The sequence below is a fragment of the Allobosea sp. UC22_33 genome (assembly GCF_042700715.1).
GTDB lineage: Bacteria > Pseudomonadota > Alphaproteobacteria > Rhizobiales > Beijerinckiaceae > Allobosea.
In genome coordinates this window covers 2,194,259-2,309,056 of record NZ_CP170556.1, presented here as the reverse complement: position 1 = coordinate 2,309,056, position 114,798 = coordinate 2,194,259, and the positions used below count along the sequence as shown (strand labels likewise).

Annotated in this window: 92 protein-coding genes, 1 tRNA gene and 1 pseudogene (2 of these 94 only partly in view); 37 read left to right on the top strand and 57 right to left on the bottom strand. The window is 65.8% G+C overall.

Annotated elements, in window-relative coordinates:
- From ACFJGT_RS10935 to ACFJGT_RS10915, 5 genes are all read right to left on the bottom strand, one after another.
- Nucleotides 1–1,275, bottom strand: partial view of an FAD-dependent oxidoreductase gene (locus ACFJGT_RS10935; RefSeq protein WP_377848540.1) — the 5' portion only. The gene continues 243 nt to the left of window position 1, outside the view; 1,275 of the gene's 1,518 nt are visible here — the first part of the coding sequence; it begins with the start codon at nt 1,273–1,275; its stop codon lies off the left edge, out of view.
- A gap of 435 nt (nt 1,276–1,710) precedes the next feature.
- A complete protein-coding gene (locus ACFJGT_RS10930; protein WP_377848539.1) occupies nt 1,711–2,847 on the bottom strand; it encodes a hypothetical protein in 1,137 nt (378 codons plus the stop codon).
- A 237-nt stretch (nt 2,848–3,084) separates the two neighbouring features.
- Nucleotides 3,085–3,249, bottom strand: coding sequence for a hypothetical protein (locus ACFJGT_RS10925; protein WP_377848538.1), 165 nt, complete (start codon nt 3,247–3,249; stop codon nt 3,085–3,087).
- A 97-nt stretch (nt 3,250–3,346) separates the two neighbouring features.
- Nucleotides 3,347–4,150: a DUF5677 domain-containing protein gene (locus ACFJGT_RS10920; RefSeq protein ID WP_377848537.1), complete on the bottom strand. Its 804-nt coding sequence runs from the start codon at nt 4,148–4,150 to the stop codon at nt 3,347–3,349.
- 3 nt (nt 4,151–4,153) lie between these two features.
- On the bottom strand, nt 4,154–4,900 hold the full coding sequence (locus tag ACFJGT_RS10915) for a hypothetical protein (RefSeq protein ID WP_377848536.1): 747 nt from the start codon (nt 4,898–4,900) through the stop codon (nt 4,154–4,156).
- Nucleotides 4,901–5,186: 286 nt separating this feature from the next.
- Between ACFJGT_RS10915 and ACFJGT_RS10910 the strand changes: the two genes are divergently transcribed.
- Nucleotides 5,187–5,411, top strand: coding sequence for a hypothetical protein (locus ACFJGT_RS10910; protein WP_377848535.1), 225 nt, complete (start codon nt 5,187–5,189; stop codon nt 5,409–5,411).
- A gap of 18 nt (nt 5,412–5,429) precedes the next feature.
- Here the strand turns inward: ACFJGT_RS10910 and ACFJGT_RS10905 are convergent, their stop codons facing one another.
- The 4 genes from ACFJGT_RS10905 to ACFJGT_RS10890 form a co-directional block, all read right to left on the bottom strand.
- Nucleotides 5,430–6,944 carry a DUF1998 domain-containing protein gene (locus ACFJGT_RS10905; protein WP_377848534.1) on the bottom strand — a complete coding sequence of 505 codons (1,515 nt, stop codon included), beginning with the start codon at nt 6,942–6,944 and terminating at the stop codon, nt 5,430–5,432.
- 5 nt (nt 6,945–6,949) lie between these two features.
- Nucleotides 6,950–11,488: a DEAD/DEAH box helicase gene (locus ACFJGT_RS10900; RefSeq protein WP_377848533.1), complete on the bottom strand. Its 4,539-nt coding sequence runs from the start codon at nt 11,486–11,488 to the stop codon at nt 6,950–6,952.
- Nucleotides 11,485–14,736, bottom strand: coding sequence for an STY4851/ECs_5259 family protein (locus ACFJGT_RS10895; RefSeq protein ID WP_377848532.1), 3,252 nt, complete (start codon nt 14,734–14,736; stop codon nt 11,485–11,487). Before ACFJGT_RS10895 ends, ACFJGT_RS10900 begins: the two co-directional genes overlap by 4 nt.
- Before the next feature lie 86 nt (nt 14,737–14,822).
- Nucleotides 14,823–15,848, bottom strand: coding sequence for a DUF3883 domain-containing protein (locus ACFJGT_RS10890; RefSeq protein ID WP_377848531.1), 1,026 nt, complete (start codon nt 15,846–15,848; stop codon nt 14,823–14,825).
- Here ACFJGT_RS10890 and ACFJGT_RS10885 point away from each other — a divergent pair.
- A complete protein-coding gene (locus tag ACFJGT_RS10885; RefSeq protein ID WP_377848530.1) occupies nt 15,841–16,992 on the top strand; it encodes a DNA cytosine methyltransferase in 1,152 nt (383 codons plus the stop codon). The two genes, ACFJGT_RS10890 and ACFJGT_RS10885, sit on opposite strands and share 8 nt — an antisense overlap.
- A 208-nt stretch (nt 16,993–17,200) precedes the next feature.
- On the top strand, nt 17,201–18,493 hold the full coding sequence (locus ACFJGT_RS10880) for a DNA cytosine methyltransferase (RefSeq protein WP_377848529.1): 1,293 nt from the start codon (nt 17,201–17,203) through the stop codon (nt 18,491–18,493).
- Here the strand turns inward: ACFJGT_RS10880 and ACFJGT_RS10875 are convergent.
- Complete coding sequence (locus ACFJGT_RS10875) at nt 18,459–19,604, bottom strand: hypothetical protein (protein ID WP_377848528.1); 1,146 nt, start codon at nt 19,602–19,604, stop codon at nt 18,459–18,461. The genes ACFJGT_RS10880 and ACFJGT_RS10875 overlap by 35 nt on opposite strands.
- Nucleotides 19,605–19,642: 38 nt before the next feature.
- On the opposite strand from ACFJGT_RS10875, the gene ACFJGT_RS10870 reads away from it, so the two are divergent.
- Nucleotides 19,643–20,065, top strand: coding sequence for a very short patch repair endonuclease (locus ACFJGT_RS10870; RefSeq protein ID WP_377848527.1), 423 nt, complete (start codon nt 19,643–19,645; stop codon nt 20,063–20,065).
- On the opposite strand, the gene ACFJGT_RS10865 is transcribed toward ACFJGT_RS10870, so the two are convergent.
- The 5 genes from ACFJGT_RS10865 to ACFJGT_RS10845 all read right to left on the bottom strand — a co-directional run bounded on the left by ACFJGT_RS10865 (nt 20,033) and on the right by ACFJGT_RS10845 (nt 30,008).
- Entirely contained in the window at nt 20,033–21,055 is a 1,023-nt protein-coding gene (locus ACFJGT_RS10865) for a DUF262 domain-containing protein (protein ID WP_377848526.1), read from the bottom strand. The two genes, ACFJGT_RS10870 and ACFJGT_RS10865, sit on opposite strands and share 33 nt — an antisense overlap.
- Nucleotides 21,052–21,612, bottom strand: coding sequence for a hypothetical protein (locus tag ACFJGT_RS10860; RefSeq protein WP_377848525.1), 561 nt, complete (start codon nt 21,610–21,612; stop codon nt 21,052–21,054). Before ACFJGT_RS10860 ends, ACFJGT_RS10865 begins: the two co-directional genes overlap by 4 nt.
- A gap of 64 nt (nt 21,613–21,676) precedes the next feature.
- Nucleotides 21,677–23,368, bottom strand: coding sequence for a DUF262 domain-containing protein (locus ACFJGT_RS10855; RefSeq protein WP_377848524.1), 1,692 nt, complete (start codon nt 23,366–23,368; stop codon nt 21,677–21,679).
- Nucleotides 23,369–23,484: 116 nt separating this feature from the next.
- Nucleotides 23,485–25,725 (bottom strand): hypothetical protein, encoded by a 2,241-nt coding sequence (locus ACFJGT_RS10850; protein ID WP_377848523.1) that lies wholly within the window; start codon nt 25,723–25,725, stop codon nt 23,485–23,487.
- Nucleotides 25,726–26,273: 548 nt separating this feature from the next.
- Nucleotides 26,274–30,008: a vitamin B12-dependent ribonucleotide reductase gene (locus ACFJGT_RS10845; protein ID WP_377848522.1), complete on the bottom strand. Its 3,735-nt coding sequence runs from the start codon at nt 30,006–30,008 to the stop codon at nt 26,274–26,276.
- A gap of 718 nt (nt 30,009–30,726) precedes the next feature.
- Between ACFJGT_RS10845 and ACFJGT_RS10840 the strand changes: the two genes are divergently transcribed.
- The 3 genes from ACFJGT_RS10840 to ACFJGT_RS10830 all read left to right on the top strand — a co-directional run bounded on the left by ACFJGT_RS10840 (nt 30,727) and on the right by ACFJGT_RS10830 (nt 32,526).
- Nucleotides 30,727–31,227 carry a hypothetical protein gene (locus ACFJGT_RS10840; protein WP_377848521.1) on the top strand — a complete coding sequence of 167 codons (501 nt, stop codon included), beginning with the start codon at nt 30,727–30,729 and terminating at the stop codon, nt 31,225–31,227.
- 62 nt (nt 31,228–31,289) lie between these two features.
- The gene (locus ACFJGT_RS10835) at nt 31,290–31,700 is read left to right on the top strand and encodes an NADH:ubiquinone oxidoreductase subunit NDUFA12 (RefSeq protein ID WP_377848520.1); all 411 of its coding nucleotides are present in this window, start codon (nt 31,290–31,292) and stop codon (nt 31,698–31,700) included.
- A 187-nt stretch (nt 31,701–31,887) separates the two neighbouring features.
- Nucleotides 31,888–32,526: a DUF2155 domain-containing protein gene (locus ACFJGT_RS10830; protein WP_377848519.1), complete on the top strand. Its 639-nt coding sequence runs from the start codon at nt 31,888–31,890 to the stop codon at nt 32,524–32,526.
- 27 nt (nt 32,527–32,553) lie between these two features.
- Here ACFJGT_RS10830 and aat read toward each other — a convergent pair whose 3' ends face one another.
- Entirely contained in the window at nt 32,554–33,174 is a 621-nt protein-coding gene (gene aat, locus ACFJGT_RS10825) for a leucyl/phenylalanyl-tRNA--protein transferase (RefSeq protein WP_377848964.1), read from the bottom strand.
- A 286-nt stretch (nt 33,175–33,460) separates the two neighbouring features.
- Nucleotides 33,461–36,186, bottom strand: a pseudogene (gene gyrA / locus ACFJGT_RS10820) (DNA gyrase subunit A).
- A gap of 292 nt (nt 36,187–36,478) precedes the next feature.
- Between gyrA and ACFJGT_RS10815 the strand changes: the two are divergent.
- Nucleotides 36,479–37,111 carry a MarC family protein gene (locus ACFJGT_RS10815; RefSeq protein WP_336813532.1) on the top strand — a complete coding sequence of 211 codons (633 nt, stop codon included), beginning with the start codon at nt 36,479–36,481 and terminating at the stop codon, nt 37,109–37,111.
- 26 nt (nt 37,112–37,137) lie between these two features.
- Here ACFJGT_RS10815 and ACFJGT_RS10810 read toward each other — a convergent pair whose 3' ends face one another.
- Nucleotides 37,138–37,686 carry a GNAT family N-acetyltransferase gene (locus ACFJGT_RS10810; RefSeq protein WP_377848518.1) on the bottom strand — a complete coding sequence of 183 codons (549 nt, stop codon included), beginning with the start codon at nt 37,684–37,686 and terminating at the stop codon, nt 37,138–37,140.
- Nucleotides 37,687–37,723: 37 nt separating this feature from the next.
- On the bottom strand, nt 37,724–38,053 hold the full coding sequence (locus ACFJGT_RS10805; RefSeq protein ID WP_377848517.1) for a hypothetical protein: 330 nt from the start codon (nt 38,051–38,053) through the stop codon (nt 37,724–37,726).
- A 285-nt stretch (nt 38,054–38,338) separates the two neighbouring features.
- Here ACFJGT_RS10805 and ACFJGT_RS10800 point away from each other — a divergent pair, with 285 nt between their 5' ends.
- Genes ACFJGT_RS10800 through ACFJGT_RS10790 form a run of 3 tightly spaced genes read left to right on the top strand, consistent with a single transcriptional unit; the run spans nt 38,339 to nt 39,670 of the window.
- Nucleotides 38,339–38,653, top strand: a complete 315-nt coding sequence (locus tag ACFJGT_RS10800; protein ID WP_377848516.1) for an ArsR/SmtB family transcription factor — start codon at nt 38,339–38,341, stop codon at nt 38,651–38,653.
- Nucleotides 38,650–39,009, top strand: a complete 360-nt coding sequence (locus tag ACFJGT_RS10795) for an SRPBCC domain-containing protein (RefSeq protein ID WP_377848515.1) — start codon at nt 38,650–38,652, stop codon at nt 39,007–39,009. The genes ACFJGT_RS10800 and ACFJGT_RS10795 overlap by 4 nt, the downstream gene beginning before the upstream one ends.
- 49 nt (nt 39,010–39,058) lie before the next feature.
- Entirely contained in the window at nt 39,059–39,670 is a 612-nt protein-coding gene (locus ACFJGT_RS10790) for an ATP-dependent Clp protease proteolytic subunit (protein ID WP_047582126.1), read from the top strand.
- 18 nt (nt 39,671–39,688) lie between these two features.
- Here ACFJGT_RS10790 and ACFJGT_RS10785 read toward each other — a convergent pair whose 3' ends face one another.
- From ACFJGT_RS10785 to ACFJGT_RS10750, 8 genes are all read right to left on the bottom strand, one after another.
- On the bottom strand, nt 39,689–40,867 hold the full coding sequence (locus ACFJGT_RS10785) for a homoserine O-acetyltransferase (RefSeq protein WP_377848513.1): 1,179 nt from the start codon (nt 40,865–40,867) through the stop codon (nt 39,689–39,691).
- Between the two features lie 83 nt (nt 40,868–40,950).
- Nucleotides 40,951–42,705, bottom strand: a complete 1,755-nt coding sequence (locus ACFJGT_RS10780; protein ID WP_377848511.1) for an AsmA family protein — start codon at nt 42,703–42,705, stop codon at nt 40,951–40,953.
- Nucleotides 42,706–42,801: 96 nt separating this feature from the next.
- Nucleotides 42,802–44,388 (bottom strand): ABC transporter permease, encoded by a 1,587-nt coding sequence (locus tag ACFJGT_RS10775; protein ID WP_377848510.1) that lies wholly within the window; start codon nt 44,386–44,388, stop codon nt 42,802–42,804.
- Between the two features lie 95 nt (nt 44,389–44,483).
- Nucleotides 44,484–45,494 (bottom strand): extracellular solute-binding protein, encoded by a 1,011-nt coding sequence (locus ACFJGT_RS10770; RefSeq protein WP_377848509.1) that lies wholly within the window; start codon nt 45,492–45,494, stop codon nt 44,484–44,486.
- 494 nt (nt 45,495–45,988) lie between these two features.
- Entirely contained in the window at nt 45,989–47,092 is a 1,104-nt protein-coding gene (locus ACFJGT_RS10765) for a DUF2865 domain-containing protein (RefSeq protein WP_377848508.1), read from the bottom strand.
- A gap of 142 nt (nt 47,093–47,234) precedes the next feature.
- Nucleotides 47,235–47,645 carry an MAPEG family protein gene (locus tag ACFJGT_RS10760; protein WP_377848507.1) on the bottom strand — a complete coding sequence of 137 codons (411 nt, stop codon included), beginning with the start codon at nt 47,643–47,645 and terminating at the stop codon, nt 47,235–47,237.
- A gap of 70 nt (nt 47,646–47,715) precedes the next feature.
- The gene (gene guaB, locus ACFJGT_RS10755; RefSeq protein WP_377848506.1) at nt 47,716–49,209 is read right to left on the bottom strand and encodes an IMP dehydrogenase; all 1,494 of its coding nucleotides are present in this window, start codon (nt 49,207–49,209) and stop codon (nt 47,716–47,718) included.
- 183 nt (nt 49,210–49,392) lie between these two features.
- Complete coding sequence (locus ACFJGT_RS10750; protein ID WP_377848505.1) at nt 49,393–49,701, bottom strand: hypothetical protein; 309 nt, start codon at nt 49,699–49,701, stop codon at nt 49,393–49,395.
- A gap of 301 nt (nt 49,702–50,002) precedes the next feature.
- On the opposite strand from ACFJGT_RS10750, the gene ACFJGT_RS10745 reads away from it, so the two are divergent.
- Both ACFJGT_RS10745 and ACFJGT_RS10740 read left to right on the top strand, forming a co-directional pair.
- Nucleotides 50,003–51,442 (top strand): DHA2 family efflux MFS transporter permease subunit, encoded by a 1,440-nt coding sequence (locus tag ACFJGT_RS10745; protein WP_377848503.1) that lies wholly within the window; start codon nt 50,003–50,005, stop codon nt 51,440–51,442.
- A gap of 37 nt (nt 51,443–51,479) precedes the next feature.
- Nucleotides 51,480–52,094: a hypothetical protein gene (locus ACFJGT_RS10740; RefSeq protein ID WP_377848502.1), complete on the top strand. Its 615-nt coding sequence runs from the start codon at nt 51,480–51,482 to the stop codon at nt 52,092–52,094.
- 52 nt (nt 52,095–52,146) lie between these two features.
- Here ACFJGT_RS10740 and ACFJGT_RS10735 read toward each other — a convergent pair whose 3' ends face one another.
- The 3 genes from ACFJGT_RS10735 to ACFJGT_RS10725 are packed head-to-tail and all read right to left on the bottom strand — an operon-like array spanning nt 52,147 to nt 54,248.
- Nucleotides 52,147–52,398, bottom strand: coding sequence for a hypothetical protein (locus tag ACFJGT_RS10735; RefSeq protein WP_377848501.1), 252 nt, complete (start codon nt 52,396–52,398; stop codon nt 52,147–52,149).
- Nucleotides 52,399–52,418: 20 nt separating this feature from the next.
- A complete protein-coding gene (locus ACFJGT_RS10730) occupies nt 52,419–53,156 on the bottom strand; it encodes an RlmE family RNA methyltransferase (protein WP_377848500.1) in 738 nt (245 codons plus the stop codon).
- Nucleotides 53,157–53,168: 12 nt separating this feature from the next.
- A complete protein-coding gene (locus tag ACFJGT_RS10725; RefSeq protein ID WP_377848499.1) occupies nt 53,169–54,248 on the bottom strand; it encodes a Ppx/GppA phosphatase family protein in 1,080 nt (359 codons plus the stop codon).
- Nucleotides 54,249–54,506: 258 nt separating this feature from the next.
- On the opposite strand from ACFJGT_RS10725, the gene glpK reads away from it, so the two are divergent.
- The gene (glpK, locus tag ACFJGT_RS10720) at nt 54,507–56,009 is read left to right on the top strand and encodes a glycerol kinase GlpK (RefSeq protein WP_377848497.1); all 1,503 of its coding nucleotides are present in this window, start codon (nt 54,507–54,509) and stop codon (nt 56,007–56,009) included.
- On the opposite strand, the gene ACFJGT_RS10715 is transcribed toward glpK, so the two are convergent.
- The 5 genes from ACFJGT_RS10715 to ACFJGT_RS10695 all read right to left on the bottom strand — a co-directional run bounded on the left by ACFJGT_RS10715 (nt 56,001) and on the right by ACFJGT_RS10695 (nt 61,650).
- Complete coding sequence (locus tag ACFJGT_RS10715) at nt 56,001–57,167, bottom strand: Gfo/Idh/MocA family protein (protein WP_377848495.1); 1,167 nt, start codon at nt 57,165–57,167, stop codon at nt 56,001–56,003. The genes glpK and ACFJGT_RS10715 overlap by 9 nt on opposite strands.
- Nucleotides 57,168–57,232: 65 nt before the next feature.
- A complete protein-coding gene (locus ACFJGT_RS10710) occupies nt 57,233–58,195 on the bottom strand; it encodes a substrate-binding domain-containing protein (protein ID WP_377848494.1) in 963 nt (320 codons plus the stop codon).
- Between the two features lie 26 nt (nt 58,196–58,221).
- On the bottom strand, nt 58,222–59,235 hold the full coding sequence (locus tag ACFJGT_RS10705) for an ABC transporter permease (RefSeq protein ID WP_377848493.1): 1,014 nt from the start codon (nt 59,233–59,235) through the stop codon (nt 58,222–58,224).
- A complete protein-coding gene (locus ACFJGT_RS10700) occupies nt 59,222–60,730 on the bottom strand; it encodes a sugar ABC transporter ATP-binding protein (RefSeq protein ID WP_377848492.1) in 1,509 nt (502 codons plus the stop codon). The genes ACFJGT_RS10705 and ACFJGT_RS10700 overlap by 14 nt, the downstream gene beginning before the upstream one ends.
- The gene (locus tag ACFJGT_RS10695) at nt 60,727–61,650 is read right to left on the bottom strand and encodes an ROK family protein (protein WP_377848491.1); all 924 of its coding nucleotides are present in this window, start codon (nt 61,648–61,650) and stop codon (nt 60,727–60,729) included. The genes ACFJGT_RS10700 and ACFJGT_RS10695 overlap by 4 nt, the downstream gene beginning before the upstream one ends.
- Between ACFJGT_RS10695 and ACFJGT_RS10690 the strand changes: the two genes are divergently transcribed.
- Both ACFJGT_RS10690 and ACFJGT_RS10685 read left to right on the top strand, forming a co-directional pair.
- Nucleotides 61,615–61,968 carry a hypothetical protein gene (locus ACFJGT_RS10690; protein ID WP_377848490.1) on the top strand — a complete coding sequence of 118 codons (354 nt, stop codon included), beginning with the start codon at nt 61,615–61,617 and terminating at the stop codon, nt 61,966–61,968. The genes ACFJGT_RS10695 and ACFJGT_RS10690 overlap by 36 nt on opposite strands.
- 165 nt (nt 61,969–62,133) lie before the next feature.
- Nucleotides 62,134–63,189, top strand: coding sequence for a sugar phosphate isomerase/epimerase family protein (locus tag ACFJGT_RS10685; RefSeq protein WP_377848963.1), 1,056 nt, complete (start codon nt 62,134–62,136; stop codon nt 63,187–63,189).
- Between the two features lie 162 nt (nt 63,190–63,351).
- On the opposite strand, the gene ACFJGT_RS10680 is transcribed toward ACFJGT_RS10685, so the two are convergent.
- Genes ACFJGT_RS10680 through ACFJGT_RS10665 form a run of 4 tightly spaced genes read right to left on the bottom strand, consistent with a single transcriptional unit; the run spans nt 63,352 to nt 68,343 of the window.
- Nucleotides 63,352–63,636 (bottom strand): hypothetical protein, encoded by a 285-nt coding sequence (locus tag ACFJGT_RS10680; protein ID WP_377848489.1) that lies wholly within the window; start codon nt 63,634–63,636, stop codon nt 63,352–63,354.
- A gap of 17 nt (nt 63,637–63,653) precedes the next feature.
- A complete protein-coding gene (locus ACFJGT_RS10675; RefSeq protein ID WP_377848488.1) occupies nt 63,654–63,920 on the bottom strand; it encodes a hypothetical protein in 267 nt (88 codons plus the stop codon).
- A gap of 60 nt (nt 63,921–63,980) precedes the next feature.
- Nucleotides 63,981–67,112, bottom strand: a complete 3,132-nt coding sequence (locus tag ACFJGT_RS10670) for an efflux RND transporter permease subunit (RefSeq protein ID WP_377848487.1) — start codon at nt 67,110–67,112, stop codon at nt 63,981–63,983.
- 4 nt (nt 67,113–67,116) lie between these two features.
- Nucleotides 67,117–68,343, bottom strand: coding sequence for an efflux RND transporter periplasmic adaptor subunit (locus tag ACFJGT_RS10665; protein ID WP_377848486.1), 1,227 nt, complete (start codon nt 68,341–68,343; stop codon nt 67,117–67,119).
- A 77-nt stretch (nt 68,344–68,420) separates the two neighbouring features.
- Here ACFJGT_RS10665 and ACFJGT_RS10660 point away from each other — a divergent pair, with 77 nt between their 5' ends.
- Nucleotides 68,421–69,095, top strand: coding sequence for a TetR/AcrR family transcriptional regulator (locus tag ACFJGT_RS10660; RefSeq protein WP_377848485.1), 675 nt, complete (start codon nt 68,421–68,423; stop codon nt 69,093–69,095).
- A 95-nt stretch (nt 69,096–69,190) separates the two neighbouring features.
- Here ACFJGT_RS10660 and ACFJGT_RS10655 read toward each other — a convergent pair.
- Nucleotides 69,191–69,264: transfer RNA gene (locus ACFJGT_RS10655), tRNA-Gln, on the bottom strand.
- Between the two features lie 373 nt (nt 69,265–69,637).
- Here ACFJGT_RS10655 and ACFJGT_RS10650 point away from each other — a divergent pair.
- Complete coding sequence (locus tag ACFJGT_RS10650) at nt 69,638–70,750, top strand: M20 family metallopeptidase (RefSeq protein WP_377848484.1); 1,113 nt, start codon at nt 69,638–69,640, stop codon at nt 70,748–70,750.
- Between the two features lie 84 nt (nt 70,751–70,834).
- On the opposite strand, the gene accC is transcribed toward ACFJGT_RS10650, so the two are convergent.
- The 4 genes from accC to ACFJGT_RS10630 all read right to left on the bottom strand — a co-directional run bounded on the left by accC (nt 70,835) and on the right by ACFJGT_RS10630 (nt 74,149).
- Nucleotides 70,835–72,196 carry an acetyl-CoA carboxylase biotin carboxylase subunit gene (accC, locus tag ACFJGT_RS10645; RefSeq protein ID WP_377848483.1) on the bottom strand — a complete coding sequence of 454 codons (1,362 nt, stop codon included), beginning with the start codon at nt 72,194–72,196 and terminating at the stop codon, nt 70,835–70,837.
- Nucleotides 72,197–72,237: 41 nt separating this feature from the next.
- Nucleotides 72,238–72,693 carry an acetyl-CoA carboxylase biotin carboxyl carrier protein gene (gene accB, locus ACFJGT_RS10640; protein ID WP_377848482.1) on the bottom strand — a complete coding sequence of 152 codons (456 nt, stop codon included), beginning with the start codon at nt 72,691–72,693 and terminating at the stop codon, nt 72,238–72,240.
- Between the two features lie 73 nt (nt 72,694–72,766).
- Complete coding sequence (gene aroQ, locus ACFJGT_RS10635) at nt 72,767–73,222, bottom strand: type II 3-dehydroquinate dehydratase (RefSeq protein WP_377848481.1); 456 nt, start codon at nt 73,220–73,222, stop codon at nt 72,767–72,769.
- 120 nt (nt 73,223–73,342) lie between these two features.
- Nucleotides 73,343–74,149 carry a DsbA family protein gene (locus ACFJGT_RS10630; RefSeq protein WP_377848480.1) on the bottom strand — a complete coding sequence of 269 codons (807 nt, stop codon included), beginning with the start codon at nt 74,147–74,149 and terminating at the stop codon, nt 73,343–73,345.
- A gap of 186 nt (nt 74,150–74,335) precedes the next feature.
- On the opposite strand from ACFJGT_RS10630, the gene ACFJGT_RS10625 reads away from it, so the two are divergent.
- Both ACFJGT_RS10625 and ACFJGT_RS10620 read left to right on the top strand, forming a co-directional pair.
- A complete protein-coding gene (locus ACFJGT_RS10625) occupies nt 74,336–75,526 on the top strand; it encodes a pyridoxal phosphate-dependent aminotransferase (protein WP_377848479.1) in 1,191 nt (396 codons plus the stop codon).
- A gap of 88 nt (nt 75,527–75,614) precedes the next feature.
- A complete protein-coding gene (locus ACFJGT_RS10620; protein WP_377848478.1) occupies nt 75,615–77,927 on the top strand; it encodes a mechanosensitive ion channel family protein in 2,313 nt (770 codons plus the stop codon).
- Nucleotides 77,928–78,169: 242 nt separating this feature from the next.
- Here the strand turns inward: ACFJGT_RS10620 and ACFJGT_RS10615 are convergent, their stop codons facing one another.
- Nucleotides 78,170–80,923 carry a ribonuclease E/G gene (locus ACFJGT_RS10615; RefSeq protein ID WP_377848477.1) on the bottom strand — a complete coding sequence of 918 codons (2,754 nt, stop codon included), beginning with the start codon at nt 80,921–80,923 and terminating at the stop codon, nt 78,170–78,172.
- 744 nt (nt 80,924–81,667) lie between these two features.
- Between ACFJGT_RS10615 and ACFJGT_RS10610 the strand changes: the two genes are divergently transcribed.
- The 3 genes from ACFJGT_RS10610 to prfB all read left to right on the top strand — a co-directional run bounded on the left by ACFJGT_RS10610 (nt 81,668) and on the right by prfB (nt 86,900).
- Complete coding sequence (locus ACFJGT_RS10610) at nt 81,668–82,855, top strand: N-acetylmuramoyl-L-alanine amidase (protein ID WP_377848476.1); 1,188 nt, start codon at nt 81,668–81,670, stop codon at nt 82,853–82,855.
- A gap of 287 nt (nt 82,856–83,142) precedes the next feature.
- Nucleotides 83,143–85,590 (top strand): penicillin-binding protein 1A, encoded by a 2,448-nt coding sequence (locus ACFJGT_RS10605; RefSeq protein ID WP_377848475.1) that lies wholly within the window; start codon nt 83,143–83,145, stop codon nt 85,588–85,590.
- Between the two features lie 181 nt (nt 85,591–85,771).
- A protein-coding gene (prfB, locus tag ACFJGT_RS10600; protein WP_377848474.1) for a peptide chain release factor 2 occupies nt 85,772–86,900 on the top strand; the annotation gives its coding sequence in 2 pieces (ribosomal slippage) (nt 85,772–85,840 and nt 85,842–86,900; 1,128 coding nt in all).
- A gap of 75 nt (nt 86,901–86,975) precedes the next feature.
- Here the strand turns inward: prfB and ACFJGT_RS10595 are convergent.
- Nucleotides 86,976–88,286, bottom strand: coding sequence for a M23 family metallopeptidase (locus ACFJGT_RS10595; RefSeq protein ID WP_377848473.1), 1,311 nt, complete (start codon nt 88,284–88,286; stop codon nt 86,976–86,978).
- Between the two features lie 104 nt (nt 88,287–88,390).
- Nucleotides 88,391–88,855, bottom strand: coding sequence for a peroxiredoxin (locus ACFJGT_RS10590; RefSeq protein ID WP_377848472.1), 465 nt, complete (start codon nt 88,853–88,855; stop codon nt 88,391–88,393).
- Between the two features lie 313 nt (nt 88,856–89,168).
- On the opposite strand from ACFJGT_RS10590, the gene ACFJGT_RS10585 reads away from it, so the two are divergent.
- Entirely contained in the window at nt 89,169–92,525 is a 3,357-nt protein-coding gene (locus ACFJGT_RS10585; protein ID WP_377848471.1) for a DUF3971 domain-containing protein, read from the top strand.
- A gap of 173 nt (nt 92,526–92,698) precedes the next feature.
- Here ACFJGT_RS10585 and tyrS read toward each other — a convergent pair whose 3' ends face one another.
- Complete coding sequence (gene tyrS / locus ACFJGT_RS10580) at nt 92,699–93,952, bottom strand: tyrosine--tRNA ligase (protein ID WP_377848470.1); 1,254 nt, start codon at nt 93,950–93,952, stop codon at nt 92,699–92,701.
- Between the two features lie 94 nt (nt 93,953–94,046).
- Entirely contained in the window at nt 94,047–94,274 is a 228-nt protein-coding gene (locus tag ACFJGT_RS10575) for a hypothetical protein (RefSeq protein WP_377848469.1), read from the bottom strand.
- Nucleotides 94,275–94,396: 122 nt separating this feature from the next.
- Between ACFJGT_RS10575 and gcvA the strand changes: the two genes are divergently transcribed.
- Nucleotides 94,397–95,347 (top strand): transcriptional regulator GcvA, encoded by a 951-nt coding sequence (gene gcvA / locus ACFJGT_RS10570; protein WP_377848468.1) that lies wholly within the window; start codon nt 94,397–94,399, stop codon nt 95,345–95,347.
- A gap of 10 nt (nt 95,348–95,357) precedes the next feature.
- On the opposite strand, the gene ACFJGT_RS10565 is transcribed toward gcvA, so the two are convergent.
- A complete protein-coding gene (locus ACFJGT_RS10565; protein ID WP_199090157.1) occupies nt 95,358–96,029 on the bottom strand; it encodes an alpha/beta hydrolase in 672 nt (223 codons plus the stop codon).
- Between the two features lie 290 nt (nt 96,030–96,319).
- Between ACFJGT_RS10565 and ACFJGT_RS10560 the strand changes: the two genes are divergently transcribed.
- The 8 genes from ACFJGT_RS10560 (at nt 96,320) to ACFJGT_RS10525 (ending at nt 104,153) form a co-directional block, all read left to right on the top strand.
- Complete coding sequence (locus ACFJGT_RS10560; RefSeq protein WP_377848962.1) at nt 96,320–97,525, top strand: cysteine desulfurase family protein; 1,206 nt, start codon at nt 96,320–96,322, stop codon at nt 97,523–97,525.
- Between the two features lie 61 nt (nt 97,526–97,586).
- On the top strand, nt 97,587–99,059 hold the full coding sequence (gene sufB, locus ACFJGT_RS10555; protein ID WP_377848467.1) for a Fe-S cluster assembly protein SufB: 1,473 nt from the start codon (nt 97,587–97,589) through the stop codon (nt 99,057–99,059).
- 148 nt (nt 99,060–99,207) lie between these two features.
- Nucleotides 99,208–99,960, top strand: coding sequence for a Fe-S cluster assembly ATPase SufC (gene sufC, locus ACFJGT_RS10550; protein ID WP_061967769.1), 753 nt, complete (start codon nt 99,208–99,210; stop codon nt 99,958–99,960).
- Nucleotides 99,960–101,309, top strand: coding sequence for a Fe-S cluster assembly protein SufD (gene sufD / locus ACFJGT_RS10545; protein WP_377848466.1), 1,350 nt, complete (start codon nt 99,960–99,962; stop codon nt 101,307–101,309). The genes sufC and sufD overlap by 1 nt, the downstream gene beginning before the upstream one ends.
- The gene (locus ACFJGT_RS10540) at nt 101,309–101,518 is read left to right on the top strand and encodes a 4-oxalocrotonate tautomerase family protein (RefSeq protein ID WP_336813458.1); all 210 of its coding nucleotides are present in this window, start codon (nt 101,309–101,311) and stop codon (nt 101,516–101,518) included. The genes sufD and ACFJGT_RS10540 overlap by 1 nt, the downstream gene beginning before the upstream one ends.
- Nucleotides 101,519–101,522: 4 nt before the next feature.
- Nucleotides 101,523–102,761 (top strand): cysteine desulfurase, encoded by a 1,239-nt coding sequence (locus ACFJGT_RS10535; protein WP_336813457.1) that lies wholly within the window; start codon nt 101,523–101,525, stop codon nt 102,759–102,761.
- A gap of 61 nt (nt 102,762–102,822) precedes the next feature.
- Complete coding sequence (locus tag ACFJGT_RS10530) at nt 102,823–103,161, top strand: SUF system Fe-S cluster assembly protein (protein ID WP_377848465.1); 339 nt, start codon at nt 102,823–102,825, stop codon at nt 103,159–103,161.
- Between the two features lie 101 nt (nt 103,162–103,262).
- Complete coding sequence (locus ACFJGT_RS10525) at nt 103,263–104,153, top strand: PhzF family phenazine biosynthesis protein (protein WP_377848464.1); 891 nt, start codon at nt 103,263–103,265, stop codon at nt 104,151–104,153.
- On the opposite strand, the gene ACFJGT_RS10520 is transcribed toward ACFJGT_RS10525, so the two are convergent.
- Both ACFJGT_RS10520 and ACFJGT_RS10515 read right to left on the bottom strand, forming a co-directional pair.
- Nucleotides 104,148–104,504 (bottom strand): MmcQ/YjbR family DNA-binding protein, encoded by a 357-nt coding sequence (locus tag ACFJGT_RS10520; RefSeq protein ID WP_377848463.1) that lies wholly within the window; start codon nt 104,502–104,504, stop codon nt 104,148–104,150. The genes ACFJGT_RS10525 and ACFJGT_RS10520 overlap by 6 nt on opposite strands.
- A gap of 4 nt (nt 104,505–104,508) precedes the next feature.
- Nucleotides 104,509–105,576: a malate/lactate/ureidoglycolate dehydrogenase gene (locus tag ACFJGT_RS10515; protein ID WP_377848462.1), complete on the bottom strand. Its 1,068-nt coding sequence runs from the start codon at nt 105,574–105,576 to the stop codon at nt 104,509–104,511.
- 232 nt (nt 105,577–105,808) lie between these two features.
- Between ACFJGT_RS10515 and ACFJGT_RS10510 the strand changes: the two genes are divergently transcribed.
- Complete coding sequence (locus ACFJGT_RS10510; protein WP_377848461.1) at nt 105,809–106,198, top strand: HesB/IscA family protein; 390 nt, start codon at nt 105,809–105,811, stop codon at nt 106,196–106,198.
- Nucleotides 106,199–106,357: 159 nt separating this feature from the next.
- On the opposite strand, the gene ACFJGT_RS10505 is transcribed toward ACFJGT_RS10510, so the two are convergent.
- Nucleotides 106,358–107,416: a GGDEF domain-containing protein gene (locus ACFJGT_RS10505; RefSeq protein ID WP_377848460.1), complete on the bottom strand. Its 1,059-nt coding sequence runs from the start codon at nt 107,414–107,416 to the stop codon at nt 106,358–106,360.
- Nucleotides 107,417–107,602: 186 nt separating this feature from the next.
- Nucleotides 107,603–109,096, bottom strand: coding sequence for a DEAD/DEAH box helicase (locus ACFJGT_RS10500; protein WP_377848459.1), 1,494 nt, complete (start codon nt 109,094–109,096; stop codon nt 107,603–107,605).
- Between the two features lie 162 nt (nt 109,097–109,258).
- Here ACFJGT_RS10500 and ACFJGT_RS10495 point away from each other — a divergent pair, with 162 nt between their 5' ends.
- Nucleotides 109,259–109,954: an alpha/beta fold hydrolase gene (locus ACFJGT_RS10495; protein ID WP_377848458.1), complete on the top strand. Its 696-nt coding sequence runs from the start codon at nt 109,259–109,261 to the stop codon at nt 109,952–109,954.
- Nucleotides 109,955–109,960: 6 nt separating this feature from the next.
- Here ACFJGT_RS10495 and ACFJGT_RS10490 read toward each other — a convergent pair whose 3' ends face one another.
- From ACFJGT_RS10490 to parE, 3 genes are all read right to left on the bottom strand, one after another.
- Complete coding sequence (locus ACFJGT_RS10490; RefSeq protein WP_377848457.1) at nt 109,961–110,221, bottom strand: hypothetical protein; 261 nt, start codon at nt 110,219–110,221, stop codon at nt 109,961–109,963.
- A 101-nt stretch (nt 110,222–110,322) separates the two neighbouring features.
- Nucleotides 110,323–111,264: a LysR family transcriptional regulator gene (locus ACFJGT_RS10485; protein WP_377848456.1), complete on the bottom strand. Its 942-nt coding sequence runs from the start codon at nt 111,262–111,264 to the stop codon at nt 110,323–110,325.
- A 156-nt stretch (nt 111,265–111,420) separates the two neighbouring features.
- Nucleotides 111,421–113,502: a DNA topoisomerase IV subunit B gene (parE, locus tag ACFJGT_RS10480; protein WP_377848455.1), complete on the bottom strand. Its 2,082-nt coding sequence runs from the start codon at nt 113,500–113,502 to the stop codon at nt 111,421–111,423.
- A gap of 279 nt (nt 113,503–113,781) precedes the next feature.
- On the opposite strand from parE, the gene ACFJGT_RS10475 reads away from it, so the two are divergent.
- Together ACFJGT_RS10475 and ACFJGT_RS10470 are read left to right on the top strand one after the other, a co-directional pair.
- The gene (locus tag ACFJGT_RS10475) at nt 113,782–113,979 is read left to right on the top strand and encodes a hypothetical protein (RefSeq protein WP_377848454.1); all 198 of its coding nucleotides are present in this window, start codon (nt 113,782–113,784) and stop codon (nt 113,977–113,979) included.
- Nucleotides 113,980–114,224: 245 nt separating this feature from the next.
- Nucleotides 114,225–114,798, top strand: the 5' portion of a protein-coding gene (locus ACFJGT_RS10470; protein ID WP_377848453.1) for a hypothetical protein. The gene runs 806 nt beyond the window's last position; only the first 574 of its 1,380 coding nucleotides appear in the window; it begins with the start codon at nt 114,225–114,227; the stop codon falls past the right edge of the window.

Here is a 114,798-nt window from a genome sequence, read left to right as displayed (position 1 = left end):
GCAGGGTCCCATGCCCGCACGGGTCAGCCGCTTGATCTGGTCCTGGTGAACGAGGCCGTCATTGGCGAGAGAGGCGAGGTCACGCGCCCGCATCGGTGCCTGATCTCGCGGGAGGTAACGCGGCGGTCGAACGCCGAGAAGATCGGGGATGCTGACCTCCTCGCACTGGCAGATGTGCGTCTCGTGATCGGCGACCGCCATCGCCGCCTGGATCCACGCCGTGCGGCTGGCTTCGACTTCCTCGGTTGCCGCGTCATCGGCGGGCAGGGCCTGCCAGGGAACGTGCGCGTCGCTCTCCAGATCCGCGCAGGCCGCAGCGGCTGCGCGACGACCTTCCTCCGCCGCGATCGCGGGGTCTGCCGTCTTGCCCCGGGTAATCCCGGCGCTGTCACCGGCTGCGAAAAGGCCGGGAATGGAGGTTCGGCCATCGGCGTCCGTCAGCGGCACGTGACCGCCCCGAGAGCCCACGAAAGCGATCTCGGCGCCGGCGACGTCGAACAACTCGATTACGGGCGCGATTCCAATGGCGAGCACCACCGTGTCGCAGGGAAGATGGCGAGCGTCCGCTCCACTCAGCTCCACGCCTTCGACGCCGTCCGCTCCACCGGTCGCGCGAGCGACCATCGCTCCCGTCAGGACCGCTACGCCCTGGGATGCGAGCTTCACGCAGCCTTCCGCGTCACGGGGAGCATCGGCGACCTCGACCATCGCGACGACGGTTCGCCCAGCCACAACGGCTGCCTGGGCAAAGCTCGTCGCCTCGGCGCCGGAGCCGAGGATGATGATCCGCTGGCTCTCCAGCGCGTCATAGCGTTGCAGCAACGTCTGTGCTGCGGTGACGCCCATGACGCCGGGCAATTCCCAACCCGGGAAAGCCAGCCCGATATCGCGACGCCCCGTGGCGAGGATCGCGGCATCGAAGGAAGCGTACCAACTGCTCTCGCCATCGCTGAGACCGACGATCGGCCGGGTCAGCCAACGGAGGCCGGGCTTGGGGGAGAACAGGCCCCAAGCGGAGACGCCAAGACGAACGTCAACTCCTGCTTCGAAGGCTTCCGCGATCCGGTCATCGGAAGCCGCGATCGCTTCCATCATGCGCGTCTTGTTGCGGGTCGCTCCGCTCATGCGTTGGCCGAAATGGAAAGGGACGTCGAGGCCCATCAGGGCGCTGTCGACGGGATGTTCATCGACCAAAACGACTTCAACGCCGCGCCGAGCAGCTTCAAGCGCCGCGGCCAGGCCAGCCGGACCCGCGCCGACGATGAGAAGGCGCAAATGTTCCCGTACAGGCAACGGCTTGCCAGCCGTCGACCGTTCATCTACCCGAGACATTGCAGAATTCCCCTCTGCAAATATTGTTATTCTTGGTTTTTATATTAGAGCAAAAGCGTTGCGTATTGAAAGTTGCCGTATTGGCGACTTTTAATACGTCATCAGACAGCAATTTTAATTCGCCAATTTTCTGGCTGGCGCTGCGCCCGGCGTTTTGAATTGGTCGACTAATATTGGATTGGTATCGGAGGCGCACTGTTCCAAATACGACAGAAATTATTCGAAAGATGACATTATGGCTTGAAGGATGCCGACACCGTCGCTGCCAGCCGCGGCGAGCCGAGCAGCCGAGCCCCTCACCTACGGCGAGCAGCAGTTGGCGAATTCGGAGAGGAAGCGTCGGCGCTCAATCGAGACAATCGCGCCGACGCAGAGGGGTCAGTCCACTTCGAGGGTGAGGTCGTCCACCTCGGGGAAATCGATGCTAGCGTAGTAGGCGTCGTCGGCGGGCCACTTGCAGTCGAAGTCTATCGACTTCGAGCCGTGGCGCACGACGAGGCCGTTAAAGCCGCCGCATACGGTGAGGAAGCAGTCGCATACCTCTTCCGGAAGTCCGTCACGATGCATGCCGAGTTTGAGCTCAACACTGTAGCAGGCGCAGGCCAGGGAATCGCACCAGATCGAAGCAACAGAGAGCCGAACCCAGTCCGGCATCGCATCGACCACGCGCTGCATCCTTTCGAACTCGTGAAGGACCGAGAAGCGGCTGCTGAGGAGAATTCCTCGATGGTCCAGATCGTCATATGGCGCCTTGGGTCCAGCCTCGGCACGGTCGATATCGTATTGGTGCTGCACGGCGGCCCAAAACTCGGGGTCCGCCTCGAAGTGGTTGAGCCTGGGCATCTTCTGGACATTCCAATCACGGGCCCGCTCCAATATCTCTGTACGTAGCGCGGGGTCCTCTGGAGCGAGTACTCTCGTGACGCCGTTCTCGACCTTCAGGATACCCGCATCGATCACTGCCATCAGGGCGGTATCGAAGCCGGGCTTGGAGGCGAGCTGCGGGAGGAGCTGCCGCGGTTCCCCGGGAGCGCACACGGTCAGGCTTTCGGGTTCCAGCCGTAAAGTGAAGTCGTCTCCTCCGCCCATGTTGAGAAGAATCCCCGACACGATGCCTTGCCGGAGCTTCTGTCCCTTACCGGTCCCCGGCTGCAACAGGGGCGAGCGGCTGCGGTGAATGACCTCTAGCCCGAAGCCGTAAGGCACCACGGCACGGATCCAATTCTCAGTGCCTGGTTCTTTGGGTTGCGAGATGGCCTCTCCATCGAGATGCCAAGCAACCGGAGCTCGACAGGGTTCCGGCAGAATTTCAAGCAAATCGCCCCAGTAGTCATAGGGGAGATGGGTGTCCGTTCGTGCAGAAACCCGCCCGGTCAGTTCATGCCAGTCCTTATAGCCACCCGCTTTGGCTACGGCCGCCTGGCATTTGGCGAGCGGAAAGTCCACTCCGGCCGCATCGAGAATATGGTGGAGTTGCTTGGCGCATTTCTTGGCGCCCGCGAGGCTCGAATACACGATCGCATCCTTTACCCCGGCCTACGAGACGCGCTGCTCGTCTCTGGCGGCCGGAAAAGGTTGCGGTCACGCTAGAGAGCTTGGTGTTCGTTGGATCAGCGATCCTTCGCCAAGGCAGCGGCCACGCCGACGATTCCGGCGTAGCCACAGATTAGCGGGAGATACTCGGTCGGCAACAGAAAATGCGCATCTGTCCACCAAGCTGACCTGGGGCCGTCCAAGGGGGGGGCCGGCGTATTACTCACCAGCCTTGGCCAGCTCGGCGTCGAGTTCCGGCAGGACAGCGAAGGGGGCACCGATGAGGCCGTAATCGGCGATCTGGAAGATCAGGGGGAAGCCTCTTACGTAGGGGAATTCCGAATGGAAGTCGGCAGCAAGGTGATCAATGACGCGGGCAACCACCCATGGGTGGCCTGGCCACCGCAGGGCCGCCAAGAGAATGACCGGAGTGATGACGCTCCACGCCCAACTGGATCGCGAGGGCGTCAGGTAATCGTTCCTAGCTGGAAGCCGTGCAGCTTTCGACGGAGGCATCACCTGACGCGGCCGACCTCGCCTCCACCTTCTGAAGTTCTCGGTAGCGCTCCAGCAGTGCCTGGAACTCGTCCCAAAGGCTCGTCTTGGTTTTCGCCTTCATCAGGATCAGCGTCGCAATCGTCATCGATATTCCAAGCTCGGCGAAGGTCATATGCAACTCGAAGCCTTCGAGCGGCGGATCGATGATCAAGATTGCCGAGTGGTCCTCCGGGTTCTCGACGTAGTGACGGTCCAACGAGGTGATACTGACATGCGCAGCGTCGCCGGAAATGTCCCGATAGGTGCGGTAGAGTCGTTCGAACTGGCTACCGTTCAGGAGTTTCGATGCCTGGATTGACTCGGCGCCTTGCAGCCCCTGCGCGTGGAAGTCCTTCAGCATCTGCCTGACTTCGGCCGACCCTTTGAGATCCTTCGCGTCGAGATGCAACTTCACGCGCTTTTGTCGGCTATGGTAGTCGTCGTCCTTCATCTTCGTGACGAAGGCAGCGTCGCGGTCGAGGGCAATAAGGTACATGACCGCCTCGATGACGCCCCGGGAGTGAACGCGGAAATCCAGTTGCCGATCGTTCTCAATGAGAAGCAGAGCTCCCTTGCAGAGCGTCAGCGCACGCGCGTAGAGCGCGGCCTTGATGGCGACCAGTTCCCTCTCTTCTTCGGATGCAACCTCGACAGGATCTTCCTGCGTAAAGCGAGTGGAGGCTGCTACATAGGCTCGCAGCCATTCGACCCAGAGATCTGAGCGTTCGGCTTCTTTATTCTCAGTCATCGTTCAAGAGCTTTCGGGGCGCGGAGCAGGGTAGAAGTTCGAGAGCCATTCTCGCTTGCATTGGGCAAACGCCAGGCGGCTTGGTAATGCGGGAGACCAGTCAATCGGGAAGAATGCATTGATCTGCTCTCCCGCTTGAACGGCAAGGCGCCCCATCTCGGAGATAATCGCTTCGAGAGCCGTCTCCTCCATGAATGGGCCAATGACGGCGTCGCTATCCTTTTGCGGCCGCATCATCCAGGCCGATTTCATGTTCGGATGGCCTGCGAGTTCGGAAAACAGCTCGTACATCTCGGCACGCCGCTTCGAGGTGAAGCCGTCGCGGGCGTCGAGCGCCTCGCGCACCCGGATCGGCGAGAACTGTTTCATGCGTGCCTTCTTATCCGCGAGGCGCCAGAGCGGGATGAGGGCGCGGTCCCCGCTAAAAAGGTCCAGAAGGAATACGGTTTCCAGCACGTCGCGAAGGATCAGGGCACTGTTTTGGTGGTAGCCGGAAAGGGCCAACTTCAGGCTCGCGCCGAACGCGTTGAAGGTTCGCATGCCGAGAACCTGCGCGACCTTCATGTCCTCATCGCAGGTGTCGAACTGCCGAAAGATGTCGCCGACGTCCATCGCGGCCTCAACGATCGCCAGGTGCAGTTGCAGTCGTTCGTCGCAGGCAATGATGCTCATTGCCTTCCCGCGGAGCTGCTCTTCGGCGTCATGAAGGCTCGCGAGATTCGACGGGATGACGTGGAAGTCCGTGGTCATTGTCGCAGCGGTCTCATTTGTGCGGAGCGCAGTACCTTGCTGGCCATAATCGGCGCCGCTTTTCCAGTGCCGTCGGGGAGCCACCCACAGAGTCACCGAGGTGGCCTGCCTCGTCCGGACCCTGAGTATCAAGCCAGGTCTTCGGCTACGACGAAGCCATTGCTTCCTGTTATCGGAGGCGACTACTGGCAGCCGGCGGCGAAGAAAACAGCTAGGGTCGCAGCATGAAGATCGCTTCCACCCAGATCGACCTGTTCGACGACGCGTCGGGTTAGGGATGGTGGTAATGGCGGGCGAGGACTGGAAGCGGGATGAAGTTGCTGCCGTCGTCGCGGATTACTTCGCGATGATGGCGGCCGATCTCGCCGGGCAGCGGGTCAACAAGGCCGAGCATAATCGCGTTCTGCAAGCTCGAACCGGTCGATCGAAAGGGTCGATCGAATTCAAGCACATGAATATCAGCGCGGTGCTGTTAAAGGCAGAATTCGCGGGGGTAGTCTCTGGCGCTTAATCCGGTTGGCTCCGAGTGCTAATCCAACTTCACTCCCAAGAAGGTACCGTGAGGCGCATTCTCGATCGTGAACGGCTGACCCAACTCCGCAACTTGATCCCGCACCGGAGCGTCGTGGTCGAACGACGACGAAGCAACTCGCCACGATCCAACACCTTGATCGAAGAACAAGGATCCTGCACCGGCCGTCGTGACGATCCGAAGTTCGCGCCGATGCTGGATCTTTTCCTCGTGACGCACACGGGCGAGGGGGGAGATGGTCGAGAGCAGGCTTTCGAGCACGAGATCGCGGATAGCGAAGTCCTTCCAATCGGCGGCGAGGCCTCCGCTGCGCCGGGACGGGTTCTGGCGCTGCGCGAGGGTCACGACCTCGACGCGGGTGGTCGCGTTAGCGAATGCCCGGACGACCTCCGTTACCAAGCGTACCGTCAGCGGACTTGAAACGTACTTGTCGGTGTACGCGAGCGAGACACACGCCGCGGACAGGACGCGATCGAGTTCCGGCGAGCCCGATTTCATCAGCGCCTTGAGGCGCTCGCCGAAGCCCTCCGCCTGTCCGTCGAGCTCGTCGGCCACGTCGAATATCATCTCGCGGGCGCCCTCCTGAAGGAGGGTCTCCGGCTGGATCGCGTCGTTGAAGTCGACAGAGGCGATCGTCCCTCTCACTACCGGCTGACCAGGCGCCGCGGCGAGCGCGTCGACCGCGCCACCTGGGTTCTGCGAGCTTCCACCGTACCAGGCAATCGCCTTGCCGTTTGCAAAGACCATCCCTGTCAGAGCCGCGCCGGCCGGTCTCGGAACCAGATCCGCGCCGACGCGCTGTGACCAGAACACGATGTTTCGTCGGGTCACCGGATCGGCTGCCCTCAAGGCCTGTTCGTCTACGACGAGGTGTACGGTGCGCCCGCGCCTGCTCCACCGTTCGAGGACGCGGCCGGCAGGCCATGTCGCGAAGTCCCAGTTGGTCGGATCCGCGTCCAGCCAGACCCAAAGTCGAGACCCAGGGTCGTTTTCCATCGCCTTCGAAAAGGCTTCCGTCAGCGGAGACGTCTCATAGACGGTAGTCGGGCCGAACACCGCATACCGCGCCGGTAAAGCCAGCCTTCGGACGACTTCGTCGAGCAGCTCGAACGCCGCCTTCCGGTCCGTGTCGTCCGCAGCATGCTGGCTGTCGGCCGCGAGTACGCATCGTGGGCATGCATGGACCGCGTCGGCATCTCCACACCGGCCTTCTGCTCGACAATCTAAGAGATCTCGGGCGGTTCTCAAAAGGCTGACGGGATCTCTTGCCAGCTCCGCCGAGAACCCCGCACCGCCGCTGGCTCGATCGAACACCACCGCACTCCAGTTCGGCGCGTCCGCGGGGTGCACGGCCTCTGGAGCCGCGAAGCCCATCTCGTCGGCATCGACACCAATTCGCCTTCCGATCGCCTCTCGCAGGGCGAGTGCGATGGTGAGCGCCGTAGCCTGGGTGGCGCACCCGAAAAGTTGCAGCTCGGCGACGTCGGTCCGGATTTCATGGCCGAGATCCATGCGCCTCACCGTCCCGAATGGATTGATCTCGGGCGCTCCGGTGCATGTGATGTCGTCGGCCGCACGCGGCCCGCCACGCAACGGCCGGTGCCGCAGAGTCCGGAGGTTCCGTCGCGGGACGTTTCTGGTTCGGACCTCCCGCAGTGCAGGCAAATCTCGAACCCCAGATGATTGGGGCCGGGATTGAACCAGAAGACCAATCCGTCGGGGCCGATGCGCAAGCGACCCACGTCCGGATCGGGAAGTGAGCGCCATTCGGTAGCTCTCGTGGACACCCAAGGGGCAATTGGAGGCGGAGCACCGACCTCGCTGGCGTCGTCATGCACCTCGTACTTGATGTCGACGGCGAATCCGGCCGGAGCCAGATAGCTTCGGACCTGGAATTCGGAGCCGCTACAGACCGGGCACGGGCCCTGCGTGGCCGCCTGGGGTGCAGACAGGAGCGCCCCGCAGGTCCTGCACGCTCGCGTGACCCTGAGGCTTTGGACCTCCCGGACGCCTGCCTGGTCGGCGGGTCGCTTCCAATTCAGTGTGACGCCGTCCGACCTGCGCACCACGCCGTCGATCACGATGCTGCGTCCGGGCGCATACTCGAAAATCGCGATGTCGCGTTGGCGGGATGGGAAGTTTCGCGACGTGAAGCGGTTGTCTTCCTCTGCCTCCCGACGCCGCTTCTCCTCGCCCGTTTCCGTAATGAACGCGACGACGTCGCTCGGAAAGCCGTGGGACGGCAGAAATCCCTTCCCGGAAAGCTCGCCCAACAGATAGGCGTCTCGGAGGCGCCGGCGCTGGAACTCTCGATTGCGCCCGGCCGCCACGTCGGTCGAGGCCTTATCGTCGCTGAGCGCATCCCACTCGGCCTCCAGCCCAAGCCGCACCCGCTCGATGGCGTCTCGCGCTCGCTCGAAGACCTCGACATCGACCTGAATCGGAGTTCCCTGGAGCAGATCCAGCAAGCGGTAGCGCAGGTCGGCATCGTCGGCTGCCTTGTCCAGCCACGTCAAGAAGCGTTGGTAGGGAGCTGGCCGGGCGGTCGGATCCGGATCGATGCCCAACGAGAAGAAGACGCCGTTGGTGAGCTTGTGGAGTTCGGAATTCTCGCCTTTGAGAAATGTCGAGAGGAGCAGGGCGTGGGCGTGACGCCTAGCGATCGTCGGGCTTTCCAAGCTAACCTTCGGGGCGGGAACCTCGCGCTTGAGGAAAGCATCGGGCGCGGCGAATGCCATACGATCCAACGGCCGGTCCTTGCAGAGGGTCAGACCCAGGGCGATGGGCTGACCGCCGCGGCCCGCTCGGCCGATGCGTTGGCGATAGTTCGCAATGGCAGGCGGGGCATTCGTATTGAGCACGGCTTCGATCGTGCCGATATCGACGCCCATCTCCATGGTCGTCGAGCATGCGAGCACGTTGATGCGGCCCTTCTTGAATTCGGTCTCGTATCCGCGCAGCACGAAGCTTGGTTGCTGGGCCGAGTGTTCGGCGGTTCTCAGCCACGGCGTGAAGCGTGCCGCGCGATCCTGTTGGTCGCCCCAGGCTCCGATGTCCCGAAGCCGCGAGACGCGTTCGTCTGACTTCAGCCATGCATCCACCGTCGCCTCGTCGACCCTGCGCCCCTCTGCATCGTGGCCGCGACGGAACGCCAAGACAGGGAGCTCGTAGGACGAGGTGCGCGGATGCGCTCCAAGCGGGGGATTGTAGGGGCTAAGTCCCCGGAAGGTCGTATCGACCAACCGTCGCGTGGTCGGGCAGAACCATGCCTTATCCACGGGGGCGAGCGCCAGCGAATCCAATTTCAGGCGATACCCGCCGTCAACCGCCCGCATGGAGGGAAACAGCACTCTCCAGACGTCCTCGCAAAGATCCGCAACCTCGCCTCGTGTCGTGGCGTCGTCGAGGTTCAACGACAGGGCTTGGGTCAGCATCCTGACGACGCGGCTGGGTCGCCTGGCATAGGGATTGGGCCAGACGCGAGTGCGGTCCGGCATGACGAGATTCGGTTCCCAGCGGACCGCCGCTATATGCGACTGGCGCCTGTCGATCCATCGGCGCCATTTGTAGAAATCGAAGTCCAGGATGACGTTGGTGCGCAGAAAGTGCGTCACGAACAATCGGACGAGGTCCTGCCAGTCCTCTACGGTAAGACCGAGCCTGACTGCCGACGCCGGAAGATGTGGCGTTTGTCCGTCGACGCCGGGCACGACCAATCGAGCCAAACCCAGCGTCTCGACGCTATTCGCGCGGACGGGGCGGCGCATGATCTCCCGGTAGAGCAGGAATTCCGAAAGTCGCTCCGGATCGTCGAACTCCGGGTCTCGGTCGCTCCAAAGCTGGCCTAGGAAGTCCTGCACGGTGGTCTCGGCGGCGAGAGTGCGAACGACCTCGCGCCATGGCTTTGCCGGTGCCGGGCCGGCGTCCTTTTCGCGGCGCTCGCGCATCATGGCCAAGACGTCGGCCATTTCCGGACCCATGCGCTCAAGTTTTGCGATCTGAGCGTCGGTCTTTTCCAACGCGGCGAAATCCGGGCTCGGGCGGTCCTGCAACAAGTGATAGAGGAAACTGCGGACGTACCCGCGCTCGGAAGCGACCTGAATGGTCGCTGCATGGCGTGCAGTGCCCTGGCGCGCATCCGTAAAGGTGATCAATTGTCGCCCCGAGAGCGGCAAGGGGACGGGGCCAGGTGGACTGGGCGTCATCCCGCCTACCAAGCCGGGGGTGATCTGAGACATAAGGTAGGGCGCGCCGGCCACGAGCGACCGGAGAGCCGGCCGGGTACCGGCGGACGGTGGCTGCACGACGCCGCAACATGGACACCCGTTCAGCCCGTTGCTGACCTCGAAGCGCAGACCCTCCGATCCGAGCCCGTCTTGGATGGCCCCCGTGCGCCGATCCAGGACCAGCACTCGGGAGGGACGGCCTCGCTCGGCGGCCAGATAGCGTCGCCGCAAATCAGGAGGGCTGACGGTCTCGGCAGGCTCGTCTTCGCTCTCTTCGCCGAACGTTTCGTCCCGATCGAGCGTCTGTTCGAACTCGTCGTTTCTGACTACGCCGGACCAGGGTCCAACGGCGCGACCATCCGGCGTCTCCTCGGCCTTGAGGGCGCCGTCCCCGCACTGGGGGCAATACGCCCACTCGAGCACCATGGCCGCGCAATGCGGGCAATGCTCCCGAGGATCGACAAAGACGGCGCCGAACCTCCAGTCGGCCGCGGCTCCTACGGCGGGCGGGCGTCCCGGGCATGTTGGGTCGATGCAAGCCCACATGCCGACGAGAGTTCGGTGGAAGAGGTGTATGCGGACGGGTAGGACCGAATTGGCATCCGCACGAACCGCGGCATCGTCTGCGTTGGGGTCGCGTGCGGTTGCGGCTTGGACCAGAACGTTGACGGGGTCTGCCTCCGGACCGGCTATGAGTTCCGCTTGCTCGCGCCAGCCGCGCCATGACAGGCTGTCGCCGCCCAACAGGCGCGTCCGCACGGCTCGCATCGGGGCAGACCGAGCAAAGCTCGCTCCAGCTTCGGAAGGCGCGGCCCCGACAAGGTAGCCCATGTCGACAGGGCGATGCGCGATATCAGACGGGGCAGGGGGGAGCGGCGCCCTCCGTCCACGCACGACATGCACGTTCTCTTCGGGGGCGCCAGACAGGTCGCGGAGAAACGTCTTGAGCTCGCTGACGTCGTCTCCGCCAATCGTCGCCGACGTAGCCACCCAGCGGACCTGATCGGGTCTGCGCCCGAAAGCCATCGCGACCCGACGGAGCAGAAGGGCGACCTCCGCGGCCTGCGCGCCGACGTAGCTATGGGCCTCGTCGAGGACAACGAAATCCAACGTGTCCTTAGATCGCGCGAGGATGGGAGCGTCCTGCTGACGGATCAGCATGTACTCCAGCATCGTCACGTTCGTGACGAGCACGGGCGGGGGCGAGGCGCGCAGCGTCGCCCTGTCGGCGACCTTCCAGGGCTCTGCCCGGCCGATCAAGCTTCGAGCGGAGGGCGGCGTATCGCCGTTGTAGAGGCAGTATCGAAACATGCCTCCGAACGGCTTGAACCACCTGGAGAGGCGTTCCTCCTGGCTGGAGATCAGCGCGTTCAATGGATAGAGCATCAGCGCCCGCACGCCTTCGAGACGTGTCGTGCCGCCGGAGGATGCCCTCACCAATCTGTCGAGGATGGGCGTCAGGAAGCATTCGGTTTTTCCGCTACCGGTGCCGCTCGTCACGATCACCGACCGAGGCTTCTCGTTGCAGAGCTCGCGCCAGGCATCGACCTGGTGGTCGTATGGGGCATAGGCGACCTGACGGAGTACTTCCGTGGTACGGTCGTGCAACAGGCCGTGAGGCAGGCCGGCCCATCCGCCATCCCTTTTGCACCACGGAAACGCCCCCTCCAGAAACGGCTCCGCCAGAACGGACCCTGGCTCGCCGGCCGCCCTTCCAAGCGTGGCCGTTAGCTGCGCCTTGAGGTCTACCGACTTGAGGCGCGCCATTCCGACGATCGCCTCCGCGGCATCGCGAGGGAGGATGCGCAGCAATCGCGCGAGTTCGATCATTTCACCCCCTCCAGGACAGGCGTCTGTGCCTCAACGAGCAGCGCCGCGCGAAACGCGTCCTCGAAATACTCCCGATCCCATGTCCAGGCCGCTCGGCAAGCGGCCGTGATCTTGAGATCGGGCACGAGGCGACCCGCGGCTGATCGTGCCGCGACGATGGGCGCGGCCAATACCTCCGCGAAGCGTTGGTCGTAACCGAACCTCCTACAGAGTCCGGCTTGAACGCCCGCAAGATCAGAAAGGCGGGGCAACGACACAATCTCGTCGTCCAGGCGACGCGTGACGAGGCTCTGCGCGATGGACGAGAGGTCGTCGCGTTGCGGGCGCCGGCTCAAGGAGTATGGGATGTCGGTGGTCGCCAAGTCGCGGAGCTCGTGCAGGCTCAGGCACGCATGGGTCGATAAAATGGGCAACGCGTCGACGATCTGACCAAGCCCGCGCGAGACGGCTGCCGCCGCGGTTCGCGAAGGATCATCGATCTCCGCGGCCGTGAACTGGTCGCGAAGAGCGGCATGGGCAGCGCCGAAGGCGGACTGCCACATCGATATTTCGGTCAGGCACCACATGAACGGCAGGCTGCCTTGAAGATCCAGGACGGCGTAGCGTTCCTCCGGTGTCCGGCAGATCGCCAACACTGCGGGGGCCAGGCGGAAGGATCTGGAAAGAATCCGCAGCGCATCGACGGCCACGTACGGCGACTCGATCGACTTCGCCGCCAAACAGAGGTCGATCAGCCAGCGCAGCTCCTCTCGATTTGCCGAGGCGGGCCCTGCGCTCAACTGCATGCCCCCCTGATCAACCGCCTTCGCTAGGGCGAGAACGGATGCGATTTGGTCGGACTGTACGGAAATGGTCGTGGAATCTGGCAAGACGGCAGGCCGCAGGATCGCTCCGTCCGGCGTAGTGCCCGTCAGCAGCCATGGTCCGGGCGCAAGATCGCGCCGAAGTGCGTCGGCGAGACTTCCAGGGTCGTTCTCGACCAGATTCGCGAGGCATCCTGCCGACGGTGCCTGAAGGCTCACCGCTCGACGACGCGGGGTATTCCTATTGGCCAGCACGGCGAAGACCGAATTTGGACGGGCAGCTTGGGGTGCTTGGCGCGTTTCCCATCTGCGCACTTCCGCGAACCAATCCCCGCGATTGGCCCAGGACAACCTTACGCTGGCATCGAGGCTGTCGAACGCGCCGAGGAGTTCCTCAAGAACCTGCTCGAAAGCGGCAAGCGGCATCGATCCGGACACTCTGCGAACGATCTGTATCGGCGTCGCGCTCGGAGCGCGCCCTTCGAACATGATTTCATTAGTTTCGTGCGACAACAGCCGGAAGCCTCTTAGGCGAGACAGCGTCAGGCAGGCGCGCGGCGGTGCTTCGGCGCCATCTTCCGCTAAGAGCATCGGCAGCGCTAAAGGGTCGTCCATCGACAGATCGAGCGATGCCTCCCATGTAAGCGTCATGCGCAACGGACGTCCGGGCGGAAGATGGTCCACCTGGACCGCGATGCCGCTCGCAGTGGCAATCGTGGCAAGAGGGGAGTGGTCCACAAACGCCTTGACGTTCGCGCCTGCCAATCCGTCGGCGTGAAATCGCCGCGCCGAGCGGTCGCGATGAAGGCGAAACTCGCCGGGCGCTACGGCTGCCCGGCTCATGACAGAAATCTTTCCTTCCTTCCTCACCGCCAGATAAACCGACCCGACGGGCGACCTGTGGGAGATGCTTTGCCAGGTGCCGCTGCCGACCGGCTTCCAGCACACGTCGGATGCGCGAACCGAGATCATTCTTCCGTCGCGGTCGATCCAGGCCGTAGGAGGGCCCCTGAAGATCGGCTCCTTGATGTTGGGGACCTGCGGGCCGATCAGCACCAAGCGATCCGCGCTTTCGACGCTGGCTTTCGTCCTCCAAACAAGCGCCACGCCATCGACCGACAGCCGCGCTACACCGCTGAACGCCATCAGGTGGCGTCCGTCTCGCGCCGGTTGGGCAAGATAGAAATGTTCACCTTCGACCGATACCTCGGCCGCTCCTCGATCACTCAATGCGAGGACCAGCCAGGGCCGCGTGGTCGAAACCGGGGACTCCCCCAGAACGTCCAAGCTCCTGGCTCGGAGAGGATCGTCCGTTTCCGCCAACATCAGCGAGATGACCGGGCCGACGAGCGGTTCGCCCCCTAGGGGCACGAACTCCGCTACCTGTCGAACGCCAGCCTCGACGGCCAGCCTGACTTCCTGGTGCAGATCCAATGGCGGCGCGTATCGGGCCACGAGCGGACGCAGGTGCCACCGCTCGCCACCGTTCTCGTCGGGCTCCCGCTCCAAGGCGGCGATAGGCGACGTCCATCGAGCCGCTTCTCCGCGAGGGTACACCCGCGCACGGGAATAATCCGCGAGCCCGGCCAGAAGGTGGGGCGGGGCTCGCGCTTCGTCAATTTCGCCGTCCAGGCGCAACTCGGCTCGACCGGTCCACACGTCGTCCGAAAGAACATATCCTCGGTGAACCCTCAGCGCTGTGTCCTGGCTCGGTCGCGCAACCACCAATTCCTCGACGAGGTGGCGGAAATGGTCGTCCCTTACGTCGAACGGCAGGGTGTCACGCCAAGACGGCTCATCGAGATCGAGAGCGGTAACCGCGTCGCCTGGAGTTCCCGAAACCTTTTTCCGAAGCCTTATGATGGCCTCGCAGAGCTTCACGACCGAGGGGAACAAGACCCGGGCGAGGGTTTCCGGCGCCCGCCAGGCTTCCGCGGACACCGCGTCATAGGTGTTCAGGCCGCGCTCTGCCGTGAGTATCGCCCGTCGGAGCCAGGTTCCCAGGCGTCCTTTGGCGACGTCCGCTGCCGGAAAGCCGCTTTCCTGGACAATGGTCGCGAGCAGAGAACGGCGAGGCGGGATCGGACGCCGCCACGAACGCAAGCCCGCCTCGACCCAGTCCCTGACCTCCGTATATCGCACGTCGGCCCAAGCTGCCGTGGGGTGATAGCTGACCCCTATCCTTCCAAGCGGCGTTACCCAGTCCCAGCCGCCGCCGTCCCGCTCGCGCCTAAACCACTCCGCCAAATACATTACCAGCAGCGCGCCGCCCGCTGGGTCGCGAAGCGCCTTCGCCCCGTGAGCACGAAGCAGCTCCCGCACTCCTTCGAATTCACTTGCTTCAAATCGATATGCGTATAGAGGCGAGCCGTCCGGCGTGGACATGTGCCGCGACAGCAATAGTGCCTGTCGTGCCCCATTTAGGGTCAATAGAGGCTGGATCATATGATTCCCCCTCCAAATTAAGGCACATGCGCGATCACATTGTGAAGGTCGAAACCTCGCATAGAGACCGCGCGTCTGGAGAGAGATCAGATAGATGCGAGCCAGGTCGTCGGCGTGAGGCGAACCTGCTGGTCGAGCGGAGGTACCACGGTGAAGATCTTGGGAGCGGGGCCGAACTCGAAGACGCGGTAGAGACGCCATGCGTCGCCGAGCTCACGCGACGTCGTCTCTTCGTTTCGCGTGACGTAGAAGGGGGTCCGTGCAGACCCACGCGTGGTCTTCACTTCGATCAGTCGCTCTCGGCCCGTTTCTAGATCGAACGAGCGAATGTCGAAGCCGGCACCGTCTCCGTCGTCGCGGGACACCCAGCGGACCTTTCGCATCAGATCCGGACGACCGCCCATCAAGAGCGCGCGTTCCTCAACCCCAACGACGAATTCCTCGCCGGCCTTCCCAAGTTCCCTGTTTCGCCGATCACGCTCCGCGGGGTCGAATTTTTGCACCAGCCTTCCGAGAGCCGGCTGCTCGAGTGCCGGCGATCGGGTTGGCGGCTCGACGAATATCCGTCGTTCGGCGTTCGACAGCACGGGGAGAGGCAGGGGAGCCTCGTCGAGCCAGTCAAGGCGTTTGATCTGTCGATCCGCTTCGGCGATCAAGGCGTCCTGAAAGTTGGAGCGCGGCTTGTAGCCCCGTAGCCATGGAAGGCCGAGTTCCGCGAGAACTGCGCTGATGTTCTGATGCTTGAATTCGATGGAGCCGGGCGATCGCCCCGTGATCGCTTGCAGGGCTCGATTGTGCTCGCGCTTGTTGTAGGCCGTCCCGGCAACTTCCTTCGCGAACATCGCGAGATAGTCGGAGACCACAGCCGATATTTCGGCGGTGGTCCACTCGGAGCCGGCAAGGGTAGGTGACATCGAGTCGGTCATCGCGGCGACTTTGAAGGGTGGAGCCTCGAAGCGCCAGCTCGATAACTTGGCGGAGCCGCCTCGCGGCGACACGGTCCGAGCAGCGTCGTCGAGACGGCGTCGGCTATTGCTCTGGAGTGCGTAGCGAAGAAAATGCGAATCTGGATTCGGTCGGGATTTGCAGATCGTTGGAGTATCGATGCGCACCGTCGGGTTGTTCGCAGGGATCGGGGGATTGGAGGCGGGGTTTGCTGCGGCCGGCCACGAGACCCAGCTCCTGTGCGAGATTTGGGAACCCGCCAGGGCCGTGCTCACGGATCGTTTTCCGGGGGTCGACGTATGGCGCGACGTCGTCGATCTCCCCGACCTTCCGAGCGGAACGGAGGCCCTCGTCGCCGGCTTCCCTTGTCAGGACCTCAGCCAGGCCGGACTGACGGCGGGCGTCGTCGGGCGGCGTTCGGGGTTGGTAGAGAACGTCTTCCGGCTCATCGATCGCAGCCGGACGCCTTGGGTCGTGCTCGAGAACGTGAGCTTCATGCTCCAACTCGACAAGGGAAGGGCGATGCGAACCCTCGTCGAGGCCTTCGAGGAACGCGGCTATCGCTGGGCTTATCGCATCGTGAACTCGCTCGCTTTCCTGCCGCAGCGCCGTGAGCGCGTCCTGATGGTTGCGACGCTGACCGACGTCGATCCAGCTTCCGTCCTTTGCGTAGACGACGTCGCCCAACCCGATGCGACGACCTCGCTGGAGACACATGCACACGGATTTTACTGGACCGAGGGCATCCGTGGGCTCGGATGGGCGAGGGATGCCGTGCCGACGCTGAAGAACGGATCGACTGTCGGCATCGCGTCGCCGCCGGCCATCATGCTGCCGGACGGCCGGGTCGTGACGCCGGACATCCGGGACGCGGAGAGACTCCAGGGGATGGAGGGCGATTGGACGAAGGCTGCGGAGCGCGTCGGGCGCGCCTCGGTCAGATGGGCGCTGGTCGGCAACGCCGTGACGCGACCCGTCGCTGCCTGGTTGGGCGAGCGCCTGGCCTCCGCCGGCTCCTACGACGCGACGAGGGATCGGCCATTCTCGAAGGATGGTCGGTGGCCGAAAGCCGCGCGTTTCGATGGTGAGCGACGGTCCAAGGTCGAGATCGGTCCCTTTCCGGTGTGGCGCGATCGCCCCCCTCTCGCGGAATTCCTTCATTACGAAGGCAAACCGCTCTCAGTACGCGCCACGAGCGGGTTCCTTTCCAGGACCGAGCGAGGGACGCTCAGATTCGTTCCCGGGTTCCGCGAGCGGCTTCGGGAACACCTAGCCAGAATGGAAAGGCCGTTCGCCATCGCGGCCGAATGAAGATCGAGAAGCCTTCCGATCCCCTACGCACCGAGTGGATACGGCGCGTTCGCCGAGTGCGGACGCCGCCGGAGGAGGCCGTGGCGGCACTGCGAAGTTTGGTCGGGTGATATTCTGAAATTCCCACTGCGCAGACGTCATCAATCAGACATAAGAGACGTTACGAGATCATATCCTGAACGTGAGTCGGAGCAGATTGGTTTGGGACATGGCTAAGCCCCTAACGTTTGTCGACCTATTTTCCGGCGCTGGCGGTATGTCGGTCGGGTTCGCTCGTCGTGAGGGCTTCCGCTTAGTTGGCGCCGTGGACATCGAACAAGGCAAGCCGTCGGGTGGGCCGGGCGTCACAGACTGCAATTCGACCTATACGGCCAACCTCGGCGTCGTCCCAGTGGCCGAGAATATGTTCGACCTGACGCCGGAGGCATTCCGCGCCGAAGTGAAGCGCAGATCGGGCGTCGACTTGAAGCCTGGTTCGCTCGGCGTCCTATCTGCGTGCCCTCCTTGCACGGACTTCTCCCGGGCGAAGCCGACGAACCACGTCATCGACGGCGACCGAAACGATCTGGCACGTCGGGTAGGGGACTTCGTCGAGTATTTCCGTCCACGCCATATCGTCATTGAGAACGCGCGCGAGTTCCTCCGTGGCCGATTCTCGCATCACGCGCTTGCGTTGGTCGAGCGGCTGAAGGCGGCCGAATATTCCGTGGCGACTGATATCCGTTACCTGTCGGACTTCGGCCTCCCGCAAGTTCGCGAGCGCGCCCTGATCACTGCGTCCAGGATTGGCGAGGCCCGAACGCTGGAGGAGCTGTGGGAGGGCTACCATGTCGAGGCTGGGATCATGACGGTTCGGACAGCGCTGTCGCGTCTCGCGGCGTGGAAAGTTCGGAATCCGATCTCCGACGCCGCGGACGTAGCCCCCGGCTTTCGCGATGACGTGCGGACCCGTCTCGAAGCGGTGCCGCGCGACGGTGGATCGTGGTTCGACCTTCCTCGTCAGAAAGGCGGGCTTGAGATGTTGACGCCTTCAATGCGCGTGCGGTGGGACACTAAGGACCTCGGCTCTCACCCCGATGTGTACGGTCGTATGTGGTGGGATCGTCCCGCTCCGACCGTGAAGCGCGAGTGCGCGCACGTCGGCAATGGCCGGTACACCCACCCCGAGGAAACGCGGCTGCTCACCGTTCGGGAGATGGCGTCCATTCAAGGCTTTCCCTTCGACTACAAATTCAAAGGCGCGCTAGCCTCTCGATACCGTCAAATTGGAGATGCCGTTCCGCCGGTGGTGAGCTACCAGGTATCGGCTTTGGTCCGCTGGATGGAGACGGGCGTTCGTCCAACGGTTGATGAGTTCGTGCTCCCAGAACTCGGTCCTGATGGTCACCGACGTTACGACTACGCCGGTTCGCGAGCAGCGCCGCCGCGCGCTCGTCCCGGACCAACCCATGGTCGCAGCAGAGTAGTTAGAGGCCACACCAGGTTCTCACCCGGGACTTGAATTGCGCCCAATGTTCAGGATGGCTAATCCTCCCGCCGTCCCAGCCCCAGGCAAAATGTAGGTTGAAGACATCGCTGAAGCGCTCGACGTCACGGTTCTCCAAAGTTCGCCCTGACTGCTTGCCGGAGCCGCCTCGCAGTATCTCTCGCGTCAGAACTGACATCATAAGAAAACGGTCGGTGCGAACTTCGTTCCTGGTTTCCCTAGAACCGAGCGCCAACCGTTCGTGAAGGTTTGCCGGGTCCGTTGCTGTCTTCACCTCTCCCACAACGAACTCGTGGATCTGCTGGCGACGAAGCGCGGGCTGACGGCGGACTGCTTCGTACGCGGCGTGGGCGTCGGCGGCGGTCTTGTATTGCTTGCCGTCGATAGACGTGAAAATCGCCACATCCGGATCGCTCGGGAATGCGACGGCCCGCCCGTTTTTTAGCAGAGCTGCTCTAGGCACCTTTCCACCAGAGTCGATCCACCCAAGAATCCGTTCTGGTGATCGTGTGTCCGCGTCGACGTGTGTGCCATCCATATCGACGATGGCGTCGGGTGCGATCTCTCCAAGGGCGTCGAGAAACGCGCAAACGGCTCCCACGTGGCCAACTGCACCGGAAACGTTCTGGGTGTTGCCGTGGATCGTGAGGCTCTTCTGGTAGTCGATGAATCGGGTCGGCTCGAAGCCCTGCTCGCGAACCCATTCGAGCCACTGATTCAGGCTCCGAACCTCCTTCGCGACGGCGTTGGCGTTGATCGGCAGTCGGCGCGAGTTCGCCGACGAAAGCAAGGGAAAGACGGCCCTTCGCTGCTTGTCGGACACCCCGGTCATAGAGATGTAGCGGTCGACGACCTTCTGGTCCTTGTCCAACGCGATGTCGAGATGAAGCCAACGCTTCCAGGGTTCGGCTTTCAGAGACTCAGGGAGACCACTAGCCTGCACTTTGATCTCGTCGGTCCAGTCTACCGTTGGCAAGGCTGGCCACGTGTCGACGGCAGGAGCGCCGGAGAGATTGACTATGCGTCTAATGCGCACCCGGGCGAATGCGGCGATGAAGGCATTGATCTCGTCTTGCGATTGGACACATCGTTCGAGCTGCCTTGCGAACTCCTCGAACGTAGCCATGCGTCTTCCGAATCTCCGATTGGGCCCCAGGTAACCTCATGATGGCCGTCCCGCCAAGACTTTCACCGTCCGAGGCTAAGTCTCGGAATATGGCCGCGGTCCGTTCGAGGGATACCAAGCCCGAGATGGTCGTGCGGCGGCTCCTCCACAGGCTAGGCTATCGGTACCGCCTTCATCGCCGCGACTTGCCGGGGAGGCCTGATTTGGTGTTCCCAGGCCGACGCGCGGTCGTGTTTGTCAACGGTTGCTTCTGGCACTCCCATGACTGCGCGAAAGGGCGGAGACGGCCAGTTGCGAATGCCGTCTGGTGGGAGAAGAAGTTGGCCGATAACCGGGCGCGAGACGAGGCTGCCGTACGCTCCCTCGAGGCGGACGGATGGCGAGTGCTCACGGTGTGGGAGTGCGCGACGCGCGATCTGGAGCGACTCTCAGACGAGTTGCGGACTTTCCTGGGACGATAAGATAACGGTGCGGAGGACCTTTCCCCGATTGATGCGAGCGCTTCGGTCGTTTGTCGCCTGAACGGTCGTCTTGAAGTACGTTTGCAGATCGTCGTCACCCGACGAGGCGGCCATCTCGGCGTCTACGCGGTTATAGAAGTGCTCGACCGCAGCACCGACCGTCTGTGCATCGAGCTGACGAGCTTCCTTGTTCAGTAAGCGGTCCAACTCGACTATAAGTACGAGTAGGTCAGTTTTTTTCCAGGCTCGCGATCTGTCCGGGAATCGGCAGTCGTCGATGAATGCCGTGACGTTCTCCACCCGTTCCCTAATCTCGTTGTCGTCGGGGAACTCGTCGTTGTAACGGGAGAGATAGTCCTCGATGGCATCATCGCGATGAAAGTAGGTAGATAGCATGCTGATGACGATCGTTAGGCTGTAAACTACGTCCCGCATGCGCCTGACCTCGCGCGCGCTGAAAGTGTCGTGGTTCGCGAAGAATGGACGCTGCGCAACCCACTCAGCACACTTCTTCAGCGGGCCGTTGTAGCGAGCATTGTTCACTTCCATTGCGTTCAGCGAATAGGCGGTGGAGTTGATGCGCTTGAAAACCTCTCGGATCTTGTCGGGGCCGATGATACCTAAGTGTCTCACTGCCACCTCGTAGTTTAGGAATGCGGACTTCTCCTCGTTGGTCATGGCTTCGTAGGGTTTGATGTCGGCAGAAAGTTTCAGACCCGGGAACGCGGTGAAATACTGGTGGAGTGTCGTGATACGCTGCTGCCCGTCGACCAGCATCTCCGTGCCTTCGGCAGTTTCAAGGTCCACCTCGCCGGTTGCCAGGTAGATCTCAGGGAACGGATAACCGCTCAGGACCGTGTCCAGAAACCGCAACTTGTCGGCGTTTGACCAGACGAGGTTGCGTTGGAACTCGGGACGCGGCGTGATCTCGCCGCTCTGGATGCCGCTCAGCAGTTGTCGGACACGGCGGTTTTCGGCAGATGTCTTCATCGAATATGTCTCGCCTTGCACCCGTCGATCGCGATGCGCTGATACATTTCCAGGAAGTGACGCTCTCGGTACACCCCGGCATTGATCCTGGAATCTCCCGCGACACGGTCGCTCACAAGCTGACGAAAGAAGTCGAACCACTCGTTCGCGTAAGTGAGCGCGCCACCCGAGGGCAGCTTATCGGGGCGCATCCAGCCACGAAAATGGTAAGATCGAAAATCCTTCCCGCGTTCGGCCCAGTAGCCGGTGTTCTCGCGATATCCTGAGCCGTGCCAAAATCGCAGGCACTCCTTCCAAGCCCGGTCGAAGATTGCGTCGGATACGATGGCCACATCGACGTCCGATTCCGGCCTGAACGCGGAGTATACCGGGCGGCCTTTCTTAGGTGTCAGCGTGAAGCCGATTTTCGCCGATCCCACGATGTAAACATTTGCAATCGGGATCTCGAATCTGTCGCCGACGCGCTGCCTCAGGGAGCGCTCATCCAAATTGGTGAAGCCCATGCAGGCATCAGGCGCCACATAGCGTTCGAAGATCTCTTCCGACGTCAGTGTCAAGACGTCAGCTTTGAAGGCTCTAAGGTGTCGCGGATCAAGAGGCATGTCTGGTCGGCGAGTATCTTCAAGCAATGGTGGTCGGGGCTGGAATTCCCCAACGCTGCGCGAGCATTTGCGTGTGCCGTCGGTGGCGCTCCGAATAGGTGCCCGGATTCCAGACCGTTAGATGAGCTAGTTCCTGTGCGCTCGCATATGTCGCTCGCTTTTTCGCCTTTCCGGGACCGAGGCCGAAATAGATGTCGAGTTTCTTCTGAAATTCGAGGTTGGACGCCCCGGAGTTCTTTCTCGCTGTTAGCAGAACGAGATTCCCGAGCGTGTGCGTAATCACTTCGCGCTGCTCGTCGGCGAACTCACTCCAGGCTCCCGCCTGGGGAACTTGAGGCAAGATGTGCTCTACCGTCTTTTGGCCGTCCCAGACGACCGGCTGTTCGGCCATCAGTCGGTCGAGGCGCTCCAGGATCGCGCGGACAACACTCGTTGGAAAGCGATTGTAGAGGGGGCCATTCAACGACGACCAGGCATCGGCGATCTCCTCAAGCGTCGGTGTCAGAGCCTTGTCGACTTCGGCGGAATCGATCTTCAGGGCGCGCAGGATGCTTACGTACCGATTTAGGCGCTGCGTGTCATATCGTCGGCCGAGCTGCATAATCCATGCAAGACCTTCCAATCGCTCCAATACGGAGACCAGGGCGGGGGTATGGCCGAGTGCCAACGAGGCGGCGATTGCAACGGCTGTCCAGTCCCGGTTCGGCACAAGTAATAGCCCGGCTAGAGCCTCGCCGGCGGCAGGCCGTAGTTCCACGGGAAAATCGCCGGGATCGCCGTCTAGGATCTTCACGTACTCTCGATGAGCGGGGGCGAGTTCCCTATCAAAAAAATCTCGCACGACATTCGGGCTCACGCCCTGAAAATGCTCGTTGTACGCATCACTTAAAGTGCGCCGGCTACGCATTTCTTCCCGGATGAAGCGGAGATTTTCGAGCAATCCCTCGAATTCGTCACGTCCAAGGTCGTTCTCGAACTCGCGCCATTTATCGGCCTGATGAGCCATCTCGCTCGCGTCGGTGAACTTGTCGAGAAGGTCCGCCTTGATCACGTCCGCGTTCGAGAGGTCCATTCCCCGGTCGTTCAACACCCTGAAAATCCGAAGGGCGGCGGCTCTCGATTCAGTGGAGACTACTACGAGCACACATTTCGTGAGCAGGAACGAGACCAGCCTTTGGCGTTCAACATCAGGCAAGTCGAGCGCTAGTACCCGCAGCGTCTGCGCATTTTCCCACATGAGGTCTTGCGCCTCGTTTTTGGGCTCCTGAGGCGGAGTTGCCTTGGAGGTCGCGCCGGGAATCTGGATGGCGTCCTTGAAGAAGCCGCGGTCGCGATCATGCGCCTTGACCCTTACGGCTTCGACCTGGGCCTTGAATGGGTTCGGTTCGATGTAGACCACAGAGCCTAGGGCCTCCTTTTCTCGTTCGTCGATTGCCACGTCGCGCAGCACCGCGGCCAGAATGGTAAGAGTCGTCAAACGCTGCTGGCCATCGACAACTTGGCCGGTGATCTGCCCCTTAGGCCGAATTAGAACGATGCTGCCGAGAAAATACGGTTCATCTCGCGACGCGTTGACCGCCTCGAGCAAGTCAATCAGGAGCTGCTTGGCTTCGTTCGGCGTCCATGCATAGGGACGCTGGTAGGGAGGAATTTCGTGCAAGAATCGGTCGCCTAGGACCTCGGAGACGGTATGCTGATATGCTTCGATCATGATCGTTCCCCCAGGGGGCTTAAATCGCGCGAAGCGTTGCGTATCGCAACTGTAAGTTAGTCTACGCTAGACGGCCCCAGATGGGGCCGTCTGCTTCCAAACGCAGGCGCAGCCGCTTACGCGTCCGACCAGACACGGTTCAGGATTTTTGCTGCGATGGCGGATTTGTCCTGAGGGAGGAAGCGACCGTAGTGATTTGCAATCATCGCCGGTGTGTCCTGGATCGCGTAGCTCGCCTGCTCGTACGAACCGGTCTGTTTCAGGATGTGAGTCGCGAGGACGTCCCGAACGTTATGGGGCCCGTGTGGAAGCAGGCCCTCGATCGCGCCTCGCCCAGTATAGGGATTGTAGATGCCGTAACGCTGGATCGTCAGGCGCCATGCCTCGTAGAACGTGGTCTGATTGTAGGCGGCGCCGCCGCTCGTGATCTTGACGGTCTTCACGAAGAACGTCCCGGGATCTTCGGCAGGGCCGATCAACCGTTCCCGATGACGTCCGATCCAGGCGTCGATCATTCCGTACAAGCCGCCGAGGTCGGGCAGCACAAGTCGAAACGGCTTGGAACCGAAGAACGACGAGCTTGCGTTCTTGAATGCGACGGCAGGGACCAGGACTTCCCAACCCTCGTCCTTCGCGGACCATCGCAACTCGCCGCGCTTGAGCTCCTCCAATCTGCGTTCGGAAAGCGGCATCCGCCCGCGCGGGCAGACCATCAACTCACGCAAGTTGCGTTGCCTGAGCCCGAGATGCAGGCCGAGCCGTAGTAGAAGGAACGAACGCACTGCTTCGGCCGCAGCGCGCGGGTACAGGTTCTCGTTCGGCATCAGCCGCAAGATCTCTTCCGTGATCTTGCGATACTCGGAAACCGGGCTCTGCGCCTCCAAGATCGCAAGGATCGGCTCGAACGGGTCGCGGTGGACGCGAACTACCCGGGAGATCTCCTTGATTCTGTTCCTGGCATGCTTGTGCATATTTTCGCATGCCGCGGCCCAGTCCGCTTGAGCGGCGGCGATCTCGCCGCCGGAAATCAGGCCGGGAACTGGCACGAGGTGATCACTGATACTGGGAGTTTGGCGAAGCCAGCCTGTCTCGGACTTCACCACGGACAGGAGGATTGTGAGCATATCGACTTCCCACATTGTGAAGAAGCCGCGCCTGCGTTCGCGCCAGCCGAGATACCAATCCCATACAGACGGAAATATCAGCATCGCGAGCGTCATTGCTTCGAGCGGAACACCCCGACCGGCGATGTCACCGTGAGGATCGGAGCCGAGGGCACCGAACATGAGCGCGAAGTGCTCGACCTTCTGGGAGGCGGTCTCGGCGTTCCACACGCCATTTCGTCGTAGTCCAACCGCCGTCAGGGTGGAGGTCTTGAACCGAACGAGTTCACTCATTTCGTGAAACAATTGCGGCGGGGCGTCGATAAGGGCGCTGTTGCGTGTCGTGTCGGTCCTGGCGTGCCTGCCCGCCGTTGGCTCCAGGGCAAGTCCCTTGAAGCGCAAGGCGTACCTCTGCCTCGCTGCCGCCGACTGATAACGGCGGTACTCCGTGCTGCCACTGATGATGACCTGGCGAACCCAGTCGAGGATTTCCTCCTGCTCGGCAGCGGGACGTCGTGCGAAATCGGCAGGCAGGTACCAGGCGAGCCGGCGTCGCTCTGTGTGCGGGATATAAACTACGTTGGAAGCGGCCGTCTTCTCTTCCCGCGGAGGAAGCTTGGCGGTGAAGTAGCCCGCCGGCAGCGCGTAGCGACGCTCGATGGCTGCCAATGTCGCACGACTGGCGACCGTCGAAGGCTTTGAGACCCCTCGATACCAATAAGCTAGGGTGTTGAGGGACGGTGCGTCATTGGAGGCGGCCAGCGCAGAATGCAGGCGACGAAGGCTGTCCCTGTGCCGTGCCATATGCAGGCGGAGCGCCGCGGCGAACGATTCAGGCTCGGCCCAAACCGTCCAAAGGGGCGAGGGCGCCTTCGAGACAGAGCGTAGATCTTTGCCAGATCGCTCCATCCCGCCCGGAGCGGACCTGTGCCAATCTTGACTGCTGCGCCTTGGCGAGGAGGCCGGATTCCGAGGGATAGGAGCGTCAACCGCTGCCCGACTAATTGCGTCGCAAATCGGCTGGAAGTCGGGCCGAATTCGCTTCAGCGTCTCCGGCTCGATCCCAGTATCGCCGGACATCACGGCTACGTCGATGACACTGCCTCTATAGGTCGGGAATGTCTGCTCATGGAGCAGGCCGACCAAATGGCATCGAAGCGCTTCGTACGTCGCCGTATCCACCTTTCCGTGGAGACGGCTCTGGAGGGAAGTTTCGAGCATTCGGGGAGTTAGACTTCTTCTGGAGGTCCGCATCGCTTCATCCGTTGGCTTGCTGGGTGTCGCGGCTTGGACGGACTGGGACGATCGCCCCCCAGATTGTTGCCTGGGCCCGGAATACGGCGGGCCTTTCGGTCTTCGTTCGGTGTCCCTCCAGCCGGACGGCTTGGCGGCAAAGTCTGTGCCGCGCGCTGCGCGTTATGGCCGCCCAACGGATGGTTTCGCCAAGAACGGCGCTTTCGACCTCCACGTCCTCATTTCGTCGCGCAAGGCGCAAGGAGGGCGGCTCAGCTCACGGCGAGGGGAGATGCACTGGTACTTAAGCCCTCGAACGAGCGCCAGAATTGCCGACAGAGCGGCCATGTGATCGCCCCCGGGGAGCCGACGGGTTCGTTGCACAAAAAAAGCCTGCCGCGAGGTGCGGCAGGCTGTTGTGTCAATTGCGGTGCGCTGATGCGTCAGTAAGGCAAACTATGGTTCCACTCACAGTGAGGCGAACTTCCGCTCTCATCGAGGCGCACTTTGGGTGGATTCAGACCAAACCTCCGGAGCGCCTACATCTTCAATAAGGCACCCCGGAATAATCAACTACAGCCGGTCGTCGACCCGCAGGTGTTGCACTTCAGGCAGGTGCCGTTGCGGACCAGCGTGAAGTTGCCGCACTCGCCGCACGAGTCACCGACATAGCCCTTCATGATCGCCTCCGCCCGGCGCTCGGACTGGGTCGGCTGGGCGGTCGGGGCCGCGAAGCCGAGCTTGGCCATGTCCGCCTCGCCATAGGCCTCGGGCTCCTCCTTCAGCGCGGTGGCGCCGGCGGTGGCGAGGCCGATGGCGGAGGTGGTGGAGCGGGCGACCGCGTCGTTCGCCGCATGGCTTCCCTGGCCGCCGCCCTGGATGGCGAGCAGGTTGATCGGCTTGCCGCGGCGGAAGCCGGTGGAGGCGAGGGGAGTCGTCACGACCGGGGTCGCGTCCGGCGCCTTGTCCTGCCCGACGCCGCTGCCCATCACGTCATGGCCGATCTCGCTGGGGTCGACATGGGCGAGGTCGTGGCGGCCGAGATAGGAGATCGCCAGCTCGCGGAAGACGTAGTCGAGGATCGAGGTCGCGTTCTTGATCGACTGGTTGCCGGCGACGAAGCCCGAGGGCTCGAAGCGGGTGAAGGTGAAGGCCTCCACATACTCCTCCAGCGGCACGCCGTATTGCAGGCCGAGCGAGACCGCGATGGCGAAGTTGTTCATCATCGCCCGGAAGGCCGCGCCCTCCTTGTGCATGTCGATGAAGATCTCGCCGAGGCGCCCGTCCGAATACTCGCCGGTATGGACATAGACCTTGTGGCCGCCGACCGTGGCCTTCTGGATGTAGCCCGTGCGGCGATCCGGCATCTTCTCGCGCTCGCGCTTGCGCTCGATGCGCTCGACGATGCGCTCGACGATCTTCTCCGAGATCTGGGTGGCGCGGGCCGCCATCGGCGCCGCGACCAAGGTCTCGACGGCGTCGTCGGCGTCCTCGTCCTCGTCCGAGATCAGCGCGGAGTTCAGCGGCTGCGAGAGCTTGGAGCCGTCGCGGTAGAGGGCGTTCGCCTTCAGCGCCAGCTTCCAGGAGAGCATATAGGCGCTCTTGCAGTCCTCGACCGTGGCGTCGTTCGGCATGTTGATGGTCTTGGAGATGGCGCCCGAGATGAAGGGCTGCGCCGCCGCCATCATGCGGATATGGCTCTCGACCGAGAGATAGCGCTTGCCGATGCGGCCGCAGGGGTTGGCGCAATCGAAGACGTTGTAGTGCTCGGTCTTCAGGTGCGGAGCGCCTTCCAGGGTCATCGCGCCGCAGACATGGACGTTGGCGGCCTCGATCTCGGCCTTGCTGAAGCCGAGGAAGGGCAGGAGCTCGAACGACATGTCGTTGAGCTTGTCAGCCGGGACCTTGAGCGTGCCAGTGAGGAAATCCTCGCCCAGCGTCCACTTGTTGAAGACGAACTTGATGTCGAAGGCGCTCTTCAAGCCCTTCTCGATCGCCTCGATCTTCTCGTCGGTGAAGCCCTTGCTGCGCAGCGTCGAGGGGTTGACGCCCGGCGCCTGCTTCATCGAGCCATGGCCGACGGCATAGGCCTCGATCTCGGCGATATCGGCCTCGCGGTAGCCGAGCGCGCGGAGCGCATCCGGAACGGCGCGGTTGATGATCTTGAAGTAGCCGCCGCCAGCGAGCTTCTTGAACTTCACCAGGGCGAAATCGGGCTCGATGCCGGTGGTGTCGCAATCCATGACGAGGCCGATCGTGCCGGTCGGCGCGATCACGGTCGACTGGGCGTTGCGGTAGCCGTAGCGCTTGCCTTGCTCGAGCGCCTGGTCCCAGACGATGCGCGAGCGCTCCGCCATGGTGACGGCCGAGCCGCCGAGGCGGGCGAGGGTGGCGTGGTCGAGCGGGACCGGGGTGACGCTCAGGCCCTCATAGCCGTCGGCCAGGCCGTGGGCTGCGGTGCGGTGGTTGCGGATGACGCGCAGCATGTGGCTGGCGTTCTTCTTGTAGCCGGGGAAGGGACCGAGCTCGCCGGCCATCTCGGCCGAGGTCGCATAGGCGACGCCGGTCATGATCGCGGTCAGCGCGCCAGCCAGCGCACGGCCCTCGTCCGAGTCGTAGCCGAGGCCCATGGTCATCAGCAGGCCGCCGATATTGGCGTAGCCGAGGCCGAGCGTGCGGTATTCGTAGGAGAGCTCGGCGATCTCGCGGCTCGGGAACTGCGCCATCGTCACCGAGATCTCGAGCACGACGGTCCAGAGCCGGCAGAGATGCTCATAGGCCGCGACGTCGAAGGCCTTGGTTTGCGTGTCGTAGAACTGCAGCAGGTTGGCGGAGGCCAGGTTGCAGGCGGTGTCGTCGAGGAACATGTACTCGGAGCACGGATTGGACGCCCGGATCCGGCCGGAAGCCGGGCAGGTGTGCCAGTCGTTCATCGTCGAGTTGAAGTGCAGGCCCGGATCGGCCGAGGCCCAGGCGGCGTAGCCGATCTTCTCCCAGAGGTCGCGGGCCTTCAGCGTCTTGACGACCTTGCCGGTGGTGCGGCCGGTCAGGTTCCAATCGGCATCGGTCTCGACGGCGCGCAGGAAATCGTCGGTCAGCGAGACCGAGTTGTTCGAGTTCTGGCCGGAAACGGTGAGATAGGCGTCGGAATCCCAGTCGGTGTCATAGGTGTCGAAGGAGATGTCCTTGTAGCCCTGCTTGGCGAACTGGATGACGCGCTTGATGTAGTTGTCCGGCACCAGCGCCTTGCGGGCGAGCTTGATCTCGCGCTTCAGCGCCGGGTTCTGCTCGGGATCGAAGCAGCTGTCGCCATCGCCCTCGCAGTTCACGCAGGCCTTGAGCACGGCCTTCATATGCTTCTTGACGATCTTGGAGCCGGTGACGAGAGCGGCGACCTTCTGCTCCTCCTTCACCTTCCAGTCGATATAGGCCTCGATATCCGGATGGTCGGCATCGACCACCACCATCTTGGCGGCGCGGCGGGTGGTGCCGCCCGACTTGATCGCGCCGGCGGCGCGGTCGCCGATCTTGAGGAAGGACATCAGGCCGGAGGACTTGCCGCCGCCGGCGAGCTTCTCGCCTTCGCCGCGCAGCATCGAGAAGTTCGAGCCGGTGCCGGAGCCATACTTGAACAGGCGGGCCTCACGGACCCAGAGGTCCATGATGCCGCCCTCGTTGACAAGATCGTCCTGCACGCCCTGAATGAAGCAGGCATGGGGCTGCGGGTGCTCGTAGCTCGACTTCGACTTCACCAGCTTGCCGGTCTTGAAGTCGACGTAGAAATGGCCCTGGCTCGGACCGTCGATGCCATAGGCCCAGTGCAGGCCGGTGTTGAACCATTGCGGCGAGTTCGGCGCGACGCGCTGGGTGGCGAGCATGAAGCGCAATTCGTCATGGAAGGCGGCAGCGTCCTCCTCGGAGGTGAAATAGCCGCCCTTCCAGCCCCAATAGGTCCAGCAGCCGGCGAGGCGGTCGAAGACCTGCTTGGAGGAGATCTCGGAGCCGTAGCGCTCGCCCTCGGGCAATTCGGCAAGAGCGGCCTCGTCGGCGACCGAACGCCAGAGGAAGGAGGGAACGTCGTTCTCCTCTACCTTCTTCATATGCGCGGGCACGCCGGCCTTGCGGAAGTACTTCTGCGCGAGCACGTCGCTCGCGACCTGCGACCAGGCCTCGGGGACCTCGATGCCTTCGAGCCGGAAGACGACGGAGCCGTCCGGGTTCTTGATCTCGCTGACGGCCGATCGGAACGGGATCGCGGCATAGGGCGACTGTCCGGCGGTGGTATAGCGGCGCTCGATGCGCATGATCTTCATCCCTTGATCTGCCGCGGGCTCGCCTTGCAAGCCACGCGCGGCCGGTTGATCACCGGCTCCTGATATCAGCCCAAACTCGGTTCGATGCCCTGTGGGGCCCGGCGATGTCGCCCCGCCGATGGTCCCGGACGCGCCCAAAATGCCCGCGCAAATCCGTTCGCTTCCGCTGTTGATGGCGGATGCGGCGGCAGGCCCGGAACACACTGGGAAACTAGGGTTTCGCAGTCATCCAGAGGGGGTGCCGCCGGCCGTCATGCGATGGTCAAAATCTAGTGCAGATACCCATCGGACGTCAAGGAATAGTGCCCCGTCATCCCTGTGGACACGACATCTGGTAGGGATGTGTGGGTTATGGGGATAAGTTGCAAGGCCCCCGCTAAGCCTCGGAAATCGCCGGGGAATCGGATGTGTGTCGGCAAGATTGCCACAGTGCCGGAGGAAGCGCAGTCCTTAAAATCCCCGCTATTCATAGTTGACGGGAGATGAATCCGGTGCCGCCGGGCCCTGCTGCGAGCGCCGCTTTCAAAGCTCTCCGGAAGTAGCTGATCTCGGACGATTTCCCGGAGAATGCCGCCATCGCCGGCCCTGCCGAATCGCGGCCGAATCGTGGCGGACGATTCAAGGCACGCGCACATTGAGCGATCCGCTTAAAGTGACGTTAGGTTGGCCGGGTTATGCAGGCTGGAGCGTGATCCCCCCGGAACAGCCCATGCGCCGCTATGCCTTCTGCCTGCTCCCTCTGGCCCTGGCCGGCTGCAACGACAGCGAGCCGCTTGCGCCGGCCTTCGCGGGAGAATGGGCGTCGCGGGTGCGCGGCTGCCGCGGAGCGCCGCGGGTGACCATCAACAAGACAGGCATTGCCGCCCCGGGGATGCCGGTGAACGGGCTGACCTTCACGAAGGCGACCGTTTCCGGCTCCACGGCGCATGTCGTCATGGAACTGAGCGCCAGCGCGCGGCTGATGGCCGGTTCGCCCGGTCCCAATAAGCCGCGCTACGAGCTGGACCCGCGCGAGATCGAGGTTCTGGCGACCCTTATCGCATCGGGCCGGCTCGTCAACGCGACCAATGTCATGGTCCGGGACAAGAAGACGCGTCAGCTCAGGGCCGTGCCGCCCGACGTCATCGCCGTCATGAGCCTGACACGCTGCGACGGGAGCGAAACACCGCGCAGTTTCAGCGCGGCCAGCGTATCGCGGGCTGGACAGTAGGCAGCGCGGGAGCCATAAGTCGCGCGATTGGTTTGCATCGCGCGCACGGACTTGGAAAGACGATGAAGGACTGGCTGCTGCAGATCTTCACCTGGTGGAACGGCCAGACGATCGGCACGCGTTTCCACACCTGGCGCCATGGCGAGCGGGTGGGCGAGGACGAGTTCGGCAATGTCTATTACCGCACCGCGGGTGGGGTGAAGGACAAGGCGCTCGGCTTCCAGCGGCGCTGGGTGATCTATAAGGGCGACGCGGAAGCCTCCAAGGTGCCGCCGGGCTGGAACGGCTGGCTGCACCACACCGTCGATGTCGCGCCCTCCGAGGAAAGCTATCAGCCGCGCGAGTGGCAGCAGCCGCACCAGCAGAACTGGACCGGCACGGCGCTGGCCTATCGTCCGCAGGGCTCGACGCTCGCCGAGGGCGAGCGCCCGGCCGCGACCGGCGACTACGAGGCCTGGACGCCCGGCCGCTGAGCAGGGCTCGCCACGGCCGATCGTGAAAGACCGGGCCGCCCCTTTCGGGACGGCCTTTTTGCTGTGCACGGGGCGCCAGCGGGCGAAGCGGACGCGTTTCCGGCCCAACGCCCTTTTTCCGCTGCGATTGCCGTGTTACTCCGCGCCATCGCGGTCCCTCCGCGCCGTCGAAGAGATTCGCGCACGCATGCCGTCGTACTTTCGTTTCCCGATCCTGGCAGGCCTCGCTTCGAGCGCACTGGCGATGTTGGCGGCTGCCGGACCGGCGCAGGCCGATCGCATCCGCAATCCGACCGCGGTCTTCGCCGGGCTCGACAAGATCACCGGGCGCATCATCTCCTTCGAGGTGGCGATCGACGAGACCGTGCAGTTCGGCGCGCTCCAGCTCACGCCGCGCGTCTGCTGGACGCGGCCGCCGACCGAGGCGCCGCAGACCGACGCCTTCGTCGAGGTCGACGAGGTGACGGTCAAGAACGAGTACCGGCGCATCTTCACCGGCTGGATGTATGCGGCCAGTCCCGGCCTGCATGGCGTGGAGCACGCGATCTACGATGCCTGGCTGACCGACTGCAAAGGCGGCACCGAGCTCGTCGTCGATCCGAAGGAGCCGGAAGCGCCGCCGGTCGAGGATACGCGCCGGCCGCGCACCCCGGCGCGCGACCCCAACCAGCCGGCACCCGGACAGCAATCCGCTCCGCCGCCATCCGGCGGGCGCATCGATGTCGAGCCGCCGCGCGGCGTGCCGGTGCAGCCGCAGCGGCCGAGCCAGCGCTTCTTCCCGACCAATCCGATCCCCGGCCGCGATCCGTATATGGGCGGCAACTGACCCAGCCGGCTACGGCAGGAAAGGCGCTCAGAGCGAGGCGAGCGCCTCTCGGCCGCTGACCGGCAGGCCGACGGGCGAGGCGTGCCAGTCGCCGGGATGCCGCAACGCCTCGTCGAGCAGGCCGCGATAGCGATCGCGCGGGATCTCGATCGTGCCGAACTGCGCGAGATGGCCGGTCTGGAACTGCGTATCCAGCAGGCGATAGCCGCCGCGCCTGAGGCGGGCGACGAGATGGACCAGCGCGACCTTCGAGGCATCGGTTTCGCGGTGGAACATGCTCTCGCCGAAGAACGCGCCCCCCAGCGACAGCCCGTAGAGGCCGCCGACCAGCCGGTCCTCGCGCCAGCATTCGACCGTGTGGACATGGCCGAGCGCGAAGAGCTCGCCGAAGATTTCGCGGATGCGCCGGTTGATCCAGGTTTCGGTGCGGTCCGGCTGGGCCTCGGCGCAAGCCGCGATGACCGCGTCGAAGGCAGTGTCGACCCGGATCTCGAACCGATCTGCGCGGACTGTCCGGGCAAGCCGTGCCGAGAGATGGAAGCGGTCGAGCGGGATGATGCCGCGAATCTCCGGCTCGACCCAGAACAGGCCAGGATCGTCGGCGCTCTCCGCCATCGGGAAGATGCCGGCGGCATAGGCGCGCAGCATAATCTCCGGCGTAATCGCGGGGGTGCGGACGGGCACGGAACGAGCCTTCATGGGCGGATGGGAGCGCGGGGCGGACTTTGAGTCAAACGAAGGTTGCCGAGCTTGCAGAGTACGTCATGCTCGGGCTTGACCCGAGCATCTCAGGACGGAGAGGCGCCTCTTCCTGCAGGAGATTCTCGGGTCTTCGCTTCGCCCGAGAACGACGTCCCGCCTATGGCCCCGGGCAAGTGGTTTCGGCCATGGCTTCAGACATCGCCTGAAGCCATGGCCGCAAGAGGCTGACGGATCAGCCCTCCGTGCTCTCGGCGCCCGGCGCTTCGTCACCAGCCTCGCCGTTCTCGCCGCCTTCGCCATCATCGTTGATGCACTCGACCGAGACGACCTTCTCGTCCTTGTCGGTGTTGAACACCGTGACACCTTGGGTCGACCGTCCGGCGATGCGGATGCGGTTGTTCGGGCCGGCATCGACCGGCACGCGGATGAGCTGGCCGCCATCCGTCACCAGCATGAGCTGGTCCGAGTCCACCGCCGGGAAGGAGGCGACGAGCTTGCCGTTGCGGTCGTTGACGACCATGGCGACGATGCCCTTGCCGCCGCGCCCGGTGACCCGGTACTCGAAGGACGAGGTACGCTTGCCGTAGCCCTTCTCCGAGATTGTCAGGATGAACTGCTCGGCCGCGCCCATAGCGGCGTATTTCTCCTGACCCAGCTCGATATCGCCCGAGGCGCTCTCCTCGGCATCGACCTCGGCCACCGGAACGGCCTCCGTCGCCTCGTCGGCCTCGCCATTGAGCGCACGGCGGTTGGCCGCGGCGCGCTTGAGATAGGCGGCGCGCTCGTCGGGCGTGGCGTCGAGATGGCGCAGGATCGCGAGCGAGATCACCTTGTCGCCTTTGGCCAGGTTGATGCCGCGCACGCCGGTCGAATCGCGCCCCTTGAAGACGCGCACCTCCGGCACCGCGAAGCGGATGCACTGGCCGTCGGCCGTGGTCAGCAGCACGTCGTCGTTCTCGGTGCAGATCTGCACGTCGACGATATGGTCGCCCTCGTCGAGCTTCATCGCGATCTTGCCGGCGCGGTTGACGTTGACGAAGTCGGAGAGCTTGTTGCGGCGCACGCCACCGGACGCGGTGGCGAACATCACGTCGAGCGTCTCCCAGCTCGCCTCGTCCTCCGGCAGCGGCATGATCGTGGTAATGCGCTCGCCGGCCTCGATCGGCAGCATGTTGACCAGAGCCTTGCCGCGCGCGTTCGGCGCCGAGAGCGGCAGGCGCCAGACCTTCTCCTTGTAGACCTGGCCTTCCGACGAGAAGAACAGCACCGGGGTATGGGTCGAGGCGACGAAGAGGCGGGCGACGAAATCCTCGTCCTTGGTCGCCATGCCGGAGCGGCCCTTGCCGCCGCGTCGCTGCGCCCGATAGGTCGAGAGCGGCACGCGCTTGATATAGCCACCATGGCTGACGGTGACGACCATGTCCTCGCGGGCGATCAGGTCCTCGTCGTCGAGATCGGAGCCCCAGTCCTGGATCTCGGTGCGGCGCGGTGTGGCGAAGGCATTCCTGACTTCGGCGAGCTCGGCCTTGACGATCGACTGGATCCGGGCGCGCGAGCGCAGGATGTCGAGATAGTCGGCGATTTCCTTGGCGAGCTTTTCGAGCTCGTCGCCGATCTCGTCGCGACCCAGAGCGGTGAGGCGCGACAGGCGCAGCTCGAGGATCGCCTTGGCCTGCGCATCCGAGAGCCGGTAGGTGCCGTCCGGGTTGATCGGGTGGCGCGGATCGTCGACCAGCGCGATCAGCGGCGCGATATCCTCGGCCGGCCAGTCGCGCGCCATCAGCGATTCATGCGCGGCGGCGGGCGTCGGCGCCGTGCGGATCAGGCGGATGACCTCGTCGATATTGGCGACCGCCGTGGCGAGGCCGCAGAGCACATGGGCGCGCTCGCGGGCCTTGTTCAGGAGGTAGCGCGTGCGCCGCGAGACGACCTGCTCGCGGAACTCGACGAAGGCGGTGATGAAGTCCTTGAGGTTCAGGACCTCCGGCCGGCCGCCGTTCAGCGCCACCATGTTGGCGCCGAAGGACGTCTGCAGCGGTGTGAAGCGATAGAGCTGGTTCAGCACGACATCGGCGACGGCGTCGCGCTTGATCTCGATGACGACGCGCACGCCCTCGCGGCTGGATTCGTCGCGCAGGTCGGAGATGCCCTCGATGCGCTTCTCGCGCACGAGATCGGCGATCTTCTCGACCATCGTCGCCTTGTTCACCTGATAGGGAATCTCGGTGACGACGATCGCCTCGCGCTCCTTCCGCAACTCCTCGATATGCGTCTTCGAGCGCATCACGATCGAGCCACGGCCGGTGTGATAGGCCGAGTGGATGCCGCTGCGGCCCATGATCGATGCGCCGGTCGGGAAGTCCGGGCCGGGACGATCTCGATCAGGTCGTCGATCGAGATCTCGGGATCGTCGATAAAGGCGACGCAGGCGTCGATGACCTCGCCGAGATTATGCGGCGGGATGTTGGTGGCCATGCCGACCGCGATGCCGCCGGCGCCGTTGACGAGGAGGTTCGGATAGCGCGCCGGCAGGACCGTCGGCTCATGCTCCTTGCCGTCGTAGTTCGGCTGGAAATCGACCGTGTCGAGGTCGAGGTCTTCCAGCAGCGGCATCGCCGCCTTGTCGAGGCGCGCCTCGGTGTAACGATCGGCGGCGGCGCTGTCGCCGTCCATCGAGCCGAAATTGCCCTGGCCGTCGATCAATGGCAGGCGCAGCGAGAAATCCTGCGCCATGCGCACCAGCGCGTCATAGACTGCGAGATTGCCGTGCGGATGGTATTTACCCATCGTGTCGCCGACGATGCGGGCGCATTTGGTATAGGGCCGCTCGGGCACGTTCTTGTTCTCGTGCATCGAGAACAAGATGCGGCGGTGGACCGGCTTCAGGCCGTCGCGGACATCGGGCAGAGCGCGGCTCACGATCACGCTCATGGCGTAATCGAGATAGCTCTTCTTCATCTCGTCGGTGATCGCGATCGGCTTGATGTCGCCGCCGAAGTCCGGGGCTCCGTCGCGCTTGTCGTCGGTATCGTCGCTCAAGGGGAAATGTCCCGATTCCTGCTGGTTTTTCAGCCTTCTGGCTATCCGATTCCGGCGTGAGAAGCCAGCGAAAGCGGGCTCTGTCCAAGCAAAAATTCCCTGAGCGAATTCAGTATCTTACGGGCGATTTTAAGATGCCTTCCGACGCGCCGCCATATTCCGGCCTTTCTTGGCGCGTGACGGCGGCCCTTGGGCATGCTGATGTGGCGCCATGTTCGTCGAATTCGCCACTGCCGCGCTCGTCACCATGCTGGTGACGCTCGATCCGCCCGGCCTCGCGCCGATCTTCCTGTCGCTGACGCGCGGGATGTCGGAGGGCGAGCGCAAGCAGGTCGCGATCCGCGCCTCGATCATCGCCTTCTGCATCATGGCGTTCTTCGCCGTGGCGGGCGATATCGTGCTGAAGGCGCTCGGCGTCTCGCTGCCGGCCTTCCGTATCGCGGGCGGGCTCTTGCTGTTCTGGATCGCCTTCGAGATGGTGTTCGAGCGCCGGACCGAGCGCAAGCAGCAGACGGCCGAGACCGCGATCACGCAGGATCACATCCGCAATGTCGCGGCCTTCCCGCTGGCGATCCCGCTGATGGCGGGGCCGGGCGCGCTGACCGCGATGATCCTGCTCGCCGGCCGGGCCCATGGCGATCCGCTGCTGTTGGCGACGCTGGCGGTGATCTGCGGACTGGTGGTGCTGTCCTGCCTGCTGGTCTTCCTCACGGCGACGCCGATCGCGAAGCTGCTGGGCGTCACCGGCAATATCGTGCTCACGCGTCTGCTCGGGGTTATCCTGGCGGCGCTGGCGGTGCAGTTCGTGATCGACGGGATCAAGGCCGCCGCGCAGGCGGGGTAAGGTGGGCGCTTCCCCGACAGATTGAACTATCGGGGATTGCTGCTCCAGTCCGAGCGTTGCAGCTCATACCAGACCTCACCCTGTTCCGCGCCTGGGATGTGGGCAGGAAAGTCGGGGAATGTCGTGCGGACGTGTTTCATGCCGAGCTTTTCCATGACGCGGCGCGAGCCACGGTTCACGGCCATGGTGCAGGCGACGATCCTGTCATAGCCGGCGCTGTCGAAACCCCAGGCGACCAGAGCCGTGGCGCCTTCCGAGGCCAGCCCCTGTCCCCAGGCGTCTCGGCGCAGGCGATAGCCGACCTCGGCGAGGGATGCGCTCTCCGCAAACAGGCAGAACCATCCTACGAACGCGCCCGTGGCCGTACGCCGTGCCGTCCAGACATAAGGCTCCGAGCCCCTCGGCATCAGGAAGTTGACGTTCTTCGGGTCGGTCGTCTCATGATCGACCGCGCCGCCGTTGAGGAAATGCATCACCTCCGGATCGCGCTCGAGGCCGATGAAGTCGGCGCGATCATCGGGTGTGCAAGGGCGCAGCGTCAGGGTTGTCGTCTGTAGCACGGCCATCTCAACCATCTCCGCAGGCTCGCATTCTGTCATCAGCCAGAAGTTGTCATTGCTTCGGCCCCACGGTCCCGATCGTCTTCAACCTTGCCGACCTGACCCAGCCGCTGACGTCGTTGCCGGTCCGGGGATTGAGATACATCACCGACGACCAGCCATCGCGCGTCTGCGCATAGGCGATGACCGCGTCCTTCGGGATGATGAAGACGCCTTTCATCGGGCACGCGCTGTCCGGCGCCGAATGGAACTGCAGGCGGCCTGAGCCGGTCACGACCTGGCTCAGCGGTGGCGAGAGGGCGGGAGCCCGGTCCGAGCCGGCCTGCGGCTCCGTACAGGCGGCCTGCGCGGCGTGGGACATAAGCGCCCATGCGAGGAGCATGGCTGGCCCCGTCATCCTCATGGTGTGCTCTTTCGCGCTCCAAGCCGGTTTTGCGAGCACGCTAGAGCATGCCGGTGTGCAACGGAACCGCGCCGTCATCCCGGACAAGCTGCGCAGCAGCGCCGATCCGGGATCCATCGTCGAGTTCCGGAGCCCTTCGATGGATCCGGGGGCAAGCCCGGGATGACGGCGCGATTCCGGGAGCGGCAGCGGGGTGCTGTCACAGGCTAGTGGCCTCCAAAACAACCTCTTGCGATTCACATAAGTTGATGCTTATGTGTCTCCATGATCGAGAACGAGATCTTCAAGGCGCTGGCCGATCCGACGCGGCGCGCCATCCTCGACAAGCTGACATCCGGCAGCCTGAACGCCAGCGCTTTGCGCGAGGGCATGGCGATCAGCCAGCCGGCGATGTCGCAGCATCTCGCGGTGCTGCGCGGCGCGGGGCTCGTCAGCGAGGAGCGGCAGGGGCGCTTCGTCAACTACCGGGTCGATCCGGCGGGACTGGCGCTGGTCGCTCAGTGGCTGACGAAATACCGTGCCTTCTGGCCGGCGCGGATCGACGATCTCAGGACCTTGCTCAAGGAGATGGATCAATGAGTGGCGACGACGGCCAGGCGGGGACAGATCCTCTCGTCTTCGCGTTCCGGTTCGACGAGCCGCCTGAAAAACTCTGGCGCGCGCTCAGCACTCCGGGCCTGCGCGAACACTGGCTGCCCGATGCGGAGCTGGCCGATCCCGAGCCGAGCGTCGTCGAACCGGGGCAGGCGCTCCGCTATCGGATGCGCGACAGCGAGCCGCCCTTTCTGGAAAGCGTGGTCACGTTCCGCATCGACGCCAACGAGGCCGGCGGAAGCAGCCTGCAAGTGATCCATGAATTGACCGATCGGCGTGTCGGGCTGGATCTGATCCCGGCGAACAGCAACGCGCCGCCGGTCATGCGCGCCGCCGCCTGAGGCGGCGCGAAAACCACCATCCATTTCCCTGAGATTTTGGAGTTCGCCGATGCGCGAAGCGATGCAACTCGTCCCTATGGTCGTCGAGCAGTCGAGCCGCGGCGAGCGTTCGTTCGACATCTACTCGCGGCTGCTGCGCGAGCGGATCATCTTCCTCAACGGAGAGGTCAACGACGCGATGAGCGCGCTGGTCTGCGCGCAGCTCCTGTTCCTGGAGGCTGAGAACCCGAAGAAGCCGATCCATCTCTACATCAACTCGCCGGGCGGCGTGGTGACCAGCGGCTTCGCCATGTACGACACGATGCGCTACATCCGCTCGCCGGTGCATACGCTGTGCATGGGCACGGCGCGCTCGATGGGCTCGTTCCTGCTGATGGCCGGGGAGCCGGGCGAGCGCGGGGCGCTGCCCAATGCCAGCCTGCATGTGCATCAGCCGCTCGGCGGCTTCCAGGGGCAGGCTTCCGACATCTTCATCCACGCCGAGGAGATGCGGCAGACCAAGCATCGGCTGACCCGGCTCTATGCCGAGCATTGCGGGCGCAGCTACGAGGAGGTCGAGCGCACGCTCGACCGCGACCGCTTCATGACGGCGGAAGAGGCCCTGGAATGGGGCCTGATCGACCGGATCGTCCACCGGATGGAGGAGCCGGCCGCCGCATAAGCGACCGGCCTCTCTCGGTCACTTCTCCAGGAATGCCCGGATCGCGCCCTCGGTCTGCTTCATCGACATCACGCCGTCGAGATGGCCGCGTGAGCCGTCGATGGTGGCGTGGGTGATGTCGCGCCCGGCAGCCTTCGCCGCCTTCACCGTGGTCGCGACCATGTCCGGTGTGAAGACGAGGTCCTTGGGCTGGGTAATCAGCAGCATCGGCGCCTTGATCTTCGCCATGCCGTCGGCCAGCGAGGTGCCGCCGGCGGCGAAGAGCTGGTTCGCCTTGACCAGATAGAGGAAGTGGTTGGCGTCGGAGATTTTCGCGCGGGCCATGCCGGCATTGTCGAGCACGCTCTGGACCTGAAACTTGTTGGCGAGCGCCTTGCCGGGTTCCTCGCCCTCCTTGGCCGGGCGGCGGCCGAAGGTGGCGTTGGCCCAGTCCTGGTGATTGGCCTGCAGCGTCACCGCCGTCAGCGCCTTGGCGAGGCCGGCGAGCGGGGGCGCCTTGCCGTAATAGTCGCCGTTGTTCCAGTTGGGATCGACCAGGATGGGCGCGGCCCAGACGTCGAGCCAGGCGATCAGCATCGCATCGGCTTCGCCGGCGCCGATCACCGGCATCACCTTGGCGACCATCTCGGGATGGCTCGCAGCCCATTCGAAGGTCTGGAGCGAGCCCATCGAGGGGCCGGCGACCAGCGCAAGCTTCTTGATGCCGAGGCTTTCGACCAGCGCCTTCTGGACCTCGACGAAGTCGCGGACCGTGACGACGGGGAAGTCGAGCCCATAGGGCTTGCCGGTATCGGGATTGATCGAAGCCGGGCCGGTCGTCGTGGTGTTCGGGTCACCGGTGCTGAGATTGACCAGCGTGTCCGAGGACAGGACGAAATATTTGTTGGTGTCGATCGCCTTGCCCGGCCCGATGATCGCGTCCCAATAGCCCGGCGCCGCGTCGCTGGCCGCGTATTTGCCGGCGGCATGCGAGTTGCCGGAGAAGAAATGGCAGATCAGCACGGCGTTGGACTTGTCGGCATTGAGCGTGCCGTAGCTCTCCCAGCCGACGCGGACGTTCTTCAGCGTGCGTCCGCTCTGGGTGGTGAAGCTCGGAAGCTCGAAGACCTTCTTCTCGACCTTGAGATCCTGTGCGTCGGCCATGCCTGCCGTCATCCATCCTGCGAGCGCAAGCGCGCCCATGATCCACATCTTCATCGCTGCATCCTTCCCGCTGCCGCAACAAGCTTCCCACCGCATCAGAGCGGATTTCCGATGCGCGGGAAAGCGGGAGTTCGACGTTAGCGGGTGATCCGCGTCGGCGTGAGGGACGTCCCGGCGGGGCTGAGGAAAGCCTCGGTCTCGATGTCGAAATCCGGAGCGTCGGCCGGCCCCTTGAGCAGGAAGGGCAGCTTCAGGGCTCCGTTGGGGGAGGTCAGCAGCGCGGTCATGTCGAGGGTGCGGGGGCGCAGCGCGGCGCTGCCGGCAAGGTTGAAGCGATAGTTCGCGCCGATCATCTGCGCTTCGGTCAGGGCGAGCAGTCCGCCGGCAATCCCGGCATTGGCGCTGATGGTCTCGTAGGGCGTCTTGCCCTGCCGCCAGTCACGCAGCGCCTGGACCGGGCTGCGCTCGGCGCGGCGGAGCAGTTCGCCGAACGCGACCCCGCCGATCTCGCCCTGGCGGGCGGCCAGATTGATGCGGCCGGTGAAGGATCCCAGCAATTCGTCGAAGGTGCGGCCGACGCCGTCCAGAGCGAGCTGGAGGGTGCCGGTGCCGCTCAGGCGCGCCAGTTGCGGCAGATCGGAAGCCGCCTGGCCGATATTCACCTTGTCGAGCCCGGCCTGGAGCTTGATGTCGACGCCGGCCGGGGTGGCGAGTGCGAGCAAGCGGCTCTTGACGCTGCCGCCATAGGCGCCGGCGCGGAGCAGCCCGGTCTCGAACCGGCCCTTCTTGACGAGCAGATAGGTCGCGACATCGTTGAGCCTGGCGCCCTTCAGGCGGGCGGCATCGACGGAGACGCGCAGGTCGATATCCCGCGCGGTCCAGGCATCGAGATCGAACGGGGTCGTATCCGCGACATCGACCGTCGGGACCGGCAGGCGGTCGACGATGCGGCCGAGATCGAGTGCCGCGCCGGCGAGCGTGCCCGACAGCGCGAAGCGCCCGCCGGTCTCCGCCAGCTTGATCGCGCCATCGAGGCGCTCGCCATCCAGGTTGACGATGGCGCTGTTGAACGAGACCTCGCGCGGCTTCACCTGGATATCGGCCGAGATCGCGACGGCACCGAGCGCCGAGCCCAGGCGCGATTCCTCGCCGAACCAGCCGAGCAGTTTCGGCAACGAAGGGGTCGAGAGCACGAGCGGTCCGCTTATCACCGGCTCGCCGGGGCCGGAGCGGCTGCCTTCGAAGCGCAGCTTCAGCAGGGAGGAGGTCGCCGACAGGGCTGCCTTCGCGTTGCCGCCCACCATCGGCCAGAGCAGGCTCACCTCGGTGGGGATGCCGCGCCAGTTCAGCGAACCGGACAGGGCGAGCGGTTCGTTCAGGCTGCGCTCGTCGATGACGAGGTCGAGATTGCGCACGACGCTCTGGATCGCGCCGTTCGCCCGCAGGAAGACCGAGCCTGCGCTGATGACGATCTTGCTCTGGCTCTGCAGCCGCTCGATTTCGGCGAGCGCGGGACTGAGCCACTCGATGACGCCGTCGCTTCCGTTGGGAACGGCGACGTCGATCCGGGGCGCGATGAGATCGACCCGGTCGAAGCTGAGGCGCCCGCCCAATAACGGCAGAAGGCGCAAATGCGCCTTGACCCGCACGGCCTCGCCGGCAAGCGCTCCGTCGCGCTGGGTGAAGGAAACCTGGGACAGGCTGATGCGCGGCAGCGGCAGCAGGGCGATCTCGGCCCGCTCGATCGCCTTGACGGCGAAGCCGGTCCGCTCCTCGATCGCCTTGATCGCGCCGCGCTGGACGCGCCCGAGCGCGACGTCCCAGGACTGCAAGCCGAGCAGGCCGATGGCGACGACGAGGCTGAAAGCGATGATCGCAGCGCGTCTGGTCATGGACTTCCGAATCGGCACCGGGCCGAAAGTCAGCCAGCCCCCTGGCGGCACAGGGTTTAGGCCGATGCTGAGGGCTTGTCGAGCTTGGAGAGCCGGCTATCCCGTGCGTTCCGTGCCGGTTTTCGCCAGCACGAAGGCCGGATAGAGGCCGGCCAGGATGATCAGGAGCGCCGCCAGCGCCCCGTCCTCGAAGACGCCGCGGGAGGCATGGCCGTAGACGACGGTCGCCAGCGTGTCGATGTTGAGCGGCCGTAGCAGCAGCGTCGCCGGCAATTCCTTGAGGCAGTCGACGAAGACCAGCAGCGCCGCGGCGGCGATGGCCGGACGCGCCAGCGGCCAGTGAATCCGCCGCAGCACCTCCGGGCCGGCGGCACCGAGCGCGCGGGCGGCGTCGTCGATCCGCGGCGAGACGCGCGACAGGCCGCTCTCGACGCCGGAGACGCCGATGGCGAGGAAGCGCACGGTATAGGCGATCACCAGCGCTGCGCCGGAACCGATCAGGATCAGGCCCGGCTTCAGGCCGAACAGGGCGGATGCGGCATCGGCCAGCAGGTTGTCGAAGGCGGCGAGCGGGATGAGCAGGCCGAGCGCCAGCACGGTGCCGGGCACGGCGTAGCCGAGGCTGGCGATGCGGGCGAGGGGCTTCAGCCAGGTCTCGCGGCCGCTGCGGCTGGCGGTTGCGATCCCGAGTCCCAGCGCCACCACCAGCGCAGCAGCGAGGCCGGAGAGCAGTAGCGCGTTGCCGAGAAGGCGCAGCAGCGCCGTGTCGAACTGCTGGAGCAGACCGCGCTGCAGGATTTCGGTGACGAGATAGCCGACCGGCAGGGCGGCGCCGAAGAGCACGGGCAGGGCGCAGGCGAGGGCGGCGAGAGCAGCGCTGCGCCCGTGCAGCGGCCGGCGCGTCACCGGGCGGGGCTGGCGCACCGGCAGGGCGAAGCGCCTCTGCCCGCGCAGCTTCCTCTCGATCAGGATCAGGGCGAAGACGATCAGCAGCATGACGCAGGCGATCTGGGCGGCGCCCGGGAGCGAGCCGCGATTGACCCAGGTTGTGTAGATCGAGAGCGTCAGCGATCTCACGCCGAGATATTCGGTGGCGCCGATATCGTTCAGCGTCTCCAACAGGACGAGGGTCAGGCCGGCGGCGAGCGCCGGGCGGGCGAGCGGCAGGCCGATGCGCCAGAACAGCCGGCCGGGAGCGGCGCCGAGGTTGCGCGCCGCCTCGACGATGCTGGCGCCCTGCACGCTGAAGAGCGCGCGCGTGCTCAGATAGACGTAAGGGTAGAGCACGATGGCCATGATCGCGATCGCGCCGGGCAGGTTGCGAGGGTCGGGGAACCAGTAGTCGCGCAGCGAGCGCCAGCCGGTGGCTGCGCGCAACGCGCTCTGGAGCGGCCCCTGGAAGCCCAAAAATTCGACGTAGATATAGGCGGTCAGGTAGGTTGGCAGCGCCAGCGGCAGCACGAGCAGCCATTCGAGCGAGCGCCGCCCCGGGAAATCATGTTGCGTCACCAGCCAGGCGGTGCCGACGCCGATGACGGCGCAGGCGATGCCGACGCCGGTCAGCAGCAGGGTCGTCTGGACGAGGGCCGTCGGCAGCACGTTGGCAGCGAGATGCGGCCAGATCTCGGCAGCCTGCCGTGACGAGAACGCCGTCGCGACGAGCGCGAGCAGCGGCAGCAGCACGAGCGCTGCTCCGCCGATCGCGGCATACACAAAACGCGTCGACGGCCGCCACCGGAGTGGCGACCGTCGCATCGGGCTGAGCGGCTGGCTCAGGCTCAATTGTCGAAGCCGACCTTGTCGACGAGGTTGGCTGCAGCCTTGCGCTGCTTGGCGACCTCGGAGAGCGTCAGCTTGTCCGGGGTGACGGCGCCGAGCAGCTTCACGGCGGCGGAGTCGGTCACGGCCGCATTGACCGGAAACTCGAAATTGCCGTTCGCATAGAGCGCCTGGGCCTTGTCGCCGAGCATGTACTCGACCAGCTTGACGGCGTTCTCCTTGTTCGGGGCGTTCTTGGCCAGCGCCGCGGCCGACACGTTCACATGGGTGCCGCCGCCGGCAAAGGTGGTCTTGAGCGGCTTGATCGCGTCGAACCAGCCCTTCTGCTCGTTCTTCGCCTCGCTCATCAGGCCGATATAGTAGGTGTTGATGATGGCGATGTCGCAGAGGCCGGACTGGATGTCGCGGGCGACGTCGCGGTCGCCGCCGCCGGGCTTGCGGGCGGCGTTGGCGCGCACGGCCTTGAGATAGGTCTCGGTCTTCTCGGCGCCGTGATGGGCGAGATAGGCAGCAAACAGCGCGTTGTTATAGGGGTGCTGGCCGGCGCGGATGCAGAACTTGCCCTTCCACTTGGGATCGGCGAGGTCCTCATAGGTGATCGCGTCCTGCTTGACGCGCTCCTTCGAGGCGACGACGACGCGGGCGCGCTTGGTCAGCGTCACCCAGTTGTTGTCGGGGCGAAGCTGCGCCGGAACGGTCTTGTCGACCACCTCCGACTTGATCGGCTGGGTGATGCCGGCATCGACCGCGGCGTTGATCTCGCCGACATCGACCATCAGCATGACGTCGGCAGGGCTGTTGGCGCCCTCGGCCTTGATGCGCTCCTGCAGGCCGTCCTTCAGGAAGACCGCGTTGACCTTGATGCCGGTGTCCTTGGTGAAGGCTTCCAGCACCGGGTTGAGCAGGCCCGGCTCGCGGGTGGTGTAGAGGTTCACGCCTTGCGCGACGGCCGGGGCGGCCAGCAGGCAGGAGGACAGCGCCAGGGCGTGGAGATAGGTCTTTGCGATCATTCTTCTGCTCCGTCGTTGGGCGTGATCAGCGCGATGGGCGAGCGATAGAACGCCGCCTGCGGAGCGTCAATGAAGTATTCCTTTGATATCAATGTCTTATAGGGATTCTAGTTTTCTTCTTATTTTGACGAATTCTAATAAATGAGGCATTGCCTTGGAAATGCACGCGGATTTCGGGCGTGATCCAGTCGTACGTCTTTCGGATGAGACGACCTGTCGCGGCGGAAACCGGAAATTTCCTGTCGATCACAGGCGCAATACCAGCTCCCATGATGCACTGGATCGTGCTGACTTTGCGCGGAACCTCCGGTCATCCCGGGCTTGCCCCGGGATCCATCGGGAGGCGCCGAGCCTTACGATGGATTCCGGATCGGCGCGGCTTCGCCGCTTGTCCGGAATGACGGCGTGCTTCCGCGAAAACGAAGCGTGCTCTAGCAGCTGTCATTCCGGGTTCTCCGCTGCGCGAAGCCCCGGAATGACAAGGTGGTCGGACCCTACCGCTGCGGCAGCGAGAGCGGGATCAGGCGGACCGGCTCGCGCGTTGCCGGCTCGACCGTGCCGCGCAGCACGGCGTCGCTGATGACGCTGTCGTCCTGGAGCTGCGCCTCGCGGATCCGCATCTGACGGCGGACGCTGCGGGCCTGCGCCTCCATCCGGGAAATGCCGACCTGTTCGTCGATCTGCCGGCGCTGGGCCTTGCTGAGCTCGGAGGCCGTGCGAAAATCGCGGAAGTCGCGGCGGTTATAGGGCCAGCTTGAACCGCCGGTGAAGGTCGAGACCTTGCCGTCGAGCACGACGCTGTCGCCAGGCCGCAGGGTGATGTCGCGCAGCAGCGAGATGCGCCGCTCGCCGGCCTGGACGATCGCCGGGCGGCAGGCCGGGTCGGACGCCTTCTCGTGGCTGAAGGCCATCGGCAGGGCGCCATAGCGCTTGCCGTCGGCCGCCACGGCGTCGGCGATGCTGGTTCCACCGGCTGCCATCCTGAAGACCTTGACCGGAACGCCCGGGTTCATCGCCGTGCACAGCGCCTCGTGGGCCTTGATGTCGCTGGTCGAGCGGAGATAGCCGATCGGAGCGTGGAAGCCGTCGCAGAGACGCACGCAGAAGGTCTGGGCGCGGTCGGCCGCGCCGGTCAGCGTGTCGAGCGAAGCGCCGGTCGTGCCGGCCGGCCTGCGCTGGCGTTCGGCGGTCTTCTGCGTCGATTTCCGGAAGGGGTTGAGATCGATCGGCGGATGTGCGAGGCGGCCATCCGGCAGTGCCTGCATCAGCGGCAGGCGCCAGCCATTGCCGGAGGGCGCATAGGCATTGGCCTGCGGGGCATAGCGGGTCGAGCTGTAGGTTGCGTTCTGCACGCGCCCCTGCTCACGCCGTGCCGCTTCCTGGATCAGGAATTCGCGCGCGCTGCCCTCGCTCTCGGCCTGGACCATCGAAGCCGTCAGCACGATGCCGCCGGAACCGAGTGCGACCCCGAGCGCGGCAAGCGCCAGCAGGCGTGCCGTGGGGCTGCGCCTTGCGATCTTCCCCTTGCCGGAAACGGCAGCCAGAACCTCACCGTCGCGGGCAAAAACCCGCGCCGGGACTTCACGGACACGCAACATCGCGTCACTCCAAACTACGCTTGTCCACCGTCCGCCGCCATTGGGGGTGTAGTTTACTTTTCGTTAAGCTTCAACGCCTCCGGGCGCGTGATCACGGGAAACGGACGTGATGCTTAACGGGAGAGCGGACGGGGCGCGTCGCTCAGAGCACGGAGATCAGCACTCCGAGCCACATGCAGAACAGCGCGATGCAGCCGATGCCGTAGACCGCGCCGCGCAGGGGCAGGTTGTTGGGGCCGACATGGATCAGGGTGTGGACGACGCGGGTCGCGACATAGAGCCAGGCGAGGAGCGCCATGGCATAGCCGGTCGCGCCGGTCTCCATCGCGACCATCACGACCGCGAAGAAGATCACCGGCGATTCGAACTGGTTGGTGAAGTTCGCTGCCGCGAGCCGTGCGGGCACGGGGTAGCGCTCGGTCGAGACCGACACCTCGTCGGGCCGGACGGCGCCACTGGTGAAGGCAGCCTTGCGGCGCCAGGCCAGGATGACGCCGACGACGAAGATCCAGAAGATCATCGCCAGCGTCGGGTAGATGAGCTTGAGAGTCATGGTTGCGCGTCGCCTCGTGCAGTGCCGGCCTGGATAGTTCAGGCCAGTGCTGCACGAAGCCGGCGCGGACTCAAGAGCGGGTCGGGTAGTTCGGGCTTTCGCGCACGATGGTCACGTCATGGACATGGCTCTCGCGCAGGCCGGCGCTGGTGATGCGGATGAAGCGGGCCTTGTTGCGGTAGTCCTCGAGGTCCTTGCCGCCGACATAGCCCATCGCGGCGCGTAAGCCCCCGGCGAGCTGGTGCAGCACGTTCGAGACCGGGCCCTTATAGGCGACCTGGCCCTCGATGCCCTCCGGCACGAGCTTCAGCGAATCCTTGATGTCCTGCTGGAAGTAGCGGTCGGCCGAGCCACGCGCCATCGCGCCGACCGAGCCCATGCCGCGATAGGCCTTGTAGGAGCGGCCCTGGTACAGGAAGGTTTCGCCGGGGGTCTCGTCGGTGCCGGCGAGCAGCGAGCCGACCATGGCGCAGGAGGCGCCGGCGGCGAGTGCCTTGGCGAGGTCGCCCGAATACTTGATGCCGCCATCGGCGATGACCGGAACGCCGGCCTTCACGCCGGCCGAGGCGGCATCCATGATCGCGGTGAGCTGGGGCACGCCGACGCCCGCGACGATGCGGGTGGTGCAGATCGAGCCCGGGCCGATGCCGACCTTGATGGCGTCCGCGCCGGCATCGATCAGCGCCTGGGCGCCGCCGGCGGTGGCGATGTTGCCGGCGATGACCTGGACCGAATTCGAGAGCTTCTTCACCCGGCTGACGGCTTCCAGCACCTTGGCCGAGTGGCCATGGGCGGTGTCGACGACGATCAGGTCGACGCCGGCATCGATCAGCATCTCAGAGCGCTCGAAGCCCTGGTCGCCGGTCGTGGTGGCGGCGGCGGCTAGCAGCCGGCCATGCGCGTCCTTGGCGGCGTTCGGATGGGCGACCTGCTTCTCCATGTCCTTGACGGTGATCAGGCCGATGCAGCGGTAGTGATCGTCGACGACGAGCAGCTTCTCGATGCGGAACTGGTGGAGCAGGCGGCGCGCCTCCTCCGGGTTGACGCCCTCGCGCACCGTGATCAGCCGCTCCTTGGTCATCAGCTCGGAGACCGGCTGGGCCGGGTTCTGAGCGAAGCGGACGTCGCGATTGGTGAGGATGCCGACGAGCTTGCCCTTGTGGCCTTGCGGGCCGCGCTCGACGACCGGAATGCCGGAGATGCCGTTGTTCTTCATCAGCGCCAGCGCATCGGCCAGCGTCTCGTCGGGATGGATGGTGATCGGGTTGGCGATCATCCCCGATTCGAACTTCTTGACGAGGCGGACCTGCGCGGCCTGCTGGTCGGCGTCGAGATTGCGATGGATGACGCCGAGGCCACCGGCCTGCGCCATGGCGATCGCCATGCGGGCCTCAGTCACCGTATCCATGGCCGAGGCGATGATCGGCAGGTTCAGCGAGATGGTGCGGGTGAGCTTCGTGCGGATATCGACATCCGCCGGCATGACCTCGGACGGGCCGGGCTCGAGCAGCACGTCGTCGAAGGTGAAACCGTCGCGAATCAGACCGTCGAGGGAAAGCGTCATCGTCAACTCCGACGCCGGGCAAGGCCGGCTTTTCAAAGGGGCAGGGCGAAAGGCCCAGTGCCGAGTTGACGAGGCCCGTTAGCATGGGCCGGCTGAGACCGCTAGTGCTCGGTCAGGGATTCTTTTTGCAGTGCGGAAACGGCGCCGGCATGTGGCCGTGCCGTTTCCGCAGCGTCGTCGGCGTCAGCGAGCGCGGCCAACCGCGGCCGGCGCCTCCGGCGCGAAGCCGAAGCAGCCGATGCGGGCGATGCTCTGGTCGCCGGAACCGGCCATGCGCTGGCAGGTCTGCAGGCGTTGGCACATGTCGTAGCGCATGGCCTCGCCGGCGCTTTGCGGTATCGATTTGAACTGGCAGCCGGCTTGCCAGCTGGTCATGCCGGCTGCTGCAGCAGGAGGCGCCCAGCTTAGGCCGGCAGCAAGGGCGAGACCGAGGACGGCCAGGCCGGGCGACAGGCGGCGGGCGGCGGTGAAAACAGGTGAAATATGGGTCATGGCGCTTCTCCGGACGTGAACGGCGCGCGCCCCTCGCGACGGCCCGGTGCGACCGGGCCTCACGGAAATGGGGGTGCCCTCGCGCCCGAAGGAGTGAAGCTGACGCATGGCGGCGTTGTGCGTGCTGCCGGGGCATAATCCAGGCGCATGGCGGAAGCGCGCGGGTCGCGGGCAAATCCGGCCGCAGACCGAGATTTCGCTCTCGTCTCTCCGTGCACATCGCATTAATAGCCGAGCTTATGATTTCAAGCGCGCCTAATTCGACGGGCGCGGCAAGTCCGAAGTCCTAAGGTCCGCAACCTTGCAGCGCTCCAAACTCCTGCCCCTGATCGTCGCCTGCGCGCTGTTCATGGAGAACACCGATTCGACGGTGATCGCGACCTCGCTGCCGGTGATCGCGAAATCGCTGGGCGAGGACCCGATCGCGCTGAAGCTGGCGCTGACCTCCTATCTCGTCAGCCTCGCCGTCTTCATCCCGATCTCCGGCTGGATGGCCGATCGGTTCGGGGCGCGCACGATCTTCCGCTCGGCGCTCTGCGTCTTCATGCTGGGCTCGCTGCTCTGCGCGGTGTCGAGTTCGCTCGGCGCCTTCGTCGGCGCCCGCTTCATCCAGGGCATGGGCGGGGCGATGATGGTGCCGGTCGGGCGCCTCGTCATCCTGCGCAGCGTCAGCAAGTCCGAGATCGTCGGCGCGCTCGCCTATCTGACGATTCCCGCGCTGGTGGGGCCGGTCGTGGGGCCGCCGCTGGGCGGCTTCATCACCACCTATTTCGACTGGCGCTGGATCTTCCTGATCAATATCCCGATCGGCCTCGTCGGCATCGTGCTGGCGAGCCTGTTCTTCGAGGATATCCGCGAGGAGGACGTGCCGCCGCTCGATATCCGCGGCTTCCTGCTTTCCTCAGGCGGTTTCGCCAGCCTGATGCTCGGGCTCAATACCGGCGGGCGGCATCTCGTGCCGGAGGCGGTGTCCTATGCCTGCGTGCTCGGTGGCGCGGCGGCGCTTGCCGCCTACTGGTTCCATGCGCGGCGCGTGCCCTATCCGGTGCTCAACCTGTCGCTGTTCCGGATTCCGACCTTCCGGACCGGCGTGATCGGCGGCTCGGTCTTCCGGACCGGCATCGGCGCGATTCCGTTCCTGCTGCCCTTGATGCTGCAGCTCGGCTTCGGGCTCGATGCGCTGCAGTCCGGCCTGATCACCTTCGTATCAGCCGCTGGCGCGCTCATCATGAAGACGCTCGCGAAGACCATCCTGGCGCGCTTCGGCTTCCGGCGGGTATTGACCGTCAACGCCGTGATCGGTGCCGCCTTCCTCGCGGCTTCCGGCCTGTTCACGCCGACGACGCCGCACGCGATCATCCTCTCCGTGCTGCTGGTGGGCGGCTGCTTCCGCTCGCTGCAATTCACCGGCATCAACGCGTTGAGCTATGCCGATGTCTCCAATCGGGAGATGTCGAGCGCGACCTCGATGTCGAGTGTGGCGCAGCAGCTCTCGCTCAGCATCGGCGTGACGATCGGGGCCTTCGCCCTGGAGACCACCCATGCCCTGCATGGCGGCAAGGCGCTTGCGGCCGGCGATTTCTGGCCGGCCTTCCTGATCGTCGGGCTCATCTCGGCCTCGTCGGTGTTCTGGATGGTGCAGCTCGCGCCGGATGCCGGCGCCGAAGTGTCCGGCCATGTCCCGGTCAGCGCGCGCAAGGTCACCGCCGAGGCGATCGCGGAGCAGAAGCCGCTCGATTAGCTTGCCAAGCTTGGTCGACGTGCCGCAGGGTCAAGGCATGCAAGCCGCGCCCTCGGACGAGACGCGCTACACGCTCTGCGTCGGCGACGGCGCGGCCCGGCTCAAGCTGGCCGAAACCGAGCTGACGCTCAGCGGCGAAGGCATCGCCTATGAGCTCGATGGCCGCTCCGGCTTGCGCTCCTTCGCCAAGCTGACCAGCGTGCGCCTTCAATCGGTCAATGGCGGGCCGCGAGCACCCTGGGAAGCGCTGGCCGAACTGACCTTCTCGTCAGGCCGGCCGCTCTTCGTCCATTCCAGCAGCCCCTGGGGCGTGGACGATCCGCAGCGCGATACCACCTTCATCGCCTTCGTGGAGGACCTGCATCGCCGCCTCGTGGCGGGTGGGCATGGCCATGTCGCGTTCCGGCGCGGCATTCCCGAGGGACGCCATCGCTTCCTGATCGTGGTCGCGCTCATCGCCGCCGTCATCTTCGGCGGAGCCGGATTGATGGTGCTCTATATCGGCCTGAGCGGCAGGGCCGGCTTCTTCGAAATCGTTGGACCGCTCTTCGGCCTCGGCGGCTTCGGCTTCTGGATCTGGGCCTCCGTGGTCCGGAGCGCGCCGGGCAGCTACGACCCGCGCCATCTGCCGCGCGATGTCTTTCCCGAGTGACCGGAGTATCGGCTTCGTCCGAGAACCGCGTCACACTTTTCGGGCCGATGCTCTAGAACCCGCAGGCCAGGCACTCGGCGCCATCGGACGTGCGGTATTCCGCCTTCCAGTAATGGGGGTCGTTCAATGTGGCATAGGCGATGCCGGGCGGTGCCGGATAGCGCTTCCTGAAGGGGCGGGCGAGCTGGACGAAGAGCCGGCAATCCGGTGGCCAGTCTCCGACGCTCAGGACGGAGTTTCCGCGCGCAAGCTCGGCATCGAGGATCGCCTGAAGCGCCGGGACCATGCGGGGCAGGGGCTGCATGGCTGCCTCACCGGTATCGTTCAGGCGCTTTCGCCTTCCGGCCGCTGCTGCCGGCGATAGCCGGTCGCCAGCACATAGAGTTCCGAGGAATCGGCACGGCTCGCCGCCGGCTTGACGTTGCGCACCGTGGTGAAATCGCGCTTCAGCATGGTCAGGAGCTCGGCGCTGTCGCCGCCCTGGAACAACTTGGCGAGGAAGAAGCCGCCCGGCGCCAGCACGTCATGCGTGAATTCGACCGCGGCCTCGGCGAGCGCGATGATCTTCAGGTGGTCGGTCTTCTTGTGGCCGGTGGTGTTGGCTGCCATGTCGGACATCACGCCGTCGGCGCGGCCGCCGAGGCGTTCCGTCAGCAGGGCGGGCGCTTCCTCGGCCATGAAATCCATCTGGATCAGGTCGACGCCGGGGATCGGGTCGACGGCCAGCAGGTCGATGCCGACGATATAGCCCTTGCCCTGTTCCAGCCCGATGCGCTTGGCCGCGATCTGGCACCAGCCGCCCGGCGCGCAGCCGAGATCGACGAGCCGCTGGCCGGGTTTCAGGAACTTGTAGCGGTCGTCCATCTCCTCGAGCTTGAAGGCCGCGCGCGAGCGATAGCCCATCTCCCGGGCCCGCTTCACATAGGGGTCGTTGAGCTGGCGCTCGAGCCAGAGCTGCGAGGAATGCTTGAGCTTGCCGGCCTTCTTGACCTTGACGCGCATGTCGCGCGCGCCGGCCGGCTTGCCGCCGCCGCCTTTGCCGCCAGATTGTCCGCTGCTCATCGCCTCAAAAGCCTATTTCCGCCGCCACCAGGCGCGGTCCTCATGCATCATGCGCAGCAGGATGCCCTCGCGCAGGCCGCGATCGGCGATGCGGACGCGCTCGCTCGGGAACGCGCGACGGATCGCCTCGAAGATCGCGCAGCCGGCCAGCACCAGATCGGCACGCTCGCGGCCGATGCAGGCATTCGCCGCCCGGGCGGCATAGTCCATCTCGATCAAGCGGTCGATCACCGTGAGGATGTCGCGCTGATGCATCCACAGCCCGTCGACCTCGCGCCGGTCATAGCGCGGCAGGTCGAGATGGATGCCGGCGACCGTGGTGACCGTGCCGGAGGTGCCGAGCAGGTGGAAGCTGCGCGCGTCCTTGGCTCCGGCCGCCTTCTTGGCGAAGGGTGCGAGCGCCTGCGTGCAATCCTCGACCATGCGCTCGAACAGTTCGCGGCTGACCTCGATGCCGCCATAGCGTTCGGCGACGGTGACGACGCCGATCGGCAGCGACGCCCATTCGCGGATGCGGGCGGCAGGGTCGCGTGCCTCGCTGCGGCCGCCGAGCCAGATGATCTCGGTCGAGCCGCCGCCGATATCGAAGACGATGACGCTTTCCGCCGCCGGATCGGCCAGGGCCGCGCAGCCGGAGACGGCGAGCGCGGCTTCGGTACGCTGGTCGATGACCTCCAGCGCCAGTTCCGCCTCAGCCGCGACGCGGCGAATGAAGTCGAGCCCGTTGGTCGCGGCGCGGCAGGCCTCGGTCGTGACGAGGCGGGCGCGCGTGACGCCGCGATTCGCCATCTTGCCGCGACAGATCTTCAGCGCCTCGACCGCGCGGTCCATCGCGGCATCGCCGAGGCGGCTGTTTGCGCCCAGGCCCTCGCCGAGGCGCACGATGCGGGAGAAGGCATCGACGACGCGAAAGCCGTGCTGCGCCGGCCGGGCGATCAGCAGGCGGCAGTTATTGGTGCCGAGATCGAGCGCGGCATAGGTCGCGCCCGGCGGGCGCGAGGCGGCAGGCTGTTCGAAGCTCCTGAACGGCGCGCCAACCGGGATGGCGCCGGCCCGTTGCGGGTCGGCGTCAGATCTCTGTGGCCGCGCCATAGACACGACCTCCCGTTGTTGCCGGTCCTCGACCGCCACTGATTCAACCCTTCAACCTGTCCGATACCGGGGCACGGACAGCGGCCGCGACACGGCGCGGCCCTGCTTCGTAACGAAGCTAACTACAGGGCAGGCGACATGCCAAGCAGAACCTTGCCGGGCGGGAGACTTGCCGGACATCGGCATGGGACGCGCTTGCGCGAAGCCGGGCTGATCGGCCAGTCTCCGCCGACCAATGAGACCGGGCAGGGAACCGACATGGCCGCCAGACACATCCTCGCCATCGACCAGGGCACGACCTCCTCGCGGGCGATCCTGTTCGATGCGTCGCTCGGCGTGGTGGCCAGTGCCCAGCGCGAGTTTCCGCAGCATTTCCCGGCCTCGGGCTGGGTCGAGCACGAGCCGGAGGATATCTGGGAGAGCGTGCTGGCGACGGCGAGGGAGGCCATCGCCAAGGGCGGCCTGAGCGCTGCGGACATCGCCGGCATCGGCATCACCAACCAGCGCGAAACGACGCTGATCTGGGACCGCCGCACGGGCCGCGCCATTCATCGTGCCATCGTTTGGCAGGACCGGCGGACGGCAAAGGCCTGTGCGAATCTCGTCGCTGCCGGCCATGAGAACCTCGTCGCGGAGCGGACCGGCCTGCGCATCGATCCCTATTTCTCCGCGACCAAGATCGCCTGGCTGCTCGACAACGTCCCCGGAGCCCGGCGCCGGGCGGAAGCCGGAGAGCTCGCCTTCGGCACGATCGACTGCTTCCTGCTCTGGCGTCTGACCGGCGGGGCGGTGCATGCGACCGACGCGACCAATGCGGCGCGGACCATGCTGTTCGATATCGGCCGCGGCGTCTGGGATTCGCAATTGCTCGACCTGTTCGGCATTCCGGCTGCGCTGTTGCCGCAGGTGCGCGACTGTGCCGCGCATTTCGGCGATACCGCGCCCGAGTTGTTCGGGGCGCCGATCGCGGTGCGCGGCATGGCGGGCGACCAGCAGGCCGCTACGATCGGGCAGGCCTGCTTCTCGCCCGGTATGGTGAAATCGACCTATGGTACCGGCTGTTTCGCGCTTCTGAACACCGGCGACACGCCGGTACGCTCGAAGCACCGCCTGCTCAGCACCGTCGCCTATCAACTCGGCGGCAAGCGGACCTATGCGCTGGAAGGGTCGATCTTCATCGCCGGCGCGGCCGTGCAATGGCTGCGCGACGGGCTCGGCATCATCGAGAAGGCGAGCGAGACAGGCCCGCTGGCCGAGGCCGCCGATCCCGAGCAGGACGTCTATCTGGTGCCGGCCTTCGTCGGCCTGGGCGCGCCGCATTGGGACGCGCATGCACGCGGCGCGATGTTCGGCCTCACCCGCAATTCAGGCCCACGCGAATTCGCGCGCGCTGCGCTGGAAAGCGTCTGCTACCAGACGCTCGACCTCGTCGAGGCGATGCGGGCCGACTGGCCGGAGGCCGGAGCCGGCAAGCAGTCCGTGCTGCGTGTCGATGGCGGCATGGTCGCCTCCGACTGGACGATGCAGCGCCTCGCCGACATCCTCGACCTGCCGGTCGACCGGCCGAATGTGCTGGAAACGACGGCCTTGGGCGCCGCCTATCTCGCCGGGCTTGATGCCGGGCTTCTGCCGGAGCCTGGTCGTTTCGCCGATATGTGGCGGCTGGAGCGGCGCTTCTCGCCGGCCATGGCCGCAAGCGAGCGCAAGCGCAAGGTCAACGGCTGGCGCGACAGCGTGCGGCGGACGCTGAGCTCAACCTGAGAAGGGCAACCAGCGCCGCTCGGACGAAGAAGCCACCGCGCATTCGGTGAAGCGCACGCCGCGCGCGCCGTCGCCGACCGTCGGATAGTCGGCGTCGAGCGGATCGGCCGTCGTGCCGGCCTTGCGGGCGCGGATATCGGCGAAGACGCCGCGATAGATATTGGCGAAGGCCTCGATGAAGCCCTCGGGATGGCCTGCCGGAATCCGCCCGGCGCGGCGCGCCGATTCGCAGAGCCAGGGCGAGGCGCGGGTGAAGATTTCGGTCGGCCCCTCGCGGCGATGATGGACGAGTCGGTTCGGCTCCTCCTGCCGCCATTCCAGCGTGCCGTCCTCGCCGGAGACGCGCAGGCGCAGGTCGTTCTCCAGCCCGGCATTGATCTGCGAGGCGACCAGCACGCCGCGCGCGCCGCCCTTGAAGCGCAGCAGCATGCTCGCATCGTCGTCGAGCGCACGGCCGGGCACGAGCGCGCCAAGATCGGCGACCAACTCCTCGATCTGGAGGCCGGTCACCGTCGCGACGAGGTTTTCGGCATGGGAGCCGATATCGCCGAGCGCGCCGGCGATGCCGCTGCGGGCCGGGTCGGTGCGCCAGCTCGCCTGCTTGTTGCCCGTCGCCTCCAGTGCGGTGGCGAGCCAGCCCTGATTGTACTCCACCACGACCTTGCGCATGCGGCCGAGCGCGCCCGAGCGCACCATCTCGCGTGCCTGCCGGACCATCGGGTAGCCGGTGTAATTGTAGGTCACGCCGAAGGCGGTGCCGCGCTTGGCGACGGTTTCGACCAGCGTCGTGGCCTGCGCGCCGGTATGGGTCAGGGGCTTGTCGCAGACGACGTGGAATCCGGCTTCCGCGAAGGCCTGCGCGATCGGGAAATGCGTGTCCGTCGGCGTGACGATGACGACGAGGTCGACGCGCTCCGAGGCCGGGCGGGCGAGCTCGGCTTCAAGCAAAGCCTGCCAACTCGCGTGATTATGGGCATCGGCCAGGCCAAGCGCCCGGCCGGATTCGCGGGAGCGCTCCGGCGTCGAGGAGAGTGCGCCTGCGGCTAGTTCCGCCTGTCCGTCGAGTGCGATGGCGTGGCGGTGCACGGCGCCGATGAAGGCATCGCGGCCGCCGCCGATCATGGCATAGCGCAGCCTTGGCGCGTATTCGTCGTTCATCGCGTGACCTAATGCCCTGGGAGATGCGGCCGCCGCCGGAGCGGCGGCCAGTGGGTGCTGCCCGCTCAGAACGGCGAGTCGGGGTGGTAGAACTCCTTGGCGTTGCTCTTGTCGATCAGCACCGAGGGGATGATCGTCGTTGCCGGCAGCTTCTCGCCCTTCAGGCGAGCTTCCGCTGTCAACTTGATCGATTCATAGATGAATTTCGGGGAGTAGCTGACATTGGCCTGGATGCGCGGGTCCTTGCCGTCGAGGATGATCTTGACCATGTCCTTGGCTCCGGCGCCGCCGAAGATCACCTTGATGTCCTTGCGCCCGGCCTGGTCGATGGCGCGGATGGCGCCGAAGGCCATGTCGTCATCGGCCGCCCAGAAGGCGTCGATCTCCTTGAAGCGCGTCAGGAAATCCTGCGTGACCTTGTAGGCGTCGTCGCGGTTCCAGTTGGCGTATTTGGCGTCGAGCAGCTTGATGTCGGGATGGCCCTTCAGCACGCCGTTGAACGCGTCCATGCGCTCGTTGTCGAGCGTGGTCGGGATGCCGCGGAGCGCCACGACATTGCCTTTGCCGCCGAGCGTCTTGGCGATGTACTCGGCCGGGATCTTGCCGAAGGCGGTGTTGTCGCCGGCGACATAGGCATCCTGCGCCGAGGTATCGGTCAGGCCACGGTCGACCACCGTCACATAGGCACCCTTCGCCTTCACATTGGCGACCGGCCGGGTCAGCGCCGCCGATTCGAAGGGGAAGACGACGAGCGCGTTGATCTTGGTGACCGTGCTCAGGTCCTGGAGCTGGTTGGCCTGCTCGACGGCGTTGGCGGCGGTGCGGATCGTGATCTTGAGGTCTTTGTGCTTGGCCTCGAGATCCTTCTTCGCCTGGTTCGCCCAGTAGTTGATGCCGCCCATGAAGCTATGGGTCGCGGCCGGAATGGAGACGCCGAGGTTGACGGGTTCGGCCGCCGCGCCTGTTGCGGCGAAGGCGAGGCCCGCGGCGGTGGCGAGCATCAGGCTGCGTCTGGTCTGCATGGACATCGCTTCTCTCCCTGTATGGCCAACCTTCAGCGGCGGCCTTTCTGCAAAAACGCGACAGTGATGATGACGAAGCCCTGCACGGCAGCGTTCAGGTAGACGCTGATCAGGCTCGTCAGGTTGAGGATGTTGCTGATCACCGAGAGCAGGATCGCGCCGATGACCGTGCCGGTGATGCTGCCATGGCCACCTTTCAGCGCGGCGCCGCCGACGATGACCGCGGCGATGGCCTCCAGCTCCCATAGCAGGCCGGTTGTCGGCGAGGCCGAGCCCAGGCGGGGCACATAGAGCAGCGTGGCGATGCCGACGCAGAGCCCCAGCAGCATGTAGGTCAGGATCTTGACGCGCTCGACATCGACGGCGGCGTAGCGCGCGACCGTCTCGTTGGAACCGATCGCCTGGACATGCCGGCCGAAGATCGTGCGGTTCAGGATCAGCGCGCCGAGCAGCGCGACCAGCAGGAAGACCCAGACCGGGATCGGCACGCCGAGGAGGCTGGCGTAATAGACCGGCGCGTAGAGATCGGCGAGCGCGTTTTCCAAGGTCAGCGCGCCGCCATCGGCGAAATAGGTGAGGTATGCCCGGTAGATGCCGAGCGTTCCTAAGGTGACGATGAAGGGCTCGATCCGGCCCTTCGCGATCAGGATGCCGTGCAGAAGGCCGAAGACGCCGCCGAGCACCACCGCGAGTGCGGCCCCGCCGATCACCGCCAGCAGCGGCGAACCGAAGGCGCCGGCCGCCCAGTTGATGAAGAGGATGACGCAGCCGGCGATCAGCGCCGCCATCGAGCCGACCGAGAGGTCGATGCCGCCGAGGATGATGACGAAGCACATGCCGACCGCGATGATGCCGATGAAGGCCGTGCGGGTGAGCACGTTCAGCGCATTGTCGAGCGTCGCGAAATCGCTGTTCAGCATCGCGCCGGCCGCGCAGAGTAGCACGAGGCCGATGACGGGCCCGAAGGCGGCGATGCGGTCTCCGAGCGGGACGGCTGCCTCGCGGGTGCGGGCCTCGGCGCGCTCTGCGGCTTCAGGCTGCGACATGGCGGGTCCCCGTGGCATGGGCGATCATCGTCGCTTCGGTCATCTCGTCGCCTTCCACCGTCGCGACGAGCCGACCCTCGCGCATCACCGCGACGCGATGGGCGAGGCCGATCAATTCGATCAGCTCCGAGGAGATGACGATCAGGGCGAGCCCCTGGGCGGCGAGTTTCTGGATCAGGAAATAGATCTCGCGCTTGGCGCCGACATCGACGCCGCGCGTCGGCTCGTCGAGCACCAGCACGCGCGGTTCCGGGTGCAGCACCTTGGCGAGCGCGAGCTTCTGCTGGTTGCCGCCCGAGAGCGAGGCGGCCTTCATGCCGAGCGAACCGGCGCGGATGCCGAACTCGCTGACGGCGGTTTCGAGCGCGCGCTGTTCCGCCTCGTGGTCGAGCAGCGGCTTGGCATAGCGCTCAAGCGCCATCAGGGTGAGGTTGGGGCGCAGCGGGAAGTCGACATGCAGGCCCTTGCCCTTGCGATCCTCGCTCAGATAGGCGAGCCCATGGCGGGTGGCGTCGCGCGGCGAATTGAGCTGGATCGGCTTGCCGTCGCGTCGGATCGTGCCGCTGCCCGGCCGCAGGCCCAGGATGCCTTCGAAAAGCTCGGTACGACCGGCGCCGACCAGCCCGGCAAAGCCGAGGATTTCGCCCGGCCGCACCGCAAACGAGATGTCGCTGGCCCAGCCCGGTACCGAGAAGCGCTCGACCGATAGCGCCGGTGGGACATTGGGATCGGCAGCGATCTTCTCCGGAAAGAGGTCGGCGATCTCGCGCCCGACCATCATCGTCGCCATGGCGTGGCGGGTGAGCGAGGCGGTCGGCGCGCGGCCGACGAAACGGCCGTCGCGCATGACGATGACCTCGTCGGTGATGCGCTCGACCTCGTCGAGCTTGTGCGAGATGTAGACGACGGTGATGCCCTCGGCCCGCATCCGCTCGATCAGGGCGAAGAGGCGTCCGGCTTCCGATGGCGTCAGCGTCGCGGTCGGCTCGTCCATGATCAGCAGGCGGGTCTTTCGCGAAAGCGCCTTGGCGATCTCGACGAGCTGCTTCTCGGCGACGATCAGGCGGCGCACCGGCGTATCCGGCGCGCGTGCCAGCCCGACCTGCGCCAGGGCTGCCTCAGCCTCGCGGCGCATCGCCTCCTCGTCGAGCAGCCAGCCCTTGCGGCGCTCATGGCCGAGGAAGATGTTGCCGGCGATGGTCAGGTCATCGGCCAGGTTGAACTCCTGATGGATCAGGACGATGCCCGCGGCTTCAGCCTCGCGCGATCCGGCGAAGGCGACGGGCGCGCCGTCGATCAGAACGCGGCCCTCGCTCGGATGCTCGTAGCCGGACAGGATCTTCATCAAGGTCGACTTGCCGGCGCCGTTCTCACCGAGCAGGCCGTAGACCTTGCCGGGTTCGAGGTCGAAGGAGACGCCGTACAGCACCTCGACCGGGCCGAAGCGCTTGAAGATGCCGTCGAAGGCGACGGCGAGGCCTGCGGTCGCGTTCATGCCGGGCCTCCGCTGCGCAGTGCCTCGCGCATGGCGAGCACGCCGGCACCGATCAGCCCGGTCTCGGGGCCGAGCGGGGCCGAGGTGATTTCGAGATGGCGGGTTGAAAGGGCGAGCGAGCGCTGGTTCACGCTCTGGCGGATCGCGGCGAGGAACATCGGGCCGATCGCCGAGACACCGCCGCCGATGAAGATATGCGAGGGGTTGTAGAAATTGACCAACGCGGCGAGCACCTGGCCGATCAGGCGGCCGGATCGGCGCACGATCGCGTCGGCCTCGGCATCGCCGGCCCGGCTGACGGCGCCGATATCGGCGGCTTCGAGCTGGCCCTTTGTGGTGAGGCGCTCGGCCAGTGCAGGGCTGCGGCCCGATTGGGCGGCCTCCATGCCCATCGCGACGATGGCCGGCGCCGCGGCCATTGCCTCGACGCAGCCGCGATTGCCGCAGCGGCAGAGCGGCCCTTCCGGATCGGCGCAGATATGGCCGATATCGCCGGCCGAGCCGGTGGAGCCGCGATACAGTTCGCCATGGCAGACGATGCCGCAGCCGATGCCGGTGCCGACCTTGATGACAAGGAAATTCTCGATCTGCTTGCGTTGGCGCCAGAGCACGCCGAGCGCCATCAGGTTCACGTCATTGTCCACGAAGATCGGCGCATCGGTGATCTCGCGCAGGTCCTCGCGGATCGCATAGCTGTCCCAGCCCGGCATCAGCGGCGGATTGACGAGCTGGCCTGCGGCGAAATTGACCGGGCCGGGCACGCCGATGCCGACCGCGAGCACGCGGTCCGGCGCGATGCCGTTCTGGGCGAGCATCGCCGGGAGAAGGGTGCGCAGGCGGGCCATGATCGGGCCGGGGCCGGCCTCGACATCGGCTTCCTGCGCATGGCGGGCGATGATGCCGAGATCAGGGCGGAGCAAGGCGATATCGAGGCTGGTCGCGCCGATATCGATGCCGACGAGCACGCCGATGCGGCGATGGACGCAGAGGGTCTCGGGCCGCCGGCCGCCAGTGGAGTGCTGGACGCCGGCTTCGTCGAGCAGGCCTTCCTCGATCAGGCCCGCCGCGATCGCATTGGTCTTGCTGCGGGAAAACTGCAGGCTATCGGCGAGCGCATGGCGGGCGGCGCCCCCGGACCAGAAGGTGGCCTCGAGCAGCGCGAGCTCATCCGGGCTCAGCCTGTGCCAGGGCAGGGCGATCGCAGCCTCCTGTCGTTTCCCGCTCGGCCTTTTTGGTGACCGTTAGGTGCAGGCTAGGGGACGGTCTCGAAACGGCTCAAGACCGAACTTCAGCCTAATTCAGGCGGAAGATAATTTGAAGGCGAGGCGGAGATTGTACGGGCGCGATCTGGACGCCCGGCCGATCCCTGGGTGAAGCTGCGCAAAACCATGGAGGAACAGCCGATGCCGGCAACGATGCAGGGTCCTGCGATCTTTCTTGCCCAGTTCGCCGGTGACAAGGCGCCGTTCGACAGCTGGGCTGGCATCACGGCCTGGGCCGCCGGGCTCGGCTATCGCGGCGTGCAATTGCCCAGCGGCGACGCGCGCTTCTTCGATCTGGAGAAGGCGGCTGCATCACAGGATTACTGCGACGAGATCTCCGGCGTGGCCCGCGAGAACGGCATCGCGATCACCGAGCTGTCGACCCATCTGCAAGGCCAGCTCGTTGCGGTCCATCCGGCTTATGACGCCGCCTTCGATGTCTTCGCGCCGATGGAGGTTCGCGGCAGGCCGAAGGAGAGGCAAGCCTGGGCCGTCGAGCAGATGAAGCTGGCCGCGAAAGCCTCGCGTCGGCTCGGGCTGTCGGGCTCGGTCGGCTTCACCGGTGCCCTGGCCTGGCCCTTTCTCTATCCCTGGCCACAGCGGCCGGCCGGCCTCGTCGAGGAGACCTTCGGTGAATTGGCGCGGCGCTGGCGACCGATCCTCGATGCCTATGAGGAGGAGGGCGTCGATATCGGTTTCGAGATCCATCCGGGCGAGGATGTCTTCGACGGCGCGACCTTCGAATTGTTCCTCGATCGGCTCGGCGGGCACAGGCGCTGCCGGATCAACTACGATCCCTCGCATTTCCTGCTGCAGCAGCTCGATTATCTCGCCTTCATCGATATCTATCACGAGCGCATCAGCGCCTTCCATGTGAAGGATGCCGAGTTCCGGCCCGATGGCCGGCAGGGCGTCTATTCGGGGTTTTCGCCCTGGATCGGGAGGGCCGGACGCTTCCGCTCGCTCGGTGACGGGCAGGTCGATTTCAAGGCGATCTTCTCCAAGCTCGCTCAATACGGCTTCGCGGGCTGGGCCGTGCTCGAATGGGAATGCGCGCTGAAGCACCCGGAGGACGGCGCGCGCGAGGGCGCCCGCTTCATCGCCGACCACATCATCCGGGTGACGGAGACCGCCTTCGACGATTTCGCGGGTGGGGGCGATCCCGGGCTGGCGCGGCGGATGCTGGGGCTGTCGTAGCGAAGTAAGATTCGACGGAACCGCTCTTGTCATTGCGGGGCTTCGCGCAGCGAAGAACCCGGAACCCACGACTGGGTGAGCCCAGATAACGCGGCATGGAATGTCTCGCCCAGTGGTGGTTTCCGGGTTCGCGCCTACGGCGCGCCCCGGAATGACAACGGGCTAGGACAGGCGCCGGTCGAGCGTCTCGGCGATCCGTTCGACAAGCGCGGCATGGTCCGCCAGCAGGTCCTGCAACGGGCCGATCGGGCGGAAGGCGCGGGAATCCTGCGCTTCCTCGCCGTCGCTCTCCCACGCCTCGATCGCCTCATCGGCGGCCGCCAGCCAGGCTTCGAGCGAGGCGCCTGCGATCGACAGGCCGGCTTCCAGCGCAAGACGCTCGGCAATCCGCTGGCGCAGCGCGTCGCGGGCGGCACGGAGCGCGTCGAGTTCGTCGGTATAGCGCATGAAACGCAGCGCCCCGCTCAATGGACGGTGGCGAGGTCGTCGTCGTCCGGGTCGATCAGGCGGTCGAGGCCGAGCTGCTCGACGCCATCGGTGAACTCGGCGAAGGCGTCGGCATCGGTGGCGAAGGCGTCCTGCCAGACGGTCGAGCCGCCGTCCTCGTCGATGAGCTCGAGGGTCCAGCCGTCGGTGCCCTCGATCTTGTAGATTTCCACCCGCACGGTCAGGCCGTCATGGGTGAAAGACTGCGACAGGGGCGAACGAATGATGTCGGGGAAGTCAGTCATGACACCAGTCTAACAGTTTCGTCGGAAGGGCGCAGCCGTCGCCGGCCGCGCCCCGCCCATTCACTCGGCGGAGGTCGCGGGGGCGGGCTCCGTGCGGCGCAGGCGCCGGACGAGGCGCACGACGCCGACATAGAGCAGCGGCACGAAGAAGACGCCGATCACGGTGGCGGCGATCATGCCGCCCATCACGCCGATGCCGATCGCGTTCTGGCTGCCCGAGCCCGCGCCGGTCGCGACCGCGAGCGGCGTCACGCCCAGCACGAAGGCGAGAGAGGTCATCAGGATCGGCCGCAGGCGCTGGCGGGCCGCTTCCAGCGTCGCCTCGACCAGGCCCTTGCCATGAGCCTCCTGCTCGATCGCGAACTCGACGATCAGGATCGCGTTCTTGGCCGCGAGGCCGATCGTCGTCAGCAGGCCGACCTTGAAATAGACGTCGTTGGTCTGGCCGAAGAGCGTCGCCGCGAGCAGCGCGCCGAAGATGCCGATCGGCACCGAGAGCATGACCGCGAAGGGAATCGCCCAGCTCTCGTAGAGCGCCGCGAGGCAGAGGAAGACGACCAGCATCGAGAGGGCGTAGAGCGCCACCGCCTGGCTGCCGGAGAGACGCTCCTGGAAGGACAGGCCGGTCCATTCATGGCCGAAGCCGGTCGGCAGCTGCGTCACCAGGCGGTCGATCTCGTCCATCGCCGCGCCGGAGCTGACGCCGGCTGCCGCCGCACCCTGCATCTGGACGGCGGCCGCGCCGTTATAGCGCTCCAGCCGCGGCGAGCCGTAGGTCCAGCGCCCGGAGGAGAAGGCCGAGAACGGCACCATCTCGCCGCCCTGGTTGCGGACATACCAGCGCCCGATATCGCCGGGCTGCATGCGGAAGGGCGCGTCAGCCTGGACATAGACGGACTTCACCCGGCCGCGGTCGATGAAGTCGTTGACATAGGCCGAGCCCCAGGCGGTCGACAGCGTGTTGTTGATCGCCGCCAGCGGCAGGGTCAGAGCGCTAGCCTTCTCCTGGTCGATCTCGACGGCGTATTGCGGCGTATCCTCCTGGCCGTTCGGCCGCGTGCCTGTGAGCTGCTTGCTCTGCGCCGCGAGGCCGAGCAACTGGTTGCGGACCTCCATCAGGCGGGTATGGCCGGCGCCGGCGATGTCCTGCAGGTAGAAATCGAAGCCTGCGGTATTGCCGAAGCCCTGGATCGCCGGCGGGGCCAGCGCGTAGACCGTGCCGTCCTTGATGCCACGGAAGGCACCCATGGCGCGGCCGGCGATGGCCTGGGCCGTCGCCTGCTTGCCGGAGCGCTCGGCGAACGGCTTGAGGCGCACGAAGGCGAGGCCGACATTCTGGCCCTGGCCACCGAAGCCGAATCCCGCGACGGTGAGCACGCCCTCGACGAGGTCCTTCTCCTTCTCGAGATAGTGCTTCTGCACCTGGTCGAGCACGCGCAGCGTCCGGTCCTGCGTCGCGCCGACGGGCAATTGCACGCTGGTCAGCAGGATGCCCTGATCCTCGTCGGGCAGGAAGGACGAGGGCATGCGGGCGAAGAGCCAGGCCATGCCGCCGCTGATCAGCAGGAAGACGAGCAGGAAGCGCAGCGGCCGTCCGATCATGCCAGCGACGCCGGAGCGATAGCCGTTGGTGGTGCGCTCGAAATTGCGGTTGAACCAGCCGAAGAAGCCCTTGCGCGGGCCATGATCGCCGACCGGCTTCAGCAGCGTCGCGCAAAGCGCCGGCGTCAGCACCAGCGCGACGACGACGGAGAGCGCCATCGCGGTCACGATCGTCACCGAGAACTGCCGGTAGATCACGCCGACCGAGCCGCCGAAGAAGGCCATCGGCACGAACACGGCCGAGAGCACGGTCGCGATGCCGACCAGCGCGCCGGTGATCTCGCCCATCGACTTGATCGTCGCTTCCTTGGGCGAGAGCTTCTCCTCCTGCATCACGCGCTCGACATTCTCGACCACGACGATGGCGTCGTCGACGAGCAGGCCGATGGCGAGCACCATCGCGAACATGGTCAGCGTGTTGATCGAGTAGCCGGCCAGCGCCAGCACGCCGAAGGTGCCGAGCAGCACGACCGGCACCGCCAGCATCGGGATGAAGGTCGCGCGCAGGTTCTGCAGGAAGACGTACATCACGATGAAGACGAGGATGATCGCCTCGAACAGCGTGTGGACGACCTTCTCGATCGAGAGCGTCACGAAGGGCGTGGTGTCGTAGGGATAGGTCACCTCGACGCCTTCCGGCAGCGTCTGCTTCAGGCGCTCGATCGTCGCGGTCACCGCCTTGGCGGTGTCGATCGCGTTGGCGCCGGTGGCGAGGCTCACGGCGAGGCCGGTCGTCGGCTTGCCGTTGTAGAACGAGACGGTGTCGTAGCTCTTGGCGCCGAGCTCGACACGGGCGACGTCGTTCAGCCGGACGATCGAGCCGGAAGCGCCGCTCTTGAGAATGATGTTCTCGAATTGCGCGACCGTCTGGAGTCGCGAGAGCGCGGTGACGGTGGCGTTGAGCTGCTGGCCGCCGACCTGGGGCAGGCCGCCGAGCTGGCCGGCCGACACCTGTGTGTTCTGCGCCTCGACCGCGACGGCGATGTCGCTCGGCATCAGCGCGTATTTCCGCAGCTTGTCGGGGTCGAGCCAGATGCGCATGGCGTAGCCGGCGCCGAAGAGCTGGGTCGTGCCGACGCCTTCGACGCGCTTCAGCGTGTCGTTGAGGGTCGAATCGACATAGTCGGCGAGGTCGGTGGTCGACATCCGCCCGTCCTTCGAGACGAAGGCGACGACCATCAGGAAGCCGGTGGAGGCCTTGGCGACCGAGATGCCGGTGCTCTGCACCACGGAGGGCAATTGCCGGGTGACGAGCTGCAGCTTGTTCTGCACCTGCATCTGCGCGACGTCGGGGTCGGCCTGGCTGTTGAAGGTCAGCGTGATCTGGGCGTTGCCGGTCGAGGTCGAGGTCGCCGTCATGTATTGCAGGTTGTCGAGGCCGGTCATGCCCTGCTCGATGACCTTGGTCACCGAGTTCTCGACGGTCTGCGCGTCGGCGCCGGGATAGTTGGCGCTGATCTGGACGGTCGTCGGCGCGATCTGCGGATATTGCGAGATCGGCAGCGTGCGTAGGGCCAGAAGCCCCGCCAGCATGATGACGATGGCGACGACCCAGGCGAAGATCGGCCTTTCGATGAAGAAGCGCGACATGGCGTCAGTTCTTCGCCGTGTTGCCGTCGGCCGGCAATTCGGCCCGGCGGTTGGCGGATTTCAGCTCGCCGGTGGCTTCGTCGACGCTGACCTCGTTTACGGTCACGGTCTGGCCGGGCCGCACGAGCTGGCCGCCCTCGACGATGATGCGCTCGCCATCCTTGACGCCGCTGTCGACCAGCCAGTTGTTGCCGATATTGCGGCGGGTCACGAGCACGCGCTCCTCGACCTTGCCCTCGGCCGAGACGAACTTGGCGGTCGCCTCGCCCTTGGTGTTGCGGCTAACGGCGCGCTGCGGCAGCAGGAAATTGTTCTCGGCGATGCCTTCCTGGATCACCGCGCGGACGAACATGCCGGGCAGCAGCAGCCGCTCCGGATTGGGGAATTCGGCGCGGACAGTGAAGGTGCCGGTGGTCTCGTCGATATTGGCCTCGGCGAATTCGAGCTTGCCGGATTGCGCATAGGCGTCGCCGGTATCGAGCTTGAGCTTCACCGCGACATTGGGGCCGGTGAATTTCAGCCGGCCCGAGGCGATGTCGTTGCGGAATTTCAGCAGGTTGGTGCTCGACTGGGTGACGTCGACATTGATCGGGTCGAGCTTGCGGATCGTCGTCAGGATCGCCGCCTGGTTGGCGGTGACGAGGGCTCCTTGCGTCAGCGCCGACTTGTCGATGCGCCCGTCGATCGGCGCGGTGACCTTGGTATAGGCCAGATTGATCTTGGCCGCCTCGACATTGGCCTTGGCGGCCGCGACATCGGCCTGGGCCTGGCCGAGCGTGGCAGCGGCGTCGTCGGCATCCTGCTTGCTGCCGGCATTGCGCTGGAGCAGTTCGCGATAGCGGTCGGCGCGCACCTGCGCATTGGCGACGGCGGCCTCGGCCTTGTGCTGGGCGGCGACGGCGCTGTCGAGGGCGGCCTGATAGGGCGAAGGGTCGATCTCGTAGAGCACGTCCCCGGCCTTGACCTCGCTGCCTTCGCGGAACAGCCGCGCCTTGATGATGCCGTTCACCTGCGGCCGGATCTCGGCGATCAGGCTCGCCGACACGCGCCCCGGCAATTCCGCCGTGATCGCGACCGGCTGCGGATGCAGCGAGACGACGCTGACCTGGAGCTGCGGCTGCGGCGGAGGTGCGGCCGCCTTCTCGGAGTTGCAGGCGGCCAGCAGCGCTGCCAGCAGCAACGCGCTCGGCAGGGCGTGGCGGGAAGAGGAAGGGGCGCGCTCGGCCGGCATGCGGGCTCTCTTTTTGGAAACTGAAGGGTTTCTTATCTCTTGATTTCCGATACTGTCAAACTGAAGAATGCGGCGTGATGACGAACACGATCAAGAAAAGCAGCGAAACGGGCGAAAACGCGCCGCAGCATCGGACGCGCGGGCGCCCCAAGACGCGTTCCGATGCGGCTGAGCGCCAGCGGATCGTGCGTTCGGCGCGCGACCTGTTCCTCGACGTCGGCTATGGCGGCACGACGATGGATGCGGTCGCGGCGCGCTGCGGCGTCTCCAAGCGAACGCTCTACCAGCTGTTTCCCGCGAAGACCGACTTGTTCCGCGTGATGGTGGCCGATCACCGGCGCTCGATGCTGGCGCTGCCGCGCCCCGCTGGCGAGGATCTGCCGCTACCGGAGGCGCTCGCCACGATCTTCCGGCTCGACATCGACGAAATCGACAATCGCGATCGGCTGGCTTTCGTCAGGCTCGTCCTGGCCGATTCCGACAGGTTCAGCGAGATCGGCGAACTGATCGAGCAGGAAGGCGCCGAGCCGGCGCGACGGCTTCTCGCTGATTGGCTTTCCGCTCAGCAGGCACGCGGTGCGCTCCGCGCCTTCCCGGCCGATGCGCTGGCTCGGATGCTGATGGACATGATCTTCTCGGTGCTGATCAAGCGCTTCCCCGGCGACCGGCTGCTGACGGTCGAGGAACGGGCCCGGCATGCGCGGCTGTGCCTGGAGGTGTTCCTGGAGGGGGCTGCTGAGAAGACTGTGTGACTGGAGCGCATCGGCGGCCGAAAGAAGGCACGCAGGATTGCGTCTCAAGAATGTCCGCGAACGATGGTTTTTGGATGGGCTGGGCCACTGAGGAGTGGCTGGGGGACTAGGATTCGAACCTAGACAACCAGAGTCAGAGTCTGGGGTCCTACCGTTAGACGATCCCCCAACGACAGGGCGCTTGGTGCCGCGCCGCGTTGGTGAGCGGGGGTCTAATCAATGCGATCCGGCTTGGCAAGAGCAGAATTCACCGTCGATGCGAAACGCTTCACAGAAACGTCGTCATCCGCTCGCCGCCGTCCGCCCCCATCCGCAGGCCGCCTGAACCTTTTCAGCTTCGACGCCTGAAAGGAGGCTTGCGCGAGGGTGAAAGGAACCGCAGGTGCTCGCACAGGCCGTGCAGATGAGAGAGGGCGCCGTCGTATGACCTCCGCTCGTGCGCCGCAAAGCGATGCCGGGAGGCTCGGCTTGCACCTCCGGCCTGTGCGCGACGCATGCGAGCCGTCTTGCGCGCCAGGGGCTTCTTCAGGGAACATCACGCCATGAATCAGCAAGAAGCCGCCGCCGCGCTCTCCGTCTGGGTTGCGCTCGAAAGTCCCACCAGCCATCCCGCGGGCGTGAGCGGCATGATGGACCTCGTGCAGAAGGACGTCGCAGGACTGCCGATCGCGGTCGAGCGTATTCCTGGCCGCGACGGACTCGGCGACATGGTGATGCTGCGTGCCGGGCTCGACAACGGCCAGCCTGCCGTCGCGGTGATGTCGCATCTCGACACGGTGCACCCGGTCGGCACCAGCGCCAAGGACTTGCCGGTCAGGATCGATGGCGACCGGCTCTACGGCCCCGGCGTCTACGACATGAAAGGTGGCGCCTGGCTCGCCCTGCAGGCCTTCAAGCAGGTCGCTGTGGCGGGCTCGGCCAAGCGGCCGATGGTCTTCCTGTTCACGCCTGACGAGGAGATCGGCTCGCCGACCAGCCGGGCCGTGATCGAGGAGATCGGCCGCGGCGCGAAGGCCGTGCTCGTCACCGAGCCGGCGCGCTCCGGCGGCAAGATCGTCACGGCCCGCAAGGGCGTCGGCCGCTTCGACGTCAGGCTCGAAGGCCGTCCGGCCCATGCCGGCGGCAAGCATGCCGATGGTCGCAGCGCCATTCGCGAGGCCGCGCACCAGATCCTCGCCGTCGAGGGCATGACCGACTATGCGCGTGGCATCACGACCTGCGTCGCGCTGGTCGGCGGCGGCACGGCGGCGAACGTCATCCCGCAGCATGCCTGGTTCAGCGTCGATTGCCGCGTCACCACGCTCGCCGACGGAACGATGATGGAGAACCGCATCCTCAGCCTGAAGCCGCATGACCCAGATGTCGCCTTGCGCATCACCGGCGGCATGAACCGGCCGCCCTACGAGAAGTCGGCGGAAGTCGCGGAGCTGTTCGACCTCGCGCGCAAGGTCGCGGCCGATGTCGGCTTCGACCTGCAGGACTGCCCGATGACCGGCGGTGGCTCGGACGGCAATTTCACCGCCGCACTCGGCGTACCCACCCTCGACGGGCTCGGCATCGATGGCGACGGCGCGCATACCCTGCAGGAATACGGGCTGATCTCCTCGATCGCGCCACGTCAGGCGCTGATGAAGGGCCTGCTGGAAACGATCTGAGCGCGAACCGCTCGTCTGACGGCGGACAAGAAAAAAGCCCCTCGCGACGCGAGGGGCTTTTCATTCCGAGAGCTGTCCGAAGCCTCAGGCTTCCGGTTCGCCCATGCCGCCGGCGGCGAGGAATTTCTCGAGCCAGTGGATGTTGTAGTCGCCGTTGAGGATGTCCGGGTTGCGCACCAGCGTGCGGAACAGCGGCAGCGTCGTGTCGACGCCGTCGACGACGAACTCGTCGAGCGAACGGCGCAGGCGCATCAGGCATTCGTCGCGGTTGCGGCCATGAACGATCAGCTTGCCCACCAGCGAGTTGTAATGCGGCGGGATCGTGTAGCCTTGGTAGGCTGCGGAATCGACACGCACGCCGAGCCCGCCCGGGGTGTGGAACGAGGCGATTTTGCCGGGCGAGGGGCGGAAGGTCGCGTGATGCTCGGCATTGACCCGGCACTCGATGGCATGGCCCTCGACGACGATGTCGGACTGCTTGAGCGAGAGCGGGGCGCCGGCGGCGATGCGGATCTGCTCGTTGACGAGATCGATCCCGGTGATCATCTCGGTCACGGGATGCTCGACCTGGATGCGGGTGTTCATCTCGATGAAGTAGAACTCACCGTCCTCATAGAGGAACTCGATCGTGCCGGCGCCGCGATATTGCAGTTCGCGCATCGCCTTGGCGCAGATCTCGCCGATCCGGTCGCGCTCGCCGGCGTTCAGAGCGGGCGAGGGGCCTTCCTCCCAGACCTTCTGGTGGCGGCGCTGCAGCGAGCAGTCGCGCTCGCCGAGATGGATGGCGTTGCCGTGGCCGTCGCCGAGCACCTGGATCTCGATATGGCGCGGCTTCTCGAGATATTTCTCGATATAGACTGCGTCATCGCCGAAATTGGCCTTGGCCTCGCTGCGGGCCGTCGCGAGCAGGACGGCGATTTCGTCCTCGTTGCGAACCACCTTCATGCCCTTGCCGCCACCGCCGGAGGCGGCCTTGATGATCACGGGCAGGCCGATCTCGCGGATGATGCGCAGCGCCTCGGCCTCGTCGGCGACGCCGCCCTCGGAGCCCGGCACGCAGGGGATGCCGAGGCGCTTGGCGGTGCGCTTGGCCTCGATCTTGTCGCCCATCGAGCGGATATGCTCGGCCTTGGGGCCGATGAAGGTGATGTTGTGCCTGTCCAGGATATCGGCGAAGCGGGCGTTCTCGGAGAGGAAGCCGTAGCCGGGATGGACCGCATCGGCGCCGGTGATCTCGCAGGCGGCGATCAGGGCGGGAATGTTGAGATAGCTCTCGCGGGCCGGCGGCGGCCCGATGCAGACGCTTTCGTCGGCGAGGCGCACATGCATGGCGTTGGCATCGGCCGTGGAATGCACCGCGACGGTCGCGATGCCGAGCTCCTTGGCGGCGCGCAGCACGCGCAGCGCGATCTCTCCACGATTGGCGATCAGGATCTTGTCGAACATCTTGAAACCCAAGTCGGACCCGGCGGCGCGCGGCGCCACGCTCACTCGATCACCAGCAGCGGCTCGCCGTATTCCACCGGCTGGCCGTCCTCGACCATGATGGCCGTGACCTTGCCGGCGCGGGGCGCGACGATGTCGTTGAAGGTCTTCATCGCCTCGACGAGCAGGATGCGCTCACCCTGCTTCACGACGCTGCCGATCTCGACGAAGGGCTTGGCATCGGGCGAAGGACGGCGATAGGCGGTGCCGACCATCGGGGAGGGCACGGCGCCGGGATGGGCGGCGGTGGGCTTGGCCTCGACCGGCGCGGCGGCTGCGACCGGGGCCGGCATCGCCATCATCGGGGCGGCGGGGACCTGAACGGTCGCCGAGATGTTGCGGGCGACGCGAACGCGCAGATCGCCCTTCTCGACCTCGATCTCGGTGAGATCGGTCTGGTTCAGGAGCTCGGCGAGCTCGCGGACAAGTTCGGGGTCGATCGGGCTCTTGGTCGCCATGGCGGATATCACCGTCTTCTTCGGATATTCGGATGGAGGCGACGATTTCAGCCGCGCTCCCGTTCAAACAGGTTCAGGCGGCTTTCGCCGCCCGCTTTTCCAGCAGCGGCACGATCGCATCGAGCGCCAGGTCATAGCTGGCGACGCCGAAGCCGCAGATCACGCCGATGCAGACCGGCGCCATATAGGAATGGTGCCGGAATTCCTCGCGCGCATGCACGTTGGAGATATGGACCTCGATCGCCAGCGCATCGACGCCCTTGATGGCGTCGCGCAGGGCCACCGAGGTGTGGGTATAGGCGCCCGCGTTGATGATGACGCCGGCGCCGGCCAAACCCGCCTGCTGGATGAAGGTGACGAGTTCGCCTTCGAAATTGGTCTGGCGGAAGGTCAGTTCCACGCCCGCCGCCTCGGCCTTGCGGCGCAACCGCTCCTCGACGCCGGCCAGCGTGACCGCGCCATAGGTTCCGGGCTCGCGGGTTCCGAGCAGGTTGAGATTGGGTCCGTTCAGGACGTGGACGGCGACCATCGAGGGCGTTCATTCCGGCACCGCGCGCGGGCGGCAGGAGCCGCCCTCATAAACGCTGAAGGCCGGCAGGGGAAGCCTGAAGCGCCCTGCCGGCCCATCGGATCGTGTTGAAACGGCTGATCAGCCGGCGCAGTCGGTCTTGCCGCAGCGGCGAACGGAATCGATCTTCGCCTTGAGGGCGGCCTGGCCGACCGCGCCGAAGACGATCTCGTCGCCGATGATGAAGGCGGGCGTGCCGGTGAGGCCGAGGCGATCGCCGAGCGCGACGGTATCCGCGATCGCGGCCTTGGTGGCGGGGGCCTCCATGTCCTTCTTCAGCTGGGCCACGTCGGCGCCGGCTTCCTTGGCGATGTCGAGCGCCTTGGCGGCGTTGACCTTGCCCTTCACGGCCATCAGCTTGTTGTGGAACTCGAAATATTTCGCGCCCTGGAGCTGGTTCTTGGCGGCGACGGCGACGCGGCTGGCCTCGACCGAATCAGGGCCGAGGATCGGGAAGTCCTTGAGCACGACGCGCAGCTTCGGATCGGCCTTGGAGAGCGCGGTCACGTCCTCCATCGCCCTTTTGCAGTAGCCGCAATTGTAATCCATGAATTCGACGAGGGTGATGTCGCCGTCGGGGTTGCCGATGATGACCGAGGTCGCGGGATCGGTGATGCGTGCCTTCTCGGCCGCGACCGCGCTGCGCTGGGCATCGGCCTGAGCGACCGTGTTGCGGCGCTCCAGCTCGATCAGGGCGTCCTGGATGATCTCGGGATTCTTCAGGATGGTTTCGCGGATCAGGTCGGTCACCGCCTTGCGCTGCTCGGGCGAGAGCGGCTGGCCCTGCGCCATGGCCGGCGCAGCGGAAGCCGCGAGCCAGAGGCTCAGCACGACGGCGGCTGGCCGCAGGCAGGCACGCGCCAGGCTGGTGAGGGTCGGGAAAGCCATCTCGTCATCCTTTTCAAAACCGCCGGGCGGTAAACCGCGACCGAAGCGGCGCTTCCAGCCGCGAGCTTGTGGGTGTTCGGGGTGCCAAGGTCAAATCACAGCTCTGCCACCGGATGCGGCCGATGGTTGCAGGCGAGGGCGGCGTCAGCTACGCGGGCGGGCCGCCTCGCGAACCCGGACAAGCCGATGTCGAAGCCCCTGATTGCGCCCGCCGCCTTGCCCGCTCTCGCCGAGCGAGCCGAGCGCGTCGCCCCCTTCATCGTCATGGACGTGATGAACCAGGCGGCGGCCATCGAACGCCGCGGCGGCTCGGTCGTGCATATGGAGGTCGGCCAGCCCTCGGCGCCGACGCCGGCCTCGATCCGCGCCGCAGCGGGCCGCGCGCTGGAGCACGGCCGGATCGGATACACGCAGGCACTCGGCACGGATTCGCTGAGGGAACGCATCGCGCGCCATTATCGGGATGCTTATGGCGTGGAGGTGGCGGCCGAGCGCGTCGTCGTGACGACGGGCTCGTCGGGCGGCTTCATCCTGGCCTTCCTCGCCTGTTTCCAGCCGGGCGCGCGGATCGCGATCACGGCGCCGGGCTATCCGGCCTATCGCAACATCCTGATCGCGCTCGGGCTGGAACCCGTCGCGATCGAGGTCGGCCCCGAGACGCGCTTCGCCCTGACGCCCGATCTGATCGAGCGCGCCCATCGCGAAAAGCCGCTCGCCGGCGTGCTGACCATGAGCCCGGCCAACCCGACCGGCGTGGTGATGACGCCCGAGGCGATCGCCGATGTCGCCGCCTGCTGCCGCAGGCTCGGGCTCTGGTACATCTCGGACGAAATCTATCACGGCCTGACCTACGAGACCCCGGCGACGACGGCGCTCACCGCCGATCCGGACGCGATCGTCGTCAACTCCTTCTCCAAGTATTACTGCATGACCGGCTGGCGCGTCGGCTGGCTCGTCGTGCCGCAGCGTCTGGTGCGCACGATCGAGCGCCTGCAGCAGAATTTCTCGATCTCGGTGCCTTATCTCAGCCAAGTGGCGGGCGAGGCGGCTTTCGATGCCACCGAAGAATGCGAGGCGATCAAGGCGGGCTATGCCGCCAATCGCGCCTTTCTGCTCAAGGCCCTGCCGGAGATCGGCCTCGGCGATTTCCTGCCCGTCGACGGCGCCTTCTACATCTATCTCGACATCGGCCGATACTCGAACGATTCCATGACCTTCTGCCGCAGCGTGCTCGAGGAAGCCGGCGTCGCGATCACGCCCGGGCTCGATTTCGACGAGGCGCGCGGCGCCCGCACAATCAGGCTCTCCTTCGCCGGTTCGCTCGGTGAATGCGAGGAGGCGGTCACGCGGATAGGCAACTGGATGAAGAAGCGCTGACCAAACGGCTTCTGCGTCACGCGAACTGCTTGCCAGAATTCGCGGAATCCCAGCATGCTGTCGTCGTGGGATAGCGCGGAGATTTGCCATGAACGTCGCAGCACCGGACGCATTCGTCCCGCGGCGAAGCGCTGCCCGGCCGGCCATGCTCTTCGGCTGGTTGATGCTCGCCTTCGCGTGCCTCTCGCCGGTCACGACCGCGATGGCCGAGGACCAATCCTCCGTGGTCCTCAACCTGCGCGGCGATGAGACGCCGGAGACCATCCGCCGGATGGTCGATGCCCTGTCGGCGCCGGGCCGGCAGGTCGAGATCCGGGTTGGCGGCACAGCTGCCGCAGCGCCCGCTCCTGCGGCGCCGGCGGAGCCTGCCACGAAGACCAAGGCCGTTGCCGCACAACCCGCGCCTGCCCTGTCGATGGCAGAGGAGGAGGGCTTTCAGGCAGAGGTCAACGCCCTCGTCGACCGTTTCATCGACGGCGTCGAGTATGGCGGCACCTCGATTCCCGCGATAAGCGAGTTGCCGGATAACTGGGGCCGGGTCTGGCTGCGCAATCTCAATGGCCGCGAAGGCCCGACTGCCGGCTGGCGCGTGTTCGGGATCGTCTGCCTCGCACTCGCTGTTGCTCTGGTCTTCCGTCTCGCCAGCGCCCGCTGGTTCGCGCGCAAGATGCAGCCTGCGGGGCCGGAATTCACGCCGCGTCTCGTCGCCTCGTCCTGGGGGCTGTTGCAGGATGTCGCGACCATCCTGCTCGCTCTGGCCGTGGCGAGGATCGCCCGCAACGCCTGGCTGCCGGAGAACGATCTCGCCAATATCGCGCTGACGACAGGCGCCAATGGCGCAGCGATCGGCGCGCTCTATATCGCCGTCGGTCGCTTCCTGACCGCCCCCGGTGCGCCGGACCGGCGGATCATGCCACTGCCGCGCGCGGAGGTGCATTTCCGGCGGCTCGTCGTCTACGCGATCCTGACGCCGCTGATCGTGTCCGGCATCCTGCTCGCCCATCACGTCAGTGCAGGTCCGCGACCCGTGACCGGGCTGATCGCGCTGACCGGACTTCTCATCACGCTGTTCAAGATCTGGTGGTTCCATGATGCGCGGCACGATCTTGCGGCGCTGGTCCTCTCGGGCTCCGTCGAGCCCGGTCCGATCCGGCGGCTGATCGCGACCGGAACGGCCTGGTTCTATATCGCGACGACGGTCCTGTTGTGGATGGTCAGCAGCGCGGCCGCGATGATGTCGAACGGCGGACGCTGGGCAGAAGCCGCGGCGGTGACGCAGGTGGCTATCGTCCTGATCCCGATCCTTGCCGTCGGCATCGCCAGCCTCCTGCGCTGCCATGCGATGCGGCACGAAGAGGAACATGGCGCCACGCCGATGCGGCGCGCCGGCGGCGCGGCCTTGCGGGCGGCGGCCGTCGGGGCGCTGTGGGCGGCGGGGTTCTTCGTGCTGGCGCGGCTCTGGGCCGGGCTCCTGCTCGGCGTGAGCTCGGCGCAATTCGCCGCCGTGATGCGCCAGACGGTCGGCGTCGCGATCTTCGCCTTTGCCGGCTGGGTGGCGCTCGTCTTCCTGCATGCCTTCTTCGACGCCTACACGCCGCGGCGGCGCGTCGTCGGCCCCGGCGACGAGGACGTTGCGCATGAGGAGGACGTGCCGAGCCGGCTGGCGACGGTGCTGCCGGTACTGCGCGGCGTCGTTCTGGGCACCGTGCTCGGCCTCACCATCCTCATCGTTCTGGCGCGGCTCGGCGTCGATATCGGGCCGCTGCTTGCCGGCTTCGGCATTCTCGGCCTCGCGATCTCCTTCGGCTCGCAGGCGCTGGTGCGCGATATCGTCTCCGGCCTGTTCTTCATGCTGGAGGATGCCTTCCGCGTCGGCGAATACGTCGATACCGGCCGGCTCAAGGGCACGGTCGAGAAGATCTCGCTGCGCTCCATGCAATTGCGCCACCAGAGCGGCCAGATCCACACCGTACCCTTCGGCCAGGTGCAGTCGCTGACCAATGCGAGCCGCGACTGGGCAACGATCAAGTTCAACGTGCGCCTCGATCATTCCGCCGATATCGAGCAGGCGCGCAAGGCGATCAAGAAGACCGGCATCGCCTTGCAGGAGGATCCGGAATTCGGGCCGCATTTCATCGCTCCGCTGAAGATGCAGGGCGTCGCCGACATCACCGACAGTGCCATCGTGATCAGGCTGAAATTCACCGCAAAGCCGAACCAGGCCTCGATGCTCCAGCGCGAGGCGCTGAAGCGGGTCTATCGCGCCTTCAATGACGCGCATGTACCCTTCGCCTCGAACGCCGTCACGGTGCGCGGCGGCGAGGGGGGCTCGCAGAGCCAGGCCGCCGCCGCGATCTCGACCGTGCCGCCGCCGTCCCCGCTGGCGCCGGCTGCGGGGTGAAGCGGGTCAATCGCCGCCACCGGCTGCTCGATCGGGCAGATGGCTTCAGGCTAAGGCTTGCCTTTCTGGAAGCTGTCCCAGATGACCATGCGCTCGCGATTGCGTGGCGGCGGCATGAGGCCCTTCCGGAGCGAGACATCTGTCGACAGCACGATCCTGACCGGATCGTCGGGCGCTGAAAAGGGAAAAGCCCGCTGCGGATTGCAGCGGGCTTCTTCATTCATACAGCTTTTGTGCTGCGATCAGGAGCGGCCGGCGAGCCGGTTCCACCAGCCGCCACGCTTCGGGCGGTTCGGGTCCGGCTCGGTCAGCACGACCGCAACGGGCTCCTCAGCCGGGGCCTTGACCGGGGCGGGTTCCGGCGCCGAGGCGGGCTCGGCCGGAGCCGCAACGGCCTCGGGAGCGGCAACCGGAGCTTCGGCCTTCGCCTCGACAGGGGCTGCCGCGGCTTCCGTGGCAGCCTCGCCGCCCTCGGTGATCGGCACGACCTTCTTGCGCGAACGGCTGCGCTTGGGCTTCTCGGCCTCGGCCGGTGCGGCCTCGGCCACGACCGTCTCGGCCTTGGCCTCGGTCTCCTTGGCGGCCTCGGCCTTCGGCTTGCGGGAGCGGCTGCGCTTCGGCTTGGCGGCTTCCGTGCCTGGCTCCTCGGCGACCGGCTCCGGAGCGGCTTCAGCAACCATTTCCGCGACGGGCTCGGCAGCGGCCGGGGTCACTGCCTCGTCACCGTCTTCCTCGCCCTCGTCGCCTTCGTCGTCACCCTGCGCGCCATCGAGCTGCTGGCCCTGCTCGTCGCGCTCGCCGCCACGCCGACGACGGCGGCGGCGCCGACGACGGCGACCGTTTTCGCCCTCGCCACGCTCGGACTGATCCTGAGCCTCGGCGGCTGTGGCCTCGGTCCCGCCGGTCTCGGCATCGAGAGCCGCCGCTTCAGCGGCGGCGTCGAGCGCCTCGTCGTCGACATCGGAGGCGATCGCCTCGGCCTTGAAGCTGGTCGGGACGACGCGGCCCTCATTGCCGACGAATTCGCCGCGCTCGACCTCGAAGTAACGGGTGCCGAGGAGATTCGCGTCGGTCGAGATCGTGATCGCGATGGCGAAGCGGGTTTCGAGATCGGCGAGGTGGGCGCGCTTCTGGTTGAGCACGTAGAGCGCCACCTCCGGCCGGGTGCGGATGGTGAGATTGTGCGAGGCGCTCTTGATCAGCGTCTCCTCCAGCGCGCGCAGGATCTGCAGCGCGACCGACGGGATCGAGCGGACCATGCCGGCGCCGGCGCAATGCGGGCAGGGCACCGAGGACGATTCGAGCACGCCGGTGCGGATGCGCTGGCGCGACATCTCCAGCAGACCGAAGGCCGAGATGCGGCCGACCTGGATGCGGGCGCGGTCGTCCTTGAGGCACTCCTTCAGCTTCTTCTCGACGGCGCGGTTGTTCCGGTTTTCCTCCATGTCGATGAAATCGATCACGATGAGGCCGGCAAGGTCGCGCAGGCGCAGCTGGCGGGAGATTTCCTCCGCCGCTTCGAGATTGGTCTTGAGGGCGGTGTCCTCGATATTGTGCTCGCGGGTCGAGCGCCCGGAGTTGATGTCGATCGCGACCAGCGCTTCCGTCTGGTTGATCACGAGGTAGCCGCCGGACTTCAGCGTCACCGTGTTCGAGAACATCGCGTCGAGCTGGCTCTCGACGCCGAACGAGGCGAAGAGTGGGGTCTGCTCGCGATAGGGCTTCACGCTCTTGGCATGGCTCGGCATGAGCATGCGCATGAAGTCCTTGGCCTCGCGATAGGCGTTGTCACCGGCGACGTGAACCTCGTCGATATCCTTGTTGTAGAGGTCGCGGATCGAGCGCTTGACGAGGTTGCCCTCCTCGTAGACCAGCGCAGGCGCGACCGAGGCCAGCGTCAGCTCGCGCACGCTCTCCCACATCCGCATCAGGTATTCGTAGTCGCGCCGAATCTCGACCTTGGTGCGCGAGGCGCCGGCCGTGCGCAGGATCAGGCCCATCCCCTCGGGAACCTCGAGCTCGGTCGCGATTTCCTTAAGGCGCTTGCGGTCCTCGGCATTGGTGATCTTGCGCGAGATGCCGCCGCCCTTGCCGGTGTTCGGCATCAGCACCGAATAGCGGCCGGCGAGCGAGAGATAGGTGGTGAGGGCAGCGCCCTTGTTGCCGCGCTCTTCCTTGACGACCTGAACCAGGATGATCTGGCGGCGCTTGATCACCTCTTGGATCTTGTACTGGCGGCGGGACTGGCGGTGCGGACGCTCCGGCATGTCGTCGAGGGCGTCGCCGCCGCCGAGCTGCTCGGGAGCCTCTTCGGCATCCTCGTCGCCGTTCTCGTCGTCGCTATCGTCCTCGGACGGCCCGCGGGCTTCGCTGCCCGTTTCCTCGGACGCCTCGACCGAAACCTCCGTCGCCTCGACGGCAACGGTCTCGAAGGTCAGCGGCGCAGCGTTCGCGGCGGCATCTTCGGTGGTCGATTCGGCGACGTCCGGCGCGAAATACTGGCCGAAGGCGGGCGCGCCCTCGTTGACCATGGCGGCTTCCTTGCCGTCGGTCTCGACCTGGACGTCCTCGCTCGTCGCTTCGACTTCGGCCGAGACAGTCTCGTCCGCGGCGGCCTTCTTGGCGCGGTTGTCGCGATCGCCGCGGCGGCCACGATCACGGCGGCCGCGCTTTTCGCGGCGCTCCTCGTCGCGTTCCTCGTCACGATCGGCGCGGGCCTCGTCGTCGAGCAGCGCCTGACGATCGGCGACCGGGATCTGGTAATAGTCGGGATGGATCTCGGAGAAAGCGAGGAAGCCGTGGCGGTTGCCGCCATACTCGACGAAGGCCGCCTGGAGCGAGGGCTCCACGCGGGTCACCTTGGCGAGATAGATATTGCCGCGGAGCGGCTTTCGGCTGGCGGATTCGAAATCAAACTCTTCGACGCGGGACCCGCGGACCACCACGACCCGGGTCTCCTCCGGGTGGGTGGCATCGATAAGCATCTTGTTGGCCATAAGATAGTTCCATTGGCGCGGCTGCCGACCAGGGCTGCGCGGCTACGGACAAAAATCCGCCGCCGCGGGCAGGGGTGCCGCGAGAAGGCCGGAGCAAGCCGGCATGTTGCAGGAGGGAGGAAGAAGCGGTCGAGACAGGAAGGCGGCTCGGAACAGCCACTCGGGCGACAAGCCCGGCGCGGTTCCGCAGGTTCGGACGGTTCACCGATTGTGCTAGCGGCGTCTTATGCCCCGTCATCTGTCCTGACCTGCGATGCTCCGGCCGGGCGGCCAGGCGCATCGCGTTTGCACGCTCGCAAGACAGGGCAGGGCGCAGAATACACGCAATCCCGATGCCAACCGTCTGCGGACGATCCGTTGCGGTCGTCTTGTTGCCACCACTCCGCTGGGGAGCACCGGCCCAACCTGCTTCGGACGCCGACGGATCGCACGATCCGGATGTGTCCCTCGGGCAGGCTGACAAGCAACCTGTTCCATTACAGACAGGTGATAGTGATTTGCAAGTCACATGACGGCTGCATCTCACGCCGCCCTCGGCAGGGCGGTTCACGGTCTCGGGAAGAGATGGTAACGGGCTGTTAGGATTTCAGCGCCGTTATGGTTAAACCCTCGTAACAATAAGCGGGAATTTTTCTCCTGTTCTCGTGCATCAGCCGCGCCGATTCGAGCCGTTGCGATGCGCCGTGGCGATCCCGGGCGCTGCGGTGCGCGCTGGCTCTTGCCTGCCTGCTGGCGGTCGAGCCGATGGCGGGTTTCCTGCCCGCATTGGCGCAGCCGAAAAGCGAGCCGCGGCCGCAGAGCGAATATCCGGTCGCGACCGACGCCCGCATCGAGCAGAACGGCGAGACCGTGCGGCTCTCGATGATGCTGTCCGCCTCCGTCGCGGTCGATGCCTGGGTGCAGGCGTCGCCCGACCGCGTCATCGTCGAGCTGCCTTCGACCAATTTCCAGATCCAGTCCTCGGCCAAGCGCAGCGCCGGTTTCGTCAGCGGCTATCGCTATGGCCTGTTCACGGCCGACAAGGCCCGAATCATCATCGACCTCGCCCATCCCGCCACGATCGCCAAGGCGGAGGTGAAGACGGTGCGCGGCGGCTTTGGCGAACTCACGATCGAATTGAAGAAGACTGCGCGGGCCGATTTCCTGGCCGAGGCCGGCAAGGTGCTCAAGCCGGCACCGGCCATTCCGGCCCCGGCGTCCGCCAAGGCCGCGGGCGAGACGCGTCGGACCATCGTGATTGATCCCGGCCATGGCGGCATCGACCCTGGCGCGACGGTTGCGGCGATTGCCGAGAAGGCCGTCGTCCTCGCCTTCGGCAAGGCGCTCAAGGAGCAGCTTGAAGGCAATGGTCGCTATCGCATCGTCATGACCCGAGACGATGACCGATTCGTCTCGCTCGGCGATCGCGTGCAGATCGGGCGCGGCGAGCAGGCCGACCTGTTCATCTCGATCCATGCCGATTCGCTGACGCAGGCTCAGGAGGTCCGCGGCGCCACGGTCTATACCCGCTCCGAGCGCGCGACCGACGCCGAGGCGGCAAGGCTCGCGGCCAAGGAAAACGAGGCCGACGCCGTCGCGGGCTTGGAGACCAGCGAGGAATTGCAGGACGTTGCCGGCATCCTGATGGACCTCGCCCGGCGCGAGACGCGCACCTTCACCGGGGTCTTCGCGCGCAATCTCGTCGAGAAGCTCGGCGGCTCGATCAAGATGCACAAGATTCCGCTGCGCTCGGCGCGCTTCTGGGTGCTGAGCGCGCCGGACGTGCCGTCCGTGCTGATCGAACTCGGCTACATGTCGAGCCCGAAGGACGCCGAATTGCTGAACTCGCCGGAATGGCGCGGCAAGGCCGTGACGGCCGTATCTGCGGCGATCGACGATTATTTCGCCCGCGAGCGCGCTTCCGTCGGCAAGGCGGCGGAGAGCCGGAACTAGAACGTGCCGACGTGCTGTCATCCCGTGCGCACTGCGGCGCATAGCGCCGCTGCGCAGACACGGGATCGTCAACCGGAAAGGGCGCCTTTTCGGGCGGCGAGGAGTGTGGAACACGAAGCGGCACGCAGACCCGGGCTGACGGCGTGGCCTCGCCGGACGGTGTGAGATGATGCGGAATGTGGTCGCGAGGCCACGGTTCCGCCATCTCCGTCATGTTATAGCTATGATTTGCGAAGCGCCCCGATCTGGCGCACGCCGGGTGGGAATTACGGGGTCCAGGGCCTGAGATGCGGTTCATTCTGCGAATCTTCGGATGGTTGTTCGCCGCCGGCGCGATCGCTTTCGTGATCGGCGCCGCCATCGCGGGCGGTTTGATCTGGCATTACTCGCGTGACCTGCCGGATTACGCCCAGCTCCGGAATTACGAGCCGCCGGTGATGACCCGCGTCCATGCGGGCGATGGCAGCCTGATCGCCGAATATGCGCGCGAGCGGCGCCTTTACCTGCCGATCCAGGCCGTGCCGAAGCTCGTCGTCGACGCGTATATCTCGGCCGAGGACAAGAACTTCTACAAGCATATCGGCGTCGACCCGGAAGGTCTGGTCCGCGCCGCGATCTCCAATTTCCGCAACCGCGCCGCCAATCGCCGGCCGCAGGGCGCCTCGACCATCACCCAGCAGGTCGCGAAGAACTTCTTCCTGAGCCCCGAGCAGTCGATCGAGCGCAAGATCCGCGAGGCGCTCGTCGCGCTGAAGCTCGAATCGACCTACTCGAAGGACAAGATCCTCGAGCTCTACCTGAACGAGATCTATCTCGGAGCGCCGGCGCCGGGGCAGGGCAGCTACGGCATCGCCGCGGCGGCGCTGAACTATTTCGGCAAGTCGGTGCATGAGCTGAATCTGCAGGAAGCCGCCTATCTTGCAGCGCTGCCGAAGGCCCCGACCGATCTCCATCCCTTCCGCAATCGTGACCGCGCGATCGAGCGCCGCAACTACGTCATCGATCGCATGGTCGAGAACGGCTACGTCAAGCGCGAGGCCGGCGAGACCGCCAAGAAGCAGCCGCTCGGCGTGAACCCGCGCACCGTCTCGCCGAACCAGATCGCCGCCGGCTATTTCGCCGAGGAAATCCGCCGCGAGCTGCAGGATCGCTATGGCGAGAAGAAGCTGCTCGAGGGCGGCCTCTCGGTTCGCTCCACCGTCGACCCAAAGACGCAGCTGATGGCGCGCAAGGCGCTGGTCGATGGGCTCGTGCGCTTCGACGAGGCACGCGGCTGGCGCGGCGCGATCCAAAAGATCGATCTCGGCGGCAAGGAATGGGGCACGGTGGTCGGCGAACTGCCGGTGCTCGGCGACGTCGCGCCGTGGCGGCTAGCCGTGGTGCTCGAGGTCAATGGCGACAGCGCCAAGGTCGGCCTGCACCCGCTGCGCGATACGGCCGGCCACCTCAACAAGGAACGCCAGATTCTGACGCTGGCGGCCGACGGCATCAAATGGACCCGCCGCGCCCGCGTCGGGCAGGCCGTCGCGGTCGGCGACATCGTCTATGTCGAGCCGATGGATAACCGGCCGGGCTTCGCGCGGTTGCGGCAATTGCCGGAGGTCAACGGCGCCATCGTCGCAATGGACCCGTTCTCCGGCCGCGTGCTGGCCATGGTCGGCGGCTTCAGCCACGACCAGTCGGAGTTCAACCGCGCGACGCAGGCGCTGCGCCAGCCCGGTTCCTCGTTCAAGCCCTTCGTCTACGCGACGGCGCTCGACAACGGCTACACACCTTCCAGCATCATCCTCGATGCCCCGATCGAAATCGATCAAGGCGCCGGCCTCGGCATGTGGAGGCCCGAGAATTTCGACGGCAAATCGACCGGCCCGCGCACGCTGCGCTACGGCATCCAGTTCTCGAAGAACCTGATGACCGTGCGGCTTGCCAAGGATGTCGGCATGCCGCTGATCGCCGAGTATTCGCGCCGTTTCGGCATCTATGACGATCTGCAGCCGGTGCTGTCGATGTCGCTCGGTGCCGGCGAGACGACGGTGATGCGCATGACCGCGGCCTATTCGATGCTGGTCAATGGCGGCAAGCGCATCCGGCCGACCCTGATCGACCGCATCCAGGACCGTTCGGGCTCGACGATCTTCCGGCACGACCAGCGGGTCTGCGAGGGCTGCAACGCCGAGAAATGGGCGAATCAGTCGGAGCCACGGCTCGTCGACAACCGCGAGCAGGTGCTCGACCCGCTGACCGCCTACCAGATGGTCTCGATCCTCGAAGGCGTGGTCAATGCCGGCACGGCGACGGTGGTCAAGTCCGTCGGCAAGCCGCTGGCGGGCAAGACCGGCACGACCAACGACGCCAAGGATGTCTGGTTCGTCGGGTTCTCGCCGGATCTCGCCGTCGGCGTCTATATGGGCTTCGACAAGCCGAAATCGCTCGGCACTTCGGCGACGGCGGGCCAATACGCCGCGCCGATCTTCCGCGACTTCATGAGCGTCGCGCTGAAGGAGAAGCCGGCGACGCCGTTCCGCGTTCCCGCCGGCATCAAGCTGATCCGGGTCGATCCCCGCACCGGCATGCGCGCCGGCGGCGAGGGCGGCATCCTCGAAGCCTTCAAGCCGGGCACGGCGCCGCCGGACAGCTATTCGGTGATCGGTGCCGCGGGCGACGGCAGCGCGCCGCTCGGTGTCGGGGCAGGTGGTGGCCGCGCCGTCGGCTCCGGGACCGGCGGTCTCTACTGATCTGACGACAGACGGTTTTTCGACGCCCGGAGTTACCCTCCGGGCGTTCCCTTTTTCAGCCGGATGCCGTCATCGCCAACGCGATGCGCGGGGGCGATCTTGCCTCGGGCGTTTACAGCCGGGCCTTTCGCCCCTATCTCAGCCCCTCAAGAGAAGCCCACAAGGACGTCCAGACGGAATCATGCGCCCCGAAATCCAGACGCAGCTCGATAACGCCAAGCAGTCGATCGGACTGCTGAGGAGGCATCTTTGACTGGGATCAAGCCCAGCGCCGCCTAGCGGAACTCAACGCCCTCTCCGAGGGACCCGATTTCTGGAACGATGCCGAAACCGCGCAGAAGCTGATGCGCGAGCGCACCTCGCTGGAGACCCAGATCGACGGCATCATCAAGCTCGAGCGCGAGCTCGACGATGCGCTGACCCTGATCGAACTCGGCGAGATGGAGGATGATGCCGCCACCGTCACCGAGGGCGAGCAGGCGATCAAGGCCGTGCAGGATGAAGCTGCCAGGCTTCAGGTCGAGACTTTGCTCTCGGGCGAGGCCGACATGCTCGACACCTATGTCGAGATTCATCCCGGCGCGGGCGGCACCGAGAGCCAGGACTGGGCCGAGATGCTGCTGCGCATGTATCGGCGCTGGGGCGAGCGGCGGAAGTTCAAGGTCGAGACGCTCGAGTACCAGGACGGTGACACCGCCGGCATCAAGTCGGCGACGCTGCAGTTCAAGGGCCACAACGCCTATGGCTGGCTGAAGACCGAATCGGGCGTGCACCGCCTCGTGCGCATCTCGCCTTTCGATTCGAATGCCAGGCGGCAGACCTCCTTCGCCTCGATCTGGGTCTATCCCGTCGTCGACGATCGTATCGTCATCGACATCAACGAATCGGACTGCCGGATCGACACCTATCGTGCGCAGGGCGCCGGCGGACAGCACATCAACACGACGGATTCGGCGGTGCGCATCACGCATATCCCGACCGGGATCGCGGTGTCCTGCCAGCAGGAACGTTCGCAGCACAAGAACCGGGCCAAGGCCTGGGACATGCTGCGCGCCCGCCTCTACGAGGTCGAGCTGAAGAAGCGGGAAGAGAAGGCCAATGCCGAGCAGGCCTCCAAGACCGATATCGGCTGGGGCCACCAGATCCGCTCCTATGTGCTGCAGCCCTACCAGCTCGTGAAGGACCTGCGCACGGGCGTCAGCTCGACGGCGCCGTCCGAGGTGCTCGACGGCGATCTCGACGCCTTCATGGAGGCGTCGCTGGCACAGCGCGTCTATGGCACCGAGGTCGAGGTCGAGGATATCGACTAGTTCCAAGGCACCAGCCATCCGCAAACGAGAAGGCCGCGCCCTGGAGCGCGGCCTTCTTCGTTTCGGAGGGCTCTGTCAGAGCGCGTTCGCGAGCAGCTTGCTACCCGCGCGCAGGAAGCGGGTCGGATCGACCGGCTCGTCGTTGATGCGCGTTTCGTAATGCAGGTGCGGGCCGGTCGAGCGGCCGGTGGTGCCGACCCGGCCGACCACCGTGCCGGCCTTGACCATCTGGCCGGTCGTGACCGAGATCGCCGACATATGGGCGTAGCGGGTGGTCAGGCCATTGGCATGCTCGACCTCGACCATGTTGCCGTAGCCGCCGTTATATTCTGCGATCACGACCTTGCCGGGCGCCGTCGCCATGATCGAGGAACCGGTCTCGGCCCGGAAATCGACGCCGGTATGCATCGCGAGGCCGCGGGTGAAGGGGTCGGTGCGGTAGCCGTAATTCGAGGTGAAGTCGTGGTCGCCTGCCATCGGCCGGGCGAGCGGCAGCTGGTCGATCACGCCGCGCAGGCGCATGACCGCGGCGAGGCGCGGCTGGAGGGCGTTGAGGGTCGCCGCGAAGGCGCCCTCCGACGGATCGAGCTTCACCGGCACGAACGGCCCACCCATGCCGCCGGCTGCGGCGCCCGGGGCGGCGAGGCGCTCGGGGTCGAGCCCGGTTTCGGCAAGCGCACTGCGCAGGCGCTTCTGGGCGGCCGCGACGCGCTCGTCCATGTCCTTCAAGGCCGAGATCTGGGCGTCGGAGGTTCGCGCGATCGCGCCGTCGAGCCTGGTCAGGGCGGCATCGACACGCTTGGCCGGCGGTTCGGCCGGGGTTTCGCCGGATTGCCAGCCGCCTGCCGCGCCGCCATCGGCGCCGCGCAGCGAGGGCGTCTCGGGCGCCGGCGTCGGCTTGTTCGGCAGGATCGGGGCGAAGCTGGTCACGCCGGAGGCACGGATCGGCTCGCCGGGCTTGATGACCTGCGAACGCAGCGGCAGCTTTGCGGCCGGGATCAGGCCACTGGATTGCAAGGTGTCTGTGAGGGCGGCGACCAGCGACTGGCGCGATTCGAGCTCGGCCTGGCGGCTGGCAAGCTCGTCGACGCGCGTTTCGACGCCGTCCTGATCGAGCAGGGCGCGGCTGGCGTAGCGATCGATATCGGCCCGCAGGGCGGAGATCCGATCCTCATAGGCATATTGGCGCGAGGTCTCGCGGGCGATCATCCTGGCCGCGAGGTCGTCGCTGCTGAGGATGTACCAGCCGGCGGCGCCGCTGCATGCCGTGCTCAGGGCGAGCCAGGCGAGCCCTGCAAGCATGGTGGAGCGGCGCACCGTGTAGGTCTTGTGGGAGACCAGGCCGACGGTCGAGAGGGCGGGGGCTGTCTGGGACTGATGATGCATACGCAGAACCGGTAATCACGCTGCCGATACCGCCATCAGACATTGTTAGGGTTAATCTTTCGCAAATTCCGGCCCGTGCAACGCCTCTGCAATGCTTCAGAACGTCAAAGTGCCTGCGCCGCCGCGAGCACCTCCTCGGCATGGCCGGCAACCTTCACTTTGCGCCAGATCCGGGCCAAGCGCCCCTCGGCGTCGATCAGGAAGGTCGAGCGCTCGACGCCCATATAGCTGCGCCCATACATGCTCTTCTCGACCCAGATGCCGTAGGCGTTCGCCAGAGCCTGCGCCTCATCGGCCATGAGCGGGAAGTCGAGCTCGTATTTGCGCTTGAAATTGTCGTGCTTCTTCGCCGAATCCGGCGAAACGCCGATGATCTCGGTGCCGCAGGCGGCGAATTCCCGGCGCAGCCGATTGAAGGCGATCGCCTCCTCGGTACAGGCCGGGGTGTTGTCCTTGGGGTAGGCGTAGAGCACGATCTTGCGACCGCGCAGAGCGCCAAGGCTGATCTCGCCGCCGCCATCGCGTGGGAGCGTGAAGTCTGGTGCCGGATCGCCTTCCTGCAAAGCCATGGTCGTTGCCTTCCTTTCGTCGCCTTCTCACTTCATGGAGCCCGCCATCCGGGCTGGCGAGCCGCCTCACGGCGGGAACCCGGCGAATCGTTGGACGTTTCCATTTCCGGATTGCCGAATCGCCTCGCCGGACCGCATCGACATGCATGCCCCCTTCCGGGATTGCGGCAAGGGGCGATCGGCCGCATCCTGACACGAACCGGCGCAGGCGCCGAAGAGGACCAAGCGGATTTTGTCGGATCACGAAGCAAAGGCTGCGACCGTCGGGCAAGGAGATGCATCGCCCGCGGGCGAAGCCTGTGACGTCACGACCGTGAAGCGACGGGCCAAGGCGGGCCTCGCCATGATCTGCGTCGCGGTCACCGTCGCCCTGGTGGTGCTGGCCGGCGCGGCAGCGACGCTTCTTGCCACCGGCATCGTTCCGCTGTCGGGCTTCGAGGGGCGCATCAGCGCTGCGATCGAGGAGCGGCTCGGCCCGGACTGGAAGGTGACGGCTGCTTCCGCCGAGCTCGGCCGCATCGACGGGCGTTCCCAGCTCCGCGTGCGGCAGGTCTCGTTCCAGCATGTCAGCGGCGCCGTGATCCGGGCGCCCGAAGCCCTGCTCGGCTATGCGCCGATGGCGCTGCTGACCGGCGACATCAAACTCGTCTCGGTCGATCTGCGCGGCGTCAATGTCCGGCTCGGCGTCACCAAGGACGGCGCGCTGGTGGTCAATGCCGATTCGGCCCCGGTCGAAGCGCCGCCGCAGTCGACCGTGCCGGACGCTGCCCAATGGAATGCCTTTACCGGCATCATGGGCGCGATCTCGACGCTGGCCCGCGGAGACGGCCTCCTCGGCGCGCTCGAGGAAGCCGGCATGAACGGCGCGCGGTTGTCGCTCGTCGACCCCGATGGCCGCCAGAAGGCCGGCCTCGAAGATGTCGAAATCAGGCTGACCCGCATCGCCGACCGTGGCACGCGGATGACGATGAAGGGGCGGACCGGCCAGCGCTGGAAGGAGCTGGCTGTCGATCTCTCGACCGAGGCCGACGGCACGCAGCGCGCCGATATCGATATCCAGCGCTTCGAGCCTGCCGAGGTGGTCGCGCTCGCCTTCGGGACGGCCGGCGTCTTCGTGGAAGGCCTGCCGATGCAGGGGCGCGCAACCCTGAGGCAGTCCCCCGACGGCAAGAAGTCGATCACCGCCCGGATCGGGGTGCGATCCGGCACGCTGCGTTTTCCGGAAAGCCCGATCTCGTCCTTCGCGGTGGATTCGGCCGATATCGAGCTGGCGAGCGGCGCCGACCTGTCCGAGCTCAATATCGTCCGCAGCGAGATCAAGGCCGGGGCCACGCAGTTCGCCGCGACGGGCTCGCTGCGGGAGGACAATGGCGGCTGGCGCATTGCGCTTGACGCCAAGGGCCAGCTCGCCGGGATCGATGCCGACCCGCCGGTCCAGGTCGAGAGCCTGAAGGCCGGGATCCGGCTCGATCCGGCCAATAATGCCGTGGCCATCGATTCGATGTCGCTGCGTGGGCCGGTTGCGTCGGTCGACATGTCGGCCCTGGTTCAACGGGTGAACGGATCTCCGCTGCAGCGCTTCGCGATCAAGGCGGCAAATTCCGATGCCCGGGCACTTCTTGCGATCTGGCCGGGCTTCACCTCGCCCGAGGTGCACGGCACGCTGCGGCGCCAGCTTGCCGCCGGGCGCCTGAAGTCGCTGTCGGTCGATCTCGACCTGGCGCCGGAGGATCATGCCCGCCTGATCAAGGGCGAGGGCATGCCCGATTCCTCGCTCTCGGTGATGATCGATGCCGATCGGGTCCGCTACCTTCCCGATCCCGGCCTGCCGCCACTGACCGATGCGACCGTGACCGGGCGCGTCGGCGGACGCACCGTCCAGCTCGCCATCGGCAAGGCCACGGCCGAGCTCGGCGGCGGACGCCAGCTCCAGTTGAGCGATGGCAGCTTCGCCATGCCCGAATACCATCAGCATCGCGCGCCGGCCCGGATCGGCTTCCGCGCGCTCGGCTCGATGGATGCGCTGGCGGCCTTGTTCGCCTTCCCATCCCTGAAGGACTTCACCCCCGGCAAGATCGATCCCGCGGCGATCAAGGGCACGAGCGACCTGAAGGTCGGCATCACCCTGCCGCTCGCCGATGACCTGAAGCCGGACGAAGTCACCGTCACCGTCACCGGCACGCTGGCGAATGTCGCTTCCGACACGCTTCTGGGAACGGAGAAGCTCGAAGCGGGCAACTTTGCCGTCAATGTCGATCGCAATGGATTGTCGTTGCGCGGCGATGCGCGGGTCGGCGGCGACAAGGCGCAGGTCGAGCTCAAGCAGAACGGCAAGGGCCAGGGCGAGGCGATCCTGCAGCTCGCGCTCGATGCGGCCGCGAGGCAGCGGCGCGGCTTCGGGACCGATACGGGCATTTCCGGGGCATTTCCGGTGAGGGTGGTCAAGCCGCTCGGCAAGGGCACGGAGCAGCCGCCTCGCGTCGAGATCGACTTGGCCAAGGTCGCCCTCGACGGTGTGGTTCCGGGCTTGAACAAGCCGTCCGGGCGGCCGGGCAAGGTCAGCTTTGCCTATGTCGCCGACCCCGAAGGGCCCGATCTCGAGGATTTCTCGCTGGAAGCGGGCTCCACACTGATCAAGGGGCGGATCGAGCTGAACAAGCAGAACGGGCTGGACAGTGCGAGCTTCTCGCAATTTCGCCTCTCGCCCGGCGACAACCTGAAGATCGATGCGAAGCGGGACGGCAATGTCGTCAAGCTGACGGTGCGCGGCTCGGTCGCGGATCTGCGCCCCTTCATCAAGGACCTGCAAAGCCCGGGATCATCGGGCAAGGGCGACAAGTCCGGCGGCAAGGGCGGCGATTACGATGTCGATCTCGACGTGCCGATCCTGACCGGCTTCAACAACGAAGCGATCACCAGCGGCACGCTGAAATTCGCCAAGCGCGGCGGCGATATCCGCTCCGCCAATTTCCAGGGTCGGATCGGCAAGGCCGATGTCTCGGCCCGGCAGAGCGGCCGGGGCGAGGGTGGGCAGCTCGTCGTCCAGTCCGAGAATGGCGGGTCGCTGCTGCGCTTCCTCGACCTCTACAACAAGGCTTATGGCGGCGATCTCGTGCTGACATTGGGGCCGGGGGAGAGCCAGAGCGGCGACCTGCTGTTCCGCAATTTCCTGGTCCGGGACGAGCCTGCGCTGCGCCGCGTCGTCAGTTCGCAGCCGGCGAGCGCCTTTGCCGGCGACAGTGCGGCCGAGCCGCGCATCGATGTCAGCGAGGTCGCCTTCACCAAGCTCAAGGCCGAGTTCACCCGCTCTGCCAGCCGGCTCGACGTGTCGGACATGGTGATCTGGGGCCAGCAGGTCGGCTTCACCTTGCAGGGCCATGTCGATTATGGCCGCGACCGCGTCGATATCGGCGGCACCTTCGTGCCGGGCTATGCCTTCAACAATGCCTTTGCGCAGGTGCCGGTGGTCGGCGCGCTGCTCGGCGGCGGCAGCCAGTATGGCGGGCTCTTCGCTGTGAATTTCCGGATTTCGGGTGCGGCCAGCGCGCCGACCATGTCGATCAACCCGCTCTCGGCGCTGGCACCCGGCATCCTGCGCCGTTTCGTCGACCCGCTCGGCGGCGCGCCGGCGCAACGGCCGGTCCAGCCGCGGCAGACGCAGCCACGTTGAAGTGTGTCATCCCGCACGCGCTGCGGCACGTCAGTGCTGCTGCGCAGATGCGGGACCGCTGTCCGGAGAGGGCGCCTTCTCGTCATGCGATCCCGTGTCTGCGGCGCATCGCTTCGCGCTGCACCGCGCACGGGATGACACGGGCCTATAGCAATAACGCTACCGCCGCGCCCTTATTCCGGGCGCAGCAGGATGTGCTTCTTCTTGCCGAAGGAGAGCTTGATCACGCCTTCCGACGTGAGGTCCCCAACACCGAGCAGCGCACGCTCGTCCGTCACGACCACGTCGTTGACGCGCAGGCCACCTGCCTTGACCTGGCGGCGGGCCTCGCCGGTCGAGGGCACCAGCCCCGCCTTGACGAAGGCCGTCAGCACGCCGACGCCCGGCTCGATCTCGGCGCGCGCGATCGCGACGCTCGGCAGGTCGGCGGCGAGGCCGCCTTCCTCGAAGGTCTTGCGTGCCGTCTCGGCCGCAGCCTCGGCCGCCTCGCGGCCATGGACGATCGCCGTGATCTCGGTCGCAAGGATCTTCTTGGCTTCGTTCAATTCGGCACCGCCGAGCGCGGCGAGCCGGGCGATCTCGTCCAGCGGCAGGCGCGTAAACACCTTGAGGAAGCGGCCGACATCGGCGTCCTCAGTGTTGCGGAAATACTGCCAGAAATCATAGGGGCTGAAGACGTCGGCATTGAGCCAGACCGCGCCATTGGCGGTCTTGCCCATTTTGGCGCCGGACGAGGTCGTCAGCAGCGGCGTCGTCACGCAATAGAGCTGCGGGCCGCCCATCCGGTGCGAGAGGTCGACGCCGTTGATGATGTTGCCCCATTGGTCGGAGCCGCCCATCTGCAGGCGGCAGCCATGGCGGCGGTTGAGCTCGACGAAGTCGTAGCCCTGCATGATCATGTAGTTGAATTCGAGGAAAGACAGCGACTGCTCGCGGTCGAGCCTGAGCTTCACCGAATCGAAGGAGAGCATGCGGTTGACCGAGAAATGCCGGCCGACATCGCGCAGGAACTCGACATAGTTCAGCTTCAAGAGCCAGTCGGCATTGTTGGCCATCATCGCGTCGGTCGCCCCGTCGCCGTAGCGCAGGATGCGGCCGAAGACTCGCTTGATGCTCTCGATATTGGTCGCGATCTCCTCGACGGTGAGCAGCTTGCGCTGGTCATCGCGGAAGGAGGGGTCGCCGACCATGGATGTGCCGCCGCCCATCAGCGTGATCGGGCGATGGCCGGTCTCCTGGAACCAGTAGAGCATCGTCAACGAGATCAGGTTGCCGATATGGATCGAGGTTGCCGTAGCGTCATAGCCGACATAGGCCGTCTGCGTTCCCTGCCGGCACAAAGCATCGAGGCCCTCCGCATCGGAGACCTGATGGATGAGGCCGCGCTCGTCGAGAACGCGCAGGAAATCGGACTTGTAGGTGGTCATGGCGGCTTGCGATCTGATGGAGGTCGTTCCGCCGTCGTCTAGAGCATCGGGCCGAAAAGTGGAAATCGCTTTTGCGGCAAAGGCGCTCGCAGCCTCATCCGGGGATGCGGTCGAGCCAGATATCGGCGGCGTCGCGTGGGCTCGGAGGCTCCACGACATCGCGTGAAAGGCCCAGATCGCAAAGCGCGCGGTCGTCGAGCATCGCGAGACGGTGCTGGGTGCGGATCGCAGCCGCATGGCGCTGCCAGAGCATCAGCAGGTCGTGCAGAAGGGACGAGCCGCTGGATGTCTCCAGCGGCGCCGCATGGGAGGCGCAAGTCATGATGGGTATCCTCTCGGAAGCGGGCGCTACCGCCCGCTTTGTGAGGATGAATCTGAGCCAGGCAGGGCGCGGGCACAAAGCGGAAGATTGTCACCTGCCATAAACAGGGCTTATGCTTCTTCATGCCCTCGCACCCGCCGCCGCCCAAGCTTCCGCCCCTCGCAGCGGTCCGCGTCTTCGAGGCTGCGGCCCGCCATCAGAACTTCACCCGCGCCGCCGAGGAGCTCGGCATGACGCAGGCGGCGGTGAGCTATCAGATCCGACTCCTGGAGGATCGGGTCGGAGCGCCGCTCTTCCTGCGCCAGCCGCGCCAGGTCGTGCTGACGGCGATCGGCCAGCGGCTCGCCGGGCCGGTCGGCAAGGCGCTCTCCGATATCGGGACGGTGTTCCGCGACATCTGCGAGGAAAACCAGACGGTTCTGACGATCTCCTCGTTGCAGACAATGGCGATCACCTGGCTGTCGCCGCGATTGGCGCAATTCCAGATGGAGAACCCGCAATTCGCCGTGCGGGTCAGGACCTCGCAGCATCTCGTCGACTTCACCACCGAGGCCGTCGATCTCGCCGTGCGCTACGGACCGGGCTCATGGCCGGGCGTGACGGCGGAAAAGCTGTTCGATTGCCATTACGCTCCGCTCTGTTCGCCGGAATTGCGAGAGCGATTGCAGTTGCGGGAGCCTGCCGACCTGCTGCGGGCGCCGATGCTCAGCGCCGAAGAGGGGGCGTGGAAGGATTGGTTCGCCGATCTCGGCCTCGACATGCCCCGGCCGGGCGGGCGGACGATGTCGTTGGAGATGCAGGCGATGAGCGTTCAGGCGGCGATGCGCGGGCATGGCGTCGCGATGGCCGTGCCGGAGCTCTTTGCCTACGACATCGCGGCCGGGCGGCTCGTCTATGCGGTCGAGCACGCGGTCCGCGACGAGTGGGCCTATTGGATCGTCTACCCGACGGAGCGCCAGCGCGAGCGCAAGATCAGGCTGTTTCGCGACTGGATCCTGGCGGAGGCGCGGGCAGCGCAGATGACGCTGCCCGTCATGGCGTCGAGCCGGGGGCTGGTCCGCCCGTCTCCTTGAGCGGGCAGGCTCAGGCCTGTTCCTGCTCAGTCTTGAGAATCTCGGGCCCGACCTTGGCGTCGAGATAGGCGCCGACCTGGCTCATCAGCACATCGACCTTGCCGTCGAAGAAGTGATTGGCGCCCTCCACGACCGTATGCTCGATCTGGATACCCTTCTGGGTCTTCACCTTCTCGATCACGGCCATGACTTCCTTGACCGGCGCGACGCGATCCTCCGAGCCATGGACGAACAGGCCCGAGGACGGGCAGGGCGCCAGGAACGAGAAGTCGTAGCGGTTGGCCATCGCCGCGATCGAGAGGAAGCCCTCGATCTCCGGGCGGCGCATCAGGAGTTGCATGCCGATCCAGGCGCCGAAGGAGACGCCGGAGATCCAGCAGCTCTTGGCCTCGGGGTTGAGCGCCTGCATCCAGTCGAGCGCCGCGGCGGCATCCGAAAGCTCGCCCGCGCCATGGTCGAAATGGCCCTGGCTGCGGCCGACGCCGCGGAAATTGAAGCGCAGCGCCGAGAAACCGCGGTTCACGAATGTGTAGAACAGGTTGTAGACGATCTGGTTGTTCATCGTCCCGCCGAATTGCGGGTGCGGGTGCAGGATGATCGCGAGCGGCGCACCCCGCTTCTTCGCGGGCTGGTAGCGGCCCTCGATCCGGCCTGCCGGCCCGTTGAAGATAACCTCTGGCATCGTCTCACCGCTTCTTGCGGCAGTGCCGGCGCGGGCGGGCAGAAAGCGGGCGCATGCCTGCTCGAAACCCGGCCACCCTTGACGGCGCCACCATGCGCGCCCTAGATGAAGAGCGCTTAGAATAGTTCTAACAGCCGTGAACAAGTCGAGAACAAAACGGTGGATCGCGAAAGCGAACCGCGTTTCGACCCTTCCGGCCGGTTCGGATGGGCGGCTATAGCACGGCGCACAGGTGCGATTTCAAGCATTTCGTATCAGTGGGCGCCGATAACGAGGATGGAGCAGGCAGCATCGTGACGGCGGGACGCGCCTATCTCGACCATAACGCCACGACCCCGGTGCGCCCGGAGGTGGTGGAAGCGGTCGCGCATGCGCTGACGCTGCCGGGCAATCCGTCCTCCGTCCATGGCGAGGGACGCGCTGCGCGCGCCGCCATGGAGCGGGCGCGCGAGCAGGTCGCGAGGCTCGTCGGCGCCAAGGCCTCGAATGTCGTCTTCACCAGCGGCGGCACGGAAGCGAATGTCGCCGTGCTCTCGCCCGGCCTGATGGATTGCGACGGCGGGCGCGATTGCGTGCGGACGCCCGCGACGCTTCTGCTTCATGGTGCGACCGAACATGCCTGCGTCCGTGACGGACATCGCTTCCCGGCTGGCGCCGTCGAGGTGATCCCGGTCGATGCGAGCGGGCTGGTCGATCTCGCCTGGCTCGATCAGCGGCTGGCGCACTTCGTCACCGAGAACCCCGGCGCCCGCGCCCTCGTCTCGATCCATCTCGCGAATAACGAAACCGGTGTGATCCAGCCGATCGCCGAGGTTGCCGCGATCGTGCATCGCCATGGCGGCCTCATGCATAGCGACGCTGTGCAGGCAGCCGGCAAGATCGCCATCGATATCATGGCTCTCGGCGTCGACGTGCTGACGCTCTCGGCGCACAAGATCGGCGGTCCCAAGGGCATCGGCGCGATCGTCTTCAGGACGGGCGCGCTCGAACTCGCTGACAAGCCGATGCGCGGCGGCGGGCAGGAGCGGGGCTGGCGTGCCGGAACCGAAAACCTGCCGGGAATCATCGGCTTCGGCGCGGCGGCTGAGATCGCCGGCAAGGTCTTGGCTGAAGAAGCCGTGCGGCTTGCTGGCCTGCGTGACCGCCTGGAGACGGGGCTTGCAGCGCTGTCGCCGGAGACGGCGATCTTCGCCCAGTCCGCGCCGCGCCTGCCCAATACCAGCGCCTTCGCGACGCCGGGCCTCAAGGCCGAGACCGTGCTGATCAAGCTCGATCTCGCCGGTGCGGCGTTGTCGTCCGGCTCGGCCTGCTCGTCGGGCAAGGTCAAGCGCTCGCATGTGCTCGATGCGATGAAAATCGACCCCGCCATGAGCGCAGGGGCCTTGCGGGCCTCGCTCGGATGGACCACCTCCGAGGCTGATATCGATCTCTTTCTCGCTGCCTACGAAAAGCTCGTGGCCGCGCAAGCCGATCGGGGCGCCCGGGCTGCCGCCTGACGCGTTCCGCAACAGAAGAAATTGAACCGGCGGGCCTTGAACCCGCACTGGAGACTGAGAAATGGCAGCGGTCCAGGAGACCATCGATCAGGTCAAGTCGATCGACGTGACCGAGTATAAATACGGCTTCGTCACGGAGCTGGAGGTCGACAAGCCGGCCAAGGGCCTCACCGAGGACACGGTCCGCTATATCTCGGCCCGCAAGAACGAGCCGGAATGGATGCTGGAATGGCGGCTCGACGCCTTCCGCCGTTGGAAGACCATGACCGAACCGACCTGGTCGCGCGTGAACTATCCGCCGATCGACTACCAGAACTTGTATTATTACGCCGCGCCCAAGAAGGGCGCCTCGCCCAAGTCGCTCGACGAGGTCGATCCGGCCATTCTCGAGACCTACAAGAAGCTCGGCATCCCCTTGCGCGAGCAGGAAATCCTGGCCGGCGTCGCGCCGGAGAACCGGGTCGCGGTCGATGCCGTCTTCGACTCCGTCTCGGTGGTCACGACCTTCAAGAAGGAACTGGCGCAGGCCGGCGTGATCTTCTGCTCGATCTCGGAAGCGATCCAGGAGCATCCCGAGCTGGTCCGGAAGTACCTCGCGACGGTCGTTCCGGTGACTGACAACTATTTCGCGACGCTGAACAGCGCGGTCTTCACCGATGGCTCCTTCGTCTACATCCCAAAGGGCGTGCGCTGCCCGATGGAGCTGTCGACCTATTTCCGCATCAACGAACAGAATACCGGCCAATTCGAGCGCACGCTGATCATCGCCGACGAGGGCGCCTATGTCAGCTATCTCGAAGGCTGCACGGCACCCAAGCGCGACGAGAACCAGCTCCATGCCGCGGTAGTCGAGCTGATCGCGCTGGATGACGCCGAGATCAAGTACTCCACCGTGCAAAACTGGTTCCCCGGCGATGCCGAGGGCAAGGGCGGCATCTACAACTTCGTGACCAAGCGCGGCGATTGCCGTGGCAAGAACTCGAAGATCTCGTGGACGCAGGTTGAGACCGGCTCGGCGATCACCTGGAAGTACCCGTCCTGCATCCTGCGCGGCGACGGCTCGCGCGGCGAGTTCTACTCGATCGCGGTGTCGAACGGCATGCAGCAGGTCGATAGCGGCACGAAGATGCTGCATCTCGGCAAGAACACGACCTCGAAGATCATTGCCAAGGGCATCGCGGCCGGCAAGTCGGACTCGACCTATCGCGGCATCGTCTCGGCCCATCGCAAGGCGACCGGCGCGCGCAACTTCACCAACTGCGACTCGCTCCTGATCGGCGATCAGTGTGGCGCACACACGATCCCTTATATCGAGGCCAAGACCGCGACGGCGATCTTCGAGCATGAGGCGACCACGTCGAAGATCGGCGAGGACCAGATGTTCTACTGCCAGCAGCGCGGTCTCTCCGAAGAGGAGGCGGTGGCGCTGATCGTCAACGGCTTCGTCAAGGAGGTGCTGCAGCAGCTCCCGATGGAATTCGCCGTTGAGGCGCAGAAGCTGATCACGATCTCGCTCGAAGGCTCGGTTGGATAAGGGCGGTCTTCCCGCACGCGCTGCGGCATGCAGTGCCGCTGCGCAGATGCGGGACCGTCATCGGAATAACCACTGGACATTACGATCCCGGGTCTGCGGCGCACCGCTTCGCGCTGCACCGCGCACGGGATGACACAGGAACGAAACGATGCTCGAAATTCGCAATCTGGTCGTCAAGATCGCCGACGAGGACAAGCAGATCCTCAACGGCCTGAACCTCACCGTGAACGACGGCGAGGTCGCCGCCATCATGGGGCCGAACGGCTCCGGCAAGTCGACGCTGAGCTATGTCATCGCCGGCAAGGAGGACTACGAGGTCCTCGACGGCGAGATCCTGCTGAACGGCGAGAACGTGCTGGAGATGGAAGCCGATGCCCGCGCCGCCGCCGGCATCTTCCTGGCCTTCCAGTATCCGCTGGAGATCCCCGGCGTCGCCACCATGACCTTCCTGAAGGCGGCCATGAACGCGCAGCGCAAGGCGCGCGGGCAGGACGAGCTGCTGACTCCGGACTTCATCAAGCAGGTCAACGCTGCCGCCGACAAGCTCGGCATCGCCAAGGACATGCTGCGCCGCCCGCTCAATGTCGGTTTCTCCGGCGGTGAGAAGAAGCGCATGGAAATCCTTCAGATGGCTCTGCTTTCGCCGTCCATGTGCATCCTCGACGAGACCGATTCCGGCCTCGACATCGACGCGCTGCGCATCGTCGCCGAGGGCGTCAATGCGCTCCGCGACAAGAACCGCGGCTTCCTCGTCATCACCCACTATCAGCGCCTGCTCGACCATATCGTGCCGGACACCGTCCACGTCATGTCCAAGGGCCGGATCGTGAAGACGGGCGGCAAAGAGCTGGCGCTCGAACTCGAGAAGTCGGGCTATGCGGCCTATGGGGAGGCCGCCTGATGGCCATCGTCACCCCGCTGAAGACGGCTGCCGAACAGCAGCTGGTCCAGCAATATGCCGACAGCAAGGCCGAGCTGCCCGGCGGCCCGGCCGTGCGCAAGCTGCGCGAGGACGCCTTCGCCGGCTTCGAGGCCAAGGGCCTGCCGCATCGCCGGCTCGAATCCTGGCGCTATACCGATCTGCGCACGCTGCTGCGCGAGGCGCGTCCGCTTGCCGGCGGCGCTGCCGTTACGGCGGCGGTCAAGGCTCGCCTGGCCGCGCTGAAGCTCGATGGCCTGCGCCTCGTCCTGGTCGACGGCATCTTCGCACCGGAACTCTCGACACTCGACGCGATCCCGGAGGGTGTCTCGGTGCAGTCGCTCGCCGAGGCGCTGGTGTCGCCGCGCGAGGACCTGACCCGCATCCTGGCCGGCCCCACGGTCGGCCATGACGATATGGGGCTTGCGCTCAACACCGCGCTGATGCGCGACGGCGTGTTTATCGAAATAGCCGAAGGTGTCGCACTCGACGAACGGATCGTGATCGTCGCGCTCGCTTCCGGCGAGGCGGAGCGGGCGGTGTTCCATCGCTCGGTCGTGCTGGCCGGCAAGGGCACCAAGGGCACGATCGTCGAGGTCAGCGAGGCCGCCGGCAACGCCGCGCAGCAGATCAACGGCGCGATCGTCTTCGAGACCGGCGACGAGAGCGAGATCCAGCATGTCCGCATCGTCACCCGCCAGCAGGCGGCGACGGTCGAGGTGCAGAGCCTGCTCGCGACGGTCGGCGCTCACGCGAAGTTCGATTCCTTCGCGCTGATCTGCAATGCTGGCACGGTGCGCCAGCAGCATTTCGTCCGCTATGCCGGCGAGCACACCGAGATCGGCCTGCGCGGCGTCAACCTGATCAACAAGGCGCAGCATTCCGACGTCACGCTGATCGTCGACCATGAGGTGCCGCATGGTACCAGCCGCGAATTGTTCAAGACGATCGCGGGGGGCGAGGCCACCGGCGTGTTCCAGGGCAAGGTCATCGTGCGCAAATACGCGCAGAAGACCGATGGCGGCATGAGGAGCAACGCGCTGCTGCTCAACGACGGCGCCTCGATGTACAACAAGCCCGAGCTCGAGATCTTCGCCGACGACGTGGTCTGCGGCCATGGTGCGACGGTCGCCCAGATCGACGGCGACCAGCTCTTCTATTTGATGGCGCGCGGCCTGCCGCGGCCGCAGGCCGAGGCGCTGGTGTTGCAGGCCTTCGCCGGCGAGGCGGTCGAGTTCATCACCGACGAGGATGTGCGCGATCTCGTGATCGGCGAGGTCGAGTCGTGGTTGAAGGCCCGCGAGGCCGCTTCCGAGGTGAGCACCGTCTGATGCCCTACATCAATCTCCAGATCACGAAGGGCGCCTCGCGCCAGCAGAAGGCGCAGATCGTGAAGGAATTCACGGAAACGCTGGTCAAGGTGCTCGGCAAGAACCCGCAGAACACCCATATCGTGATCCAGGAGATCGAGCGCGAGGATTGGGGCCATGGCGGCGAGCTCGTCGCCGACAAGGCCCCCGCCACGCCCGGAAAGGCCTGAACCTATGAACGCGCTGGCGAAGCCCTACGACGTCCAGGCGATCCGCAAGGATTTCGCGATCCTGAGCCGCGAGGTCTATGGCAAGCCGCTGGTCTATCTCGACAACGCCGCCTCGGCCCAGAAGCCGGAAGCGGTGATCGAGGCGATGACGCGGCTGATGCGGGAGGACTACGCCAATGTCCATCGCGGCCTGCACTATCTCGCCAACGCTTCGACGGAAGCCTATGAAGCGGCTCGCGAAAGTGCGCGCCGCTTCCTGAACGCGGCGCATCTGGAGGAGATCGTGTTCACGCGCTCCTCCACCGGCGCGCTCAACACGGTGGCCTCTTCGCTCGGGCGCCATCTGCAGATCCAGGAAGGCGACGAGATCATCCTCTCGATCCTGGAGCACCATTCCAACATCGTGCCCTGGCATTACTGGCGCGAGCGTCATGGCGCCGTGATCAAGTGGGCGCCGATCGACGAGGACGGCAATTTCCTCATCGAGGAATTCGAGAAGCTGATCTCGCCGCGCACCAAGGTGGTGTCGCTGACCCAGATGTCGAACGCGATCGGCACGATCATCCCGATCGCCGAGGTCGCCGCGATCTGCCGCTCCTACGGCATTCCGCTGGTGGTCGACGGCAGCCAGGGTGCGGTGCATCTGCCCGTCGACGTGCAGGCACTGGGCTGCGATTTCTACGCCTTCACCGGCCACAAGACCTATGGGCCGACCGGCTCCGGCATTCTCTGGGGCAAGAAGGAATGGCTCGACAAGCTGCCGCCTTACGAGGGCGGCGGCGAGATGATCGTCACCGTCAGCGAAGACAGCGTCACCTATAACGACCCGCCGCATCGCTTCGAATCCGGCACGCCGGCGATCGTCGAAGCGGTGGGGCTGGGTGCCGCGCTCGACTACATGATGGCGCTCGGCCGCGAGAACATCGCCGCCCACGAGGCCAAGCTCGGCGCCTATGCGATGGAGCGGCTCGGCGAGATGAACTCGATCCGCATCTTCGGCAAGGCGCGGGAGAAGGGCGCAATCGTCGCCTTCGAGATGAAGGGCGCCCATGCCCATGACGTCGCGACCGTGATCGACCGTGCCGGTGTCGCAGTGCGCGCCGGCACCCATTGCGCCATGCCGCTTTTGGCACGATATGGGGTGACATCGACCTGCCGCGCCTCGTTCGGGCTCTACAACACGCTCGAAGAAGTGGACAAGCTGGTCGATGCCCTGCGGAAGGCCGAGAGCCTGTTCGCCTGACCGGGATTTGAAGAGATGACCGACAGCATCACCGACGACCTGAAGCCGAACGCCCCCCGCGATGGGCAAGGGCACCGCATTGCCGCCGGAGGAGATCGACCGGCTGACGGACGATATCGTGGCCGCCCTGAAGACGGTCTACGATCCCGAGATTCCCTCCGATATCTACGAGCTCGGCCTGATCTATCGCGTCGACATCGCCGACGACCGGCAGATCACGATCGACATGACGCTGACCGCGCCGGGCTGCCCGGTGGCCGGCGAGATGCCGGGCTGGGTCGAGAATGCCGTGAGCACAGTCAACGGCGTCGCCGGCGTCACCGTCAACATGACCTTCGATCCGCCCTGGGATCAGTCGCGCATGTCCGACGAGGCCCGCGTCGCGCTCGACATGTGGTGAGTGCGGCGCCAGTCGCGTTGATGGATCGCATCTCATCGCTTCATTGGTGCTGAGCTCGCTTGGCTGGCAGGAATAGGCATCATCCGCCGCCGGAGCCTGCCATGCCGAGCTTTCCCTACGAGACCGTCGACGTCTTCACCGATCGCCCCTTCGGCGGCAACCAGCTCGCAGTCTTCACCGATGCCCGCGGGCTCTCCGACGCTCAGATGCAATCGCTCGCGGCGGAGATGAACTATAGCGAGACGACCTTCGTCCTGCCGCCGGACGATCCGGCCAACGATGCCCGGGTCCGAATCTTCACGCGTTCGCATGAGATGCCTTTCGCAGGCCACCCCAATGTCGGCACGGCCTTCGTGCTCGCCCGCCATGGCCGTGACCGCGGCGGCTTGCTGCGGTTCGAGGAGATCGCCGGCTTGGTCGAGGTCAAGGTCGCGCGCGATGCCGTTGGCACAGTCACCGGCGCGACGATCGCCGCTCCGCAGGCCCTGACAAAGAGCATCGAGCTGCCGGCCGACGCGATCGCGGCATGCGCAGGCCTTGCGCCGTCGGACATCGTGGTGACGAACCACCAGCCGGTACGCGCCTCGGTCGGCGTCTTCTTCGTTCTGGCGGAAGTTACCCTGGAGGCGCTTTCGCGTGCCACGCCGGACCTGAGCCGGTTCCGGGCCGTGCGGGACGGTACGCCGGGTCTGGAGGGGCGCTTCTCGCTGTTCCTCTATGCGCGGGACGGCGCCGCCGATATCCGTGCGCGGATGTTCGCACCGATCAGCGGCACCTGGGAGGACCCGGCGACCGGCAGCGCCAGCGCTACGGTCGCAGCCCTGCTGCTTTCGCTCGGCGACAAGCAGAACGCGAGTTTCACGCTGACGCAGGGTGTCGAAATGGGCCGGCCCAGCCTGCTGCACCTGACCGCGCACCGTGGCGAGGACGGCATTCGCGCCACGGTTGGCGGTTCCTGCGCCCAGATGTTCCGGGGCGAGGCGCTGCTATAAGCCGAGTTCGGCCCGCACCCGCTTCGTCAACCCTGCGGCGGCGAGGCGGTGGCTCTCGGCGAGGTAATCGCGCAAGGCATCGTCCGGCATGCTTTCGCCGGTGAGCCACTGAATCCATTTCATGCCGCGCGAGGCAAGATAGGGCGCGGGCCTGAGGCCCGGCTGCTCGCTGAGGATATCGAAACCCATCGGCGAGCATTTGAAGGAGACGGCCATCTCGCCATCCTCCTGCTGTCGGCCGATGGCGAAGACCTTGCCGCCGACCTTCCAGACATCGGCGCCGCCCCATTGCACGACATGGCTGGTGGCGGGCAGGCTCGCGCAGAAGGCGTTGTAGGCTTCGGGCGACATGTTCTCAGTAGCTCTCGGCGTCGATGCCGTGCTGCCTGGCGGCAGCCACGATCTGCGACCAGGTCTCGTCGTCGAGCGGGATGCCGGCCGCCTGCCGCTCGATCCTGACCCTGCGCTCCTTGTCGCCGGGCGCGAGCACTGGATTGGCCGGATCCATCGGCTTGGCCGCCCGCACGAAGGCGAGATAGCTCTCGGTGCGGCTGCGGCGCAGTTCGGCATCCGGCTCCAGCCGGGCCGGGTCGATGATGACGCCGAAGAGCGAGTTGATCACCCAGGTCTTCTGCGGCTTCTGGTCGATGCGAGCCGCGCCCATCAGCCCGGCCGAGAGCAGTTCGGCGATGAGCGAAAGGCCGGCGCCCTTGTGGTCGCCGAAGGGCAAGAGCGCGCCGAGCGGATGATCGGGGCTGGCGAAGACATGGGCCGGGTCCGTGGTCGGGCGACCCTCGCCGTCGATGATGTAGCCGGGTGGCACCTGCTCGCCCTTGTTGAGCGCCACGCGCGCCTTGCCATGGGCCATGCGGCTGGTGGCAAAGTCGAGGATCAGCGGATCGCCGCCGGGCACGGGGATGCCGATCGCGTGAGGATTCGTGCCGAAGCGCGCTTCCTTGGCGGCATAGGGCGCGACGATCGGCGGGCGGCCGGCGACATTGACCCAGAAGAACGAAATCAGCCCGGCCTCGGCGGCGACCTCGGCATAATGGCCGATGCGGCCGATATGATGGGAATCGAGCAGGTTGACGATGGCGACGCCGCCGGCCTGCGCCATCGTGATCGCGCGGTCGACGGCATTGCGGGCGTTCGGCTGGCCAAGCGCGATCTTGCCGTCGATGATCAGGAAGGGCGCGGCGTCGACCTTCGTCTCCGGTTGGGAGGCCGGATCGAGATTGCCGTCCGCCAGCGACTGGAAATAGAGCGGCAGCATGCCGACGCCGTGGCTGTCATGGCCGCTGAGATTGGCGAGGACGAGATGGTCGGCCGTCTCCCGCGCCTCCGCTTCCGTCCAGCCGGCCTTCACGACCATGTCGCGGACGAGGGCGTGCAGCGATTCGGGGCGATGCAGACGATGCGCCATGGGTTTCCTGCCGGTTGGAAGAGGTCTTGTTGGGAGAAGTCTTGGAGCCTCGGGGATTCTTGCGCTCCAGAGTGCATGAGCTTGGCCGTTCCGCAATGCATGGGGCGGGCAGGGGGCGGATGGAAGGCGCATGGCTTGGCGCGGGCATCTCGACGAAAGCGTTCTCGATCCCTATGTTAGAGGGAACAATCTTGCTTCACCGGGCCTTGAACCCGGTCGAGGAGGGAAACAGATGTTTTCGATACCGGGCCTCAAGGTCATTTCGCTGACCGACGCCGCGGCGGCCCGCATCCGTGAGATCATGGCGCAATCCCCGGGCGGGGATGCTCCGGCGCTCGGCCTCAAGGTCGGCGTCAAGAAGGGCGGCTGCGCCGGCATGGAATACACCTTCGAGATCGCGCGCGCGGTCGGCAAGGGCGACGAGGTCGTGACCGACAAGGATGCGACGGTGGTCGTCGACGCCAAGGCTGTGCTGTTTCTGCTCGGCACCGAACTCGATTTCAAGACCGACCGGTTCTCGTCGACCTTCGTCTTCAACAATCCCAATCAGGTCTCGGCCTGCGGCTGCGGCGAATCCGTCGAGATCAAGCCGCGCAGCGAGAGCGTGCTGGCGGCGCCGTAAAGGCATTTGGGTTTCTGCTGGAACCACGGCGTCATCCCGGACAAGCGGCAAAGCCGCGCCGATCCGGGATCCATCGCAAAGCTCCGGGGGCCGCCGATGGATCCCGGGGCAAGCCCGGGATGACGACGTGGTTCTGAGGAGAGATGGAATCGCTTCGCCTCAGGCGACGCGGTTCGCCGTCTCCAGGACATCCTCGGTGACGGTGCGGTTGCGGCCGTCGCGCTTGGCTTGCATCAGAGCCTGGTCGGCCCGGTCCACCAGCGAGCCGGCCGTATCGCCGCGGCGATAGCTGGAGACGCCGAGCGAGATGGTGATCCGGCCGAGATTCACGTTGGTCGAGCGCTTGATCAGTTCGCGGGTCAGCAGCGCCTGGCGCACCGTCTCGGCTCCGAACTTGCCGGCGATCAGGTCTGCCTCCGGCAGGATGATGGCGAATTCCTCGCCGCCGAAGCGGGTGATGATCGCCTTGTCCTTGAATTTGTCCTTCATCGTGCGCGCGACGAGGCGCAGCACCTGGTCACCCGTCAGATGGCCATGAGCGTCGTTGAAGCGCTTGAAGAAGTCGATATCGGCCATGACCAGCGCGAAGGGCTCGCGGCGCAGCGTCGCCTGATCGATCGACTTCTGCAGCATCTCCTCGAAATGGCGGCGGTTGGCGAGGCCGGTCAGCGGATCGGTGAGTGCTTCCGCGCGCGTGGATTCCAGGGCTTCGCGCAGGTTGCGGATCTCGTTCGAGCTGTTGCGCAGCTCCGCCTCGAGCTGCCCCTTACGCGTGACCTCCTCGCGGGTCGACATCACCAGTGCCTCGACCCATTCGCGCAGCTTGTGGCGGTCGGTTGCCGGCGGCACATCCTCGGACATGGCGCAGAGGCGGCCGTGATAGAGTTCGCTGGAGCCGAGCGCCTTGTCGACGAGGCCCATCATCGCGTCGATCTCGCTCAGAACCTGCAGGCTGGTGCGCTCGGCCTGGCGCGAGAAGCGCTCGGTGCCGATGAAGCGTTCGTAGAGGCTGTCGATATCGGCGGCGGTGACCTGGCCATCGCTGCCGGTGAGGATGGCGCTCATCGCGACGCTGACGGCCGGGATCTCGCCACTGAGATGGGCATACCAGACCTCGAAGGCACGGGGATAGCTCGGCGAGCCATGCTGCCGCATCGCCGCAACGACGCGTTCGGCGAGATCGTCGGTGCGGGCGGGAACCGAAACCAGGTCGTCCATGCCTTCGCCATTCCGGTATGAAGCCGGTTCGCGGCCTTCGGCCACGTCAGCTTCGATCAACACAATCGAAGCGGGACATCCTGTCCGTATCTACGGCGGCATGCGCCCGTCCGCCGCGAAGGTCAGCCCGACGCGGCGAAAAGCAATCTAGGTCTATGAGGTTAAAGAGGGGTTGATGCCGTAACGTTATCCGACACGTGCCGGGCGCAGCAGGAAGGCCGGGACGTGATCGCCCAGACCCTTCACCTGCGGACCGTCATCGTCGTCGCGGCCATGCGGGCCGCGCCCGCGGCGGACACTGTCCTGGTTACGCGCGGCGGGCGCCGGCGCGGGCGCGGGCGTTGGCGCTGCCGTCTCGGAATCGGGTCGGATCGGCACGCGGCGCGGCTTGCGCTGGGTGTCGGCGACGCTCTCATCTGAATCCGACCGTGCGGCACCGGACTCCGAGCGCGCGCCGCGCTCCGGGCGTCCGCGGCCACTACGCGACGAGGAGCGCTTGTCGTCCCGGCGGCCACTGCGGCGTTCGTCGCGCGGCTCGCCCGGGGGCAGGGCATCGACGCCGGGGCCTTCGAAGGCGATCGTCTGGCCGGTGAGCTTCTCGATCGCCGCGACCAGCTTGTCGTCATGACGGGTAACGATGGTGAAGGAGGCGCCTTCGCGCCCGGCGCGGCCGGTGCGGCCGATGCGGTGGACATAGTCCTCGGCATGGGTCGGCACGTCGAAATTGAAGACATGGCTGACGGCCGGGATATCGAGGCCGCGCGCGGCGACGTCGGAGGCGACGAGGATCGGATTCTCGCCGGTCCGGAACGATTCCAGCGCCGCCATGCGGGCATACTGGTCCATGTCGCCATGGAGGGCGACGGCCGGGAAGCCATGGCGCAGCAGCGACTTGTGCAGCGTCGCGACATCGCGCTTGCGGTTGCAGAAGACGATGGCGTTCTGCAGGTCGGTCGCGCCCTTGATCAGCTTGCGCAGCGTCTCGCGCTTCTCGAAATCCTGTCCGTTCGAGGCGATCAGGCGCTGCGTGATCGTCGTTGCCGCCGTCGCAGGGCGGGACACCTCGACGCGCACCGGATTGTGCAGGAACTGCTCGGAGATGCGGGTGATTTCCGGCGGCATGGTCGCGGTGAAGAACAGCGTCTGCCGGGTGAAGGGAACCAGCTTGCAGACACGCTCGATGTCCGGGATGAAGCCCATGTCGAGCATGCGGTCGGCCTCGTCGATGACGAGGAGCTCGACGCCGGTCAGCAGCAGCTTGCCGCGCTCGACATGGTCGAGCAGGCGGCCGGGCGTCGCGATCAGCACGTCGACGCCGCGGGTGATCTTGGCGTCCTGGTCGCCGAAGGAGACGCCGCCGATCAGCAGCGCCACCGAGAGCTTCTGGTTCACGCCATAGCGGACGAAGTTCTCCTCGACCTGCGCCGCGAGCTCACGCGTCGGCTCAAGGATCAGCGTCCGCGGCATCCGGGCCCGGGCGCGGCCCGTCTCCAGGATGGTCAGCATCGGCAGCGTGAAGGCCGCTGTCTTGCCGGTGCCGGTCTGGGCGATGCCCAGAACGTCCTTGCGGGCAAGGACATGCGGAATGGCCTGGGCCTGGATGGGGGTCGGCGTGTTATAGCCTGCGGCCGTGACGGCCGTCAGAACCTTTTCGCTCAAGCCGAGTTCGGCAAATGACATCGCGTATGGTGCTTCTTCTGGGTCGGTGAAACACGGCGGGATGACCTGCTCAACCACCGCGTTGGCGCGACGACAGTTCCTGCGCGCCTTCGGACTCGTGTGGAATGCAAAGAAAACGCGGCAAAGTCAATCATCTAGCCTCGAAAGGACTGCTTTAGCCTCATGAAGGAGCCGCTTGTTCTCGTTCCCGGCCTGAGTTGCAACGCCGCACTCTATGCTCCGCAATGGCCTGCGCTGGCCGATGGGCGCCCCATCCTGGTCGCCGATCACGCCTGCGACGACACGCTTTCCGCCATCGGACAGCGCCTGCTTGCGGCTGCGCCGCCGCGTTTTGCTCTCTGCGGCTTGTCGATGGGTGGCTATGTCGCCTTCGAGGTGCTGCGGCAGGCGCCGGAGCGCGTGACGCGGCTCGCCCTGCTCGACACCAGCGCCAAGCCGGCGACGCCCGAGACCAATCTGCCGCGCGAGCAGATGATCGCGCTCGCGGAGAGGGGCGCCTTCGACAACGTCACGACATTGCTCTGGCAGAAGCTGGTCGCGCCGGCGCGCCTGACCGACGAGCCCTTGCGCCTGCTGGTGCGCGGCATGGCCGACGAGGTCGGGGCTGAGGGGTTCGTGCGCCAGCAAAAGGCGATCATGAAGCGGCCGGATTCGCGGCCGGTGCTGGCGGGATTGTCGATTCCGGTGCTGGTGCTGGTCGGGGAGGAGGATGAGATCACGCCCCCTGCCGAGGCGCGGGAGATGGCTGGTCTCGTCGGCGCTGGCGCACGGCTTGCTGTCGTGCCCGGCTGCGGACATCTGTCGACACTGGAAGCGCCGGAAGCGGTGACGGCAGATCTGCTGCGCTGGCTCGGCTGAGTGCCGTCAGCGCGGCAGGGCGCAGGGGTCGAGCTTCGTCGCGTTCGCGCTCTGCCCGATCGAGCCGGTGATCATCGGGTCGGTCGGCTGGCGCTTCGAGGCGGCGAGGCTGACGGCGGCCATGCGATCCTTGTCGAGCGAGGCGGTCTGGCTCGACAGGAAGTTGGCGGCGATGACCGACAGGAAGGCGATGGCCGCGCCGGCCTTGGCAATGTCGGCGGCGATGGTGCCGCGATTGTTCTTCCAGAACAGTTCGATCAGGCGCATGGCGCACTCTCCGCGGCCCGTGACATCACGAGCTTTGCGGCAACATGCGCCCCGAGCCGTAAAAAGATGGTTAGCCAAGTCTTGCCGCATTGCGGAGGACGTTAGAGTTCGGCGGCTTTCTCGGCGGCCCGGCCAGTCAATCGGGCCTGATGCTCCTTGAAGAGCTTGCGCAGCGCGCTCAGCACGGCGGCGACGCCCGGCCTGCGGCGCGAGACTTCGTGCGAAACCAGGAAGATGTCGTCTCCGGTTTCCTCGGGCGGCGGCTGGAGGCGGCGCAAGCTCGGATCGGCATCGCCCATGAAGCAGGGTGCCATCGACAGCGCTCCGGCCGAACGGACGCTTTCGTAGCGGGCCGCCGAATCGCCGACGCGCGCCGCGATCGGCCGGCCTGCGGCATAGGCCATGATGTGATCGTCGATCCGCGAGGAGGTTTCGCGATTGACCGAGATGATCGGTGCGGTCGCCGGATCGACGTCGCGGCGGACATAGAGCGCCTGCATCAGGCGCCCGACCTTCTGGGCGTAATGGCCGGGCTCGCCGGGCACCCGGGTCATCCGCAGCGCGATATCGGCTTCGCCGCGGGTCAGGTCGAGCCGGTTGCGCGTGCTGATGATGACGATCTCGACCCCGCCGGCAGCCTGCGAGATCGCCGTCGCGTTCATCGTCAGGAGCAGGCTGATCGAGGTGGTGGCGGTGATGCGGACCGGCGCGTCGGCCTGTGGGCGGGCAGCATCGGCCCGGATCGCGAAACGCTTGGCGGCGGCTTCGACCAAGGCTGCCTCTGCAGCGAGTTCGACGCCAATGAGAGTCGGCACGAGCCGGTTGGCCTCGCGGCTGAAGAGCTGCAATCCAAGCGCGGTTTCGAGGCCCTTGAGCCTGCGGGCGATCGTCGCCTCGCTCAGGCCGAGCTGCGCCGCCGCCACGGCCATCGACCCGCCGACGGCGATGGCGTTGAAGATCCGGATGTCGTCCCAGGACGCCTGTCCGGCTGGCGATGCCAGTTCACCGTCGCGTCCAGGTGGAGGGGAAGCAGGCTCGCCCATGCCGTCAGTGGCCAGTCCCAGGTGGAGCGGTGTCGGCGGTCATGGCGGTCCGGGAGGTGAGGAGGGTTCGACATGCGCGAACCCTGCCGGGAAACGCTGCGTCGGGCAGCCCGCCGGGCTTGAGCCCCAGCCCTGCAAACATGCAGGGCTCGTAACTCATAGGTCGATCAGTTCGCCGGCAAAGGCGGCCCGCTCCTGGATGAAGATGAAGCGCGCTTCCGGCTTGTTGCCCATCAGGCGCTCGACCGTGTCGGAGGTCTCCTCCTTGGCCTCGTGGTCGACCATGACCTTGAGCAGGATGCGCTTGCTCGGGTCCATCGTGGTTTCCTTGAGCTGCGCCGGCATCATTTCGCCAAGGCCCTTGAACCGCGAGATTTCCGGCTTCTTGCCCTTGAAGACGGTCTCGATCAGCTCGTCCTTATGGGCGTCGTTGCGGGCATAGACGCTCTTTCCCCCGTGCTGGAGCCGGTAGAGCGGCGGCACGGCGAGGTAGAGATGCCCCTTCTCGATCAGGCGCGGCATCTGACGCCAGAAGAAGGTGACGAGCAGCGAGGCGATATGGGCGCCGTCGACATCGGCGTCGGTCATCACAATGACCTTCTCGTAGCGCAGATCATCCTCACGGAACTGGAGGCCGATGCCACAGCCCAGCGCCAGGATCAGGTCGGCGAGCTGCTGGTTGGCATTGAGCTTCTCGCGCGTCGCATTGGCGACGTTGAGGATCTTGCCGCGCAAGGGCAGGATCGCCTGGTTCGCGCGGTTGCGCGCCTGCTTGGCCGAGCCGCCGGCCGAGTCACCCTCGACGATGAAGAGCTCGGAGCCGGCCGCGCCTGCGTTGGAGCAGTCGGCGAGCTTGCCGGGCAGGCGGAGCTTCCGGGTCGCGGTCTTGCGCGAGACTTCCTTTTCGAGGCGCCGGCGCAGGCGCTCCTCGGCCCGGTCGACCGACCAGTCGAGCAGGCGCAAGGCCTGCTGCGGGGCGGCGGCGAGCCAATGGTCGAAGGCGTCGCGGATCGCATTCTCGACGATGCGATGGGCTTCCTGCGTCGCGAGCTTGTCCTTGGTCTGGCCCTGGAATTCCGGCTCGCGGATGAAGACCGACAGCATCGCGGCACAAGTGGCCATGACGTCGTCCGAGGTGACCTGGGCCATGCGCTTGGACTGGCCGATGCGCTCGGCATGGTCGCGCAAGCCGCGCAGCAGGGCGATGCGCAGGCCCTGCTCATGGGTGCCGCCTTCGGGCGTGGGGATCGTGTTGCAGTAGGAGGAGGAGAAGCCGTCCTCGCCGGTCGCGAGCCAGGCCACCGCCCATTCGAGCGAGCCGTGGCTGCCTTCCTTCGTAATCTTGCCGGAGAAGATCGGTTCGGCGACGAGATCCTTGCCCTCGATCTCGCGGCCGAGATAGTCGCGCAAGCCCCCGGGGAAGCGGAACACGGCCTCGGCCGCGACATCGCCCTCGGGCTTCAGCAGCGCCGGCGCGCAGGTCCAGCGGATCTCGACGCCGCCGAAGAGATAGGCCTTGGAGCGCGCCATCCGGAACAGGCGGGCCGGGGAGAAATGCGCGCCCTCGCCGAAGATCTGCGCATCCGGGTGGAAACGCACGCGGGTGCCGCGCCGGTTGGCGACGGCGCCAACCGTCTCCAACGGGCCCTGCGGCAGGCCGCGCGAGAAGAGCTGGCGATAGAGCGTCTTGCCGCGCGCTACCTCGACCTCGAGCCGGTCCGACAGCGCGTTGACCACGGAAACGCCGACGCCGTGCAGGCCGCCCGAGGTCTCATAGGCCTTGGAATCGAACTTTCCGCCGGCATGCAGCGTCGTCATGATGACTTCGAGCGCCGATTTGCCGGGGAATTTCGGGTGCGGATCGACCGGGATGCCGCGGCCGTTGTCGGTCACGGCGATCGAGCCGTCCTCGAACAATTCGACATCGATGAAGGTGGCGTGACCGGCCACCGCCTCATCCATGGCGTTGTCGATCACCTCGGCGAAGAGATGGTGCAGGGCGCGCTCGTCGGTGCCGCCGATATACATGCCCGGCCGGCGGCGCACCGGCTCCAGCCCTTCGAGGACCTCGATGGCGGAGGCGTCGTAGCCGGCCTCGGAGAGGGTGCCGTTACGGGCCGGCGCAGCCGGTGCCGGCGCTGCCTTGGGGCTCGCGGCGGGCGGGCGCGCTTCCGGCCGCGGGCTCGCCGCGTCCGGCCGCTCCGGTTCTCCGCCGAAAAGATCGCCGTTATCCGCCATTGCCAACCGATTCTTCCTGATTCGCGACTGTGAACTCTAGCGCATTGCGGGCCGCCACGCCCTGTCAGGGGCAGCTTATAGACACCTCATCCATGGATCGGAAACTCCTTGCCGCACGGGCGCACCTTCCCGTCACATCCCGGTCGCGTGCACGCGCAAGAGCGAGCTGGAACAGGCCTGTTCAGGCCACGTTAACCATCGGTGCCGAGGATGATCAGTGAGGTCAGGCCTATGCGGATTTCCGCAATGCGCTATGATCGGCCGGGAGGGGAGAAGGCCGTGGCGTCGCGTCAGTCAGTGCCGGTTGCGGGTATCGCGGGTTTGCAGCGTGTTGCACGCCTCGCCGGCGAATCCTTCGGTCATGAGGATGTCATCGGTGCGCCCCTGACGGCGAGCGATCCACATGCCTCGCGCTGGCTCTGGTGGCTGGCTGCGGTTGCGGCCTCCGCTGGACTTGCGGTCCTGCATTTCTCCTGACAGGACAGCCGGTAGCGCAGAAGTATCAACCTTTTTGCCCTAAGGCCGGAGGCTGAAGGGAGAGGTTGAATGCGCCCCGGCATCGGTTTCGACGCCACCGGTCTCAGATCTGATGGATCAAAGCTCGGGACCGAAACGTGGAAGCCCCGTTTCGAGCAGGTCCGATACTCACCCAGCGAGATTGACCGCCAGCTCGCGGCCGTTAGCACGCTCGGCTGTGTCGCCATAAGCGGAGCGGCTACCTGATGGCCAAGATCGCCGCCTTGGGGGCTTATCTTTATCAGTCGCTCCTCGCCTTCGGCCTGCTCCTCGTCGTTTCCCATCTGCTGCCGGCCGCGGATTACGTTGTCTATTCCCTTTTTGTCGCCATCGTGCAGTTCGCAGACATCGTCTGCTTTCAATGGATACGTGCTGCGTCCAGCCGGTTCTATCCCGGCCCGGACGAGGCGAGCGAGAAAGCCGAGCGCGGCGTTATCCTGGTCGAGCTCGCCAGCAGTGCCGGCATCTGCCTCCTCGGAGCCTTCCTCGCGCCGCTCTTCGGCGCGCCGGTCTGGCTGGGGCTGGTCGGGGCATTGGCGGCGATCCTGCAGGGAGCGGGTGAATTGCACCTGACCATGCTGCGCTTTCGGCAGGAGTTCAGGCTGTTCTCCTGGCTCCAGGGTGCGCGCGCGACGATCCTGGCGGCGGCCACGATCATCGGGGCCGCGTTCCGGCCCGATCTCGCCCATGTGCTCGCCGGCGTCCTGGTCGGCAATCTGATCTACTGCGCCATCGCCTGGGCGCTGTCGCGCCGGGTACTCCCGCTTTCGGCGCGCTGGC

Bases quoted from the DNA above. Each gene is read 5' to 3' on its own strand.
- ACFJGT_RS10920 (WP_377848537.1), bottom strand. From the start codon at position 4,150: ATGACTGAGAATAAAGAAGCCGAACGCTCAGATCTCTGGGTCGAATGG.
- ACFJGT_RS10915 (WP_377848536.1), bottom strand. From the start codon at position 4,900: ATGACCACGGACTTCCACGTCATCCCGTCGAATCTCGCGAGCCTTCAT.
- ACFJGT_RS10910 (WP_377848535.1), top strand. From the start codon at position 5,187: ATGGCGGGCGAGGACTGGAAGCGGGATGAAGTTGCTGCCGTCGTCGCG.
- ACFJGT_RS10905 (WP_377848534.1), bottom strand. From the start codon at position 6,944: ATGGATCTCGGCCATGAAATCCGGACCGACGTCGCCGAGCTGCAACTT.
- ACFJGT_RS10900 (WP_377848533.1), bottom strand. From the start codon at position 11,488: ATGATCGAACTCGCGCGATTGCTGCGCATCCTCCCTCGCGATGCCGCG.
- ACFJGT_RS10895 (WP_377848532.1), bottom strand. From the start codon at position 14,736: ATGATCCAGCCTCTATTGACCCTAAATGGGGCACGACAGGCACTATTG.
- ACFJGT_RS10885 (WP_377848530.1), top strand. From the start codon at position 15,841: ATGCGCACCGTCGGGTTGTTCGCAGGGATCGGGGGATTGGAGGCGGGG.
- ACFJGT_RS10880 (WP_377848529.1), top strand. From the start codon at position 17,201: ATGGCTAAGCCCCTAACGTTTGTCGACCTATTTTCCGGCGCTGGCGGT.
- ACFJGT_RS10875 (WP_377848528.1), bottom strand. From the start codon at position 19,604: ATGGCTACGTTCGAGGAGTTCGCAAGGCAGCTCGAACGATGTGTCCAA.
- ACFJGT_RS10870 (WP_377848527.1), top strand. From the start codon at position 19,643: ATGATGGCCGTCCCGCCAAGACTTTCACCGTCCGAGGCTAAGTCTCGG.
- ACFJGT_RS10865 (WP_377848526.1), bottom strand. From the start codon at position 21,055: ATGAAGACATCTGCCGAAAACCGCCGTGTCCGACAACTGCTGAGCGGC.
- ACFJGT_RS10855 (WP_377848524.1), bottom strand. From the start codon at position 23,368: ATGATCGAAGCATATCAGCATACCGTCTCCGAGGTCCTAGGCGACCGA.
- ACFJGT_RS10850 (WP_377848523.1), bottom strand. From the start codon at position 25,725: ATGCGGACCTCCAGAAGAAGTCTAACTCCCCGAATGCTCGAAACTTCC.
- ACFJGT_RS10845 (WP_377848522.1), bottom strand. From the start codon at position 30,008: ATGCGCATCGAGCGCCGCTATACCACCGCCGGACAGTCGCCCTATGCC.
- ACFJGT_RS10840 (WP_377848521.1), top strand. From the start codon at position 30,727: ATGCGCCGCTATGCCTTCTGCCTGCTCCCTCTGGCCCTGGCCGGCTGC.
- ACFJGT_RS10835 (WP_377848520.1), top strand. From the start codon at position 31,290: ATGAAGGACTGGCTGCTGCAGATCTTCACCTGGTGGAACGGCCAGACG.
- ACFJGT_RS10830 (WP_377848519.1), top strand. From the start codon at position 31,888: ATGCCGTCGTACTTTCGTTTCCCGATCCTGGCAGGCCTCGCTTCGAGC.
- aat (WP_377848964.1), bottom strand. From the start codon at position 33,174: ATGCTGCGCGCCTATGCCGCCGGCATCTTCCCGATGGCGGAGAGCGCC.
- ACFJGT_RS10815 (WP_336813532.1), top strand. From the start codon at position 36,479: ATGTTCGTCGAATTCGCCACTGCCGCGCTCGTCACCATGCTGGTGACG.
- ACFJGT_RS10810 (WP_377848518.1), bottom strand. From the start codon at position 37,686: ATGGTTGAGATGGCCGTGCTACAGACGACAACCCTGACGCTGCGCCCT.
- ACFJGT_RS10805 (WP_377848517.1), bottom strand. From the start codon at position 38,053: ATGCTCCTCGCATGGGCGCTTATGTCCCACGCCGCGCAGGCCGCCTGT.
- ACFJGT_RS10800 (WP_377848516.1), top strand. From the start codon at position 38,339: ATGATCGAGAACGAGATCTTCAAGGCGCTGGCCGATCCGACGCGGCGC.
- ACFJGT_RS10795 (WP_377848515.1), top strand. From the start codon at position 38,650: ATGAGTGGCGACGACGGCCAGGCGGGGACAGATCCTCTCGTCTTCGCG.
- ACFJGT_RS10790 (WP_047582126.1), top strand. From the start codon at position 39,059: ATGCGCGAAGCGATGCAACTCGTCCCTATGGTCGTCGAGCAGTCGAGC.
- ACFJGT_RS10785 (WP_377848513.1), bottom strand. From the start codon at position 40,867: ATGAAGATGTGGATCATGGGCGCGCTTGCGCTCGCAGGATGGATGACG.
- ACFJGT_RS10780 (WP_377848511.1), bottom strand. From the start codon at position 42,705: ATGACCAGACGCGCTGCGATCATCGCTTTCAGCCTCGTCGTCGCCATC.
- ACFJGT_RS10770 (WP_377848509.1), bottom strand. From the start codon at position 45,494: ATGATCGCAAAGACCTATCTCCACGCCCTGGCGCTGTCCTCCTGCCTG.
- ACFJGT_RS10765 (WP_377848508.1), bottom strand. From the start codon at position 47,092: ATGTTGCGTGTCCGTGAAGTCCCGGCGCGGGTTTTTGCCCGCGACGGT.
- ACFJGT_RS10760 (WP_377848507.1), bottom strand. From the start codon at position 47,645: ATGACTCTCAAGCTCATCTACCCGACGCTGGCGATGATCTTCTGGATC.
- guaB (WP_377848506.1), bottom strand. From the start codon at position 49,209: ATGACGCTTTCCCTCGACGGTCTGATTCGCGACGGTTTCACCTTCGAC.
- ACFJGT_RS10750 (WP_377848505.1), bottom strand. From the start codon at position 49,701: ATGACCCATATTTCACCTGTTTTCACCGCCGCCCGCCGCCTGTCGCCC.
- ACFJGT_RS10740 (WP_377848502.1), top strand. From the start codon at position 51,480: ATGCAAGCCGCGCCCTCGGACGAGACGCGCTACACGCTCTGCGTCGGC.
- ACFJGT_RS10735 (WP_377848501.1), bottom strand. From the start codon at position 52,398: ATGCAGCCCCTGCCCCGCATGGTCCCGGCGCTTCAGGCGATCCTCGAT.
- ACFJGT_RS10730 (WP_377848500.1), bottom strand. From the start codon at position 53,156: ATGAGCAGCGGACAATCTGGCGGCAAAGGCGGCGGCGGCAAGCCGGCC.
- ACFJGT_RS10725 (WP_377848499.1), bottom strand. From the start codon at position 54,248: ATGGCGCGGCCACAGAGATCTGACGCCGACCCGCAACGGGCCGGCGCC.
- glpK (WP_377848497.1), top strand. From the start codon at position 54,507: ATGGCCGCCAGACACATCCTCGCCATCGACCAGGGCACGACCTCCTCG.
- ACFJGT_RS10715 (WP_377848495.1), bottom strand. From the start codon at position 57,167: ATGAACGACGAATACGCGCCAAGGCTGCGCTATGCCATGATCGGCGGC.
- ACFJGT_RS10710 (WP_377848494.1), bottom strand. From the start codon at position 58,195: ATGTCCATGCAGACCAGACGCAGCCTGATGCTCGCCACCGCCGCGGGC.
- ACFJGT_RS10705 (WP_377848493.1), bottom strand. From the start codon at position 59,235: ATGTCGCAGCCTGAAGCCGCAGAGCGCGCCGAGGCCCGCACCCGCGAG.
- ACFJGT_RS10700 (WP_377848492.1), bottom strand. From the start codon at position 60,730: ATGAACGCGACCGCAGGCCTCGCCGTCGCCTTCGACGGCATCTTCAAG.
- ACFJGT_RS10690 (WP_377848490.1), top strand. From the start codon at position 61,615: ATGGCGGGCGATGATGCCGAGATCAGGGCGGAGCAAGGCGATATCGAG.
- ACFJGT_RS10685 (WP_377848963.1), top strand. From the start codon at position 62,134: ATGCCGGCAACGATGCAGGGTCCTGCGATCTTTCTTGCCCAGTTCGCC.
- ACFJGT_RS10680 (WP_377848489.1), bottom strand. From the start codon at position 63,636: ATGCGCTATACCGACGAACTCGACGCGCTCCGTGCCGCCCGCGACGCG.
- ACFJGT_RS10675 (WP_377848488.1), bottom strand. From the start codon at position 63,920: ATGACTGACTTCCCCGACATCATTCGTTCGCCCCTGTCGCAGTCTTTC.
- ACFJGT_RS10670 (WP_377848487.1), bottom strand. From the start codon at position 67,112: ATGTCGCGCTTCTTCATCGAAAGGCCGATCTTCGCCTGGGTCGTCGCC.
- ACFJGT_RS10665 (WP_377848486.1), bottom strand. From the start codon at position 68,343: ATGCCGGCCGAGCGCGCCCCTTCCTCTTCCCGCCACGCCCTGCCGAGC.
- ACFJGT_RS10660 (WP_377848485.1), top strand. From the start codon at position 68,421: ATGACGAACACGATCAAGAAAAGCAGCGAAACGGGCGAAAACGCGCCG.
- ACFJGT_RS10650 (WP_377848484.1), top strand. From the start codon at position 69,638: ATGAATCAGCAAGAAGCCGCCGCCGCGCTCTCCGTCTGGGTTGCGCTC.
- accC (WP_377848483.1), bottom strand. From the start codon at position 72,196: ATGTTCGACAAGATCCTGATCGCCAATCGTGGAGAGATCGCGCTGCGC.
- accB (WP_377848482.1), bottom strand. From the start codon at position 72,693: ATGGCGACCAAGAGCCCGATCGACCCCGAACTTGTCCGCGAGCTCGCC.
- aroQ (WP_377848481.1), bottom strand. From the start codon at position 73,222: ATGGTCGCCGTCCACGTCCTGAACGGACCCAATCTCAACCTGCTCGGA.
- ACFJGT_RS10630 (WP_377848480.1), bottom strand. From the start codon at position 74,149: ATGGCTTTCCCGACCCTCACCAGCCTGGCGCGTGCCTGCCTGCGGCCA.
- ACFJGT_RS10625 (WP_377848479.1), top strand. From the start codon at position 74,336: ATGTCGAAGCCCCTGATTGCGCCCGCCGCCTTGCCCGCTCTCGCCGAG.
- ACFJGT_RS10620 (WP_377848478.1), top strand. From the start codon at position 75,615: ATGAACGTCGCAGCACCGGACGCATTCGTCCCGCGGCGAAGCGCTGCC.
- ACFJGT_RS10615 (WP_377848477.1), bottom strand. From the start codon at position 80,923: ATGGCCAACAAGATGCTTATCGATGCCACCCACCCGGAGGAGACCCGG.
- ACFJGT_RS10610 (WP_377848476.1), top strand. From the start codon at position 81,668: ATGGCGGGTTTCCTGCCCGCATTGGCGCAGCCGAAAAGCGAGCCGCGG.
- ACFJGT_RS10605 (WP_377848475.1), top strand. From the start codon at position 83,143: ATGCGGTTCATTCTGCGAATCTTCGGATGGTTGTTCGCCGCCGGCGCG.
- ACFJGT_RS10595 (WP_377848473.1), bottom strand. From the start codon at position 88,286: ATGCATCATCAGTCCCAGACAGCCCCCGCCCTCTCGACCGTCGGCCTG.
- ACFJGT_RS10590 (WP_377848472.1), bottom strand. From the start codon at position 88,855: ATGGCTTTGCAGGAAGGCGATCCGGCACCAGACTTCACGCTCCCACGC.
- tyrS (WP_377848470.1), bottom strand. From the start codon at position 93,952: ATGACCACCTACAAGTCCGATTTCCTGCGCGTTCTCGACGAGCGCGGC.
- ACFJGT_RS10575 (WP_377848469.1), bottom strand. From the start codon at position 94,274: ATGACTTGCGCCTCCCATGCGGCGCCGCTGGAGACATCCAGCGGCTCG.
- gcvA (WP_377848468.1), top strand. From the start codon at position 94,397: ATGCCCTCGCACCCGCCGCCGCCCAAGCTTCCGCCCCTCGCAGCGGTC.
- ACFJGT_RS10565 (WP_199090157.1), bottom strand. From the start codon at position 96,029: ATGCCAGAGGTTATCTTCAACGGGCCGGCAGGCCGGATCGAGGGCCGC.
- sufB (WP_377848467.1), top strand. From the start codon at position 97,587: ATGGCAGCGGTCCAGGAGACCATCGATCAGGTCAAGTCGATCGACGTG.
- sufC (WP_061967769.1), top strand. From the start codon at position 99,208: ATGCTCGAAATTCGCAATCTGGTCGTCAAGATCGCCGACGAGGACAAG.
- sufD (WP_377848466.1), top strand. From the start codon at position 99,960: ATGGCCATCGTCACCCCGCTGAAGACGGCTGCCGAACAGCAGCTGGTC.
- ACFJGT_RS10540 (WP_336813458.1), top strand. From the start codon at position 101,309: ATGCCCTACATCAATCTCCAGATCACGAAGGGCGCCTCGCGCCAGCAG.
- ACFJGT_RS10535 (WP_336813457.1), top strand. From the start codon at position 101,523: ATGAACGCGCTGGCGAAGCCCTACGACGTCCAGGCGATCCGCAAGGAT.
- ACFJGT_RS10530 (WP_377848465.1), top strand. From the start codon at position 102,823: ATGGGCAAGGGCACCGCATTGCCGCCGGAGGAGATCGACCGGCTGACG.
- ACFJGT_RS10525 (WP_377848464.1), top strand. From the start codon at position 103,263: ATGCCGAGCTTTCCCTACGAGACCGTCGACGTCTTCACCGATCGCCCC.
- ACFJGT_RS10520 (WP_377848463.1), bottom strand. From the start codon at position 104,504: ATGTCGCCCGAAGCCTACAACGCCTTCTGCGCGAGCCTGCCCGCCACC.
- ACFJGT_RS10515 (WP_377848462.1), bottom strand. From the start codon at position 105,576: ATGGCGCATCGTCTGCATCGCCCCGAATCGCTGCACGCCCTCGTCCGC.
- ACFJGT_RS10510 (WP_377848461.1), top strand. From the start codon at position 105,809: ATGTTTTCGATACCGGGCCTCAAGGTCATTTCGCTGACCGACGCCGCG.
- ACFJGT_RS10505 (WP_377848460.1), bottom strand. From the start codon at position 107,416: ATGGACGACCTGGTTTCGGTTCCCGCCCGCACCGACGATCTCGCCGAA.
- ACFJGT_RS10500 (WP_377848459.1), bottom strand. From the start codon at position 109,096: ATGTCATTTGCCGAACTCGGCTTGAGCGAAAAGGTTCTGACGGCCGTC.
- ACFJGT_RS10495 (WP_377848458.1), top strand. From the start codon at position 109,259: ATGAAGGAGCCGCTTGTTCTCGTTCCCGGCCTGAGTTGCAACGCCGCA.
- ACFJGT_RS10490 (WP_377848457.1), bottom strand. From the start codon at position 110,221: ATGCGCCTGATCGAACTGTTCTGGAAGAACAATCGCGGCACCATCGCC.
- ACFJGT_RS10485 (WP_377848456.1), bottom strand. From the start codon at position 111,264: ATGGGCGAGCCTGCTTCCCCTCCACCTGGACGCGACGGTGAACTGGCA.
- parE (WP_377848455.1), bottom strand. From the start codon at position 113,502: ATGGCGGATAACGGCGATCTTTTCGGCGGAGAACCGGAGCGGCCGGAC.